Source organism: Aerococcaceae bacterium DSM 111021 (assembly GCA_020112395.1).
GTDB lineage: Bacteria > Bacillota > Bacilli > Lactobacillales > Aerococcaceae > Ruoffia.
Window position 1 is genome coordinate 1211099 of record JACCEK010000001.1, and the last position, 115343, is coordinate 1326441.

The following is a 115343-nucleotide window of genomic DNA, read 5'->3' on the forward strand; positions in this document are numbered from 1 at the left end:
GGGTCAACAGCTACACTTAAGCCATGACGACGGAAATTATCTGTTGGAGCGGACATACTTGTCCCCACCCTAAAGACCGAACCGGCAATAAATGCTTTCTGACTTGTCTGATCAACCATGGTTAGTATTCAAATCGTGTTCAAACTATCAGCAAATAAATCCTGAGAGAACTGGCCTTGTTGAATAAATTCCGATATAAAGTAATTATCCAAAGTGGAAAGATAAGCAATAAACTCATCTTGTGTCATAGTCACATCATTTATTTGAATCTGCCCACTCTTCCATTGAACAAGGGAGACACCCCTGCCCTCAGCTCCAAAGATTGGCTTAATTACTAGCTTACGAGACTCATCTTTTTGTAAGTAAGCGAGCAAACTCATCGCATCATCAAAGAAATTAGATAGAGGTATCACATGCCCCTTCCCTATGAGCGCTAAGGTTGACGGCATCTCCACCTTGCCTTCTAACATCTCAACAAATTCGACTTTGTTGTTCAGATAATAAGCTGCTTCTTGGTTAATGGCTCCTGTTTTCATTATTTGGTAGTCAGACAAATAATGTTTATAATTTTTATGATTTAGCCCATACAATATCTTTGACTCGCTGATGAATCCTTTCACTAACGAGCTAAATCTAACAGAACATTTGACCGGTTGTTTCCTCCGTTGATCCTTCATTACTAAAGCAATCGGCATCAATGCTTTTCTTAGTAGCTTATGTGATATACCCATCTACTCCGCCCCCTCTTTAATCATCAAATTACGTTAAATTATGACTTATTGAAACAATTGAAATGATTCCTTAAATCCATTATACGCTTTACCAAACCGCTTACAACTATGTTGCTTCAACATTCTTAGGATATATATAAATAGGACCCTCACAGTCAAAATGATATGCTCCCCCTAAAGTAGACAGGGGGCAGTTCAGCCATAGAATTCTTTCTGTATTTTTGGACTTTATTTGTCACTAAAGATACATTATGACGAGAGTTTCGAATATTTATGATGATGTCATGATCCCTAAATTTAAAACTGGCTTTCTGGTAGAATCACAAACAAAAAAATAAGCGGCCTGTCACCTATGCAATATAGGTTACAAGTCGCTTAGTAAAAACATTCAATTAAAGTCCATCTATAACGCCTACTCGCTCTTTGATGGCGTGTCCATTTGAATTTCGTAATCATTCTCGTCTTGTACTTCTTAAAATATTTGAAACTCAACTTGTCCTTTTAAAGAGATTTACTCTATTAACTTATCGGGATTTTACGATTAAGTTAATGGCTTCTTGAATCGATTCAGAATTTTCCTTGTCGTTTTCTTCTGTGAGACACTGTGCTAAATTTTCGGCGACAATTAAACCAATGGCTCGATCAACACTTGTCCGAATGGCCGATAACTGTGTCACAACATCTTTACAGTCTTTTTCTTCTTCCATCATATTTAATACGCCCCGTATTTGGCCTTCAGACCTCTTTAAACGATTTTTGACTTTTTTATCGTATAAGGAACTCAAGCTATCTCACCTCTCCAAGCTGACATACCGCCTTCAACATTGATTACATCGTATCCTTTTTGACTCAGAATATGGCACGCATTGGCCGATCGCCCACCACTTTGGCAAACAACATAATAGCTCTTTTCCTTATCCAATTCTACTGGAAAAGTACTTAACGGCTTTGATTTTGCTTCTGGAATATGCCCCATCTCATATTCGAAATCTTCTCGTACATCAATGATATTTAAATCTTTATTATTTTTGTACATCTCACTAAATTTAGAGTTTGAAATACTTTTAGTCATTATTTAATCATTCCTTTATTTTACTGATTTTTTCTGGCTTTACCATTGAATACAATGCAAAGGCACCATCTAGATTTTTTACATTCAAACCATTTTGTTTCATCATTCGTTCAGCTATATAGCTTCGTTGACCACTATGACAACTTGCTATATATGATTTTTCTTTATCCAGTTCTTCTAAGCGTGTACGTAAATCATTTAGTGGAATATTGATAGCATTTGGCATTGCTCCATTTGATTTGATTTCATCTTCATCACGAACATCCAATAAAGTCCAACCGCTATCTTGTAATCCTTCTAAATCATACCATTGCACAATATCTGTCAAACCTTCAATAACATTCATAGCTGCATACCCAGCCATATTAACCGGATCTTTTGCTGATCCAAAAGGTGGTGCATAGGCTAATTCTAATTCTGGCAAATCATCGACGGTCAAGTGGCCTTTAATGGCTGTCGCAATTACGTCAATCCGCTTGTCAACGCCTTCTTTTCCTATAGCTTGTGCGCCATAGATGGTTCCATCTTCTGGGTTAAATATAAGCTTCAATACAAGCGTTTCTGCTCCTGGATAATAACCAGCGTGGTTTTTACTTTGGATATGGATTGATTCGTATTTAAGTTGATTTGCTGATAACTGACGTTCATTTAGTCCAGTAGAAGCGGCAACTAAGTCAAATACGCGAACAATTGCTGTCCCGATACTTCCTTTATTTTTTCTATCATATCCCGCAATAACATCAGCTACCTGACGTCCTTGACGATTTGCTGGCGAAGCCAAAGCTATCATGGTGTCTTCTCCTGTTATTTGTTGTTTAACGATGATTGCATCACCGATTGCATATATATCAGGTTGACTGGTTTGGTAAAACTCATCGACTAATATACCTCCACGCATACCTGTCTCAATGCCAGCTTCTTGAGCCATTTCAGATTCTGGACGAACTCCCACAGACATTAAAGTTAAGTCACTTTCCAATCGTTTGCCATTTTCCAGTACGATGAGGCGACCTTCATCTTCAAATGATTCTGCTGCTACGCCAGTATATAATGTGACCCCTTTTGCTTTCAGTTCCGCCGCAATATATGTGGCCATTTCTTCATCAAAGGGTGGCAAGACTTGTGGAGCCTTTTCTACTACAGTGACATCTAAACCTCGGTTATGCAGATTTTCTGCCATTTCAAGCCCGATAAAACCGGCACCGATGACAGTCGCTTTCTTCGGTTGGTTTTCTTCTATAAATTGGGTGATCGCATCTACATCAGGCACATTACGCAGAGTAAGAACATTTTTTGCTTCTGATAATCCCTCTGTGGGTGGTACAAACGGTTTTGCTCCGGGAGATAAAATCAATTTGTCATAAGACAATGCATAGGTACCCTCTTGATTTTCCACTGTTACTATCTTTTCTTTCGCATCAATCGCTAGCGCTTCACTTTGAACACGTACATCTAAATTAAATCTTGCCTTTAATTTTTCTGGTGTTTGGACCATCAACTGATTTCTATCTGTAATTTCACCACCAACATAGTAAGGTAACCCACAATTCGCGAAAGAGACATAAGGACCTTTTTCTAATATTATAATTTCAGCGTTCTCATCTAATCTTCTTAGGCGAGTGGCAGCAGACATTCCACCGGCAACTCCTCCAATAATAACTACTTTCATTTTTATTTCACTCCTTTAGTTGGGCCATTCCATTTATGCATGCCGCCCTTAACATTTACTACATCATAGCCGTTCTTGTCCAAAATTTTACTTGCTTTTTTACTACGCATACCGCTTGCGCAAATGACATAGGTTTTTTGCGTAGGTTTGTATGATTGAATCTTATCTAGCGGAACATTCTTTGCTCCGGTAATATGACCACCTCTAAATTCAGCGGGTGTGCGGACATCAATAATCAAAGGCTTTTCATTTACTTTTTCATTTAAATCTTTTGTCGAAATAGAAGGTATTCTTTTAAAAAACATGTCATCTCTCCTTGATGTTTAGTTATTTTTCTTTTTCAGTCATTCATTTATCCGTATTATACCCCATCGGGTATATTGAGTCAAGTTAATTGTTTTATCGATTACTGATTATTACGCGACTTCAGGTCCACCTATTCAGAGCATTGAGTCTTTCGAAATCCATTCGGAGTCCGCTTATACGCATTTGGAGTCCAGTAAAAAAAGCCATGCTAAATTCAGCATGGCCTATTCTTAAGAATAATTATTGGTTTTGATTAGAAGCTTGTTGTTCACGCATATTTTATTGACCGGTGTCAAACCAAACTGCATTATGAACAATTCTGTCCATTATTGCGTCCTGGAAAGAACTTCCGGTACACCTCATTATCAGATAGCTCTTTAACATCTTCATAAGAGAGATTTAATTCATCTGCCCGTTTAAAGACTTCACTTACTGAACTACGACCCACTTTCTGTGTTTTAGCGATCATATTTCGAGAGAATCCTTGATCCCGACACTGCATCACTAATTTCACTGGTATTTTTCTGACCATAAAAAAAAGCCTCCTTCATGTATTTTTAGAAGTTGAAAACTTCTAAAATTACTATACACAAATAGAAACTATTAAGTGGACTCCAGATGAAGATTGGAGGACTCGAGACTGCGAAATAATCACTTCGGCTGACGGGATGGATAATTTGGCCACTAAGTTATTTAAACAAGCTTTGAAAGAAAGCGAATAAAATATTATCTTATTTAAGATCAAGAACAGAGCTCATGATGGTTCTGTTCTTTTAATTTTATTGTTTCTTCGATAGATTAATAAGATGGACGATACTTTCCACATTCAACTGCTGAAGCTAGAGCTTCCAAACAGCCTTTTTTACCACAGGTACATCCGATTGGACTTTGTTTATCAATCGTCAGGTGTCCAATCTCCCCGGCTGCACCACTGCTTCCGTGAACGATTTTGCCATCCACAATCACACCACCACCGATACCCGTACCAATCGTCACCATGACCACATCTTGGGCATTCTCACCCGATCCGTAGCGTTGCTCACCTAATGCCGCAATATTAGCGTCATTATCTAATTGAAATGGCAACCCAAAAGCCTCTTCGAATAAGTGGCCAACCGGAACCATTCCTCGCCAATTCAAGTTATACGCTCCCGTTACCGTTTTATCGGCATGATGAATTGTGCCAGGGCTTCCCATTCCAATGCCAACAAAGTCAGCCTCAGTCATTTGATACAAAGCCATACGTTCTTTAATGGATTCAATAATATCAGGAACAATCGCCTGGCCTTCATTGAGAATAGTCGTCTTAATTGACCATTTCTGAAGAATCTCTCCATTTAAAGAAACAATCGCTAATTTACACGTAGTCCCACCAAGATCTATGGCAATAATCTTATCTTTCATCCACGTTGCTCCATTTCTATTCCATTTGATAGACTGCGATACGCTTTAAGCCAATTCTTCCCTCACTGCATCTAAGGCAGAGCGTATAACCTGATCCATATTATAATATTTGTACTGACCGAGTCGCCCACCAAAATACACCTTAGGAAAATCTTTCGCTAAAGCCACATACTCTTCATACAACCGATTATTCAACTCATCATTCACCGGATAATAAGGCTCATCACCGGCTCCCCACTCTTTAGAATATTCTCGTGTGATGACCGTCTTCTCTTGCTGACCAAATTCAAAATGCTTATGTTCGATAATTCGCGTGTAAGGCGTCTCACGATCCGTATAATTAACTACGGCATTTCCTTGATAATTCGCTATATTCAATACTTCCGTCTCAAAGCGAAGACTACGATACTCTAGCATCCCTAATTCAAAATCAAAGAATTGGTCAATTTGACCAGTATAAATAATACGGTCAAAGTCGCGTAAGTATGCATCTTTCTTATTAAAAAAGTCAGTCTTTAACTGAACTTGAATATTAGGATGGTCAAGCATTTTCTCAACAATTTGCGTATACCCACCCACCGGAATGCCTTGATGAGGATCGTTGAAGTAATTATTATCATACGTAAATCTTAACGGTAGCCGACGAATAATAAAGGCCGGTAACTCTGTAGCAGACTTGCCCCATTGCTTCTCAGTATAACCTTTGATTAGCTTCTCATAAACGTCCTGTCCCACAAGCGCAATCGCTTGTTCTTCAAGATTTTTCGGTTCGCCTGTCACTTGGCCACGTTGTTCATTAATCTTAGCCAGAGCCTCATCTGGCGTTATAACTCCCCATAATTTGTTAAAGGTATTCATATTAAAAGGCAGATTGTAAATTTCGCCCTTGTAATTGGCAATCGGGCTATTAATGTAATGGTTGAAGTCCGCAAACTGATTCACATACTCCCATACCTCATCATCGCTCGTATGAAAGATGTGCGCACCGAAAGTGTGAACTTGAATACCTTCAATCTCTTCAGTATATATATGACCCGCTAGGTGGTTGGCTTTTTCAATAACTTGAACCTGATGCCCTGCCAATGCCAACTCTCGGGCATATGTCGCCCCATATATTCCAGCTCCAACGATTAAATATTGACTCACTAGTTTCTACTTCCTTTCCTTAGTAACCTGCAATCGTTCGAACTAAACGATAGATGCGATTAGACGTCCACCTTCCCGTTCGAGACGTGGGCTTAAGTATTTTTGCGAAAACGGTCCGATTAATACGAGTATAGACTTGGTCATTAATCCGCTCAAGTTCATTCCACAGAGCAACTTTCTCTTTCATCGCTTCATCCGTTCCAATCTTATTCAATAAAGAACTGGAAATAGAGATGACAGCTTCCAGGTGGCGAATTAAATACGCCTCACTCTCTGGTACTGACGAATCGGTCCAATCTGTCGCTTCAATCATTAACTTATTCACCTTCAATTGTTGGTCAATGCGTTTAATCATATTGGACTCTGTAATCGATTGGTCCTCGCGCCCGATATAATAGCGGTACAAGTCAACGTCAATATACTTCATCGTTTGCACATGTTTAAATGGCAAGTAGACATACAAGTTATCAACATAAAATGTCTTCTCCGGTAAAGTCAGATTAATCCGACGTAATAAAGCCGTATTATAGATTAAAGCATGCATCATCAAGTACTTTCCACGTGGAAAATTCGTAGCCAAATCCCATGAGAACACCTCTCCAGTTGGAAACGTATTGCTGAAGTTAATCGTCCGGTTCAAAGTCTTACCTTCTCGTTCGTAGACATAATTATTAATTAACAAGTCCACTTCTTGATGATTTTCTTCAAGACGTGCGATCTCTTCCATCACCGTCTTCAAGCTCTCTTCATCCGCCCAATCATCACTATCAATGACTTTAAAATACTTCCCTTGAGCCTGCTGTAACCCACTATTAATGCCCCCACCATGACCTTTATTCTCTTGGTGAATCACACGGATAATCTCCGGATAGGCTGTTTGGTAGGCCTCCGCAATCTGAGCTGTTGCGTCTGTTGAGCCATCATTAATGATTAAAATCTCCATCCGATCATCACCAATTAATAATGATTCAATACAACGGTCGAGATAATCTTGGGAATTATAAGAAGGCACAATAATTGAAATTAACTTCATTATTTCATTCCTTTCTTAATCCGTTATATATCAATTATATAACAATATAAACGAATTAGATGCTAAATTATTTCATAATGACAAACTTCATCATAGGATAATTCACAACGACTTGAACAATAATATTCACGACATTGGCTAATAATTGTGCAACCCCTAAGCTAAAGCCCCAGTTTGTTAAAAGACCAATCACATAAGGAGGTAGAACAATCGACAGAATCCCAGCGACCACAACCGTTAAGATATACCAATGGATGGTCTTAGATATCTGATTAGATGCTTTAAATACTAGGTACCTTTGGACAAAATAATTAACAATTTGTGCCATCACATAGGCCAACAAGAAAGATAAGAAACCACCTAGGCCCCCATTATCAACCGAATAATCGAAGATAAACCATTGAAATGGTTGTGACTGTAAGCTACTAAATAGAAAAGTCGTACTGATCCAAAGAACAACAAAGTTCGTCACTGTCGCAACATTCGACAGCACATTAAACTTAATAAACTCCCATAAGTCTGGATGCTCTTCTCCCCAACTTTTAATGGCATTAATCATTACTTTCACCTGCTTTGTTTACTTTTTGATTAAGGAAATAATTCTTAACTAAACGACCCACACCACTATAGAAATGCCCATTAACAATGTATAAGATATCATCTACCATCGCATGGTTCACCATCCCTAAAGTCATCTTCTGAATCGCACGGAAGGTCATATTATAATTGAAATATAAATTCAGATTTGGCTTACCTTTTTTGTTACTACGTTCAATCAGCGCAGTGATCACCTTATACACTAACCTTCCGATCGGACTTTTAGCATAGTACAATTGCGAGATTGAATCATTGTGTGTCAGAGGGGCCTTTTTATCCCAATGGCTTTCAGGGATTGGACGTCCTAATAAAGCTTCAAAGTCCTCAGCACTTACTTCTTTCACTTTTCCAGTAAAATAAGTTTGAAATTGTGCTTTATCATATAAACCATTTGCGTCAATCCCCTCAAGTTCAACCACTTCTTCCAAGCGAATATCGCGAGAACTAGCCCCGACTAAAATGTCATAACTTCCAGCTTCCACTTCCCATTGCTTACTTTGAGGATTATAGAATTCAAAGGCATGCTTACTTAATTCAAGGTTCACTATTTTAGACTCGCCAGCTTCAAGATGCACTTTAGCAAAAGCAGCCAACTCCTTCACTGGTCTAAACACATGATCCGATGCCTTTTGCACGTAGACTTGAACCACTTCTGAACCAGCCAACTCACCAGTATTAGTGACTGTTACTTGTACTTTGTGGCCTTCAACCGCTAAATCACTATAAGCAAAGCTCGTATAACTTAAGCCATGCCCAAAAGGATAAAGAACTGGGGCTTCAACTTTGTCATAATAGCGGTAACCGACATAGAGCCCATCACGGTACTCTGCCGTTAACTCCAAGCCTGGGAAATACTTCTCATTCGGCACGTCCGCATATGTTAATGGATACGTCTCATTCAACTTCCCAGATGGATTACAACGCCCCGTTAAAATATCGAGAATCGCCCGCGCCCCCGCTTGACCGCTTAAGTAAGAATGAATAATCGCGTCGACATCATCCGCAAAAGGCAATTCAACCACTGAACCACCTGAGAGAACAATCACGACATGCTCATTCACCGAACGGATAGCTTTCACTAAGTCGAGTTGGTTCTTCTCCAAACGAATGTGTGTCCGGTCAATCCCTTCAGACTCAGAGATTTCTGTTAAGCCCATAAAAATCACTACTTTATCGACCTTTTTACTCAGGTCAATCGCTTCGTTTAGTAATCCTGGATCTTCCTTACCGTCACGGCGATAACCTCTAGTATGTTGAACCTCACTAAAATTATATTGTTCTTTCAAATCAATCAAGTTATCTAATTGCGTTGGGTTAACGGTAGAAGACCCCGCCCCCTGATAGCGTGCTTCATATAAGAAGTCACCAATAAAGGCAACTGACTCCTTGCCACTTAGAGGCAAAGCTTGGTTTGTATTCTTTAATAAGACAATACTTTCTTGAGCTGCTTGATAGGCAATTTGACGATGTGTCTTCTTAGTCGCTTCTTCTAAACTGTCTTTTCCAGGGTTTGGTATTTGAATTTGTAAGAGAACATCTAATAACTCATCCACCCGTTGGTCAAGCAGACTTTCATCTAAGCGTCCAGATTGAACCGCTTTGACAAGCTCAAGGGCTCCGGGTCTTCCTGTAGCTGGCATCTCTAGATGACTCCCTTGACGCACACCTTCCACATGATCATTGCTACCACCCCAATCGGTCACAACCGCGCCTTTATAGCCCCACTCGCCATAGAGAATATCTTGTAATAAGTGCTCATGCTCATTGGCATAGACCCCATTCACTGGATTATAAGACGTCATTAAGAATTTCGGTTGACTCGTTTCGACCGCAATCTCAAAGCCTTGCAAGTAGATTTCTCGCAAGGTCCGCTCATCTACTACAGAATCCACCGACATTCTACGTAACTCTTGGCTATTAACCGCATAATGCTTAGGTGAAGCTGCAATGCCATTACTTTGAATACCCTTAATCATTGCTGAGGCCAATTCCCCTGTTAAGATAGGATCCTCACTAAAATATTCAAAGTTTCGTCCACCCATTGGATTACGTTTAATATTCATCCCTGGTCCTAAGAGTACATTCACACCTAATTCAACTGCTTCACGCCCTAAGGCTTCCCCAACCCGTTCAATCAGGTCAACGTCCCAACTATTCGCTAAAGTCGCTGCTGTTGGAAACGCGGTCGCTTTAATACTCTCATTCAAACCAAGATGATCCGCACTCCCTAACTGCTTACGTATACCATGTGGACCATCCGCTAAGAAGATAGAAGGAACTCCCTCTTCTTCGAACGTCCAAGTCTCCCAAGTATTCTTACCAGACATTAACATCGCTTTTTGCTCAAGCGATAATTTATTAATAATATTTGGATACTTCATTGTTTTGCTCCAATCATGATGTATTTATTAAACTTCCCTTTACTGTAAACCTTTACATCTATAGCTTATCAAAAGTCCAAAATCCACTCTATGCTGGCTTCATAGTTAGTCTTATTTATTACATATTCGGCAAAAAAAGAGCGACATTTTCAAATAGAAAATACCACTCTGTTATCCTTAATTATTCATTGGGAAAACCACTTGTAAACTAAACCAATAATCCTCGGTATTAATATTCATATAGCCTCCATAACGATTAGCAATATAGCGAATACTCTTCAAGCCATAACCATGATAGATCTTATCTTGCTTGGAAGTCTCTGGCAAATCATCAAAAGCCTCCAACTCCGTCATTAAGTAATTGTCAATACGAAGGACAACCATATTCGCCTTGCTTGTCAGTTTCAAAGTAATTAACCGTTTTTCAGGATCATCGTACTTTTCCACATGTTCAATCGCATTATCCAAGGCATTTCCTAATAAACTTACCAAGTCTGTTACTTGCAAGTGATTCAACAGATCACCATTAGCAATACAAGTAAAGTTAATATCATTTGTAATACAATATTGATTTTTTTGCGTGAGGAAGGTATCTAGAACTGCATTCCCGGTTTCAATCTTAGCCTCTAAGTTCTCAATCGAGGACTTCAAGTTCGTTAAGTATTCCTCACGCTTATTCACATCCGACTCCGATAAGATCACACTCATCTGATGCTTCAAGTCATGAGACTTCCGATTAATATAAGCCGTACTCTCTGCAAAAGACTTATATTGACGGTACTGACTATTGAATAAATGGCGAATATTATCCACTTCAGTCCGTTGAAATTGATCCTTACGTAAATATTGTTGAATATATAAAAGCAATAAGCCCGTTATATTAACAAAAGTCCGCAAGACGAATACCGCCAGAGAATTCCCCAAATTATATGACGTCTCTGACAACAAGAAGCCCATATTACTCATCGCAAAGGTCAGTGCGACCACTAAGATTGACGTCAATGTGTCCTTCCAAGTAAAGGAAGCAAGCACTTCACCAATCTCACCTTTGCGTTCAACGTAATAGATAAAGGCTCCAATACCCGCATATAAACTCAAGTTAAAGAAAATCTCAACCCACAGCGCTGTTGACACATTCCCAAGAAAGAAGAGACAATATATGAGCCAAACTGTTGAAGCAAGCAACTCCGATAACATGAAGGCTTTGGATAAGACGAAAATACCTGGATACAGTGAAACGTGCGACAATAAGCGAATAGAAAGCCCCATCCAAATAATGTTAACTAACATCCCCGGTATCCAAAAAACAAGCGGTAACTCACCCGCAATCAGCTGAAGCATTAACTGCACCAAACCTAATAAGAACGCCTTGCCTAGCCATTTCCAAGAGAACTTTGCATGAATCAAATACGCATATAAAACAACTGCCAACCACTCCGCGTGAGCGGTGAGGTATCTAGGAATATCTGGTAAGATTTCAATTGAATTCATAGTACTTGTTCTCCTAAGAAGGCGGTAAACCGCTCCATAAATTCTTTCTTCTTAGAACGACTAATTTGAATCGTCTCCTCGCCAATATAGATGGTATTCTTCTCAACCTTATCAATGAAGTTGAAATTCACAATAAAGGAATTCGAACAGCGATTGAAAAGCTGAGGGTCCAGACGTTCTTCCGTATTTTTCATCGTATCAATAATTGTATATTCGTTATCAATCGTTATAAAATCAATATAGTGCCCTTGCGATTGAATATATTTAATGACACTTTGATTAATTCGCTTCATCGTACCACTAATCTTTAACACAATCGAGCTCTCTACTTTATTCTGACTCGCGAATTTCTTCATAATCTTTTTAAAATGCTCTTCAAAAGTAAATTGACTTAACGGCTTCAATAAGAAGTCGGTCGCTTCCACCGAATAACCTTGAATCGCCACTTGAGCATGATTGGTGACAAAAACAATCAAAACTTCAGAATCTTTCTCACGAATTTTCGTTGCTGCTGTCATCCCATCCATATATTGCATCTCAACATCAAAGTAAATAATATCGAATTCATTAGCAAATTGATCGACAAAGATTAAGCCATCATCATACGTCGTTACATTGACATATTGATCGTGGTCTTCTGCTGCTTTGTGGATATAAGATTTAAGTTTTTCTTGTGCTTGTTTATTGTCCTCGACAATTGCGATGTTCAATGAAGTGCCTCCTTTAACAAAGTTTTATGTATATATAGTGTAGCATAGTGATTGATTATTAGACTATATTTAAAAATGACTAGTGAAAGAAAGCTTCACTAGCCATTAAATGGGTAAGTCTTATTTGTTATCTTCTGCTGATTTAGCAGGTTTAAATACTTTCCAAGTAACGAATGCCATTAATAGAGCAATTGCAATCGTTGCAGCCCATAGCCAGTATTGCCATAGAGGCATAACTTGAACAACGCTTGTATTATCAGCAATTCCATTCATGGCATTACTATTAACGATAGAATACAATACTGCATGTGCAGAATCTTTAATGTTTTGAACAGTCGTTGGTGTTAAGTCAGCGTCACTGAATTGCCATAAGTTAGCATCCGTATTCAACCAGATATTAGTCCCAGCATTCAATCCTTCAATTATATCTTGATAGCTAAATACATCAAATGACGCTTGATCTGTCGCAACAAATCCTTTGAATCCCCACTCGTCACGTAAAGTATTGGTCATTAATCCTTTATGTGCTCCTGACCAGATTGGTCCTACGCGGTTCATACTTGCCATGAATCCATTCCCTTCGCCTTCACGAACAGTGATCTCGAATGGCTTCAAGTAAAGTTCACGAAGCGCTTGTTCGTTAGAATAGATACCACCACCAATTCGGTTGGTATCTGTCTCGTTCAAGACAAAGTGCTTAGCATGAGTGAAAGCCCCCTTAGATTGAGCGCCTTCAACAATAGCCGCACTCATCTTACCTGATAACAGTGGATCTTCAGAGAAGTATTCAAAGTTACGTCCACCAAATGGTACTCTATGTAAATTCATACCTGGTGCATACCAGCCCGCAATCTTGTTGTAAAGCGTATCTTCACCTACACCTTGACCCATCTGGTTCACGATATCTGTATTCCAAGTAGAAGCAAGAACGAGCTCAACTGGATAAGCCATAGCATCAATCTTACCACCTACAAGTTCACCTGATAGACCTGCGGTACCATCACGAATGACTGTGGCAGGTAAGTTAATTGATTCTAAAGGAACCGTTGCATAGCCACCCATACGAACGAATTCTGTTAATTCATCCAGTGTTAATTGACTCACTAAAGCATTCCACATTGGGTCATCATAGTCTACATCTTTCAAATCAATAGCTTGAAGCACACCATATTCATCGCTAATAACACCTGTCTCTGGCATCTCTGCAACTTCATCCGTTAAGTCACGCGTAATCTCAATTCCATAGATAATGTCATCTGTCGCTTCTAATTCACCACCAGCATAAGTCTCTGGCCAAGTTTCTTGCCAATCTGTTCTTGATAAATATTCAACATCATCATAGTAAGATGCCATATCAACATTATCAAATTGGTTCTCAATCTCATTACCCGTCACTTGTGACACTGAATAAGTCTCTGTATCAAGCTCATCTACAGTCACAGTACTTACAAGGTCAGCATTACCAACGCCTGTCATACCGTCTTCTTCGTCAAAACCTTTAACATTTAAGATGTTGTTCAGCGCATCATTAGAGTTATCCCCTACGCTAAAGTGGTAATCTCCTGCATCTACAATATAAGTACCTTCACCATTACGGTCATATACTTTTAGACTTTCCTTAGGTACACTGATTGTCACAGTCTCACTGGCCCCTGCTTCAATCATATCTGTCTTAGCAAATCCAACCAATTCAACAGCTGGTTTATCAATACCTTGTTCCACATCATAATCTGTGAACGGACTTTGTAGGTATAATTGAACAACTTCCTTACCAGCCACCTCACCATCGTTATTGATATCTACTGTAATTGTATAGGCACCATCTTCTTCAGCTAATTCCATATTGTCATAGCTAAAGTCTGTATAAGACAATCCATAACCGAATGGATATAATACTTCTGAAGCATAATCAAAGTCCCCTGCATTACCTTGGCCCGACACAACATCCTCATAACGTGTCTCATAATATCTGTAACCTACATAGACATCTTCATTGTACGTCATAAAGCCTGTGCTACGAGCTGTCTCAACATTAGTAAAGTTGAAGTTACCATAGTTAACCATCGCAGGTGAACTGAATACATCATAAGCATAAGTATCTGTTAATCGACCTGATGGGTTCACTGTACCATTCAATACTTCACCAATCGCTAAGATACCCGTCTTACCACCAGCACCTACCCAGATTGCTGCATCCATATTCAATTCTTCAAGTGATCCTAATTCCATCGGATTCAATGTGTTCAATACAACCACAACTTTATCGAAATTATCTTGAGCTAACTCAATTAGTGCAATCTCATCAGCATCTAGCTCTAAGTAGTGCGAACCAGATTCCAATGTCTCCATTGAGATGTCGCTACTCTCACCACCAGAACGACCAACAACAACCAACGCCGCATCATTATAATCAGCAAATGAATCAATTAACGCATCATCAAACAAATCAACCGGTGCTTCATTAACAGCAAACTCACCTTCACCATATACATTTGGTTTAGTCTTACGGTACTCAGATCCTGCACCAGATATATAAAAATCAAGCACTGTCTGGTTAATATTAAATCCAGCTGCTTCTAACGCTTCATCGAAAGGTGTAGCCAATGACTTATCCATTGAACTTGCCCCTTCACCCCCATAGATAAAGTCAACTGAATTCTGTCCTAGGACTGTAATATTCGTCTCATTCTCTAATAAAGGTAACGTCGCTTCCTCATTCTTTAATAATACAATGGACTCTCTACCAATCTCATGTGCCACTTCTTCCCCAAAAGCCACTAATTCTTCTTGAGTTGCAAAGTCAGACTTAAAGTACTCAGAATCAACCTCTTCCCCACTCACTTCAACACGTGTCGTCTCATGTCCTAGATAAGTTGAGATTACTTGAGAATATCTCCCAGCGTAATAATGCCCCACAACCAACAGAACAATCAATAGTATATCAATAGCAGCAACTATCCGTTTACTATTCTTTCCTTTCATTCAACTTCCCTCCATTTTCTAAATCGCTTACAAGATGTATCTTAGTACATGATTTAGCTTCTTAATATAATTCTTTCGTGAATGGTATGCTTTTTTTCATATTCGGTAATTCAAAGTTGTAATTAGCATAAAAAGGTACTACTTACTGTCAAGTTAACGATGACCAGTACGGAGGAGGGATGACTAAAGTTAGAGAAACAATTTAAGAATTTAGAATAGATTAACTAAACTCGGTAAAGTAAAAATCAGAAAACTTAATAATTGTGCTTTTCTCTATTTTTGTGAAGGCTTTCATCATTGTATTTTATCATAATTTAAATCTAATCTTAACTATTTTTTCCATTTTTGTATTAATTTGACTTTATGCTATCAAATCTTCATATATTGAATATCTAGTTAATTATGAATTGTCAAACACAAAGATTAAAAAAAACACCCCAAACTTTATTAGCCTAGGTTAGTTATATTTAAAACTATTCGCTGTCTTCCTGCTCCCTCTCAAATATCCCATCGCCTCTTCAAGCTCTTTGATTTGCTGTTTTATCTCATTCTTCCTATTTGACGACATATCTTCGCGTTTAACTTTCTTCAGATTCTCTTTTTAGTTACAAATCCATCGCATTCAACTTCATTTCAACAGAATAATAGCGTCGATAAATCTGAAGATAGAGCACCTATAGGCAATTAATATACACATTCAACAAAAAAACTTTTTTCTCCTTAATTTTATTATTTTCAATCCTTATACTTGTAGTTAGTTGAGGCAATTAATGATTAGTTTTATGCGATTTATCAATTAATTTTCTCAATTAAATACACCTATGTTTTTTGTTATATTATATAACGATGTTATCCTAATTTTGGTTAACATTATCAAATCAGTCTTATTTCGCGTTATATTTTATAACACCAACCGTCATAACTGACTTGTTTTGTGTATTTTCCATTAATATAATCTAACAATACTAAATAATATTATTAATATTTTATTGGAGGGTTTTATATGACGACGACTTGGACAAAAGAACGAATTATGGCAGATGCGAAAGAAAATAATGTAAAATTTATCCGCTTAATGTTTACCGACATCTTAGGTACGATAAAAAACGTAGAAATTCCTCTGTCTCAATTAAGTAAAGCTTTAGACAACAATATGACCTTTGATGGTTCATCAATAGAAGGCTTTGTACGAATCGAAGAGAGTGATATGTACTTGGTACCTGACTTACAAACTTGGCTGATTTTTGATTGGAATATTGCAAGCGATGATACCAAGCGCATTGCCCGTCTGATCTGTGACGTTGAGACATCATCTCGTGAGCTATTCTCAGGGGATCCTAGAAGCAATTTGAAACGTGTTCTGGAAGAGATGAAAGAACTCGGCTTCTCTGACTTTTACTTAGGCCCCGAAGCAGAGTTTTTCTTATTCAAGTTAGATAAAGAAGGGAATCCAACGATGACATTGAATGATCACGGTGGTTACTTTGACTTAGCGCCGACAGATTTGGCGGAGAACTGTCGCCGTGATATTGTTCTAGAACTAGAAGCTCTTGGCTTCGAGATTGAAGCTAGTCATCACGAAGTGGCCGATGGGCAACATGAGATCGACTGGAAATACGCTGATGCGGTGACGGCTTGCGATAATATTCAAACTTTCAAGCTCATTGTTAAGACCGTAGCTCGACGCCATCATCTTCATGCTACGTTTATGCCGAAACCGCTTTTTGGCATCAATGGTTCTGGTATGCACTTTAATATGTCACTCTTTACTGAAAGTGGTAATTCTTTCTACGATGAAAGTACGCGGTCTGGCTTATCTAAGACAGCCAAGCATTTTATTGCAGGTCTGATGGAGTACGCACCGGCCTTTACTGCCGTCTGCAACCCAACCGTGAACTCCTATAAACGACTGGTCCCTGGCTACGAGGCCCCAGTCTATGTGGCTTGGAGCGAGAAAAACCGCTCCCCATTAATTCGTATTCCAGCAGCTCGTGGCAACTCAACCCGTATTGAATTAAGGAGTGTCGATCCATCGGCCAATCCTTATCTTGCTCTAGCGACGATTCTTATCGCTGGATTAAAAGGTATTAGAGAAGAACTCGAAGCTCCGGCTCCGGTTGATTGTAACATCTACCGCATGACCGCTCGCGAGCGTCTTGACCAAGGGATTACAAGCTTGCCGGGTTCATTACAAGAAGCCATACATGAATTGAAAGCTTCAGACCCAATCTTGGATGCTTTAGGGCCGCATATCTCTACTAGCTTTATTAAAGCCAAAACAAAAGAGTACGAGGAATATGCCAAATATGTCTCACCATGGGAAATTGAACAATATTTTACTAATTATTAAAACATTATTAGTAATTAGTTGACGTCAATTAGTATCAATGTTACTCTATAAAAAAGGTATTGTGCGAGGCGCGGTTGACATGAGGACTTATGGGTCTGAGGGGATATCGCCGAAACGAATTATCGTTGGTTAGTCATCATAATAGGTGGCTAACTGTTCAACTTAACTGCCAGTTAAGCTGATTGTGCAAGCAATTACCGGGCAAAAGTATACCACTCTTCTACTGGAAGGATCATGGACTTTTGTTCGTGGTCCTATTTTTTATTCACTAAATTAAGGAGAGAGTGTTATGACAAAATTAACAAATAAAAAGGCCATTCCCTTTACAAAAATGGAAGGAATTGGCAATGACTATGTTTATATTAATGACTTAAAGGAAGAGATTGAAGATCTAGCAGAATTAGCAATTCAAGTAAGTGAACAACACTTTGGCATTGGTAGTGATGGTCTCATCGTGCTTCGCCCATCTAATAAGGCAGATTTCCAGATGCGGATGTTCAACCTAGATGGCAGCGAAGGTCGGATGTGCGGCAATGGCATCCGTTGTTTAGCCAAATTTATCTACGATAATGGCCTTTGGGATCAAGAATCGATTGAGATTGAGACACTAAGTGGCGTCAAAACCGTCCAGCTCATTTTCAATGATCAAGGTGAAGTCACAGGAGCTCGGGTCAATATGGGCCAAGCAATTATCGACACGGCCTTGATTCCAATTACGGCAGAGGAAGACCAATGGATTAATCAGGCCATTACAATCGCCGGGCAAGCTTATCAAGTGACTGGTGTATCGATGGGGAACCCTCATCTCGTTATCTTTCAAGAAAATATCAAAGACTTGGACTTAAAAGCACTTGGACCTCGCTTTGAATATGACACGCGCTTTCCTGAACAAATCAATACCGAATTTGCCCACGTTCACAACCGGCAAGAAATTAGCATGCGCGTGTGGGAACGTGGGAGTGGCGAGACTTTGGCTTGCGGAACCGGCGCCTGTGCGGTTGCGGTCGCCGGGGTGTTGAATGGTCTTACTGAAGAGACGATTAAGGTGAACCTCTTAGGGGGAACACTCACAATCACGTGGGATTGGAGCGACACAGGGCATGTTTATATGGAAGGCCCTGCCCGCACTTCATTCACTGGTCACTACTTTCCACAAGTACATTAGGAGGATTTATCATGCAAGCAAATCATAATTATTCAAGGATTTCTGACAGTTACTTATTCTCAACCATTGCTCAAAAAATTGACACTTACACTCAACTAAACCCTGACAAAGAGATTATTCGTTTAGGCATCGGGGATGTGACCCAACCCCTTGTTCCAGGTATCATTCAAGCCCTCCATCATGCAGTGGATGAACAAGCTTCTACTGATACTTTTCGTGGTTATGGCCCTGAAGGCGGTTATGACTTTCTGAGAGAGGCAATAGCCCAACATGATTATCAAGAAGTTGGCCTGTCAATGGATAGCAGTGAAGTCTTTGTATCAGACGGCGCCAAAAGTGATATCGCCAACTTGCAAGAATTATTCGCACTCGATAGCATCATCGCCATGGGAGACCCTATCTACCCTGTCTACATCGACAGCAATGTACTCACAGGTCGCTTGGGCGAATGGAATGAAGAGCTTGGTCAATGGAGTGAGCTTGTCTATTTAGAAAGTCATGCGGAAAATCACTTCCGACCTGCCCTCCCTACTGAGAAAGTTGATGTCATCTACTTATGCTACCCCAATAACCCGACTGGGATGACTCTAACGAAAGACGAACTGCAACAATGGGTCGATTTTGCCTTAGAAAATGAAAGTTTAATCCTCTTCGATGCAGCTTATGAAGCTTATATTCAAGAAGACGGTATTCCTCATTCCATCTATGAATGTGAAGGTGCCGAGCGTTGTGCGATTGAGGTCCGTAGTTTCTCTAAGAAAGCCGGTTTTACTGGCTTACGTTTGGGATACTCCGTCGTTCCAAAAGCACTGACTTTCCAAAATATGAATTTGAACCAAATGTGGCACCGCCGTCAATCGACCAAATTCAATGGAGCACCTTACATCATCCAAAGAGCCGGTTGGGCTTGTTACCAAGAACCTGCCAGGACACAAATCGAGGAAAATATTAGCTATTATATGGAAAATGCTCGAATGATCAAGGAAGGTTTGAAAGAAGTAGGTGCAACCGTTTATGGTGGCGACAATGCACCTTATATTTGGCTTAAAACGCCAGTTGGTGTCTCATCCTGGGAATTCTTCGATCAGTTATTGGAAAAAGTTCAAGTAGTGGGAACCCCAGGGGTCGGCTTCGGCCCAAGTGGGGAAGGCTACTTTAGACTGACTGCTTTCAATACTCGGGATAATACTGAAAAAGCTGTTGAGAGATTGCAGAAGTATTATAGTGAGTAGGGGTTAGAGGGTGTAGGCGATTTTGTTAGTAGATTAAATTTTGGTATAATGATACCCCCAAAGGTTAGATTTTAGTCTTACTTTGGTTCTTTGTCAAATAGTGTTGGTGAATATTTAAGGCGATAGATTTAGTTCTATCGTCTTATTTTTTGATGTAAGTTATTTCGCGATCTGTTGGATTGGAGGATATTCTTTTATAGAGCCTCTTCGTCACAAAAATACAATGGGCGTACAGATTCAGCATTAAGTTGTTGAAGTTGGGTTGAGATTAAAATACGACATCTTAAGTGCCCGTAATTGCGATAACCTTAGTCAGATCGTTTGATTATCTTGATTTTATTTACGGTGCCTTCCACAACGCCATTCGAGAGTGTATAAGTTAAGCTGTTTTTAATATCTAACGCGTAGGAAGTTAAGGTTCGAAACGCTGTTCTCACCTTGTGTGGGAATACCTATCCATGGTGATGGTTTTTACCTGCCGCCGTTCTTCCAGTGAGAGCCGTAAGAAATAAGCCCTTAAATACCCTTGAGTTCGGCCTTCAAGGATATCCACCATTTGATGTGTCGCGTTATTCATTAACAGACACGACATTGCCCCAGGAACATTTTTAACCGATTTAAATTCATCGATCGCCAAGTGGGACGGTAAGCAACTGGATTTAGGATTTAGGTTGTCCCCATAGGTTATTAATTGACGGATGACCGTCGTGGTTGAAACATTCAGGTGTTGGGCGATGAAGGTCATGGACTGCATCTGAGCTAATTCTTCAAGGATGACATACTTCACCGCATTAGAAATAAAACAATGCCGACGAGTTAAGGAAGTGACAGCTACTGTGGTCCCACGGCAATGTTTACACAAATAGCGTTGTTTCCTTAACTTTTAATAGACAGGCTGAAAGTTGTATTGTCCCAATAAAACGACGGAATTCATCGTACCATTGCGTATGATATCATGACTACTTTGATTTAGACAGCCACAGTGAGAACAGGCTTGAGGCAGATGATCGAGATCCCCGTCACCGTGAGGACTTTTCGATGGGTCACCTTCACATCCAGGGACGTCGATTGAGCCGATGGCGGTAGAATGTAAGTAAGCCATGTTGATTTCCTTTCTTATGTGTTTGATCGTACTTACATCATAGCGGGAATCACTGGCTTTTTGTGTATACAAAAATAGTGCGGGTTATTTCTCACCAACACTAAAAAATATAAAACCAAAAAAACAACCTCACACTAAAAAGCATAAGGTCGTTCTGATTGGATGTAAGGACTGATTTCTAAGATCTATTCACTATTTAGTACTACATGGGAAACGATATGATTAATTAAATTGTACCAAATTTCTACAAAAAGTAGTCTTTTGAAGAATTATTTGGTATGCCTATTATTCTACTGATGTCTCTCTAAATAGTACTTGATTAAAAGTAGGGATAGGACCTGGTTTACAAGTCCTATCCATTATATTATAAGGTATTTTATTGTTTAGGTGTATAAATTAAATGTTCATTTAAGAAAGCAGTAAAGCCTAATTCACTTAATTCACGACCATAACCTGAGTTTTTAACGCCTCCGAATGGCAATTCTGGCAGTGAGGTCCAACCAGAGTTCATAAAGGACATCCCTGTCTCCACTTTTTCGGCAACTTTGCGAGCGTGGTCTAAATCCTCACCATAAACTGAACCACCAAGCCCATAACTAGAATCGTTAGCTAACTCTACCGCCTCATCTTCATCTTTAACTTTATGAACGATAGCTACGGGACCAAAGATTTCTTGATTAAAGATTGGGTTGTCTTTTGTAATATCAGTCAATATCGTTTGCATTACAAAGTTACCTGGATGGTCAATCGGCTCGTTACCATAAACCACTTTTGCTCCATTATCAACTGCTAATTGGATTTGTTCTAAGACCTCTTCCTTCGCTTTTGCTGATGATAGTGGGGCTAAGGTTGTTTCTGGATCCATTGGATCTCCCCATTTAGCTCCTTTGAAGCTTTCAACTAATATCTCTAAGAATGCATCGTAATTTTTCTCTGTCACGATGAAACGTTTAGAAGAAGTACACACTTGCCCGGCATTATTCAAACGTAAGCCTGGTAGTAATTCTTTTAGGCCATCTAAGTTCGCATCATCCAAGACGATAAATGCATCATTACCACCAAGTTCTAAGGTCGATTTCTTCAAGTTACGCCCAGCAATCTCAGCAATCGTTGCTCCCCCACGTTCAGAACCTGTTAGACAAACACCTGAAACACGCGGATCAGCAATCACTTTAGCAACTTGATCATAATCTGCGAATAAGTTCTTGTAGGCTCCTTCTTGCCCGCCAGCTTCTTTTACTAAATCTTCAAAGGCTTGAGCAGATCCTGGACAGATGGAAGCATGCTTAAGAACCATTGGGTTACCTGCTACATAGTTTGGTGCGAATACGCGCATAATTTGGTAGTAAGGGAAGTTCCATGGCTCCACTGCCATAATCACCCCTGTTGCTTGGCGCACGACATAAGCGTCTCCTGTATCTGTTTCAAAAGGACTTGGTTTCAGGAATTCGTCAGCCTTATCAGCATAGTATTCTGCAATGGAAGCAGATAATTCGACTTCACCCTTAGCTTCTTCGAATAATTTACCCATGTCTTTTGTCATAATCTCAGCGTATTTATCGATATCACGACGTAAAATTCCAGCTATTTTATATAAGACCGCTTTTCTATCTTCTAATTGACCCTCTTTGCGCCATTGTTTGTATAACCTGTGACCATTCTCTAGATGTTTCTCAATCTCTTGATCCGAAATATTTTCGTATGTCTTCAAAACCTCGTTAGTAAAGGGATACTTTGTTTCATATGCCATAAAATAATTCCTCCTTAGAATGATATATATTTTTATTATAACACAAATGATAGCGCTTGCTATAATTTGGCTCATAACTCACTATGATAATTTATAATCACCTATAAATTTATACAATTAATTGTAAGGGGTTTCATTAATAACTCTAAAACGAATAATATTTTTTTATGCTATCAATCTCTAAATTAAAATCCGTTATAGTACATCCATTGCCACATGTCATTACTCCCGTTACAATCCGAAATAACTCCCTATATATATTTGTAAATTAGAAGATGGGGCGTCGTAAAGCGCCGACACAGACCAAACTGTCTAAAGTAGTAAGTCGTTTCGTACCTAATTACTCAAACCTCTTCAATATCGAAACCCTATCAAGCATTGAGAAAACTATTAAAATCCATGGATACCTCACAATCCTCATTCAATCAAAAAGCAACAGAACTAACAAAATTGGGCTAGTTCTGTTGCTTTCTTTACGCTTATTCTCTTTTATTTTTATAACATCAATCTGTATGGGTCATTAAGGTATTCAGATACTGTCTCTAAGAAACGAGAGGCTGGTGCGCCATCAATAATTTGATGATCATAGGTTAAGCTTAATGGTAATTTTTGATGAACGGTGACGGTTCCTTCAGTGTCTAACGCAAGTTCATCGCTTAAAGTACCTACTCCGAGTATTGCTACTTCTGGCAGATTAATGATTGGAGTAAAGTACTCAATATTAGCACCACCTAGATTCGTAATAGTGAATGTTGATCCTGAATATAAGTCTCCTGGTAAGCTACCATTTCGAGCTTGTGAAGCAACGCTTGCGATGGTAGAACCAAGTTGAGATAAAGTCATTTGATCTGCCTCTCGAATGACTGGAACAACAAGGCCTTCTTCGATGTCTGTTGCCATACCAATATGAATAGCTTCTTGTACTTCATGAATTCCATTATGATACCAAGCATTCAATTCTCTATTTTCTTGTAAGGCTAATATCACCGCTCTTGTCACTAAAGTATTTATCGATAATTCACCTTTATTTAGTGGACGAGAGACTTTTTCTTTTATCTCTTTGCGGAAAGCCATTAAGTTGGTTATATCGACTTTTCTGTGGTTTGTTACTTGAGCTGTTGTTTGAACACTTTCCATCATTCGTTGTGCAATCGTCTTACGCATCCCACTTAAGCCAATACCCCATGTAGCGGTATCCTTACTTTGAACACTTGATACGACTTTTTCACTTGGTACATATCTATCAATATCTAGACGCGTAATACGATGATTGCCACCCGTTCCGTTAACATCCGAGAGATCAATCCCCTTCTCTTCAGCCATCTTACGAGCAAGAGGTGTTGCAAAGATTCGCTCACCATCGCTTCCTTGATTACGTGGTTTACTGCTCGTCTCTTCTTTCGCTGAAGCACTTAAAACTTCTTCAGATGCTTCTTCTGGGACATCTGGAACATCCTTATCCTGTTCGTCTGATGCTACTTCTTCACCTTCTTCACCTACAATAGCTATAACTTCTTTAATGGGTAGAACATCCCCTTCTTGTACATTGATTTTCAATATAGTACCACTGACGGGTGATTCTACAGGACTTGATAATTTTTCAGAACTTATCTCTGCAATCACATCTCCTGTGTTTATTGCATCTCCTTCATTGAAATACAGTGTTTCAATGGTCCCTTCTGTCATCGTTAAGCCCAAGGTAGGCATTACAATATTTTTTGCCATTTATACTCCCCCCTTATGCTCTTGCTTTGAGATCATCGATTAATTCAGCTGCTTCTGTTAATACTTTTTCCGCATCTGGTAGATAAAGTGCTTCTAGATTTGTTGCGAACGGTGTAGGTGTATTTGGTGCACAGATGGTTTTGATAGGGCCATCAAGATAATCAAAAGCTTTCTGTCCTACAACCGATGCAATATCTGTAGCTGTATTGTTATGAGGGTTTGCTTCATCAATAACAATTAAACGATTTGTTTTCTTAACAGATTCAATGACCGTTTCTTGATCCCAAGGTGCTACTGTCCGTAAATCAATAACTTCAACAGATACTCCATCTTTTTCGAGAGTCTCAGCCACATTTAAAGCCACATATAACATCTTTCCAATGGTTACAATCGTTAAGTCTTCACCTTCACGAACAACATTTGCTTTTCCAATCTCAACAGTATAATATTCTTCTGGCACTTCTCCTTTGAGTCCATATAGAGTTTTATCTTCAAAGAATACGACTGTATTGTTATCTTCAATCGAAGCTAAGAGTAAGCCTTTCGCATCATAGGCTGTCGCTGGGACCACACACTTGATACCTGGAATCGATCCTATCATTCCATAATAAGACCCTGAGTGTTGTGCTGCGGCTGAAGCTCCGGCACCATGGTTTGTTCGAACAGTCATTGGAACAGTGGCTTTGCCTCCAAACATATAACGCATTTTTGAAGCTTGTCCTAATAATGAGTCAAAAGAAAAACCAATAAAATCATTAAACATTAACTCTGGAACAGGTCTTAAGCCAGTTGCTGCCATTCCAACAGCTGCACCCATATATCCCATCTCGGATAGCGGGGTATCAATCACTCGATCTAAGCCATATTTTGGTCCTAAACCTTTCGTAACTCCAAATACCCCTCCCCAAGCATCTTCATTCTGCTCTTCCAAGTGAGGGATTGCGGTTCCTCCGTGAATATCTTCTCCTAACAGAATAACATTCTCATCTTTTTCCATTGCTTGGTCTAAAGCCTCGTTAATTGCATTCATAAAGTTAATTTGTCTGGTCATTGTATTGTCTCCTTTCTGTGTTTAGGTTACTCAGCAAAAACATCTTCATATAAAGATTCAGGTCTTGGTTGTGGACTCTCTTCTGCAAACTTAATAGCAGCTGCGATGTCCGCTTCAGATTGCGCCCGAATGTCATCAAGTTCTTCCAGTGTGAGCAGCCCATGTTCCACTGCATAATCTCTAAATATATCCAGAGGATCCGTGTCCGCTAATCGTTTTTCAAAGCCATCTTCTTTGTTTTTATATTTTTGTTCATCACCTTCAAAGTGACCATAATTACGGAATGTAACACATTCAATTAGAGCAGGACCTTCTCCTTTACGAGCGCGTTCAATATATTCTCCTGCTACTTCATATACAGCCATTAAGTCCTTACCATCTACACGAACACCTGGCATATCATAAGCTGCCGCTCTTTCAGCTATCGTATCCGAAGCCGATGCATACCACTGTGGTGTTGACTCAGCAAAGAAGTTATTCTCACAAACAAAGATAATAGGTAAATTCCAGATTGAAGCCATGTTTAAACACTCGTGGAATAACCCTTCGTTAGAAGCCCCATCTCCAAAGAAACAAACTGCCACATTGTCTTCTTTTTTATATTTGATTTTCATTCCTGCACCAGTTGCCAGACCGAATCCTGCACCAACCATTCCGTTAGCACCTAGAATCCCTTTATCCACATCGGCAATGTGCATTGATCCTCCTTTACCTTTACCTAAACCAGTCTCTTTACCAAAGATTTCTGCCATCATACCGTTGAGATCGCCGCCTTTAGCAATACAATGACCATGACCACGGTGAGTAGAAGTAATATAATCATCATCTGTCAAGTGAGCGCAAATACCCGTCGCAACAGCTTCCTCCCCAGCATATAAGTGCACAAATCCTGGAATTAGCCCTTGTGCGAAGAAACGTCTCACATTGTCTTCAAAATTCCGGATATTTTCCATTGTCTGATACATATCTTTCGCTTTATCTGCAGTCACAGCCTCCGCGGCAGCTTTGGTTGATGTCCGAATCTCTAGTTGTACCAAATCTTTTAATGCCGTTTCGCTACGTCCTTCTAATTGTGGAATTGATTTTTCTTTAACCATTATTTCTTCCTCCTTATATTTCTCTTACAATCGCTTTAGCAACATCTTGAACAAGTTCAGAAACTGTTGGATGTGAGTAAACCGTTGAGGCTAGTTCATAAATCGTACCTTCTGCTTCTACTAGTGTGAGTACTTGATGTAATATTTCTGTCGCCTCTGGACCACAAATAATTGCTCCAAGAATCTCGCCATATTTACGTTCGACTATTAACTTAATAAAACCCTCTGTCTGATCGACTGCAATTGCACGACCATTAAAGCCGAATGGCAATTGAGATATTACAACGTCATAACCTTGCACTTTAGCTTCTTCTTCAGAAAGACCGAAGGTCGCCACTTCAGGATGTGTAAAGAGTGATCTAGGAACGTGACAATTGAGGAGCGGACGTTCTTTCATCTTATTCATCGCCCGAACAGCTTTAATTCCTTCTGTACTGGCTGAATGAGCTAGTGTATAGCCACCAATCACGTCACCAACAGCGTAGACATGGGGTTTCGATGTTTGATAATATTCATCCACTGCTATAAACTTACCTTGCTCATCAAATTCAAGATTCATCGCTTGAGCTAAGTCTATATTCGGTTTACGCCCGGTTGCGATGAGTAATCGATCATAGGCATATTGCTTATCACCTTCCAGTTCAACGGTGTTATTTGTAACGTTTTTAATAACCACTTCCGTTTCGACTGTCATCCGGTTCTTTAACTTCTGCTTAATGATTTTTCTTGCATCTTCGTCTTCTGTGAGTAGAATGTCTTTGGCAACTTCAAGCATGGTCACCTCAACACCCAGTGCTTCCATTGCAAAGGCCAATTCAACTGCAATGACACCACCGCCAATAATCACTAACTTCTCTGGTAATACTTCCATTGAGAAGAAGGTATCTGTCGTTAGATACGGTTGTGAACTTAACCCAGGTATCGGTGGTATAAATGGTTGACTTCCTGTTGCTAACAACACATCTTCATAAGTGATTTTTTCGCCATTGACTTCAAATGTATTATTTGAGGTATAGATTGCCTCCCCTTCAATAAAATCAATATTTAATGATTTAAATGTAGAGTGAATCCCTTTTTGTAAACTTGCGATGACTTTATTTTTTCGCTCGTATAGTTGAGTAAAGTCCACGCCACTCAACTCCACCTGCATACCATTTTGTTGTGCTTTACTTATGGAATCAATCCAGTGAGCATGCTCTAAATAAGCTTTACTCGGGATACAGCCAACATTCAAGCATGTTCCTCCAATAGCTTGGCGGTCAATTACCGCGACACTCTTACCCAAACGAGCTGCTTCTTCCGCTGCAACATAACCACCTGGACCCGCACCAATGACCAATACATCATAATGCTTCAAATTACTTTACCTCCTTTTTTAAAACGCTTTCAAAATTATTCATTTTCTTTCTCCAAATAACTAAACCTTAATTGACCGTTATTAAGCTTTACGAATGCCCAAGTATCTGAGATAATATCTTGTTTTATTAATTCCCTGGCTAGAGGCGTTTCCAATTGATCAACGATAAATCGTTGAAGAGGCCTCGCACCAAGTGTTGGATCATAACCATTTTCTGCAATCCAGCCTTTCACTTCTTCAGATACAACTAAATCAATCCGATGACGATGTAAACGCTGAGCTAAATCAGCAATCATTAAGTCAACTATACTGTGCATATCACCCAAGGTCAGTGGATTAAATAATAATATATTATCAATTCGATTTAGAAACTCGGGTCGGAAATGATGTTTCAGTTCATCTTTGACTTCATTTTGAACTTTCTCGGATATTTCCTTATCTCGCTCTAACCCTTCGAGCAACTTCAGTGATCCGATATTACTCGTCATAATTAGGATTGTATTTTTAAAGTCAATCGTTCTCCCCTGTGAATCCGTTAATCGCCCTTCATCTAGAACTTGTAAGAGAATATTGAACACATCTGGATGAGCTTTTTCTATTTCATCGAATAAGACTACGGAATAGAGTCGGTGCCTTACTGCTTCTGTTAGCTGTCCCCCTTCTTCATAGCCTATATAACCTGGAGGTGGTCCCACTAATTTGGCTACAGCATGCTTCTCCATAAATTCTGACATATCCAAGCGAACCATCTCTAGCTCACTACCGAACAAGACATCTGCCAGTGATTTAGCAAGTTGAGTCTTTCCTACGCCGGTAGGACCTAAGAATAAGAATGAGCCGATTGGATGGTTTGGATCTTGAACGCCCGCTCTAGACCGGATGATAGCTTGAGCCACCTTGTCTACAGCTTGATCTTGGCCAACAACACGTTGCTTAATAATTTGATCTAATTGCAATAGCCGTTGTCGTTCATTTTCCATAACCCCTTGGACTTTAATCCCTGTTAGTTTCTCAACAATTTCAGCAATATCTGACTCTTCCACTGTATGTCGAATGAGATATAATTCATCTATATTTGCTAGTCGTTGTTCTTCTAAGGCTTCTATCTTTCTATTAATATTAGGAAGAAGTAGTTGAGTAATCTGTACGTACTCGTCTAATTCACCTTTTAGCTGAGCTTCTTTAGCTAATTTTAATTGATAGATTTTATCTTCATTCAATTCTTGTAACTGTTCAATGATCTTTTGTTCAACTTCCCAATGCTTTATTTTCTGATCTAACCGAGCGTTTAATTGATCTAAGTTACGACTTAAGTCTTCTTCAACGCTTTCTGTAAAGCCCTGTTCTTGTTTTAGTTTTTCAATCTTGACTTGAGTGATCTCATCTTTTAATGTTTGGATTTGTGCCGGCATACTCTTTATCTGAATATGTCGAACAGCACTTGCCTCGTCCATCAAGTCAATGGCCTTATCCGGCAGGAATCGATCGGTCATGTAACGATTCGAGAGATTCACAGCGGCTATGACGGCATCTTCAGTAATCTCAACTCCATGATATACTTCATAACTGTCCTTCACGCCTGATAATATATCAATCGCTTCATCAACAGTTGGCTCTGAGACATGAATTCGTTGGAAACGCCGTTCTAAGGCTTTGTCTTTTTCAATATTCTCCCGATATTCATCTTGAGTTGTTGCTCCTATACAGCGAAGCTCACCCCGAGCTAACATTGGCTTGAGAATATTTCCTGCATCCATCGAACCTTCGGTCTTACCTGCCCCTACAATCGTATGAATTTCATCAATGAACAAAATAATTTTATCATTTGAATCTCGCACATCATTTAGAACAGCTTTTAACCGTTCTTCAAATTCACCTCGATATTTAGCACCTGCAACAAGTGAGCTCATGTCTAAGTTATAAACGGTTTTGTCCTTCAAGTTCTTAGGAACGAGTCCTTGTTCAATCTTTTGTACCAATCCTTCGACAATCGCTGTCTTACCTACACCAGGCAGCCCGATTAAAATAGCATTATTTTTTGCTTTTCTTGACAAGACACGAATAATTTCTTCAATTTCTTGCTCCCGTCCAATAATCTTATCAAGCTTACCTTGTTGGTACCGTTCATTTAAGTTTGTTGAATACTGATCCAATGCGTGATATACCATCTCTTGGTTCTCAGAAGTTGCTCGTTTCCCCTTACGAACCCGATTCAGTTTTTCTAATATAAGATCACGATCTATATCATTTTTTAATAAGAATGCTGTGATTGGATTATAGTTTTGATTCATCAGGGCCAGAATAAAATGCTCAGAACTACAGATTTCATCGCGCAATTCTTTCGCTTCTTCTTTTGCACTTTCAATTAAACGATCGTACCTCGGCGTCTGCTGTTGAGCGAATTGACTATCACTCCCTCGACTCACAGGTAACTTATCCAATTCCTGATTAATGAGTTGTACCATCTCATTAATATCAATCTCTAGTGATTCATAGAAATCAAACACAAAATGTTTAGGTTGCATCCAGACTGACCATAGATGAGGGATATCAACTTGAATCTGTTGTCTTTCTTTAGCAAGCGTCTGCGCATCGCTAAATGCTTGAATTACATTATTAGTAAATTCATTCATTCAGTCCAGACTCCTTTCCCTTAATGTATTATTGCGTATAATTTTTGCTTTATCATCGCTCCTTTAATGATGTTTCGTCTCTACTTAATATATAGCAATTTCCGTGCCAACTTTTGAAAAGGCGATATAAACTATATTGACTCATTGAATAAAATACTTTATGTAACAAGGTGCAACAATTTGTTTCAATTGGTGTATCCTGTGTCCTATGTGGAACAAGGTGAAACAGTTTATAAACAAAAAAGCAAGAACCCCTTAAACCATGGGTTCTCGCTTTTTATTTATCCAATCATCGAAGTAAGATAAAAGATGGCCAATCACAGAGGTAATCCTATCTCAAATTTATCTATATTACATCTAATTGGTATTTCTTAATCTTGCGATAGAGGGTAGTTCGTGACATATTCAAAGCTTTCGCAGCGTGACTCTTATGATAATTATATTCTTCAAGTGTTTGAAGAATTTTTTCTGCTTCATTTTTAGGTTGTATATTTTTTTCTTGTTCTATTTTCACCCTAAGGTCACTTGGTGCTTGTGGAGCACTAAAGGTGGTCATTTCAATTAACTCTTTGATGACATGCGAGCTAGGTTGTTCGATAGGATAGAACATATACAACCGTTCAAGAAAATTGTTAAACTCTCGAATATTCCCATGCCAAGGATAGTGTTTCGTTATGTCGAATAATTCTCTCTTCCACGTAATTTGCCACTTTTTCTTCTGGCAGAATGATTCAATTAATGGAAGTAAATCTTCTGTTCGTTGACGTAAAGGTGGTATTTGAAGTGGAATGACATAGAGTCGGTAGTATAAATCTTCTCTAAAGCGACCTTCACAAACGGCAGTTTTCAAATCCTGATTAGTTGCTGTCACAATTCGAAAATCAACCGTGTAAGATTTATTGCTACCAATCGGTGTCACCTGTTTTTCTTCAATCGCACGTAGTAATGCGGCTTGCATTTTTAAAGACATACTGTCCACTTCGTCTAAGAAGAGTGTGCCTCCTTCTGCTTGTCGCATCTTACCGCTATAGCCTTCCTTGCTCGCTCCGGTAAATGCCCCAGCCGCATACCCAAACAACTCACTTTCTAGTAAGTTTTCACTAATTGAACCACAATTTAGACTAATTAATGGTCCATCCTTATATGGACTATTATAGTGAATCGTTTTGGCAATAATCTCCTTACCAGAACCTGATTCACCTCGTATATGAACGGGTACAGTACCCTCAGCCGCCTTATAAACTTTCTCTAAAAAATTCTGATAAGTCTTATTCTCTGATAGTACACCTGGATAATATTTTCTTTCTGTACGATTATTGGTATAGAATTGATACTTATAACCGATCAGCTCCTGATCATACAAAAGGGGCTCAACATTATACAGACCGTCATATTGATGACAAAAAGCTTCAATATCAATACCTAGAGATAGTTGCTTATACCTTTCCATTTCAGTAGGAAAGTAAACCACTTGCTTGTGCTCATTGCAAAGCACGCTATGATTATCAGTACCTACTACATAAGTCATTAAAGCTTGCTGTTGCTTGATTCGACGTTGGAATAAACGGTTCATGACACGCTCAGCAATTAACTGTGTAACACTTTGGTGTTCAATATGATTATTCTTATAGGTGGAAATATCTAATATGCCTACTAGATGATCCCCATCAAATATGGGACATGCAAAACAACTCCATTCATGCGATGCAACTGCATAGTGCTCAAAACGAGATACCTTTTGACTCATCCTTTTTGATATAGCGAGTGATATCGCATTTGTTCCCACATCGAGCTCGTTCCACCGACTCCCCTCAAAGAAGCCAATATTATTTGCTTGATCAATCGCTCTAGCGTTCCCTTGCCTCCAAATAATATAGCCTTCTGCATCGGTTAAGATAAATAATGATTCACTTTGATTAAAAATTTTAGATATCTTAATAATCTCTTCTTCAACTAAATCAATTAATAGTTTATGGCGCTTCTGTTTCATTGATAATTGGTCATAACGTAATACTGTATTACTAACCATTTGAAATGGATTTAAGTCCTTTTTGCGACATACTTCCCATGAATTAGCTATTTTATCCGGTAATGCATCAGGATTAATTACTTTTTTAATGACAAACTCTTTCCACAATAATTCGTTCAACGTTCATCACCCCTCAGTTATATTATAACTTGCTCTCATATGTAAGTGAAGCGCTTTCTTTAAATTATAAAAAATATTCATAACTCTTTTCCATTACTTAATCCTTCTTTTTGTTGTGGATAAGATGCCTAATTCCTTGCGATATTTATTAACCGTACGACGTGAGATCGCGTAACCTCTCTCATGAAGAATATCCGCTAGTTTCTGATCTGATAAGGGATGTTGCTTGTCTTCTTGATTAATTAACTTTTGAATTTCTTTTAATATAAATTGTTGACTTAACTCTTCACCTGATTCTGACTGAACCGATGATGTTGTAAAGAGTTTTCGCAATTCAAATGTACCAAAATCAGTATAAAAATACTTGCCTTGAATAGTACGACTTACTGTGGAAGGACTAAGGTCACATCTTTCAGCTATTTGTTTAATCGTTAATGGCGACACTTGATGCCCTTTTGAATTGAAAAAAAGCGCTTGTGCTTCAATAATTGCTTGTGTAATTTGAACGAGTGTCACTTCTCTACGTTTCAAACTATACGAGACAGCCCTCACTTGCTGTCGCTTGTCTTTGATAAATTCTTTCAAATCAGTATCTTCAATGGCTTTCAATTCTTGATAATATGTATCATTAAAACTTAATTTCGGTAAGTTTTGAAAATTATAAGATACTTCGTATCCCTCTTCTTTCTGTTGAATAAATACATCTGGTTCAATATATTGCGTTTCCTCGCTATAAAAGTAAACCGCAGGCGTTATCGCTAAGGTTTGATAATAAGCGACTGTCTCTAATATATCCTCAATAGAAACATTTAAATGATTAGATATCGTTTGGTATTCACGATTGACTAACTCATTAAAGTATATTTCTAAAACAACATAAGCTATCTCTGGAGCTGATGGGTCTTGTTCAGTTTGAAGCATCCATAATTCCCTCAAATCACGCGCACCAACACCAACGGGTTCTAATTGTTGAAGTAAAGTGATGGCATCGAGTAACTCAATCGCATCACACTCTAGAATCAATTGTAACGCTTCGTCTGACTTACTAAGAAAGCCATGCTCATCGAATTCATCCACTAGCCTAATCATCAGATCTCGCAAACGGGTCTTGCGATAACACATGATTTGGTCTATTAAATTAGTTCGAAAGGATTGTTGTCTCTGATCCTCTAGTTGATTTATCATTGCTTGGTGATTATCTTGCCTATCTGATGAGTTAACCATGTTACCATATGAATCATACTGACTAACACCATCTTCAATCAGAATATTATCGAATCCTAACGAATTAATCTCTAACATATCTCGTGTATCTTCAACAACCATGAAGGGATTCTCTTGTGATATATCCATCAATAATTGACTTAAATCTTCACGAGCTGTTTGAAGGATTCTTAACGCTTGTAACTGGTCAAAACTCATTTGTTGACGTTGCTTTTGCATTAATTCAGTATTTAATGTTGTACCTCTTTCCCGTTTCATATTCTCATTCCCCCATACTTGATACTTTATTATACCATATCTGTATCATTACTCATTAGTCGTAATAGATAACGCTAATAATGTTATTTGGTTAAGATTTAAAGTGGTAGATGGGAGCGTTGTGAGAGGTGATGCTAAGCTCCGAATCAATAAAAACGGTGCGTCGTAAGGTGTCACCACGCTCTGGTTTAGTGGATTCAGTCTATCGCGAAGAGCTGCCACGATCCGCTTAGTTGAATATATACTCACGCATCCCAACAAACTTGTGATAAAACTATATACTTGAATATTAATCTAGAATTTCCAAAACAAAAACACCTACAAGCTATCTCAACTCGTAGATGTTCCTCTAAAAATATATATTTCATCACCTTTCCGCATTCTCATGCTCCCATCCAGTCCATGGGTATGACGTAACGAAAATAACTTCTCCCGTTTCTGGATGTTCAACAGCATCGTAAGTTTGATAGTGATTATCATATCCCCGAACCGCTAAATAAAAATAACCATCCCCACCAGCTTGAACTGTCTCCCAGAAACCATTACCCAAACCTACAGTAGCAATGATCGTAACCGTTGCATATGGGTATCTTAAGGTGCGTCGTGAGCTAGTACGACGCTACGGAAACGAATTTGCGGTCCATCGCGCTGAGTCACGATAAACCGCAAGACTATTTATCCTATAATATAGATACTTATTGCTGATATAATACAGAAAACTCCTAGAATGGTCATCGCAATTGATGTGAGGTTCCATATTTTGTCATTTTTATAATAAATTTCCCAGGCAGTATACAGCTGTGGGATTGAAACAGCTAAAAGTAGTAGCGAAGTGAAGATATGCCTTGATATGAGGTCATTCATTTGAGCAATAAATGCTCCAATGATGATAACAGCACTGAAACCTCTTGTAATTGAATTTAGATTTTTAATTTATCTCACCTCTTTATTTTCATTCTAACATAAACTGAAAATAAAGAGGTAGGACACAGCGAACACTTGCTTACGCGTCTAATTTGAAATGCTTATTAAAGTTGACTTACAAATGAATGTAAGGGAAACAGAATAAAATTGACTATGCAGAGCGTCATGAGTGAGCACGACGCTACAGAAATTGACTTGCGGTACTTCGTGAGTGAGCACGACGTTACGGAAACTGATTTGCGGTACTTCGTGAGTGAGCACGACGTCCGCAAGCTCAACAAATAAGTATTTAAGGAAAGAAGCTGACTAATGTCATATTTAAGAAATGCGTTTAGGAATATTTTTCATCATTTGATTTTCAAAGTTTCCTAGAATATGGACTCAGCTCTATCTTCCGGATCGTATTGACAGTCGCTACCTCATGGCTTGTACGGGTGTTAGTTGAGAAAATTTTTACAACCTATTTTGAAAAGTTGAATTGCAATAATTATTGCGACAATTTTTTATTTACTCAATTAATAAGAGTTCGTGTAAAAATACTTCCAAGGGTGTTTGGTAATCTAAGCATTTCCTAGGACGATTATTCATTAACCTCATCCGTACCTTTAGGACAAATACGTGTCCAGTTGAATGAAAAACGGAAACACTTAAACCCCATTTCAGCAAAGAGTGCAACATCCTCTTTCCAATGTGTATAAAAATCAGTTGCCACATGACTTGGATAGTAAGCATCAACATCAATATAACCTACTGCTCCTTCAGGTACAGCTTCTTCCTCAGTCGCTTTACCAAGCTCCCCGTTAGGTAGTTGGTAGGTCACATAGCGTGGTGTCTGTTGATCTCCACCTTTGAATACATCCGCTGTACTTAGTCCTTTACCTCCAGATAAATATCCACCTTCATATTGATTGGCAGCTGTTGCCCCGCCCCATAAGAAATCTTCTGAAAATCGTCTCATCATCCATTCTCCTCTTCTCTATTGCTTTCCTAAAGCGGTCATCAAGTAATCAGATGCTTGAACATTCTCTTCTCCGCCGATATGCGTTAAAATATCTTAGGCTAATTGCCGATTGCCCATACTCATCCTAAATCCTTCTTTCCGCTAATATTTTTTGTTAAGGCTTACATTTAATTTTGAAGCAAATTCTAATGAAAATTCGATACCTAACAATTCTCACTAGAATAAGCTAATTTTAAAATATCTATTCAATCTCCTTAATCACTCGAGCAGGCACACCACCAACAATGCTCATCGCAGGCACATCCTTCGTCACAACACTCCCTGCCGCAATGATTGAGCCTTGACCAACCGTGACACCTTTTGTAATGGTTGCGTTCGCTCCAATCCAAACATCATCTTCAATTACAACTTTGGCTGGATGTAAAATTCCGCGTTGACCTGGTGCAACATCATGATCTAGCGTCGCAATGACTACTTGATGACCGATTAACACATTATTTCCAATCTCAATTCCGCCTTGATCTTGCATATGCACATTGGCATTGATAAAGACATTCTCACCGAACGTTACGTTGCGACCAAAGTCCATATAAAATGGCTGCCAAATGGCCACACTTTTTGGAATCTTATAACCAAGAATATCTTGGACTAAGGCGTTCATTTCCTCGACATCATGATACTTCCCTGCATTCGCTTCGCCTAAACGTTTACGCGTATCAGTACTTACTTTGTTCATCTCCACCATTAAATCTGTCCCTGGTAATAATGGTTTTCCTGCATTCATATGTTTTAATAATTGGCCTAACATGACTAACTCCCCCTATAATTAAGCATTCTCACTGTTCTTGTTATATTAAGTATATGCCCTCCCCCTCTTTATTTGAAATTGTTATTAAGAATGGCTTATAATAGACAAAAGGAATACCAGTGTGTAAAGGAGTGCTACTATGGATATTGATACACGTTTGTTGCGCTATTTTCTAGCCATTGCTCGTGAAGGTAATATGACACGCGCCGCGAAACTATTACATGTCACACAACCTACCTTGTCAAAACAATTAAATAAATTAGAAGATATACTTGATTCAAAGTTGTTTAAACGTACAAGCCGCCAGATGATTTTGACAGAAGCCGGCCTTAGATTCCGTGACCGAGCTCGTGAAATTATCGAGTTAACTGATAAAGCACTGCATAGTATGATACAAAATAAAGACTCAATTAGCGGGGAAGTCACGATTGGTGCTGCAGAATCGGATGCTTTCCGATATTTAATTAAAGTATTTAAAACGATTCACGAAGCGCACCCTAATATTCATTATGATGTGGTAAGTGGGAACTCATTAGATAGTTTAGAACGATTAGATAAAGGAATTTTTGACTTTGCGCTTGTGGTCGGAACGCCGAATATTGACCAATATCATTCCCTTCCTCTTCCAACTGCAGATACATGGGGATTGATTATAAGAAACGACCATCCCCTTAGCAAATACGACTATATTACACCTGAATTGCTTAAAGACGAGCCGTTGATTGTCTCCAAACAAGTCTTCGTCAATCAAGAATTAATCGAATGGTTGAATAATGATTGGAATGAATATAATGTTGTCGCGACCTTTAACTTATTAAACAATGCTGCTTTAATGGCAGAAGAAGGATTGGGGCATGTGATTTCACTCGATAAAATTATTAACACTTCAGATGACAGCGCGCTTTGCTTCCGACCTTTCCGTCCCAAAATCGAAGCCCCACTCAGTCTAGTTTGGCGTAAGAATGCCTCACTTTCACCTGCAGCCGACAAGTTCTTAGAAGTTTACCGAGTCGGATGGAAGTAGTGCCCCTTTATTTGTTAAGATAACAACAGTAGAACACAAAAAGGAGCGACACTATGCCAAATTTAAGAAATGCGATTAACAATATATTTCAATCATTTGACTTTCAAATACTATTAGAAGACGGAATCTTAACAATTTTTCGTATCGTTTTAACTGTGACGTTATTATGGCTGTTGCGCGTTATAATCGAAAAAATCATAACAGCCTATTTCAAAAATACCCGCCGCTTTAAATTCCAAAATGTATCTCGTAATAATACGATTCAACGATTACTATTGAATATTGTTCTCTATACGTATTATTTCTTCGTTGGATATAGTGTCCTTTCAATCTTAGGTGTCCCCGTGAGCACATTGGTTGCTGGAGCCGGGATTGCAAGTTTAGCCGTTGGTTTGGGTGCTAAGGATTTAGTCTCAGACTTAGTGAATGGCCTGTTTATTTTAATTGAACATCAATTTGATGTTGGGGATCATATCGTCATTAATGGCTACGAAGGACGGATCTTTAGTATCGGAGTGCGGACAACGGTTATTCGCGATTATAATGGGATTCATCATTTTATACCAAATGGAAATATTCAAGAATTATCCAATCTTTCGCGTGAAGCGACCCGAATTGAGCTCGACCTCCTAATTTCGACCGATATTAACTTGGCCTTATATGAGCAATTATTAAAGGATGCATACCGACAGATGGCCCCGTCTGATGAGCAAATTAACGACACTACTGACTTTATCGGACTCATGAAAGACCCCCACGGGCGCCTTGTCTATAAGATCAGAATATGGGTAAAAGATCCCGATGATGTCGTCGAAGTCGAGGGACGTTACTATAAACTATTCGCCGATACATTATACGAAGCTGGTCACCCAATTCCAATGAGTGAACTATCACGAATGAATACGACGGTTCAATGGGAAGATCAGAAAGCAAACAAATAATTTATTACACAGAAAAAGGCACCTAGAAATAGGCGCCTTTTTGTTTAGACTTTCTCTTCAATCTTTTCAGCTATCTTACCAGTGAAGCGGTTTGAGTAAAAATCAATCAGTGGTCCTGCCATAAACCCGGTGATAAAGGTTGAAATACCAACCGGTCCACCAATCACCCAAGCGACAGCGACAACAATGACATCTTGAATCACTCTGACGGTCTTATAACTTGCGGACACGCGGTCCCTAATGACCGGCGCAATCGCATCATAAGGCGACACTCCAAGATCCGCATCCATATATAAAGCGACCCCAAAGGTAAAAATTAAAATAGCCACAATCGTAATCAGAATTTGCACCACAAAAGCCATCTGACTTGGATCTACCATTGACTCCAACATTCCCGTAAAGAATTCAATCATATACCCCACAAGAACTAAATTATAAATTGTCCCCCAACCAATAATTTTACGGTCAAAAAACAGTATAATTGCTAGAATCACTGCATTGACGAACAACTGATAATTCCCTAATGAGAAACCTAACAATTCACTCGCTCCTGTGTTCAAGGCCGTAAATGGGTCTAACCCCATATCCATTGATTGACTCAAGGCTGAACCAAAACTAATTAACGTTATTCCTAATAAAGACATTAAAGTCTTCCACAGAAACTCTTTCCAATTAAATGAAGACATATCGTGCTCCTTTCAAGTAAGTCTTTTATTTACTCTTCAAGGTTAATATAATCAGGCCTCGATATGCAACTCATTTGATTAGCCCCGTAAATTAAAGTCAATAAAAGCCCACTAAACGTTACCATTTAGTAGGCTTTACTGACTATTTAAATACACTGCTCAGATCCTTTCTCAACATCATGTGTCAATTTATTCACTTTCTTTTGGTCTTACTACTAATACGTCACACGCTGCGTGGCGAATAACATTCTCAGATACAGATCCCATAAAGAATCTTTCAATAGCACCCATACCTTTGGCACCCATAACGATTAAATCAATCCCTTCGCGTTTCGGAATATCTTCCGCAATAATCGATTTTGGTGATCCCATCTCAAGAATTGTCTCAACTTCCGTTAAACCTTGACCCGTTGCGTAATCTTTTGCTTCTTCCATCACACGGTCTCCTAGAGTTCTTAATGCTTCTCTAAAGTGAATATCCGAACTTGATGTCGCTTGGATTGCGCGTGTATCTAATACGTGTAAAACAAATAATTTAGCATTATTCCGTTTAGCAATCGCTACTGCTTTGTTTAAAGCCAAATCAGCACCTTCAGAACCATCCGTCGCAACTAAAATACGTTGATACTCTTGTAACATTACACTCACCTCCTATTAATCTTATATATATATTATAACACAAAATGAATGCGCTTACTTGCAAGGCGGTTAATATTTACAAAAAATGGATATTATTTTAGATAGTGACTCGTTTATAGTAGAATTCAGTTAAAAGGAGGAGAGATATGTCAAAAAATTGTGGCAATTTCAAACTCGAGCGCATTTTAGAAAGAGGGATTCAATTATGAAAAAGAGCACACTCAAACGGATTCTAGCGTCTATTCTATTCGCTGCGGTATTCTTTACAAGTCCCAGCTCAGCAGTGACCGCTGAAGAAGCAATTGAAAGCGTTGATACTAGCGACTACGCACCTGGCTTATTCTATCCCTATTACGATTACAAAGGAGAAGGCATGGAGTTTGCTCCTTTTACATTAACATTAGATTATGAACCCGATGAAGACGGGATTTACCAAGTAAGTCGCGCTAATGCTGGTAATACAGTCTCTTACGTTTATCAGCTGACTCAAGATGGCGTCATCGAATTGGCTTACTTTCCAAATTCGTATGAAGCTGAGGACTTCCGTTATCACGAAGACTCCCTAGATGAGCAAGTCGCGACATTCTTCCCAGACGAGTTAGCAGTTGGAGACACATTCACAAGAGGTTACCGCGATGAGCAAGAGTTTACAGTTACTGATATTCTCACTGAACATGAAGTCGAGTGTGAGACATATCATGATGTCTTAGTGATCGAAACAGTTATGCCAGAAGGGGAAGTACAACGCTACTTCTATGCCCCTGAGATTGGTGAAATCGCTTCTGAATATATCTTTGATGACGAAGGAAACTCAATTACCACTGCATTAAGTGAGTATGGGGAAGTCCCTTCTGAATAATTGGTATGAGTGCACTCACAAAATTTTTGTGGGTGTACTTTTTTGGATTAAATCCGCATTCGAATATTTTTCGAACGCTAGTTTGGCCGGAATCGAGCATTCGAATATTTTTCGAACACGAATTATTGAACATATAAAGAACCAAACACCCTAAAGTGCTTGGTTCGCTTTATTACTGATTCATTTCCCATTGCTCTACTAAAGCTTGATACACGGCTTCGGTCTCTGCTTGGGTCGTTTGGTTAAAAATCAACCATCTTGGTGATTCGCCATCACTTAACTGTACATCGATATGGTAAGGATGACTGTCATAGATGAAGAGTTCTACTGGTCCGTAACCCTCTAAGTTAAAATGACCAAAGCGTTTCTCCATTCCACCAAAACCATTTGTACGTGAGCCTTCTAACGGACCTTCATTTAATTCAATCGATTCGATTTGGTCATAGGCCACTTCAAGTCCGTACATCGGTGCTTCGACGGCAACCGTATCTGCTTGGATTGAAACATCATATTCGGACAGACTCATCATCAGAACGAGCCCAATAATACCGACGACTAAGATTCCGAGGATCGCCATGATGACCTTTCCAGCTGGATGAGCGACATTAATTGTCGTACCCATTCCGGATATACGTTTAGGCACGAATAATCTGGAATCATTTGGATTATAGTAGGCACCCCATTTATACTGGCCTTCTTCTTCAGGCATTTGCCATTCCGCTTGATCAAAGAATTTTGCTTGGAGGTCTTTATTTTTCTGAGTTGTTCGAGCCATTAAAGCAACTATTGCTAGTAAGAACACACCCAATAATAGGATTAGCCACAGATCCGATGGATTAAAGAGAATGAGTGCTGTGAAAGCAATAAAGAAGATATTAACCATTAAACTCATCTGCAAGTAACTCACCGCATTATTTCTTTCAAAATGACGCATGTAAGCTTGGGTCACTTCACTATCTTTGGACACAAACGGCGTCTTACTGCTAATCACCATATCATAAGACAAGGGTATCACGATGAGCGTTAGCGGTACAAGGATCAAAGGCAGAAGGAAACTTCCTGAACTTTGAGCGACCCATGCCATGATTACTGGCACCCAACTCAGTAACCAAATGAGCCATGCCCATTTCTTGCTTGGCGCTGCTTTTCCTTTTTCTCGGGTCACACTGATATCGACCACGCGTTTTTGTGTTTCATATATCCAACCCTTTTCCTGCTTTAAGACCATGAATTTTCTTTGCCAAATTGATACTGGCACATAAGATAAGACAAAATAACTAAATAATATGAGTATCCACATAAAATCTCGCAACCCTTGGAATAGATCCAAACTCACCAAGAATGACAAGCCAATAAAGACGGCTCCTATAATTAGTTGAGTCACTCTAAACTGGCGTTGTAATGTCTTAACTTCATCTGTTTCAGCATGTTCTGGCGCAAAAGACAGGCCAAATATTTTGAAATTTTGGTAACTGACGGCGTAATTCATCATCATTACAAAGACTAGGATTAGAATAATCGTCATTAAAATCATTGATTCTCTCTCCCTTCAATTAAATTTTCTAACATCGACACGACTTTTTCTTTAAGAGCTTGATTATCTTCCGTCTTTGCTAAGCCTTCTGCCAAAGTCACTTCCAGTCGGTTTAAATACTCACTTTCAATAATATCGTCTGGATTCTCCCGCACTTTTGTTCCAACTCGGCGGTCCACTACAATAATTCCCTCACGCTTCAACGTTTGATAAGCCTTGTTGACTGTCATTGGGTTGACGCCCAAATCTTGAGCAAGTTGTCTTGCGCTTGGTAAATTTTCTCCGTATTTTAAATCACCGCGGCCGACTCCTAACACAACTTGATCGCGAATTTGTTGGTATATCGGTGTTTCCGCTGATAAATCTATCTCCATTAACATGTTCTCACCCCTTCGATTCACTTCTTTCTATCTTCCTTAGTTGTATTATATCATATAATACACCATATACACAAATCACGATAAAAAATAGAGCGTTTAGTTAAAAACGCTCCATCTCATTGCTTACACCGCTTGAATAAAATTACCAATATTAACTGCACCTAGAATTAGAATCATAATAAAAATATAAGATCTAAATTTGTCAGTGTCTATTTTGTTGTAAATTTTTCTTCCGATATACATGGCTAAAGCAACGACTGGAACTGAAAAGGCGAAGTAAATAGCCACATCCCAATTCCAAAAGCCACTTAAAGCATGACCGGAAATAACAAATACGCTCGAGATCAAGAAATGAGATTGAACTGTTCCGAGAAACTGACGTGGCGTCCAATCACGGGCCGCAGCATAAAGTACCACTGGAATACCGTTCATATTATAGGCACTCCCTAACATACCGCCTAGAAATCCGAATGGATAAGAGTAATTTGGATTTTCAAATTTTGCTTGTAAGTATTCTCGACGCGCGGGTGAGGCCGTGAGTGAATACAGTGAATAAATTACTAAGACACTCCCTAAAATCAAGTTAATCACTGACTGTTCTGCAAAGCGAACTAGGATCAGTCCAACCGGAATCCCGATGATCGTTGCGAGTGTTAATTTCTTAATCACGACTGGATCTTTATCTTTCCAACCTCTTTGAATTGACATCAATGCAGTTGTCATCCCAGTCAGACCAATTAATGACACCGATACTGAAAATGGAATCGGTAGTAGCGCTAATAATGGCATACTTACAACTGAGTCCCCAAAACCAAATGTTGCACGCATGAGTGAACCTAAAAAGACCGCTCCCACTACCATTAAAATTAGAGTATAATCCATTGAATAACCTCTTTCACTTAAACTTCAACTTCAACTTCAACTTCAACTTCAACTTCAACTTCAACTTCAACTTCAACTCTTTGAGTGTAGCATAGAATAAAAGGGTCGTCTATTAAGGAAAAGTGCATTTAGTCAATAAAAAAAGCCCGAACATCCCCCATGTTCGAGCCTTCTTAGATTAAGCTTTTAAGTCTTCACCATTCGTTGCGATGACTTTTTTGTACCACTCAAATGAATCTTTTTTCGAACGGTTCAATGTTCCGTTACCATCGTTATCACGGTCAACATGAATCATACCGTAACGTTTTTTCATTTCACCTGTTGTAAACGACACTAAGTCAATAATACCCCAAGGTGTGTAGCCCATTAATTCAACACCATCGTAATCAACAGCTTTAATTAATTCTTCAATATGGCCTTGTAAGTATTGAATACGCTCTGGGTCATGGATGCTTCCATCTTCTTCAACAGTATCAACTGCACCAAAACCATTTTCAACGATGAATAAAGGTACTTGATAACGATCCCACAGGCGGTTCATGACATAACGTAAACCGACTGGGTCAATCGTCCAGCCCCAATCACTTGCTGAAAGGAATGGGTTGTCAACTTGATAAGGAATCTTACCATGAACGTTTGCTTCTTCGTCCTCACCTTGTTCACTATTAATATCCACCGCATTCGACATGTAGTAACTGAAGCCTAAGTAGTCAACTGTACCGTTCGCTAAAGCTTCTGCATCGCCTTCTTCCATTGGGATGTTTAAACCATCACGTTCAAATTCTTTTAGAACATAGTTTGGATAGTATCCATTAATTTGAACATCTGGGAAGAAGTAACGTAGACGCATTGATTCTTCAGCTAACATGACGTTTTTAGGATCTGAATTGATTGGGTAGATTGGAACGTGAGAAACCATTGCCCCAATTTCAAAGTCTGAGTTAATTTCTTTACCAATCGCAACAGCTTTAGCACTTGCTAAAAGCACGTTATGCGCTGTCGTATACATCACTTCTTTAGGATTCTCGCCTTCTTTAACTTGAACACCGACGTTCGTCCATAAGAAAATTGGGTTCGTGTAATCCATCATGTTATTAATTTCATTAAACGTCATCCAATATTTAACTTTATCTTTATAACGCTCAAATACAACCTCAGCAAATTTCACAAAGAAATCGATCACTTTACGGTTTCTAAATCCACCATATTCATGCGCTAAGTGAAGCGGCATCTCAAAGTGAGTTAATGTAATAACTGGTTCGATGTTATGTTTTAATAATTCATCGAATAAATCATCATAAAACTGTAGCCCTTCTTCATTCGGCTCAGCCTCGTCACCTTTTGGAAAAATACGCGTCCAGTTGATTGACGTACGGAATGCTTTTAAGCCCATCTCCGCAAATAATGCCACATCTTCTTTATAACGATGATAGAAATCAATCGCTTCATGATTCGGATAAAATTTCCCCTCTTCAACCGTTTCTGTAATTTCACGTGGTTTACCAGCAGCACCTGCTGTCATAACGTCTGCAACGCTTGGCCCTTTACCGCCTGCGTTCCATCCACCTTCTAATTGATGGGCAGCTACTGCGCCACCCCATAAGAAATCCTTTGGTAATTTACTCATTAATTTTTCCTCCTTATTATTTATGAACGATAATAACTTCTTCACCATCCAACACAACTTCTACATCCGTATAGTCAGCTGTATTCGTAACAACAACCGGTGTAACCGTTGGAAGTCCTTCTGATTTAATCATATCCAAATCGGCTTCAATTAATAATTGCCCACGACTGATTTTGTCTCCTTCAGTAACGTGAGTTGTAAATGGACGACCATCAAGTCCAACTGTTTCCAAACCAACATGAATTAACACTTCCACTCCGCCGTTAGAACGAAGACCAACAGCATGCTTCGTACCAGCTACTAAAATCACTTCACCATCAAATGGCGCAACAACTAGTCCTGCAGTAGGCTCGATCCCTACCCCTTGCCCCATCATCCTGCCAGCAAAAACTGGATCTGGAACATCTTCTAATGCAACAACTTTTCCTTCTAATGATTTTGATAGGATTTCATCTGCTTGAGTTGCTTCATTAGATTCTACGACTGAATGTGTACCCTCTGCAGTCGACACATCATCTCCAACAACATCTTGAACTGCATCATCACCGTATCCAAAAATTTGAATCAAGATCACCGGTAAGATAATCGCAATCGCCACACCTAGCAATTCACCCCAGAATGACATTGGGTATTCACTACTTAATGCATTGAACACTGTAATTGGACCTGGTAATCCCGCAAAGGCAAAATAATGTGAACCGAATAAACTAGCCACAAGTGACGCAATAGCACCTGAAATTGATGCGATAATGAACGGTTTTTTAAAACGTAAGTTTACTCCATAGATAGCTGGTTCTGTAATACCAAAGATACCTGGTAAAAACCCAGAAATACCAGCTTGCTTAACTTCTTGTTTCTTCGCTTTAATCGCTAGCCCTAAAGCAGCCCCCACTTGAGCACTTACCGCTAAAGATGTGAAAGCTTGTAGAGAGTCCATCCCGTATTGATCAAAGTTAGCTAACATAATCGGCATAATTCCCCAGTGAATTCCGAACATCACGAGTACTTGCCACAACCCACCTACTAATGCTCCAGCAACCGCTGGCGCTATATCATAAATAAAGTTATAACCTGCCGCAACAACATTAGCACCACCAGCCGTAATCGGGCCGACAACCAATAACGTTAAAGGAACTGAAATAACAATCGCAAAAAGCGGCGTCAAGATTGGTCGTGCCACTTCTGGAAAAATACGGTCTAGATATTTTTCTAAGTAAGATAAACCCCATACTAAGAATAGAGCTGGTAATACACTTGACGTGTAAGTTGTTTCACTTAATAGAAAACCGAAGAATCGGAATTCCTCTCCAGCAGCAACTTGAGCAATAATATTTCCTAAATCCGGGCTCACTAATGCCGTCGAAGCAGCAACCGCAATATACGTATTCGATCCAAAATGTCGTGACGCCGTAATCGCAATAAAGATCGGTAAGAACACAAACGGTGCCCACGAAACAATATTAAAAACTTGATACGTTCCAGACTCGGCTACGGCTGGAAATAATGTCGTTAATATAATTAAAATCGCTTGCAAAATTCCCGATGCAGCTAAGATATACACAAATGGTGCAAATACCGCTGACATCGTTCCAATTATCTTGTTTAAAACAGATGTATTACTTTGGTTATCTTCATTTGATTGTTTTGGTTTCCCAGCAATTCCCGCCGCCTCAACAAACTCGTCATATACTTTATTTACATGTTGCCCAATAATAATTTGATGTTGCCCTGCATTTTTTATTGCACTGACCACACCGGGCAGTTTAGTGATATCATCTAAAGAAACTTTTGAATCATCATTTAAAAATAGACGTAAACGTGTCGCGCAATGAATAACCTTATCAAGATTCTCTACGCCCCCAATTTGCTCTAGAATATCTTTTGCTAATCTTGCATTCTTATCTTCACTAGCCATCATGTATATCTTTTTTTAATTAGTGTGGTTACAATTATAATTATACCCCTACATTTTGTCAAATAACAAATAATATCCTATATTTATTTCTAATATTTGATAAGATAGAAGCAATCAAACTAAGTAAAGGACAAAAAATATGCTTAAATATGAATATACAGCAAAGGAAATAATAAAATATATCGAAGAAAACAACTTAAAACAAGGCGACAAATTACCTAGCCTTGATGAATTAGTCGTCCAATTTGAAGTCAGTAAGAACACGGTAATTAAGGCTTTAGATGAACTAGAAAGCCATGGACTCATTTATCAAGTTAGAGGAAGTGGGATTTTCGTCCGAGGACGTAGACATAAAGGGTATATAAACCTGATGGAGATTCAAGGTTTCGATAGTATGCTGCGAGAGTTTAAATTAAATTCAGACGTATTAGAATTGAAAGAAATCACTCCACCTCAAGATGTCATGACACATCTACAAATGGATAAAGACCAAACCGTCTATTATTTAAAACGACTGAGATATATTGAAGGACGTGTGTTTTGTATTGAAGAATCTTACTATAATAAAGACATTGTCATTTATTTAAACGAACAAATTGCAGCAGAATCTGTCTTTAACCACTTAGTTAATAATTTAAAGTTACAGGTCAGCTTTTTAGATCATTACTTACGTGTGGGTAAATTGAATCAGCAAAATGCGGACTATTTAAAACTTGAAGAAGGCGATCCAAGTATTCAAATTGAATCGATTTTTTACTTGTCCAATGGCGTCCCTTTTGACTACTCAAAAATCATTTATCACTATGAAGAGTCGCAATTCTTTATACAAGGCAACAGCTATTATAACTTGATGAATTAAATCGTCTGTTTAAACACTTTAACCACCTATTTAGCGGTTGAAACACTTTTTACGCGCCTTAATCACCCTCCAAACAACCGCTTTGACCACCTCGGTGTACACCAAAAAACAGGTACCAATTGAGTCCAACGACTCAAATGGTACCTGTTTAACTTTATATTCTAATGTTCTGTTTTACGAATTAGCCAGTTAAAGATGAGCTGGGTAATAAATACGATAATTAGAATCAACACCGTCGCGACTAAGATAACGTCCATACGGCTACGTTGGTATCCACGGGCAATCGCCATCGTACCTAATCCACCCCCACCAACTGTTCCGGCCATGGCTGTTAGACCAATAACGTTAATCACAGTTGATGCACTTACACGCAGTAATGCTGTTAAGCCCTCACGCAAGTAAACACGAGTAATAATATCGAAACTTGATGACCCCATCGCCTCAGCAGCCTCAACCACACCAGGATTTACTTCTAATAAAGCAATCTCAACTTGACGAGCAAAGAATGGAATCGTACTCGCAATAATTGGAATCGTTGCAGCCGTTGGTCCAATCGTTGTTCCAACAATCGCTCTCGTTACATTAATCAATAAGGCAAGCAAGATAATGAATGGAATCGAACGGAAGATATTCACAAGTGAATCTAAAATCTTATAAACTGTTCGGTTCTCTAAGATACCGTTAAAACCAGTTACGGTCATAATAATTCCTAGCAACAAGCCTAGTAATCCACCGATTCCGATTGATAAAACCATCATATAGACTGTTTCCCAAATTGCTTCAACAAATTCTTCTCGAAGTTCCCACGCATATGGAATGTACGTTTCTAAAAACGTACCCGCACTTGCAGAAAATTCTCTAAATGTATTCCCAATTGATACAACTATTTCACTCATGTTATACCTCCTTCTTCACGTATTCTTTAACTAATTCATTAAATCGTTGTGTGCTAACATCGCTCTTCTCAAGATGATCAATCACTTTATCCACGTTTTCTGAACTTCCTTCAATCGCAATCAACATATTCCCAATCGGCGTGTTTTGAAGAATCTCGACGTGTCCGTAAAGAATATTCACATTCACATCAAACTCACGTACTAAATTACTTAAGATTGGTTTTGTCGTTTCTTCCCCAACATAACTCAAGCGAATGATTTCTCCATTTTCATCAACGTTTTGCGTCATAGGATGTGTTAATACTAAAGCAATTTCTTGGTCAAAATGAGTTGCTGTGTTAATAAACTCTTTTGTTAGTGATTTTTGTGGGTTGGTGAACATGTCGATAATTGACCCTTGTTCTAGCACATGTCCATCTTCCATTACTGCCACACGGTGACATAAATCTTTTACCACTGACATCTCATGGGTAATAATGACAATCGTTAAGCCTAATTGTTCATTTAGTTTACGTAATAAATCTAAGATAGACGACGTTGTCTTTGGATCCAGAGCACTTGTCGCCTCATCACATAGGAGAACATCTGGATCATTCGCCAATGCACGCGCAATCGCTACACGTTGCTTTTGCCCACCTGATAATTGACTCGGATAATTATCTGTCTTTTCTTCTAATCCTACTAAATCCAACAACTCCGCAACTTTGTGAGCTACTTCTTCTTTATTCAAGCCACTTCCCTTTAAAGGAAAAGCCACATTGTCAAAAATCGTACGTGAATCCATTAAATTGAAATGTTGGAATATCATTCCAATTTTCTTGCGTGCTGCCCTTAAATCCTTCTTGCTCAAATCTTGTAGCACCTTACCATTCACGGTAACTGTTCCTTGTGTTGGAGGTTGCAGTAAATTAATCGTACGCACTAACGTACTTTTACCTGCACCACTATAGCCTACAATACCGTATATTTCACCGCGATCCACTGAAATATTCACATCTTTTACAGCTGTGACAACTTTATCGTCATTTTGGAAAATGACATCGATATCTTTTAATTTAATCAATTTTTATCCTCCTATCTATACAAAAAAACACACTCATCGCTTTAAAAAAGGACGAATGTGCATAAAAAGTTCGTGGTACCACCTTAGTTCGCCAAACTATTACTAGTCCAGCCTCATACAGTACAAATCTCTAAGAAAATATTTATACTGCGACGATGTTAACGGTTGTTTCCGTTCATTCTTACTTATCTTCAGAATGACCGCTCCATGGCCATGTTCACAAGCTATCTCTTTACTCACTTTCACCATCTGCGAGCTCTCTTTGAAAGATGTCACTTCTTACTTACCATTTCATAGCGTTTAGTATTATTTTATCTGTGTGTAAGCATATCTAAAAATGAGAATAATGTCAATGCACTTTATGTAATTCTCATAATCAAAAACAGCAAAAACTACAACACTTAAAACGCACACTATCACTTCAATCTTCCTAAATTTTAATAATTATGGTATTATGAGGTTGTTATTAAGATTAAAATCAGATGAGTTTATTCTATACAATGCAATACGTAGGAGGAATATATATGACAAAAAGAAATACAAAAGAAACGTTAAAATCTATTAAACCGAGTCCGATTCGTGCCTTTAATGATAAAATTTCAGGTATCGAAGGCTTAATTAAATTAACCTTAGGTGAACCAGATTTTCCAACACCTCGTTTCATTAAAGATGCAGCAATTCAATCTATCGATAAAAGTTTTAACGGATACAGCCATTCAAAAGGGTTAGCTGAATTACGTGAAACGATTAGCGGTTATTTAAAACGTAAGTACGACCTAGATTACCGTGCTGAAGATCAAATTATTGTAACCGTGGGTGCGACTGAAGCAATCTTCGTTTCACTATATGCATTACTAAACCCTGGTGATAAAGTTGTTACCGCTGCGCCGAACTATGCAGTTTACAAAACTCAAGTAAACTTAGCTGGTGGGGAATTTGTACCGGTAGACGTAACAGAAGATGACTTCATCTTAACGCCAGAACGCTTAGACAAAGTGTTGACTGAAGATAAAGACATTAAAGTCTTACTAATGAACCACCCATCAAACCCAACAGGACATACTTATACAGCTGAGCAAATCAAAGGCCTTGCTGAAGTCGTTAAAAAACATGATATTTGGGTGATTTCAGATGAAATCTATTCAGAGTTAACTTACAAAGGCAAACACGTCTCAGTAGCTAAATATCTTCCAGAACACACGATTTTAATCAATGGTGCATCTAAATCGCATTCTATGACTGGATGGCGTATGGGGATTGTGGCTGGCCCTGCAGATGTCTTAAAACAAATTTTTGTTATTCATCAAGGTGCAATCAATGCACCAACAACGCAAGCACAATTTGCTGGACTTGCTGCTTACTCAGAAGAAGGTGACGCAGCCATTGAAGAAATGCGCTTAGAATACAAGATCCGTCGTGATTACTTATTGGGCCGATTCCGCGATATGGGCTTCGATGTCTCAACACCGAACGGTGCCTTTTATCTATTCATCAAGATTCCAGATTGGTTTGAAGGCGACGACATGGACTTCTGTCTTAAAGTTGCTCACGAAGCAAAAGTTGGCCTAGTGCCTGGTCAAGCATTCGGTGAAGCTGGTAAAAACTACTTCCGTCTAAGTTATGCTGCAAATCTAGAAAACCTAGAAACAGCCGTTGACCGTATTGAAGCATTTGTTGAAGAGAACAAACCTAAATAAGTATAGTGATAATTATCAACACCTCCAAGTGATGCTTGGAGGTGTTCTTTGTATTGGTTAATCAGTGGTTAAGTAGAAGAATTATTATTTATTCTTCCGGTTAAACCGATTAAATGGAACTATTTTTATTTATTCTTATGGTTAAAGTGATTAAATGGAACAATTCTCACCTATTCCTTCAAGTTACCACCAAATTCCATTAAAAATTTTGCAAAGAAAAAACACACAGCGGACTGTGTGTTTTTATTGTTAATGAAAAACGGTCTGTTGCTATGTGGTTCTAGAATTGAACGACACCTAAGAGTGTTGCAGCTATTAATGTAATGATACTTGCTGCCCACATAATTGGTAAGTTTGCTTTAATATGCTCACCAATGGTTGTACCAGCCAATGATACCCCAACGTAGTTGGCAGCAACTGTTGGACTGATGTAAGTACCATAAGTACCTGTAATTAAGAACGTTGCAGCAACTGTCGATGCTGAAATTCCAAACGGCTCTACAATTCCGATTACAATTGGAAGTAATGCGAAGTAGAAAGCATCTGTACCAAGAACCATCATTAATGGTACTGAGAATAATGCTAAGAACCAGTGAGTATGTGGTGCGATAAATTCTGGTAATGCGTTAATAATCGTTGTAGCCATTGCTTCAACCATTCCAGAACCTTCAATAACACCAATAAATATACCTACGGCGAATAATGTCATCGTCATAACGATAGCGTTATTACCATATTCTTGAATTTTCTTACCTTGTTCTTTCACTGATCTAAAGTTACCTAAGATTGCGAATGCGTAGGCAACCATGAAGATAAAGTGCATTGGTAAACCAGTATCAATGAATAATAAAGCTAACATAATTAATGTTACAACTAAGTTATAGATATAAAGGCCTTTGCTTGTTTTTGGTTCTGAAGTAACATCTCCAGCTAAATCAACAATATTTACATTACCATCGACTGAGCCTTCACGTTTACGACGCGAGTTAATCACAGCGTTAATGATAGCTAATAAGAACATTACAACAACAGCTGGTAAGATGAATGAATAAAGATCTGAAACCTCTACCCCTGCAACAGAAGCTGCACGAATTGTTGGTCCACCCCATGGGATAATGTTCATTGCTGCCATTAATCCAGTCACTGTTCCTAAGAACACGACCGGTTTAACCCCTAATTTATCCATGATTGGTTTGAAAGCTGGAATAGCGATTAAGTACGTTGAAGCGCCACTACCATCCAAGTGTGCTACAGTTGCAACTAATAAAACCGCGATAAAGATTGCAGTAATTTTGTTACCAACTTTACTAATTACAAAATCTACTAACGGGTCGAATAAGCCCTGTTCTGACATTAATGTAAAGAACGAGATCGAGAATAAGAACAGCACTGCTGTATTTAAGATAGATGCTAACCCATCGTTAACATATAAACTTATATCCGCAATACTTGCTCCAGAAACTACCGCTGCGATTAATGGTAAAATGATGAAAGCCATCGGTGGAGACATTTTCTCTCCGATTAAGACATACATCAATATGATTATGAGTATAAAACCTATAATTGCTAAATACATATTTTCCTCCTACATACATATATTATTTTGTGAAACATCCCCCAAACAACTATAAAGAAATCGTTTACAATTATATTTTAATATAGTTATCCTATTAAAACAACATTTAAACTGTCTTTTAACTGTTCTTTGCATGTTCATCTGTTCACATAAAACACAATAGACAATCGCTTATCCTAAAAGGATATTTGCGATTGCTTCTTGTGATTCTTCAATTGAGTGTTTGCGAGAACGAGCACATTCTTTAGCTGGACGGTCGCAAATATAACATTGACGCTTTCCTACTCCAACCTCTTCACGCTTCAAACTGCTTAATTTTCCGTCTTCTAATTTAACAACATCTAAATCAAAGACACGGCCTTTTGAATGAGTTTCTTCAAGTGCTACCATTCTTTTTTTCAATTCAATGCTATCAATATCCACAAAGAAATATGCTTCTGGCCCAGTTGGCAAGTTCAAATCTTCTGAAAACTGAATCGTCACATCGTCTAACTTTGCTTTTATTTCTGTCAGCATTTCTTCAAAGACACCCACTAGATAAAGAGATGTTTTAATATTACCTGGTATATTCAAAGTGACAGATAATAATGAACCCGGAGAATGTTGATTAATAATCTGGGTCTGCCTGAATGCACGTTTTTCACGCGCATCCAGCATCTCCATTAAACTCACTTCCGGGCCATTAAATACTTCATCCTTATACATTGCGAACAACGTCGATCATCGTACCATCACGGTATTGAATTAAAGCAACGTCTTTCTCTCCATATTCAATTGGTTGAGGTGTTCCTACTATTGCGTAAGCTTTCTCTTTTAATTCTTCAATTGTAAATTGTGGAATATCAACGTTCTTGAAGTGTTCTACTAAATCTTGACGTTGTGGATTAATGGCAATACCAATTTCAGTAACAACTACGTCAACACTTGATCCTGGTGTAATGACTGTGTTAACTTGCTCAACAACTGTCGGTATTCTTCCTCGAACTAACGGTGAGATAACTAATGACATCTTACTTGCTGATGCTGTATCTGGGTGACCACCAATGGCTCCACGAATTACTCCGTCTGATCCAGTAACAACGTTAACATTGAAGTCTGTATCAATTTCTAGTGCTGATAAGATACATATATCTAATTGGTTAATGGCAGCACCTTTGAATAAGGGTGAAGCGTAGAATATTGCGTCAATCTCAGTATGCTCAGGGTTACGTCCTAATGATTCTCCTGATGGTGCATCGAAGTCTTGAACATCAATTAATTTATCTACTAAACCTTCTTCATGTAGCTCCACCATTGCATTTGTAATACCCCCTAATGCAAAACTAGCTGTGATATTCTCTTTAATCATATCTTCACGCAAGTAACGCGATACAGCTAATGATGCACCACCTGTACCTGTTTGGAATGAGAATTTATCTTTAAAGTATGGTGAGTTCGTAATCACTTGGTTAGCGTATTTTGCGATAACTAATTCTTTAGGGTTTTGCGTGAATCGAGTTGCCCCTTTAGCAATCCCTGAAGGATCTCCGATAGCATCAACTTCAACAACATAGTCAACATCTGTTTGAGGAATGCTGATTGGTGTATTTGGATAAGGCATTAATGAGTCTGTAATGGCTACAACGTTGTCTGCATATCTTGCATCCACTTTCGCGTAACCTAACGAGCCACAAATTGCTTTACCTTTAGTACCATTTATATTTCCATAGGCATCTGAACTTGGCGCACCTATGAAGGCAACGTCAATTTTGATTTCGCCTGATGCAATTGCTTGTGCACGTCCACCATGAGAACGTAGTACAACTGGGTTTTTCATAATTCCGTCAGAAACTGCTGCTCCGACTTTATCACGTAAACCACTTGATGTAATGTTTGTGACTACACCATTTTTAATGTGTTCGATTAATGGCTCATGAACGTTGGCAATTGAACTTGGTGCAATCGTTAAATCTTTAATTCCCATTGCTGCAATCTCATCCATGACCATGTTTAGTACATAGTCACCTTCACGGAAGTGGTGGTGGAAAGAAATTGTCATACCGTCTTTAAGTCCTGTTTTTTCAATCGCTTCACGTAAGCTACCTACTAATTTGTCATCACCTAGTTTAATAGGATTGATTTTACGGATAGACTCTTCATATTGTGTGCTGTATTTAGATTCTTCTCCATAAGCACCGTATTGATCAACAATATGTTGTGGAATATCGCGACCGACTGTATTCTTAACCATAATTATAGTTCCTCCTCTGTAATGATATTCGCTGCTTTAGCTAAAGCAATAACACGCTCAGCACGTTCAACGATTGGCTTATCAACCATTTTTCCGTTAACAGAGATAACCCCTGAACCTTTTTCTTCAGCTTCTTGAATTGCCCAAATAATTTCTTTTGCATTGTCAATTTCTTTTTGAGTTGGTGCGTATTCATCATGAACAATGGGAATTTGACGAGGGTTGATAATTGATTTTCCATCGAAACCTAATTGTTTAATATGTTGTACTTCATTTCTGAAGCCTTCTTCGTTATCTACGTCTGAATAAACAGTATCTAAAGCTGCAATACCTGCATCTCTCGCTGCATGTAGAATGAAGCTACGTGCGAAGAATAATTCTTCTCCAGTGGCACTTCTTTCAGTCTTCATGTTTGTCACGTAGTCTTCTGCTCCTAGAGCAATACCGATTAAGCGGTCTGACGCGTGGGCAATCTCACGTACATTTAAAATACCTGTAGCTGATTCGATCGCAGCCATAATATTTGTTGTACCCACTTCGATGCCGTTTTCTCTCTCAACTCGTTCGATAACAGCTTCGACGTCTTTGATTTCTTGTGCATTTTCAGTTTTTGGTAAACGAATCACGTTCACGCCACCTAATACTGATGCTTCGATATCCTGATCTCCACCAGCTTTTAAATCGTTAATACGAACAACCGTTTCAACGTTACTATAGTCAATATTTTTTAATGCATTATGTACTAACATACGTGCAGTATCTTTCTCGTTCAATGATACAGCATCTTCTAAATCAAACATTACTGCATCTGAGCCGTATAAAGGTGCATCTCTAAGCATTGCTGCGTTAGCACCAGGCACAAACATCATCGTTCTTCTTAAACGTTCCATGTTGCAATCTCCTTCCAGTTAAATGTAGTTTCATCTGCAGCACGGTAAACAGCTGCAATTGTTCTTGCTTGAACTGTACAATCTAATGCACCTTGGTCAACAGCAGTTACTTTTGCGTTTTCCACTCCAAGTTTTTCTAAAGTTTCTTTGATAACTTTACGGATTTGTGCTCCGAATTGTTTCTCTACACTACTTTCTAGTTCAATCTCGATACCATTATCTGATTGAGCCACAGTGACCATAATGTCAGAAGACTCAACTGTCCCTGCGACACCATTTTGTTTAATTTCCATCTTTTTCACCTCAAATTTATTTTTTGTTTTGAATATAGTCGTACGTTGTACTTGGAACTAAATTCTTAATGCTTTCTGGATGACCTTCCGATAGTGCTTTACGTACTTTCGTAGCGCTAATCACTTCGCCTTCAATCTCTAATCGTGGAATAATTTCTAATTCCAGATCATCTTGAAAAACTTCACTCATACTTTCATTATAAATCTCTGTGACGCGTGAATAAGGCTCTTTACCGACGAAGCGGTGGTTGATATTAAGAACCGGAGCCACTCTTTCTTTAAATAAAGTAGCATCAACCGTTGCTTGAATTCGTGCGACACTTTCTTGAGCACGATCTCGCAAGAAGTATGATGGGAATGTTGCCGAAGAGACCATGTAATCATTCGTTGGTAAGACAATGACATTTGACATGTCAGCGGTTGCACGTTTTACCAACATCATTCGCTCCTCATCATTAAATTCAGAACGATCTTCAGACAGAACGAATACATACACGTAATCACTTTGTTTGGCTGTTTCTTCAATTAAGTGAAGGTGTCCATTAGTAATCGGGTTGGCGTTCATAACGACTGCGCCATTGTTTCCTTCTTTTTTATGATTACTTAACATAGATAAGTAATCTTCAAAATTAGGATGACCAAATTCCATGAAGGTAACATTCGACGTCTCTACAATCTTATTAAAGCCTAGTGATTTAAAGTAAACACTATTCTTTGGACATGTATAGACGAAATAATGATTTGAGCCATTACTTCTTAGTTGATCCATTAGATGGACAACAATATCCGTCAGAAAGTTTTCTGATTGATAGTCTGAATGAACGGCTACACATTTAATAACGTTGCCAGCATATGAACCAGTAGCAACGAGATCATCACCTTTATAAATACCGACTGTATAATCGGTCTGTTCCTGAGTGCTTAAGTTGGAAGCTTCTAATAAATCTTCCCAATCTTTGCGTGTACTTTGGCTTCGATGAATCCATAAACGTTTCGTTGTATACACTATCATCTTCCTTTTTTATTGACTAAAAGTTCTATTGCCTGCCCCAAACCAATATTGCATGAAGAAAATTATTCATTTCTTCATTCCACTATTCATTATATATTAATTATATTAATCGTGTTGTTTTTCCCCTGTATTTTATAATTCTAATCCTTATGCTGCCTAACATGTTAACGTTATCAGTCGATTAGAATGTTATTCTGATGTAAATATTATGACAGAACAAACCTGTAAAACAGCTGCATTGAATTTACTTCTTCTATATGAAGCCGTTTTAATTAGGCATTTATATAACGTTTTTTAGAGGTATATTTAGTCTTGTTTTTATTTTATGCAAAAATTTATACGCAAAAAAACACCATTAGAACAGTATTTTCCCAAAAAAGAATTTCATTCTGTTGTGTTTTCGCTTACAATAAAGATAAATATAACTTATGAGAAAGGTTGATATATATATGGTTGAAGTACGTATTAATGAAACCGTCTTGAGAGATGCACATCAAAGTTTGATGGCGACTCGCATGTCGACAGAAGATATGCTTCCAATTATTGAGAAAATGGACTCGGCGGGATATTACGCACTTGAATGTTGGGGGGGCGCAACTTATGATTCAGCGATTCGTTTCTTAGATGAAGATCCATGGGAACGACTACGCGAAATTCGTAAACGTACGCCGAATACGAAATTGATGATGTTACTTAGAGGTCAAAACTTAATCGGTTACCGTCACTATGCTGATGATGTTGTTGATAAGTTTATTCAAAAGGCTGTTGAGAACGGCATTGATATCTTCCGAATCTTCGATGCGTTAAACGATTCACGTAATGTTCGCGCTTCACTTGAAGCAGTTAAGAAATACGGTGCACATGCACAATTAGCAATTGCATATACAACAAGTGATGTTCATACCGTTGAGTATTACACAAAACTAGCAAAAGAATACAACGATATGGGTGCTGACTCAATCTGTATTAAAGACATGGCTGGTATCTTAACTCCGGCTGTTACTCGTGAATTAATTCCAGCGATTAAAGCTGTGATTGATGTGCCATTAAACTTACACACGCACGCAACAAGTGGTGTGTCACAAATGACTTACTTAGCTGCTGTTGAGAATGGCGTTGATATTATTGATACAGCGATTTCTCCTTTAGCTGAAGGAACAAGTCAACCACCTACTGAATCAATGGCATTAACATTAGAAGAATTAAATATTAATACACACTTAAACATTGATACTTTAGAAGAAATTGCGGACTACTTTAAAGGCATTCGTGATAAATATTTAGCAGACGGTACATTAGACAGTAAAATGATGTTCGCTGATCCTAAAGCTTTAATTTACCAAGTTCCTGGTGGTATGTTATCGAACTTAAACTCACAACTCCGTCAAGCAGGTGCTTTAGATAAATACGATGCTGTACTTAACGAAGTTCCTTCTGTTCGTGAGGACATGGGCTTCCCACCGCTTGTAACACCCTTAAGTCAAATGGTTGGAACACAAGCGGTCTTCAACGTATTAACTAGAGAACGCTACAAGATGGTTCCTAATGAAATCAAGGACTACTTAAAAGGCTTATATGGTAAATCTCCTGCACCAGTCGATGAGGAATTCCGGCGCTCAATTATCGGTGACGCAGAAGTCATCGAAACGCGTCCAGCAGATCGTTTAGAGCCAGAGTTCGAAAAACTTAAAGCTGAATTAGGCGACCTAGGTAAAAACGATGAAGACGTATTAACTTACGCTTTATTCCCACAAGTAGGTCAGCAATACCTAGAAAGAAAATATCAACCTAAACCAGTCGCAGGAGAAACAATTAAGATTCATGCCCGCTACGGTCAATAGTAAGTCGATGAACGAAGGAGGAATTTAATTAGATGGAATCAATTAGTATTATAGACGGTTTAATGTTAACAGTCGTTTCTATGCTTACAGTGTTCGTAGTCCTTATAGCTCTTTGGGGTATCACAGAATTAACTGCAAAGCTTGTTAACGGAAGCGAAAAAGCAGAACCTACACCCGCACCTGCTAAACCAAAGCCTGCAGTAAACACTAATAACTTAGCACCGAACAAAAAACATCAACAAGTTGCTGAATTAGTCGCTTTAGCATTAGCGTCTGAAGATGAGCCAAACAAGAAGTTAGAAATCCAAGAATCAAAACGAATTAAATAATCGGAGGATATAAATCATGAAAAAATACGAAATCGAAATTAACAATGAAGTATACCGAGTATCGGTAAAAGAATTACCTGCTGATGCAGATATGTCAACAGGTCAAACAGCTGCTCCTGCTGCTCAAGAAACACAAAGCGCTCCAGCTCCTGCTGCCGCATCAGGCGGAACAGAAATTAACGCACCAATGTCTGGAACTATCTTAAAAGTTGCTGTTACACCAGGTCAATCAGTTGCTCAAGGGGATACATTAATCGTCTTAGAAGCTATGAAGATGGAGAACGAAATTGTTGCTCCTACAGATGGTGTTGTTGGTGCAATTAGTGTCAGCCAAGGTGACAGTGTACAATCTGATCAATTACTACTGACTATATAGGAGGTATTCGTTTACATGTTAGATACAATTAATGAACTTATACAATCTTCCGGGTTTTTAAGTTTAACTATACAAGAAATCATCGTCATTATGTTGGCTTTGGTTTTAATCTTTTTAGCCGTTTCTAAAAACTATGAACCATATTTATTAATTCCAATTGGATTCGGTATGTTACTTGCTAACTTACCTCTGACAGGATTAATGGATCCTGCAACTGCAACAGAGAATGGTGGATTGCTTCATTACCTATATCAAGGGGTCGGTCTCGGAATATTTCCACCACTGATTTTCCTCTGTTTAGGAGCATCTACTGACTTTGGTCCGCTTATTGCGAATCCAAAAACATTATTATTAGGTGGAGCTGCTCAATTCGGTATTTTCGCTGCATTCTTCGGTGCTTTAGCTTTAGGTATGACGCCAAGTGAATCTGCTGCCATTGGTATTATCGGAGGAGCCGATGGGCCAACAGCTATCTATCTTTCTTCTCAATTAGCTGAGCATATCTTACCAACGATTGCGATTGCTGCTTACTCATACATGGCGCTTGTTCCAATTATTCAACCGCCAATTATGCGTGCGTTAACAACTGAAAAAGAAAGAACAACTGTTATGACGCAAGCACGTCCAGTATCACAAAAGGAAAAAATCATTTTCCCAATCGTTGTTACTTTATTCGTAAGTTTACTCATTCCTTCTGCTGCATCTTTAGTTGGGATGTTAATGTTAGGAAACTTAATTCGTGAAAGTAAAGTTGTACCTTTAATTACAACAACTTTAGAGAACTCGATGATGTATATCATTACAATTCTTTTAGGTGTTTCAGTAGGTGCTTCCGCAGATGCTGCGACTTTACTATCACTTGATACAATCAAAATCATTTTCTTAGGTCTATTCGCCTTTGTTATTGGTACGACAAGTGGTGTCCTTATGGGTAAACTGATGTACAAATTAACAAATGGTGAAATTAACCCATTAATTGGTTCTGCTGGAGTTTCTGCCGTACCAATGGCTGCGCGTGTCGCACAATCTGAAGGGATTAAAGCAAATCCAAATAACTATTTATTAATGCATGCAATGGGGCCAAACGTAGCTGGAGTTATCGGATCAGCTGTTGCAGCTGGTATCTTACTAAGTTTCTTTGGATAATCAATGTAACTAGTTAATCTATAACGAAGGTATACTTTTAACAAAGTGTTCCTTCGTTTTTTATTTAAGCATTGTGTATTATGTATGTTGAAATAAAGCTTCTGGGGTACATATTGAATTTAAGTTCAAATAAGTATACAATTCAGGTGCATTTGTCAATTATTCACTATATTCTTTGACAAGAATAATTAATAATATAGGAGGTATATAATGGACTCTACAGTTGAAGCCGTAAAGGCAAATTTAGATATCAATTCCAATCAAACGTTAAAAGTTTCTGTCTATCATGCATTTAAGCGAACCATTATCTTAGGTGAAATCCCAGCAGGTGAGCGTATTAATGAATCGGTTTTCTCAGAAGAAATGAACATTAGTCGAACTCCTATCCGTTATGCGCTCGAACAACTTTTAAAAGAAGAACTCGTTGAACATGTTCCAGGTATCGGGATGATTGTAAGAGGGATTAGTATTAAAGATGCATACGAAATTTATGATATTCGTAAAGCACTCGACACACTTGCCTTTACGAAAGCTATGCACCTGATGACCGAGGAGGATTTCGATGAGCTTGAGCGCCATTTACAAAGCGGGGATAGCATTCAGACAAAAGAATCTGATGACCGCATTGATAACCTAATTAATAATTTCTCTGGATTTAATGCTTATGTTTATGAAAAGTCACAGATGCGTCGTCTACCGAAAATTATTGATGAGCTGCAGGCCTATCTCGTTTACTTTAGAGAATTATCCATTCGTTCAGAAGTTCGCAGTAAAATTGCACTAGAAGAGCACTTCTTAATCTTAAGAGGGATGCGCAATAAAGATGTTGAAAGGATGACCATGCTTATTCATGAGCATCTCGATCATTCACTGGAATTTATAATTGAAGATATGGAGAAACGTAATATTGGTTAACTTACACTCAATGCATAATTGCATTCCTCGACTAGCAACGAAAGCTCTGATGTATGAAGTGTCTCTTTCTCCTAAACCAGGTTTAGTTGACCGACTCAATAACGGTTCACATCGAGATATGAACTTTTTTACTTTTGTCGATAGTGTTCTTTCATTTGAACCCTTCTTTAAGCAGTATTACGAATTAGGGAGAAGTTTGCAGCAAACAAATGATTTAAATGGCTTATTTAAAGGTTCTAGACGAATTGGAATTAACGCTGAAATAGCTATGTTTGAAGCTACTCGTGGTATCAATACACATAAAGGCGCTAACTTTTCATTCGCTCTTTTACTTGTTGCTGTGGGTTATATTATTGAGCGTGAGCAATTGTCGACTTGGTCAGCCTCTCACACAACTGAAGCTTTCCAACTGATTCGTTTAATGACTAAGGATACCTTACTCAAAGATTTTGATGATATTCATACAAAAGAGCATTTATCACATGGTGAGAGACTTTATATTGAACATGGTATTACCGGTATTCGTGGCGAAGCTGTCAGTGGTTACCCTATCTTACAAGATGTGTTGATGCCTTATTTACGCAGTTTAGATAATCCTATGTTGGAACACAATCTATTAAAAGCATTAATGCTAATTATGGGACACATTGAAGATGGCAATATCATCCACCGTGGTGGTTTCGAAGCTTGGGAAACAATCAAGATAGAAGCACTCGAATTGTTTAATCAACAAAGTGAGCCACGTAAATTTCTTGAAAGCTTGCACGAATATGACCAAGTGATGATTGAACGTCATCTTAGCCCTGGTGGTGCAGCGGATGCTTTGGCCTTAGGAATCTTCTTGTCTCTATTGGAGCAGTCTGAGTTTTAATACACCGCCTCTCTTCCTTAATTAGCTATATTTTCCAACACCACGCTTCATTAAAGACGCAGCCATTGATGAGATTCGTGCAGAATACAAAATTCGCCGTGACTACTTATTAGATCGTTTCCGTAAAATGGGCTTCGATGTTTCAACACCCAATGGAGCTTTCTACTTATTCATCAAAGTTCCAACTTGGTTTCAAGGTGACGACATGGACTTCTGTCTCAAAGTAGCTCACGAAGCTAAAGTTGGTTTCGTACCTGGTCAAGCCTTTGGCGATGCTGGAAGAAAATACTTCCGTCTAAGCTATGCTACAAGTCTTGAAGAACTTGAACAAGCAGTTGATTGTATTGAAGCGTTCATTAATAAGAATAAACCTGCTTAGTTCATACTAAAGGGGCTGGGACAAAAGGGCCTTGTGCTTTAAAAAGATAACGCGCTTAGAAGCCTGAGATAGTCCTCAGTCTTTCAAGCGCAAAATGAAATCGGAAAGACCACCACAAATGTAAAAAGTTTGTGGCGGTCTTTTTTGTTTAGGGGCTTTTGTCCCATCCTCGGGTTTTTAAAAATTTAACTATTTCTATTTAAAATTCAATTAAGTCACTCAAGTAAGGAGCTATCTAGCCTAAAAATGGATACACTTCTCCACTTTCCACTGGTTGGTTCCATTGATTAATTTGACGCTCAGTAATATCTGATGCATCATAAATGTTCTTTTCCATTTTTATCATATCTCCTTTATTAAATTGATATAAATTCAGATAAACGCTTGGTAACAATATCCAATTCACCTATGTATACCAACATACTTAACTCATTCGCAAAGTTTCCCTCAATGTTTGTTTGTATCTTTAGTTGTTCTTTATCAAGATAAAACCTTTTCGGACCCAATCTAACTCGGCTTTCAATATATTTAGCTCTACTAGCTCTCTCATTATCGTCATGTGATTGGCAAACTTTTCTAACTACTTTTTTCCCCAAACCAACTAGTCCAATCTATCTTTATTGTTATAGTTATACATACTTTTCTCCTTTCATAATCCGCATTCTACCAACCGATATTTTGCTAAAACATAGTCTTATCACCTCTTTTTTATTCTTATACTTATATAACGGCTTTTGAGCTTCAAAAATTAACCCACTTCTAAATTTATTTTACAAAAAAGCAAAAAATCCCCGAAACTTAGGCACAAGCCTAAATTACGGGAACTTTTCCTTATATTAATTGCTAATTATTCACTAATCGAAACATGTTTCAGATCAATACGACCCACGGCATCATAATCCATACCTTCGATACGGTCACTCTCAACAAACGCATTACTGTAGTAATAGATTGGAATAACTGGCATTTCATCTATCATCACTGCTTCAGCATCACGTAATAATTGGAGACGTGCTTCTTCATCTAATTCGTAATCTGACTCATCTAGGAGTGCTTTATACGCTTCAGATTCCCATCCAGTATCGTTATTACCTACATCTTTCGTACGGTACATATCTAAGTAAGTTGTTGCATCGTTATATTTACCAGTCCAACCCATACGTCCAACTTGATAATCTAACATACTTAATTTATCTAGATAAACTTGCCATTCAGTGTTATCAATTGAAATATTGATACCTAGTTCCTGTGCCCATTTTTCTTGAACATCTTGAGCGATTACCGAGTGAGCTTCACTTGTATTAATCGATAAGTTAATTGTTAACTCGCTTGGATCTGATAAGCCTAGCTCTTCTAAACCAACCGCTAAGTACTCTCTTGCTGTATCATAGTCTGCGTCTTCGAAGTATCCACGGTCTTCTTCAAATCCTGGAATCATTGGCGGTACATAACCTAAAGCAGGAATTTGTCCACCTTTGGTAATATTATCAACAATATTCTGGCGGTCCACAGCTAATGCTAAAGCCTTACGAATATTTGGATTAGACATGACTGGATCTGTTACGTTCATAATATACCAGTAAATCGCTGACGTCGCTTGAGTTTGTAGAAGTCCTTGCTCTTCAAATACTTCAATCGAATCTAATGACACTGTTCCGTAAGGAGACCCTAAAAAGTCTAAGTTCCCTGCCATAAATTCAGACGTCGCAGCTGCTTCTGATTCAATGATTTGCACATTCACAGCATCTAAAGCGACATTATCCATATCCCAATACTGTTCGTTTTTCTCTAATACATAATCACTATTATGAGTCCATTCAGTCAGAACAAATGGTCCGTTAGTAATATAATCTTCGTTAGCGCCTACTGCCCAACTTTCATTTTCATCAACAACAGCAGGATTCACTGGTGAGAACGTATACATCGCAACAAACTCAGTAAAGTAAGGCGTTGGTGAGCGTAGAACAACTTCTAATGTGTAATCATCTAAAACATTAATTTGCACATCTTCTAAATCGCCCTCACCCTTGTTATAATTCTCAGCTCCTTCAATCGCATATAGGAACTCAGCTCGTTGAGATAAAGTCTCAGGATTCAAGACACGCTTCCACGCATACTCAAAATCACTCGCAACAACCGGATCACCGTTCGACCACTTCGCATCTTCACGCAAATGGAACGTATAAACTAAAGCATCTTCACTCACATCCCACGACTCAGCTGCTGCCGGAACAATGTCTCCCTCAGGCGTCACAGACGTTAACCCTTCAAACACGTTATCAATAATCGCTCCAGATGTTGTATCCGTCCCCAATGCTGGATCAATCGTCGGTGGTTCTGATGCAATCGTTAAATTAGCAGTGTTTTCATTTGCACTCACAATCGCTTGAGGCGCAACAGCACTGAGCATTACTGCAGACGCAACAATAACCATCGAGCATTTTTTTATTAAATTAAGTAACATATTAACTCCCCTTTTTTATTATATTCATGTATATTAGCATACAGGGTTACCTTCCTCTTTTCAACATATTTATTAAATTAAGGTTAGTTTTATTAAAAATGCCTCTATATTGTTTTTAACAAATAATCTAACAATATTATTTTAATGAACTAAACATTATTGAATTAAATCCTTTTATATCTAGAATTGTTACACATATAAAATGTTTCGTTGAACAAAAATGACGCCTCAATTCCCAATGGATAAATCATTAGAACAATATTAATAAACCAAATTATGTAGTCAATCTTACAAACAAAAAATACTTTTAATTTTAACTGATTTCTGAATTTAATAATAAAAATATATTTTTATTATTTTTTGAAACCGAGTACATTAGACAGCCAATTCCTGAGGTCAGTCAAAAAGAAAATTGCCTCAGTACTTTGAGACTATCGAACGACTAATCCTTTTAGACCGAAAGAATTAACACCTTTAGAATTCGATAATCTTCGCAGTGATATTACATGTCAGAGTTTTTAGAAAGAATATTCATTGCTTGAATTGCAAACATACTGTCACAAAATTTGAGTCGGTTTATGGAGTTGCACGTCTATTACGATATATATTTTGTGGCAATCCAGAAATGATAACAGCAAAAAATGTCTAATGGAACAAGCACTTACTATCATATTAATATAAATAAAACTTGGTTTGGCGCGTACGAAGCCCATGCTAACACGAACATCCCATACTCATTAACACTTTAGATATTCGCCCGCCCTATATTTAATTACTGACATGTTGTATAATGAAGGCATAATTGGAAACAATTAAATAATTGATAACAGAGTAAAAAATGAGCGTAAAGTGTTCTTAGATGGGATGTTGCTAGGAAACGAAGCTTGGTTTAATTGACCAGACGCGATTCATTTTTGCATTCGCTGCATATCACTGTGTAGCTCTCTGTGAAAGAGGAGAGTATTCATATGAATAGAAAGATTGATGCAAGTCGCAACTTTGCACCAAGGAAAATTTCAACTTCGCAACTGACTTTGATGGCTATAATGGTTGCTGCACGAATTGTCTTAAGTTTTATACCGTCACTTAATTTTGGTAACTTAGTTGAAGTGGGCGTTGGCTTTGTGGGAACAGCATTTAGTGGGATTTTATTTGGTCCAGTCTTTAGTTTATTAGTATCAATAGTTAATGATTTAATCACTTTCTTTATAAGTGGAAGTGGATTCTTTTTCCCTGGCTTCACGATTAGTGCGGGAGTTGGAGGATGGCTCTACGGTTGGATTCTATGGCGCAAACCAATTACATGGCAGCGCATTTTTATTGCCGTACTGCTTGTAACATTGATTGTGAATTTAGGAATGAATTCAATTTGGATTCGTATGATGTACGGTCGTGCGTGGGCTGCTTTTATGCCGATGCGTATTGTAAAAAACCTGATTTCATTACCAATCAACACAATCATATTAACATTCTTATTCAAGTCGCCCGCTATTGAAAAATTAATCAAGAAATATCAATTCTAAATTTAATATCCGATAACAACACTCTGCCCTACCGTGCGAGTCCAGTGATTACTGGCACGGTAGGGCAGGTTTTTTGTTCATTTGATCAAAATTACTTTATAATATAGAGAACAAGAGATGGAGAAAGGTGAGAATATGGTACAACAAATAGCAATTATCGGCGGAGGGATTGTCGGATCAACTGCCGCTTATTATCTAACTCGAGCAGGATATAAGGTAACAGTCTTTGATAAAGATGAGGGCCAAGCAACACGTGCCTCAGCTGGAATTATCTGTCCTTGGTTTTCTTTGCGCCGCAATAAGCCATGGTACTTCCTAGTATCAAAGGGAGCGGAATTTTATCATCAATTCATGCAAGATTTAAAAGACGATGGCTACGATACGGACGCCATCTATCAAATTGACGGTGCTGTAATGATTCGCAACACAGACAAACGCGTCCAAAAAGATCTCGATCAAGCCGCTGAAAAGCGTCTGGCATCCCCTTCTATTGGCGACGTCCACAAAATATCTGCAGAAGAAGTTTCGGATTTTTTACCTTTAATTGAATCTCAAAAACCAGCAACGTGGGTTCAAGGTGGGGGACGTGTCCATGGGGACGCTTTAATTGATACGCTTCATCAAGCAATAAAAGACTTAGGTGGGGAAATTATCAATGAAAATGCACAGTTAAAGCAAAAAGGTGGGGATATCGTCATATCAACATCAACAATCGTTTCTCAACAATTCGACCGATTGCTCCTTTCACCTGGTCCTGGTTTACCCGCTTTATTAGAACCACTTGGTTACAAGGTCGACATTCAAGCGCAAAAAGGCCAACTTTTCGTCATCAAAAACAAAGATTGGGTTAATAAGCATTGGCCGGTCATTATGCCAACCGGGCAAGGTGACATCATTCCTTTTAATAATGGGGAAATTATTATCGGTGCTACTCATGAAAATGAGCAAGGCAATAATTTGGACGTAGATTTATCGGTGCTGAATGACTTACGTGATGAAGCAAGTCAATGGATGCCTAGCTTAAAAGATTATGACATCGTTGAATCTAAAGTCGGAACACGAGCGCATACCTCTGACTTTTCTGTTTTAGTCGGTGCTGTTCCCGACTTAGATAACGTCTGGGCAATTAGTGGTTTAGGCTCATCAGGTCTAACAAGTGGTCCTTTTCTAGGATACCAATGGGCTCAACTTATTCAGAATAATTCGTGGGAAATTGACAACAACTCTTTCCCAATAGAAAATTACATCAGTGCTGAAACCTCTACATAATGCTCTATTATCAGTAAATAAATAAGCTTAATATTCATATAGCTGGGTTTTTTTTGGTGGACGTGTTATATTTAAGTCATAAATTATTTATTATATTTTTATCCTTAAGGAGGATCTATTATGTGGAAAGAGTTTAAAGGTTTTATTGCAAACGACAGCATTGTAACTATGGCAACTGGTATTATTATGGGTACAGCATTTACAGCAATCGTTAATTCATTAGTAAATGATATTTTCATGCCTCTTATTGTAGCAATCACAGGACAAGCTGATGTATCGGGTGTAGCAATTACAATTGGTAGCACTGAATTAGCTGTAGGTTTATTCTTACAAGCAGTCATCAACTTTATCTTAGTTGCATTATTCTTATACTTAACACTTAAAGCTTTAGAAAAAGTTCAAAAGAAAAAAATCGTTGCTCCAGACGAAGCGCCATCTGGACCATCTGAAACTGAATTATTAGAAGAAATTTTAGTAGAATTACGTAAAAAATAATTCACTCACTAAAAAAGAGCTAGCATCGCTTCGATGCTAGCTCTTTTTATTTACTCTCTATTTTGATTATTAAAGTTGAATAATCCTGATATCGCTGCAAAAATCATACTCGCAACTGGCCACACAATCCAACTACGACCCCAATCTTGTGTGATAAAGCTATATCCAAGGAATAGAGCTGTTATTAAAGGCCAATATATGCCTGCGAGTCTGTCTTCCATCTCATCGCCGTCACCCTTTTGATTTTGGCTCTCTAGTAACGTAGAGAAACTTCCCCAAAAAATTCCAGAAGTTATCAACATGTAAATTGCTAGGGAGACAATCGCCAGAAAGATACCGATAATATAGCCATTATTTGCTTCCGCAAAACGTTGAAAAGCTAAATTAATGACAACTAAAGGAATCACACTCGTAATAATTAAGGCAACGCCAAAGGCTAACTGACGCGTATAAACTGGATGGTACGTCTCTTTTTCTTTCTCTAAAAAGCCTCTCACGCCGAATTCCAACTCAAACGGCTGATCATCTAAAAACTCATAACTATGCATTCTCATCGACGCAAAGATTAGTAACCCGACTCCTATTGCTACCAATAAGAATAATAAGCCCAGACCTAATGCTTGACCTACATTCTCTGGAATCATATTTTGAATGGCTGGTGCTGTTAGAACAACAATGGGAATCGCACTACTAATTAAGAATACGACTGCCAAACCAATACGATGAGCAAATTCTGCCTGATCTTCTAAATACTGATTTGCCGTTTCAAGGGATACAGATACCCATTCTTCATCAGGCAACTCAACCTCTTCAATCTCATCACTAACATGCTCATCATTCAAAAGATAATCCGTTGTGACTCCAAATACTTTAGAGAGTTTAAGGATTTTATTCAGATCTGGTGTCGATTGTGCCCCTTCCCATTTGGACACTGATTGGCGACTGACATTCAATCTTTCTGCTAAGTCCTCTTGCGTCATGTGATGTTTCTTTCGCAAGTGGATAATTTTGTCTGCTAGAATCATGGTCAACACTCCTTATGGTATTGTCTTCTGTGTCTTTTTCTTACCTTTATTATCCCTTATTTTGCGGTTGCAGGCTATACAGCGCACTGTATAATTGCGCACCCACCAGTTGCGAATGCTTGTTTATCAACATTTAATAAATCTTCATCACTTTTAAAAGCAATACTTCTATATATCCTCATTATATACTTGTTTTCACTTTATTGATAATAATCAACAAAAAAACCCCCAGTCAGCATGCGCCTCTGCGGATTTAATCTCAATGACTATTCACTTATTAACGAAAGGTACAATCTAAGTCATGGTCATTAATAATACCAATCGCTTGAAGGTATGAGTAAATTGTCACACTTCCGATAAATTTAAAGCCTCGCTTTTTCATATCTTTAGTTACCGCATCACTTAACGCACTTTGTGTTGGTCGCTCATTCGATAAACTCAACACTTGCTTACCATCCACAAAGCCCCAAATATAATGATCAAATGAACCGAACTCCTCTTGTACTTTTATAAAAGCCTGTGCGTTCGCAATAGCTGCTTTTATTTTTCCTTTATGCCGAATAATACCGGCATCATTCGCCAAGCGTTCGATATCTTCCTCTCCATAATTTGCCACTTTCTGGTAGTCAAAGTGATCAAAGGCGTTTAAGAAGTTTTCTTTTTTTGAGAGAACAAGTTGCCAAGACAAGCCTACATGAAAGCTTTCTAATATCAACCATTGATATAACAATTGGTCCTCATGCTCCGGTACACCCCAGATATGATCATGGTATTCAACGTAATAATCAGGTTTACCAGCAATCCACTCACATCGTTTACTCTCTGCCACTTATCCCACTCTCCTTAATTTAAAATCTCAAACAGCCCTTGCGCAATTAATAATATAATAAAAGCATAATTCAACTCGCGTGTAAGCAAGATATACGCCACATATTCACGAATAATCGAAAATGGCCATAAATATATCGGTGTCCCCGCCCCTTGGTAATATGCTTTGAACCGACTTTGACGAGCGATATAATTCGACCGCATTAAGTGAAAACGACTTGTTATGACGGTCACTTTCCCTGATAAGCGGTGCTTCTTAATAAGAGCACTCGCGTTTGTAAAGTTCTCGTCTGTATTCTTAGCATAAGGCTCTAATATAATATCTTCAGCTGGGATTCCTTTTTGAATTAAATAATTCTCCATTCCCTCAGCCTCAGAATAAGTCGACTGATGTTGCGGTCCACCGGTCACGATAATCGTCACTTGGGATTGTGTCTGGCTTTTTTGTTTGTAGTACACTTGAACCGCTTTGTCCAAGCGACGTCTCAAGACATTCGTGACATTGTCAATATCATCCAACTGACTCCCTAAGACCAGCAAAATGGTCGCCTGCTTGCCTCTGGACCACAAACTAATCGCAAAATTCAAACAAATATAACACAAGAAAGTCCCCACAAAGTAAATCGACAAATAAATATAAATCCCGATTATCTCTTGAATTTGAATATCATTCAACCGCAACAAAGCCCAAATCGTTGCACCTACAAAGATTAATAAGGTAAAAGCCAACAGTAGATTAAATATCGTTCTAAATATCTTAGGTGAAGGCTGCTTGACCGTCTTATTAATCGCTAACACAGCAATCAACAACAAGACAAAAGGTACTGCCGCAATGAAGAAGCCACTCACAATATATAAGAAATACCTAAACATAAAGACAGGCGTCCAATTACTTTGCAAGATTAAGCCCATCAAGAAACTATTCATGCCGTATAATGCCAAGGCAGACGGTTGAAGCCAAGAATAGTTCGTAACAAAAGAGAGAAGAAATAGCATCAAAAATACAATTGCAATTCCATACAATAGCACCGCTGTCCCTCCTCTACATATTTTTCTTCTATGTTAAGTCATGATAATCATTATATACAATTTGTTTTTTCACTTCACGAATTTTGGCTACTTCTTTAATCGCATCTTTCGCCTGAATCCCTTTAGTCGACATAATTAACTCTACGTGTTCCTTATAAGGCAAAGCAGACACCGCCTCTTCTTGGGAAGCTTCTAGTGTGCCACCTTCAATTAACAAAACACACTCGCCTTTAAGCTCACGCCCTTGAACATCGTTACTCACTTCACTTGCACTCCCGCGAATATATTCCTCATACCGCTTAGTCAATTCACGCCCAATGACCACTCGCGTGTCCTCACCTAAATGAGTGACAATTTGAGCAACAGCTTGTTTGATACGATACGGCGACTCATAAAAAATCGCAGTCTCATCACGTTGCCCTACAATCTCAAGCGCTGCTTTTTGGTCTGATTTCCCTCGAGGGAAGAATCCGTAATATGTAAACTGCTCACTTGGTAATCCAGATGCTACTAATGCCGTTAATGCCGCATTCGCTCCCGGTAAAGCTACAACCGACAACTCTTCTTCAAGACATGCTTGAACTAAAGGTTGACCCGGATCATTGATTAAAGGCATTCCCGCGTCACTCACTAAAGCAATCATCTTGCCGTCCTGCAATTCCTTAACCCAAGCCGTCACTTCATTACTACGTGAATGTTCATGAAAACTACGTAAGTTCGCTTGAATATCAAAGTGATTCAGTAACTTAATCGTATTTCGCGTATCTTCAGCTAAGACGATATCGGCATCCTTTAAGATATTCACTGCTCTAAAGGTCATATCTTCCAAATTACCAATAGGCGTTGGAACTAAATATAATATACCTGCTTCTTGTTGTTGGAAACTATGTTGTTGCACCTTTATCATGCTCCTCTATTTGCTCATTGTTAACACTTACTTCGTCAGTAAATTTATTCACTAACACTAATTGTTGGCTGTTAACGTCGCTTTGTCCGTGTTCTTTTAAATATCTTTCCTTCTGTGGTCGAGTCAGGCGCTTGAACTTCGCCTCAGCACTCATCGCGCGTGATTTCGTATCCCAACGCTCAGCATAAATCATTCGAACAGGAAGCCGCTTACGAACCCGCGTGTACTTAGCCCCTTTACCTTCATTATGTGTCGCTAAGCGATTCGCTAAATCAACCGTATACCCCCCATACAAGGTACCATCTTGACAATACAATACATAAAAGTAGAAAGCCCGCTTAGTTGCCATTATATATCGCCTTCAGTGCATCCGTGTAGTCACCATTATCCCCATGAACAATAATTGGTGGTTCAATCTTCACACCTCGACGCCCTCCGCGGTAGATGGCTTCAATTAACACACCATTAGCATCCAGATCCTTTTTAGGATGAATAAACTGAATCCGATGAATGCTAAAGTGATATGCTAATAATGTCTCCATCAAATCATCCAACCGACTTGGACGATGAACAATAAAGAGTTTCCCTTTTTGACGCATAATTTGACTCGCTTTTTTAACCCATTGGTCCAAAGTCAAAGTCAGTTCATGACGTGCTAAAGCATGACTTGTTAACTGATGCGTCGCATCCGTATCATCCACTAAAAAATACGGTGGGTTACAACTAATCACGTCATACAAATCCCCAGGCGTATAGACAATCTCATTAATATCACCTTGTAGAAACGAGATTTGCTTCTCTTTATCATTCCACTTGGCACTTCGCCTAGCCATATCTACTAAGGGTTCTTGCAACTCAATCCCTTGTAACGGCGCCTCTGTCCTATAAGACAAGAGTAGTGGAATCACACCATTTCCGCTACAAAAATCAAGATACTTAAAGTTATTCCGTTTAGGTAATTTAATAAAATCCGCCAACAACAATGCATCCACTGACAAAGTGAAATACTCTGGACTTTGGATAATACCTAATTTACCTTCTAAAAATGAATCAACTCGTTCGGTTGAATGAACGAGTTGTGATTTATTTTGAACATTCATGAACAAGCCTCCTCAATAATGTATATTATGAACGATTTTCTAAACGCTCGAGAATTTCTTGGCAGAACAGACACTGCTCATTGGAAGAACGACGTGATCCAAAGAATTCATGACAAACATGAATCCCTTCATTGTAAAAACCTAAAAGACTGTCCCGACCGCTACTTGTCTGACTCCCAGTCTCCCCTTCAGAATCCTCTTCGTGAGTATCTGTTTGAGTCTTAATTAACAAACTTTTTAAATCATTATTGCTCATACGCAATTTGTTATTCTCTTCTACTAAGTTATCAATAACTTCTCGCAGCTGTGCCACCGTATCACTTAACTGAAGCAAATGCGTCTCTGCTTCATCAAACATCTCTAAGTAATTATTTTTGTCTTCCATTTTTTGGCACACCCTCTCTTTTAAAAATATATTATTGGCTTGCTAAGATGGCAAGACGTTCCGTGGCTAGCTGAGGCGAAACATTTGCCTGTAATCGTTGTTTCGTCTCGATAATCAAATCATTTAGATTCAATATATGCGCTAACTGCGGTTGTTTTGTTTTAATCACTTCATTAATAAAATATGGTTGAATTAAACTCTCATCTTCTGTATTCGACAATATTCTTAACATACTATGGTTTAAAATTAATAAATAATCCATTCCATCTAAAGCTTGTTGAACGTTCAACGTGTTTTTAAGTTGTGTTTGAACTAAGATAACAGCGTGAAGATTGCCATGTGCCAATGTTGAATAAAAGTAATTCAACGCTTTAAACCAATTCGAAACGACTGCTTCATCATAATCGCTGACAAAACGCTCTGCTGCTTCCGATGACATCTTCGCAAAAATCCGTGCATGTGCTTCCGATACACCTGCATCAACAAAGTAAGCCGTACGCTCAGTCGAATTCGCTCTCGGAAAATGAATCGCTTGAACCCTTGATTGAATCGTTGGGAGTAAATTACTTTTAGCTTGTGTATATAGAACTAAATAAACACCTTCAACCGGTTCTTCTAAAAAGGTTAACAGTGCATTCGCACTTGATGGATTCATCGTTTCTGCTTGTTCAATCACAGCCAGTTTAAAATCACTTTCAATCGAACTCGTTGATAGCCATTCTTTCAATTCACGAATTTGATTCACTCGAATAGATTGACCATCTGGTTGAATATTTATGACGTCCGCTAATTGATTTGCTTCTGCCTTTTGACAATGCTCACACACCCCACAAGGCGTGCCCTCTTCGTCTTTATTCAAACAGCCTAATGCTTTAACTAACTCCGTTGAAACGTGTTGCTTACCTTCATAATCATCTCCAGTAAAGACATATCCATGAACAAGTCGGTTTTGGTGAATTAATTCATAAAAATGCTGACTTAATCTCCCCATTTTTACACCTCTAGCCTAGAATCGGTAGAAGCTATCAATTGGTAATACGAACACAATCGCGCCACCTACTTCAACCTTCATCGGAAATGACGTTGCTACTTCTAAGTTCATATCTAAGTTCGCTGGGTAAGCGACAACTTGTTCACGTTGTTGTGAACATTCGCGAATAATATCCATCACATTGTCCACATTATCATCTTCAACCCCGACTAAAAATGTCGTATTCCCATGCTTTAAAAATCCCCCCGTACTACTTAACTTAGTAGCCGAGATGTTGGCCTCACGAAACGCATTCCCTAATACAGCTTCATCTTGGTCTTGTACAATTGCAATGACTAATTTCATGATGATCCTCCTCTTATTCTATAAGTTCCTTGTCTTTTAAAACGGATAAACACTCTTTAGCAACTTCTTGAACGCTTTGATTACCATTCACTAATACGATACGATCATTCTCTCTCTCAAAATTCAAGAAAGCTTCGCGTACCATTTGGTGAAAGTCAATACTCTCTTGATCTAAACGGTCAAATTGTCTCTGGCCTCGCGCTTTGTAGATGCGCTCTAAACCAACTTCCGCTGGAACATCTACCAACAATGTTAATTCAGGCATATGGTCTTCAATCCCGAATTTGTTAATCGCCCAAATCTCTTCAACAGGAATGCCTCGCGCAATCCCTTGGTATGCGATCGAGCTATCCACAAATCGATCAGTAATAACAATCTGACCACGTTCTATCGCTGGTAAAACTGTCTCGATTAGATGCTGACGGCGACTTGCCGCGAATAACAATGCTTCCGTACGTGCATCCATGGCTGTGTTATCTACATCCAAAATCACTTCACGAATGCGTTCAGCAATTGGACTCCCGCCCGGTTCTCTTGTTGTAAGAACATCGTAGCCTTTTGCTTCTAACATTTTTTTTAACTCTCGTACTACACTTGTCTTACCTGATCCATCAGGTCCTTCAAGTGAGATAAATTTCCCTTTAGTCATCTCTACACTCCAACTCTTTTATAACTCGCGTCGCCCTTCAATGGCTCTAAACAAAGTCATTTCATCTGCATATTCAATATCACTACCAACAGATAAACCGTGAGCAAGGCGTGTTACTTTGATTCCAGCAGGTTTGATTAAACGAGATAAATACATGGCAGTTGCTTCACCTTCAGCCGTCGCATTTGTCGCTATAATCACTTCTTTAATCGTCTCATCTTCAAGTCGCTTAATTAAACTTGGAATGTTTAAATCCTCCGGTCCTGTACCCTCCATTGGTGACAACACGCCACCTAACACATGATACAATCCTCTGAACTCTTGCATTCGCTCCATTGACATAACATCTCGTGTATCTTCAACAACAAGCACTTGACTACGGTCACGACTCTCATCCGTACAAACAATACACGGATCAGAATCAGTAATATTCCCGCAAATACTGCAATGTGTCAAATCGCGTTTCGCATTAATTAAATTTTGTGCGAACTCCAAAACATCTGTCTCGTTCATATCAAGCACATAGAAAGCATGTCTTGCAGCTGATTTTGCTCCAATACCTGGTAATTTTGTAAACGAATTAATCAACTTCGCAATTGGCGCGGGATATTGCATACAGTCTCCTACTTTCTATTAAAACGGTAAGTTTAATCCTTGTGTATATTTCCCTAAACGCTCTTCAGTCGCTTTATCAACCTGCGCTAAAGCATCGTTCACAGTTACAATTACTAAGTCTTGTAACATTTCAATATCTTCTGGATCTACTAAAGCTTCTTTAATATCTAATTCAACAATTTGCTTTGTTCCTGTTACTTTTACATTTACTAAATTGTTATTGTCTGATGCCTCAAAGATTGTTGTTTCAATTGATTTTTGCTCTTTTTCCATATCTTTTTGCATTTTCTGCATCTTTTGCATCATACCTTGCATATTTCCCATATTACCCATTCCACGTGCCATAAATAAATCTCTCCTTTTTCTTATACTCTTAGTTTACCATATTTAGGCTCTTTTTGCGTTGCCTTCGCTTGACGATTTCATTGTTATTTTCTAAAAAAACCAGCTAGTCTAAAACCCGCTGGATTAAGCTGTAACTTCATTTCAACTTGCTACTTTGAAAGCGAGTAATAGTACAATTTTGTGCTTGCAGGTTATCGTGAGTTTTCCGACAACCCGCAAACTTATTTACGGGTCTTCGTCAGTTTTACGACGATTCATTCAGCCAATCTCTCCTATAAATTTACCTAAACCGATCAAACACCGGTTTAATTGGCCAATACAATAACGGTACTAATACTGCTGTTATTAAGCCAGTAAACATTGACGCTGGCATAGCTGTGATTGCACTCGCTACCGCTGCGCCCATGACCGATCCGAGAATAAGCTGTTGTAAGATATATTTACAAAATATCACAACAATTTTCGTAATCGCGCCTATGATACCAATGGTTATAATATTTCTCATGCGGTTATCGTAGTCAAACACATAACGGTATAGACCTTCGACAACTAACAAGACAATGAAATTCTCAAGTAGCGTCAACCAAACAACGGGTAAATAACCCGATGTAATATCAAAGATAGCAAGTCCTAGTAAAGCGGATATCGCTCCTTTTTTAAAACCCATAAATAATACCGCTAAAATAACAAGTGCATTCCCTGGGTGAACAAACGTGTTGCTAATTGCCGAGGGCATTGGTATTCGAATCATATAAATTGCCAATACAATTAAGGCTGAATACGTCGCCATCTGTGTTAAATCTCTCGTATCTATTTTTTCCTTCACACAAATCACCCATTCTCATATTCTTACCGATCGTAGTAAATATTCACATTCTCTTCGCCAAATATTTCAATGGCTTTGGTTACAATCTCGGGAGGACCTTCTTCCTCTTCATCATCCTCATTATCTAATTCCATTGTTCGACGATCAGGTGAGCCTCCTTGTGAAAAGATGTCATCAATACTTCTCGCCGAGTTCGGCAAAGACGCTTCAAGTGAATCCATCAATCCGTTATTACCCGATTCAGTCTCTGACGGTGCATCTTGTCGCTCTTCCTTAGCCAGTTGACTTTGAGTAGCCACGGACGCCTCTACAGTTTGTGTGTTTTGATCTTCTTTATCCGCAGTAATTGTGGCCTCTTCATCTGGCTTAGCTTCTTGAACCGTTTCCGTTACAGTCTCAACGACTTCTTGCTCTTCTTCCACATCATCTTCTATTGGAATCGGTGCACCATTATTTTTCTTACGTAACATAGCATAGTTCTTACGCACATCAGCCCACTCACTGGCTAAGATAATGACAATCTTCATTGAAATACCTGCTTTTTGTTCTACAGTCTCTTCAATTAAGCGAATCAATTCACGGTCTTGTTGCACATCTCCAGCATAAGCTGGATTCGGGAAGCTAATCAAGACGCTGCCTTCACCTGCCGCAAGTGGCTCGGTATCAAAAAACTTTGCACGTTGTTGCGGTGACAATTCTTGTAGAACGTTTGACCAATGCTCCTTCATTAAGCCTATATGTTGGTGGGTCGCAGTATTTAGTACACGGTAGACTTTATTTAATTGCAACGCATACTGAGCTTGTTGACGAACGGGACGCTTACGGGGAATTTTCGGTTCTTCTTCCACTGGCTTCGCATCATTTACCTCTGGCTCTAGTCCACCGTTTTGATTAATCGGTTGCACCTCACGGCTTTCAGTTTGCTTGCTTTGGAAAGTTTTAATCAGCTTGTCTTGACTCTGCACTTGTTGTGACAAAGCAGCCAAATTCTCTTCCAACTGACGCACTGTATCCATCAATGTAACTACCTCGCTTGGAGCACCATTCGACGCACTTGCTTGGTTGGGTCCTGACACTAGTTGACCTTTATCAGTCTGAGCCAATTGAATGGTCATCACTTCAATATACAAGTTAGGCGACGTTGTAAAACGCATCTTACCTTGTGTGTCATTCAATGTATCAATTAATAAATAATAGAAATTCGCCGGCACTTCCTCACGCAACGGTTGAATTTCACTTTCGCTTAGTAAGGTTTTATTTTGGTTGATATGTAGTGTTAATAACATATCACGGCTGAATAAGATGAGCTCATCAATAAAACGCGCCGCTTGCTTGCCTTTTTGAAGTTGATCTTTGACAATTCCTAACGCATCTTCAATATCTTGACGGTAGACCGTTCGAATATAATTCAAGAAAGCCAATTGATTAAGACTTCCCGACACTTCTAAAGCCGTGTCTACGGTCACTTCTTCCGTATTAAAAGATATCGCTTGATCTAAAAGACTAACCGTATCTCGCATCCCACCATTGGCAGAACGCGCAATAATCGCCAAGGCTTCCTCTTCATAATCAATATTATCATGTTCAAGAATCTCAATCATTCTGCCCATAAGCTCTTGGTCTGTATAGAGTTGGAAGTCAAAACGTTGTGTACGAGACAAGATTGTCGCTGGAATTTTGTGCGCTTCCGTCGTTGCTAAGATAAACACAACTTGTTCAGGCGGTTCTTCTAATGTTTTCAACAGCGCATTGAATGCAGCTGTCGTTAACATATGCACCTCATCAATAATATACACTTTAAAGCGAGCTTGACTCGCTGCGTAACGAACATTTTCACGTAGTTCACGAATCTCATCAACACCGTTATTCGATGCCGCATCAATCTCGACAACGTCTCCTAACTGGCCTTCAGTAATTAACTGACACATCTCACATTTATTACACGGATTACCGTCCGTTTGGTTTGGACAGTTAATTGCCTTCGCCAGAATCTTTGCAGCACTTGTCTTACCTGTTCCACGCGGACCTGTAAATAAATAAGCGTGACTAATATGATTCGACTTGATTGCATTTTTTAGTGTTTCTTTAATAATGGGTTGTCCAACCATCTCGTCAAATGTTTGCGGGCGCCAAACCCGGTAGAGCGCTTGATAACTCATTTATTATCCCCTTCCACATGTTCATAGTCTTACTCATTATAAACAAAAATACCCTTCATGACTATGAAATAAAAATGAATTCACAGTCATAAGGGAAGTATTAACTCTCTATACTAATTCTACCATATTACCACACGCTCTTCAGGTGAAAAATACATCTTATCGCCTTCTTTGACATCAAAGGTCTCATAAAACTCGTCTAAATTACGTACTTGAATATTCGCACGCAATTCAGCCGGTGAATGCACATCAATCGATAATAATAATTGTTGATATTCAGGTCGTGCTTTCAAGCTCCAAATACGCGCCCAGTTCATAAAGAATTCAGCTAAGTTCGCATCATCTTCTTGCTTGGCCGCTTCTAAGGCAGCTGTTAACCCGCCGCCATCTGCAATGTTTTCAGATACTGTTAACTTACCATTTACCTTACCTCCAGCAATGTCAATTCCGTCCCATTGCTTAATCATCGCTTGAGCCTTTTGATCAAAGGCTTCCAGATCTGCTTCTGTCCACCAATTATTCATATTTCCTTGTGCGTCAAATTTTGCTCCATTATTATCAAACGCATGCGACACCTCATGAGCAATCACTGCCCCAATTCCTCCGTAATTTTCACTACGAGATTGATTCACATTATAGAACGGCGCTTGTAAAATCGCAGCTGGGAAGCAAATTAAATTATAATTCGGATGGAAGTAAGCATTCACAGTTGCAGCACTCATACCCCATTCACTGCGATCAACATCTTTATTCCAACGCGCAAAGTCACGTTCATTAAACTGACGTGTAAACTCCGCAGTATTCGCATAAAAACTCGCATCTTCATCAACTTTTAACTGAGTGAAAATCGCTGGATATGTATCAGGGTATCCTACAAAAATATCTAACGCATCTAATTTCTGAATCGCTAGGTCAATCGTTTCCGGTGTCAGCCACGTATTTGCTTTCAAACGATTTTGATAGACTTGGATCATCGCTTCAACCATCTCGCGCACGTCTTGACGAGCTTTCTCTCCAAAGTATTTCTTACCGTAATAATCCCCAACTACTTGACTAAACGTGTTAATCGCAAAATAGTAAGCATGCTTTTCGGCACTTTGTGTCTTAGGACTTCCCGACAAAGCCAATTGATATAGACTTCCCGCTTGACGAATCTCTTCAGATAACATTGTAGTTTGGCTGTTGGCTAAATTCACAATCATCCACGCTCTTAGTAGTTCAATATTCTCATCATTTACAACTTTTTGAAAGGCTTCAAAAAATTTAGGCTGTGTGACAATGGCTTTATCAATCTCTTCGCCTAACAACTCTTTAAATAATGCCAAAAAATTAAATTCATTCGAATAAGCTTGAATTTCTTCCGGTGTACGTGGATTATACGTAATTGTATAGTCCGCTAACTCCTCGGAACTCTTCATATGTGGAATGAATAACGCATCGAATTCAATGGCTTGATTTACTAACTTTGTCGCCTCCGCCGCATCAAAATCCATTAACTCAAGTACTTTTTGGCTCATATCTTTGTAAACAGTTAACAAGCGCTCGCCCGCTTCATTTCCTTCTTGGTAATACGTCGTATCCGGTAATATTTTACCAGGCACAGATAAACCTAAGATATACGTCGTCGTATCTTTCATATCTGGTGCAATCCCTAAAGAGAAAGGTAATGGTAAATCATATAATGCCCACTCTGATGCAATCGCTTGCAATTCTTTGATAGATTGTAATCCATTTAACTTTTCAAACAAGGGTTGTACAGGTTGCGCTCCTAAAGAGTCTCGCTCTTTGAAATTCATCGCTTGTTGGTAATACTTAATCATCTCAGCTTGTTCAGCATTGGTTAAATCAATCTTACCATCAACCATCGCATTGATATCTTCCATTAATAATTCCTCTACCCCATCACGTAGATTCATAAACCCACCCGTTGATGGTTTATCATCTGGAATAACCGCCGTTTCAAGCCATTCACCATTTACTGCATGGTATAAATCATCTTTTATCAGTTGTTCGTTCACTGCCATAAACCACACTCCTATTAGTATATTAAATTCATTATAACACGGTTATATTAAGCACGAATGAAGTGATGCTCACGTCAGGTCGGTTTATGTCCTATAAAAAAAATGAGCCTAGACAGCCGACAAATTGTCAGCAGCTAAGCTCAGTAAATCTAATTAAATTCCTAATTCTTTACGAATATCAGAAGCCATCTTCTCATGTGCTGCTTCATCGAGGTATGTTTCTTTAGGATTCATCGCAAAGGGCGTTCCCCACTCAAATTCGCCTTCATATTTAGGCACAAGATGGAAGTGTAGGTGCGAACCGCCATCGCCGTATGCACCGTAGTTAATTTTGTCAGGTTGGAAAAGTTTATGCATTGCTTTAGCAACTTTATTTACATCAGCAAAGTATTTATTTCGCTCTTCATCTGTAATATCAACCATTTCGCTCACATGCTCCTTATACGCAACAATGATACGTCCTGGATGACTTTGTTCACGGAAAATGATTACTAGTGACGTTTCAAGTTCACCTACCAGATAGCCAAACTCATCTAATAATTCACCTTTTTGACAATAACCACAATTTGGATCTAAAACCATATTACATACCTCCATTTTCTTATTTTACTTTATTATATAGGAGTTTTAACAAGCATCCTATACTCGAGTAAAATATTTTTGCCCGCAGCGCGTTATGCTAAACGAGAAGCGTTCTTACCAGCAATGCGACCGAACGTAAAGATATCTGATAAAGCATTCCCACCTAGACGGTTCCCTGCATGAATCCCTCCAGCAACTTCTCCAGCTGCATATAGACCCGGAATAATATCGCCGTCTTTAGTCAATACATGTGTATCTGAGTCGATTTTTAATCCACCCATTGTATGATGGACCGCTGGTTTTCTTGGTGTTGCATAAAAGGGTGCTTTCTCAACTTTATATTCAAAGGCCCCTTTATGAAACTCTGGATCTTCCCCGGCTTCAACATACGAATTGTATTTATTAATGGTTTCAACTAATACCGCCGGATCCATACCAATCATCTCAGCTAATTCTTCTAGCGTATCTGCGCGGAATAGAATACCTTGCGCGACTTCTTTCTCAATCTTCTCATCATTGGTATTCATGGCAGTGTTTTTAATATTTTCATCTGCGATTAAGTAGAATAAACCACCATGATCGATCGCTGCTTTAGATAATTCATCTCGACTACCATATTCGTTAACGAACCGTTTACCTTCTTGGTTAACCATTATAAAGTTTGCGGGTGGCACTTGTAGTCCTGAGAATAGCGCTCCAGTATTTGGATCGGTTGTTGGTAACATTTGAATATAACCCATATCAACTAAATCTGCGCCAACACTCTCACCTAAACGAATACCGTCACCCGTAATAGCAGGTGAATTCGATGTTTTAATATCATCCGCAATCTCAGCCCAATATGTATTATATTTTTGAAGCATCTTCGTGTTTGAACCAAATCCACCTGAAGCAAGAACGACTGAGTCTGCATGAACGATAACTTTGCGCTTGTTGGGTCCATAAGCAATTAAGCCGACAACTTTACCGTCTTCAACGATTAATTCTTCCACTGACGTATCTGTTATAATCTCTCCACCGTGAGCAAGTACGTATTTCTGAAGGGCATCAACATAAGCAAATCCTTCATTCTCTTTCGGTTTGTGACCTCTTCTCCAGTTCGCTCCCACTGGCATTTGGACATTCTCTTTATCGAATTCAACCCCGATATCTTCTAACCAGTGAACTGAGTCTAAGACATTATCCGTTAACGTCTTCACTAAATCATAGTTTCCGTAAGCTTCATTGCCTTCTAGGTCATGTCGTTTACCACCTAGATATGTTTGAATTCGATGCCATAAAGTTGAATCAAATAAAAATTCTTCTTTCCCATCAACTTGGTTGAAATAGTCTTGAATTTGTTCTTTAAGCATATTAAAGTCTTCACGGTATTCCGCGTGGATTTCTGCTTCATCCAGCTCAAGAATGCCTTTTAACGTTGTATCTTCACCGGCTAAAGCTGTCATCCCATTTTGCCAGACAGGGTTGGCCGCATTCATTGGTCCACCCGTTCTAACTGTGTTACCACCAATCGATGGGAATTTTTCAAGCAATGTTACTTTTTTGCTTTCTTGAAGTGTACTTGCGGCTGCACTTAATCCCGCTCCCCCACCACCAATCACAACCACGTCAGTTGTGATTTCAAGTGGTTCTTCTTGAGGTTGTTGCGTTACTCGACGACGTTTTCTCATAACTTCTGCATCTGCTCCAGCTAATTCAACCGCAGTAGCTACTCCATCAATAACCCCTTTACTTGTCACTGTTGCGCCAGAAATAACGTCAACGTTTAACGTTTGACCGTCTAGAATTTCTTCTGGAATACGTGTGAATACAACATCCGCAATTCCTGCTGACTCGCCTTCAGTATCAATTTCAATCGCTTCAATACGGTTCTTTGATAAGCGAACCACCATTGGTAAATCACCATTATGCCCAGGTGTTGTCACTGAATATTCACCTGGAACAAACTCAATTTCTTCCGGGATATTTAATAAATTTGCCACATCTGTAAAACGAACGAATTTTTTGAAGCAACTTTCAAGAAACTCAATTGTTTTTTGATCTTTTAATTGCTCGTTTTCATCAAAGGCTTCATGCACACGTCCTAATAGAAATTCACTTCCTGGCATCACTATCGCATTTACACCCGGTGCGTCTAAGACTTGGCGTAAATGTAGTTGCGAACGTGACGACCCTTGAACATCATAAGATGCCCCTACAATCATCACAGGTTTACCATCGAACGGATGCACTTTGAAAGATAACCATTCTAAGGTGCTCTTTAACGCAGATGGTATCGAGTGATTATGTTCTGGTGTCCCAATAATGACCCCATCAGCTTCCATAATTTTTTGGTTTAACTCTTGAATCACTTCACTGTCCGTTTGATCATTAGATTGGTTAAACATAGGCACTTTGTCTATTTCTAACACTTCAATATCAACATCTGTAAAATGCTCTTTCATAAAATGCAGCAACATTCGGTTATAAGAAAATTCAGCGTTCGTACCAACAATCCCAACAAATTTCATAATTAATTACCTCCTATAACGTAATTATTTCCAAGTAAATGACATTTGACTCTTTCTAATTTTAGATGAAGATTCTAATAACCTATTTGTTATTTCAACAAACTCAACGAACTCTTCAAAAACCTCTTCCAGTTCTTCAACTTTTGTTTGATTTTTTAAATTGCCTTCCTCATCAAATGCTTGGCCAGAATGCCCTAATAAGAATTCAGAACTCGGCATAATACGCGCTTTAAGTTCAGGCGCATCTAGAATCTGACGTAAATGTGCTTGCGCTCGTGATGACCCGAGTGAGCCTAGGGAAGCTCCTGTAATTAAGACTGGTTTGTTTAATAAAGGCTGGGTTGTATATGAAAGCCATTCTAATAAGCTTTTCAATGCAGCTGTAATCGTGTGATCATATTCTGGTGTACTAATAATAACGCCGTCTGCGGCAAGTATCTTATCTGATAATTCTTGAATGCCTTTCGGAGCAATTCTTTCTTTAGGTTCATTAAAAGCAGGTAAATCTTTAATTTCACAGAGTTCAATATCTGCTTGTGAACTAAAATGCTTTTGAATATATTGTAATAATTGGCGGTTTGTCGACTGATCTGAGTTTGTACCTACAATTCCTATCAATTTCATCTTTAAAATTCCTTTCTATTCAATGCGCATGTGACAAATTGAGCATGGTGTCGTAAAAAAATTTATCCCATGAACTTCAATACTTTATACCTATATAATAAATATTAATGAGCCCATTGTGAAGTATTTATTTAGTTATGATATCATAAGTAAAAAGCTATAAGAAAGAAGTGTGACATATGTCTCTGAATAATTATCAAGATATCTTGCAATACATTGATGTGCTACTCAAACATAATTCATTCACTAAAGCAGCCAAAGATCTGTACATTTCTCAACCTTATCTCACTCAAATTATTAAGAAAATCGAAGATGACTTAGGCACCGAAATCATTAATAGAAAAAGCCCTCAGCTACAATTAACTGAAGCAGGAAAAGTGTATTATCAATATTTGGAAAATTCAGAAGCCGAATTAAATCAATTGAAAAACACGTTAATTCAATACAATGAAGATTCTCCCATTTCTCTCAGTATTGGTGTCTTGTCTAGTCTCGCAACCTTTATCTTACCGATTACTTTACCAAAATTTGTTCAAGCACATCCCGAAGTCACGTTAACGATTCTAGAAGATTTACCAAGTAACAGTGAAGCGAAAGCAATGAATCAAGAGATTGATTTCTATATTGGTCAAAATCCAGAGACAGTCTCCCCTTCGTTGATAACACATCTTTGTGGAACCCATCGGTATTATGCTGTGATTCCACCTAGTTCGGATTTATATGTCAGTGGCTCCGTTCAATTAAGCCCTAATACAATTGCGATTGATAAATTATTAAGCCAAGACTTAGTTCTAACTTCGAGTGGATCTGCCATTCGCCGTCAAATTAACCGACTTTTAAAACGCTACAATATCACGCCTAATATTGTTCTAGAAAGCACAAATATTTACACTGTTTCGAAATTTGCAGAACATGGTACAGGTGTTGCTTTTATCCCTGAAAGTGCCGTGCCTACTTTACAGGAAGATTTAGAATATAATTTATATCCTATCTCCCTCGACTTAATGTCCGTTGATTTCTTTATCGCTTACTCTTCACAACTTTATTTAACTGATCTGCATCATGATTTCTTGAATCGATTCATTACGAATGTGCAGACGCATTTGATAGTATAAAAAAATATCGTTAGATTCTTCGAGGAATCTAACGATATTTTTATAATTTATTTTTACTATATCTTTTTACAATGATCGGTGTCAGAATACTCGTGATGACAACAACTGTTAGTACTTGAGCGGTTGCAGTTGACGTATATTCCATATATTCTGGATTCATAGCTCCAATAACAGCCGGGGTACTCAGCGATACACCTGCCGCTGACATCATCGAAAGTGAAGCCACTCCATTATTTTTCAATACTTTTGTGTCAAGCGGGAGTTGGTATAGGTTAACTAAATAGTAAATACCTACTAATAGTAATCCCACTAAACCGGATTGCGTAGCTTCAATTAAATTTAAGCCTTGCCCAATATTCCATCCTAATAAAGGTAGTAAAGCTGCAACTCCTGGTCCGAACAATTTATGGAACTCTTGATCAATATTTCCAAGTATTATTCCTAAAATTACTGGAATCAGCGTTGAAATGAGTGACATCCATTCAAAGCCTTCAGCTGAAGATAAACTATAGATAAATACCGGCACTAATGGAATGGCGAACAAAGAGGTAATACCAAAGACTGTCTTGTCTTCCTCTTTTCCAAAATCATTAACTAAAGCTAAATAAACTGCAGGATTAATACTTCCAATTGCAACAATGAACGCAATGGCACTAATTCCCAAAATACCACCTTGTCCAAAAATACTGATGTATAAAAGACCTAAAACAATCGTCACAATGAAGCGCACAAGTAATAGCACACCATGATTTTTCACTACTTTCTTTAAAGCACCAAGCTTCATACCTGTCCCCGAAAAGAAGCTTAATGCACCAGTAATGAAAGGCATCCCTGAACCTGAAAGTAATCCCTCAGTTAAGCCACCAACATGAAATAAATCTGGCCAAAATGTATAAATAAACGCTGATAATATCATTGGAACTAAGAAAGTGCCCGCAGGAATCTTATTGATCGACTTCAACATCTTATCATCCCCTATTTGATATTGTTTAATTATGTTCAATATACACTATTGTCAAAGAATAATCTTGATATAGTCTCGTTTGAAGGGCCAGACGTGTTTTAGTAATAAAAAAATAGAACGCTTGGATTTACAAGCGTTCTTCCATTTAAATAATTGCACAAAAAAAGGCACATAGCTTCACCACTTATAGCTGCTACCTTCCGGTCCTGACTCATTCATGGTTCCACTATTGCCAACACTTATAATAGCATAAAAGACACTCGAATGCAAAATCTTTTTAGCATTAATTATCGATTTCTAATATTTCTTCCTGCACTAATATACGAAGGACTGGAATAACATCTTCTTCAAACCACGGATTAATCTTTAACCAACGTTGGTTCAAGGGTGAAGGATGTACTAATGGAAAATATTCTGGCAGATAATCTTTATAATGACGCACGGTCTCTGTTAAATTACGCTGACGCGACTTCCCTAAATAATGCTTCTGTGAATAACTTCCAATTAATAGTATCGTCTTCAGATTCGGTAACTCATCAAGAATACGCGGATGCCATTTTGGTGCAAACTCTTTTCTTGGTGGCACATCACCTGTCTTCGCTTTACCAGGATAATAGAAATCCATTGGTAACTGCGCAATTCGATCCGAACGATAGAATTCTTCTCGTGAAATTCCCATCCATTCACGCAATCGGTCACCACTCGGATCATTCCAAAATAATTGCGTCTCCTCCGCTTTACGCCCCGGTGCTTGGCCAATAATCGCAATTGTCGCTTCCTCGGGTGCTTTGAATAAAGGCGGTATGCCACGATTTGTAAATGCTTCATTCATTGGATCATCCATTATTTCTTTAAAAATCTCATCCATCTTATTCATTTTCATCCCTCCGTTTACATGATAAGTTATCCACAATTAGTTTTATGTTAAAAATCTAGTGGATAAACCTATCAACATAGGTAAACTTTATTGAAAATATACTATAAATGTTTCAATTTATCAACAATTAGGGTAGTTATGAACAGATAGAGGTGTGCATAAGTCTGTTCATAACTCATTTTTCTGTGGATAGTCCAAAGTTATAAACAGATGTTCCCCTTTTTTAGAGAGTTATACACATCATTCTGTGGATAACTTCCGTATTTTCTTCTTTTCACGCAATTCTCGAAAGAAATTTGTTAAAAGTTGTCCACACTCTTCTTCTAAGACACCTCGAATAACTTGTGGTTGATGATTAAAGCGTTCATCTTCTAAAAGATTCATCAATGTTCCACCGCACCCTGCTTTCAAGTCAGCAGCCCCGTAAACTACTGTCTCTACACGTGAATTAATTAAAGCCCCTGCACACATTGGACAAGGTTCTAACGTAATGTACATCGTCGTCCCTTCTAGACGCCACGCATCCAATGCTTTATTGGCTGCTTGAATCGCTTTAATCTCCGCATGCCCAGTCGCATCCAGTTCTAATTCACGGACATTATGTCCACGCGCAACAATTTCTCCGTTCTTAACAAGAATCGCACCAATTGGCACTTCCGCCTTCTCCTTAGCAACTAAAGCTTCTTTTACCGCTTCTTTCATCCATCTCTCATGCACAAGACGAATGGATTCCTCTAATTCAACTGCTTCGATCATATTCCACCTCATATTATCTAGATTCTTAATAAAGTTAGACACAGTTTTCTATATTTTTTTTACACAAAAAACCGAGCAAACCTCTACACACTTAAGTGTACATGATTTGCCCGGATAAATTAACTCTTTTTAGATTTACTCAAAGTACTCATGAACACGGTCTGTCACGTCAGATGACATGTCTTTAGCACGGTTCATAATTGAAGAAAATGTGTCCGACGCTTGATCTTTAACGTTACCTGCACCACTTGCTAACTTAACAATCGTATTCACTTCAGAATCACTTAAGTTATCTACAGCATTCACTAAAGTATCTGAACCGTTTAATTTATGCTTTACAAATAACTTAGCTCTCTCACGGTTCACAACACCTTCAACCCGGTGTCTCACATCATCATTGTAATACATCATTGCTGCGATTCCAGCAACTGCTGCAGCTGAACCTAATAATACTAACCCTAGTGATACATTATTTCCTTTTTTATTCATCGAAATATCCTCCTTATGGGCTATATAAATTATTCAAATCTATATATTCAATTGATAACTATATTATAGCATAAAACGCTAACACCACCTATCAATACGATGTGTAATCGAGTAACACTTAATAGTATATTGTGATAAGATACTATTAAAACACGCTTTATAGTATAAAATTAACCTCAAATTGATAATTCAAAATAAATTTCTGACCACTCGCCTACTCTAACAAGATTTATACGAACATATGACGAACTAAATTTTATTTCAATGATATTCTCTATAGATTTAAACGATATATTGGGTTAGAATAGACAAATGGCACAATATATAGTGCAAAATGTATTTTTATCAATAAAGGAGCAATACAAACATGACTGAATCAATCACTCAACATATTAAATGGAGCAAAGAAAACTTAAATATAGCAATCGAATCTTTCCCACAAATTTTCCCAATGACAGATGATATGAATATCACTCACAGCGGGGTATCAAGAATGGTCATGTTAGATCGTTACTCATTCAAAGACGCTGCGAAATCAACTTTAACAGCTGGTGATTTAGTCATCTTAACAGTGAAATCAGATCCTAAGTACCCAGCAAGAGGAATTGGGATTGTCCAAGCAATTGACACTACAAACAACGAAGTAGTTATTTGGCTTGAAGAAGAGTACCGCGCTTCATTAGAAGATGAGACGGAACGTGAAACAGGACTTGTGACACGCAAACTCGAAACAATCGATAAACCGTTAGAAATCTACTATGAACAAATCGCCAAACGTACTGCAAAAGGACTTTCGGATGTTGAAACCGATGAAGTCAAGCGTGATGAATTAAACGGTCAGTATTATAAACAATTAAAAGATATGAACTTTGTCCCAGCAGGACGTGTTCTTTATGGAGCAGGAACAAACACTGATGTAACTTACTTCAACTGTTACGTTATGCCTTTTGTTCCAGATTCACGTGAAGGTATCTCAGATCACCGTAAAGAAGTGATGGAGATTATGAGCCGTGGTGGTGGTGTCGGAACGAACGGTTCAACACTACGCCCTAGAAACACTCTAGCTCGCGGGGTTAACGGTAAGTCATCTGGTTCAGTTTCTTGGTTGGATGACATCGCTCAACTAACACATCTTGTTGAACAAGGTGGTAGCCGTCGTGGTGCACAGATGATTATGTTAGCTGATTGGCATCCAGATATTATTGAATTTATTATCTCAAAAATGCAAAACCCACGCGTTCTACAATATTTAATCGAACAAACTGATGACGAACAGATTAAAACATTAGCAAAAGAAAAACTGAAGTTCACACCATTAAACCAAGCTGAAGTAACGATGTACGAAAATATCGTTCGTTACAAAACAATGCCAGGTTTAGGTGGCTTCTCAGAACAAAATATCAAAGACGCTGAAGCTAAACTGCGTGATGGCGGTACTTACAGTGTTAATAACCCTGATTTCTTAACAGGAGCGAATATTTCCGTTACTTTAACTGATGATTTTATGGAAGCTATTGACCAAGATGGGGACTGGACATTAAGATTCCCAGATGTTGAAAATTACACTGAAGCTGAAATGGTCGCTTATAATACTGAATGGCCAGACCACGGTGATGTGCGTGAATGGGCAGATAAAGGCTACGGCATCAAAAATTACCGTACAATCAAAGCCAAAGAGCTTTGGAAGTTAATTAATATTTGTGCAACATATTCAGCTGAACCCGGTATCTTCTTTATCGATAACGCGAATAATGATACAAATGCGACAGCTTATGGACAAAAAGTTGTTGCGACAAACCCATGTGGTGAACAACCTTTAGCACCTTACTCGGTATGTAACTTAGCTGCAGTTAACTTAGCCAACATGGTCAACAAAGATACTCATACTGTAGATTTTGACCAGTTAATCGAAACAGTTAAAACAGGTGTGCGTATGCAAGATAACGTGATTGACGCAACACCGTATTTCTTAGACGAAAACCAAAAACAAGCATTAGGTGAACGTCGTATCGGTCTTGGTGTAATGGGCTTAGCTGACTTACTTATCTATACTGAACACGTGTATGGTTCACAAGAAGGAAACAAAGTGGTTGATGAAGTATTCAAAACAATGGCTGTTGCAGCTTACGAAGAATCAATTCAACTTGCGAAAGAAAAAGGCAGCTTCCCATTCATCGTTGGTGAAACAGAGGAAGAAACACAAGCCTTACGCCAAAAATTCATCGAAACAGGCTATATGCAAAAAATGCCCGAACATATTCGTGAAGGTGTCTTAGCACACGGTATCCGTAACTCTCACTTACTAACTGTCGCTCCGACGGGGAGTACTGGAACAATGGTTGGTGTCGCAACTGGACTAGAACCATACTTTGCTTTCAAATATTTCCGTAGTGGACGATTAGGTAAATTCATTGAAGTGAATGCGGGAATTGTTCAAGAATATATCGATGCACATCCAGGGGCAGACGCAGAAAACTTACCTGACTACTTTGTTGAAGCAATGGCACTTGAACCAGAAGCACACGTTGATGTACAAACAACGATTCAACGTTGGGTTGATAGTTCTATCTCAAAAACAGTAAACGCGCCTAAAGGCTATACAGTAGACCAAGTTCAAAGTATCTACGAACGCTTATACAAAGGTGGCGCTAAAGGTGGAACTGTTTATGTAGATGGTTCACGCGATTCACAAGTTTTAACTCTTGCTGCAGAAGAAAATGAAGCAGAAAACATTGAATTGTTCCAAATGGAAGAAGCACGTATTGTTGATGACCGTAAAGAATTGAAACACTTAGTTGAACAAGCCGAATCTGAGCATTACAAATCACAAGGTCACACTGATGACATTGTATTTGGATCAGATATTGGTGATACTTGTCCAATTTGCCGTACTGGTATTGTTCAAGATATTGGTGGATGTAATACATGTACTAACTGTAACGCACAATTACGCTGCGGTTTATAATAAGGAGTATACTCATGCAAATTTACACACGGACAGGTGATCACGGTACCACTCGCATCATCGGTGGAAAGTCAGTTCATAAAGATAGCCAACAAGTCGAGGCTTACGGAACGGTGGATGAATTAAACAGTATTATCGGGATGATTGTTGCTTTAGAAGAAACGCCTAGTGATATGAAAGAAGAGCTCATGCGCATTCAACACTATTTATTCGACTGCGGTAATGACTTAGCAACACCCGAAAAACATGATAAGTATCCATATCGTACGAATGCAGACCTGGTAACTTGGTTAGAAAGTCGCATCGACGAGTATGCACCGATCCCTCCAACAGTTGAATCATTTATTCTACCGGGCGGAACACAACTCGCTGCTCAACTTCACTTTGCACGCACCGTTACAAGACGCGCCGAGCGTCGGATTGTTAGCTTGCAACAAGAACAGACGATTAATCAGCACGTATTAAAGTTTATTAACCGTCTATCTGATTACTTCTTTGCCCTAGCACGTGTGGCCAATACCCAAGCTGGTGTCGAAGACGTCTTGTATGAACGAAGCGGACGTGTCTTCCATACTGAATTGACAAAAAAAAATATACCAAAATAATTTCAAAAGAGCCATCAGAAAAATTTCTGATGGCTCTTTTATGTGTTACAGTTTCAACGTTTCCTATTCGTTATCCTTTTGAAGTCATAAATCGTTTTTGAATAATTGGCACCAGTGTCGGCTCCAGCACTAAAAAGAAGGCCACATTCCCAGCCGCATGCATTAAATCAAATGTAATCCCTTGGGCATAATAAACCCAGAAATTAACGACACCAAACATTTGTGAAGAAAATATTGAAATGACAAACCCGTAAATTAATCCAGTCGCTCCAGCGAACAGCGCAAAGATTACTCTTCGCGCATTCTGATGGTCCTTTAATCGATTGTATAAAGCCTTTAGAGCACTTGTAAGTAATACAATGATGCCATAGGCCGTAATTTGATAAAGTGTCCAAGGACCCATTCCAAGTAGCATATTCGAAATGACCATCGAAGTGATGGCTACTAGGAGTCCATCCAAAGTTCCCATCGTTAAAGTAATAATTATTAAAATCACTGTGACTGGTTGTACATTTGGTATAAATTGAAAGGCAATTCGCCCAATATGACACAGAGCGGTCAGTAAGGCCAGTACTGCTAGACGCTTAACTGTGAAGTACTTACTCATCCTTCGAAGGCTTCAAGTTTCCACTCGACTAAGTCACCGTCTGATAACTCTAATTCAGCCGCACCAACTTCAGCCATCTCTCCGTTTAAATCAAACAACCAGTATTTCCCTGCCTCTTCATCTTGTTCATATCCGTTAATTGCAGAGATAAAGCCGTCAGCTTCTTCAAGTTCATAATGCTCTTTCATCACATCTAATAGAATCGCACCTTCTTCAACTTCTAAAACTTGTTCTCCTTCGTCAATTTCTTCTCCATCAACTGTTACTGACACAGTCACCTCAGCTAATACCGCTTGTTCACTTGATTCAACCGGTGTTGAAGCCGTTTCTTCTGTTTGTGTCGTTTGACCACAACCAACTAATACTAAAGTTGACGCTAATAATAGTAACCATTTTTTCATTCTAAATGCCTCCCATATGATTTTGTGACAGATGACAGTATTCACTTCAACTATTTGGAGGGAAAAGCATGGGTTTATTCGAATGGATCGGATATCACTCACTATTTTGCCTCGAAATAGTATGTCGGTTAAGTATGCTTGAATAAAGACCTGACTCCATGCCTTTCGCATGATTACAGTGGCGGGACCGTCTCGGAATTTAACCGAACTTCCATATTCAATATACATTTAATTTGTATCTATCTCTCTTTATAATAATTATTAATGAAGGACAATGCAAGTTAATTGTCAGTAAAAATAATTGGTCAAATGATGAATTGAGTATTATAATCTATATATTCGCATTTTTTTGAATGCAAATTCTTTAGACGAAGGAGTTAATTGATTGGAAAATTTTATGATCGGATTCAATGCAGTCATACCAATGATGCTATACATGGCTTTAGGTCAGTTTTTTACGCGCGCAGGTTTCATTAAACAAGACGCTTATGCTCAGTTTAATAAAGCGATTTTTTCTATTTTACTGCCATTGAATTTATTCTCAAATGTTTATAATACGAATATTGCGACGGATTTTAATGGGTTAACTTTATCTTTTAACATTATTTTCGCTGTTTCTGCATTTATTATTTTGGCTTTTATTGTACCTATTTTCGAAAAATCAAATAACAAACGAGGCGTGATCTTACAAGGTTCTATTCGTTCAAATGCTATTTTATTCGGGTTGCCCATGGGGATTGCTCTACTGGGTCAAGAGAATTTAGGTATGGTAACCATCGTTCTAGCCTTGATTGTACCTTTGAATAATATCTTTTCAGTGATTGCTTTCTCACTTTATAGTGACGAGAAATTTTCATGGAAACGAACAATTAAAAATGTATTGACCAATCCGATGGTAGTTTTTACCTTTGCAGGGATTATCGTCGCTACACTTGGTATTAAATTTCCAACTGTCATTGAAACAACGATGGGGAATTTAGTTCGCATGACCACGCCATTAGCCTTGATTGTGATGGGTGGAACCTTTAACTTTGGTAAGTTAAAAGATGCAAACTGGTCACTTTATGGAACAGTACTAGCACGTCTGGTTATTATTCCGTCTATTGCTTTGTTTATCGCTGGAGGTTTATTAGGCTTCCGAGGCGATGATTTAATTTCTGTACTGATCGCCACTGCTGGACCAACCGCAGTATCAAGTTATGCTCAAGCTGTTGTTGCAGGCGGTGATGGGGACTTAGCGAACCAAATCGTCGTGTTCACAACCGTTGCCTCAATGTTCTCGCTAGTTGTATTTATTATGATTTTAAAGAATCTAGCATATTTCTAAATAATATATATGCAAAAAAACACCAAACTCCCGGGAGTTTGGTGTTTTTGCTATTCTATCTTATTACTTTGAACGGTTATTAATGTTGATTGCTCCTTGGCGGCCACCAATCGTGATATTGTCACCTAATTGAATGTCTCCACTTAGCATCATTTCACTTAACTCGTCTTCAATTTGTTTTTGAATCGCACGACGGATCGGTCTTGCTCCATATTCCGGATCAAAGCCTGCATCTGCAATAATTTCTAGAGCTGTATCTGTTACACGGGCTTCAATCTCAAGGTCACGTAGACGGTTGATAATATCTTGCGCTTGTAACTTAACAATCTCTTTAATTTGGTCTTTAGATAATGGGTGGAAGACGATAATTTCGTCGATACGGTTAATGAATTCAGGACGGAAGCCACGTTTCACTTCTTCCATAACACGCGCTTCCATAGCTTTAAAGTCATCTGCATATGATACTGCACCGAATCCGACTGATTTGTCATCACGAAGTGCGGTTGCACCCATATTCGATGTCATAATGATGATCGTATTACGGAAGTCTACTTTACGCCCCTTACCATCTGTCATATGACCATCATCAAATACTTGCAGTAACATGTTGAATACGTCCGGATGAGCTTTTTCAACCTCATCTAGAAGAATGACACTGTATGGTTTTTGTCGAACAAGTTCAGTTAATTGACCTGCTTCATCATAACCAACGTAGCCGGGAGGCGAACCTACCAAACGAGACACACTGTGTTTCTCCATATATTCAGACATATCGACACGAATCATATGATCTTCACTACCAAAGATTGCATCTGCCAACGCCTTAGCTAATTCAGTCTTACCTACACCTGTAGGGCCCAAGAACATGAATGAACCAATTGGACGTTTTGGACTCTTCAATCCACTATATGCACGACGAATGGCTTTCGATACTGCAACAACTGCATCATCTTGACCAATCACACGTTCATGTAATTCTTCCTCTAAATGAACAAGACGTTTTGATTCTGCTATATCCAATTGTTTTACAGGGATACCTGTTGCGATTGTAATCACTTCAGCAATATCTTCTGAAGTCACTTTAAGGAGCTCTTCACCTTCTCCCTTATGGTCTCCATCTGCTTTTACAGCCGCTTCGATTTGAGTTTCAACTTTTTGTTCTTCTTCACGAATTGACGCTGCACGGTCAAAATCGCGCGCTAAGATTGCTTTTTCTTTCTGATCAGATAAGTCACTTAGTTTACGTTCTAAATCACTTAACGTTGAGCTGTTAGCTGATGCATCAATACGCACTTTAGCAGATGCCTCATCTATCAAATCAACTGCTTTATCCGGTAAGCGACGTTCTGTTAAGTAACGTGTACTCAGTTTAACTGCCGCTTCTACAGCTTCATCCGTAATTTCAACCTTATGGTGATTTTCGTAGCGGTCTTTTAGTCCTTGAATAATTTCAACGGACTCTTGTTGAGACGGCTCATCAATTTGAACTTTAGAGAAACGACGTTCTAAGGCTGCATCTTTTTCAATGTGTTTTTGGTACTCATCTAAAGTTGTTGCACCAATCACTTGGATTTCACCACGAGCTAAAGCGGGCTTCAAGATATTCGCTGCATCAACTGCACCTTCTGCCGACCCTGCACCGATTAATGTATGTAACTCATCAATAAAGAGAATCGTATTACCATCTTCAGTAATCTCTTCGATAATTTTCTTCATACGTTCTTCGAACTCGCCACGGTATTTTGTTCCCGCAACAAGTGAGCCCATATCTAACATCATCAGACGCTTGCTAGCGATATTTTCTGGTACAGTACCTGACACAATACGTCCAGCTAAACCTTCAGCAATCGCAGTTTTACCTACACCCGGCTCTCCAACTAAGACAGGATTATTTTTCGAACGACGGCTAACAATTTGAACGATACGGCGAATCTCATTAGCACGCCCAACAACTGGATCTAACTTCCCATCACGAGCTAACTGTGTTAAGTCACGCGCTAGTGAGTCTAATGTTGGTGTTGTTGAGTTTGTTGTTTCATTTGTTTGTTGTTTTTGACGTCCACGACGGTTGTTTTGACTTCTACCTGTTGAACCATTCACACCAATCATCTCATAGATGACTTTGCGTAATTCATTCAAGTCGACTCCTAAGTTTTTAAGGAGTACTGTAGCTAAAATCTCTTCTTTTAACATACCTAATAATAAATGCTCTGTCCCAACTTTTGGAACACCTAGACGTTTTGCGTCGTTTGATGCATTCATAATAATCTTCTTAGCGCGCGGCGAATAAGGTATAACAATATCCCCTTGCATGCGCGGTGCATTCACTTTACCGTGAATAATTTCTAATTCTGTTAACAATGTCTGGTAGTCAGCGCCCATTTCGCGTAAAGCTTTCCCTGCAATACCTGACTCTTCTCGAGCTAGACCTAACAAGATATGTTCAGTGCCTACAGCTTGGTGTCTTAAGTAATAAGCTTGCTCAGCAGCAAAAATCATTACTTTACGAGCACTTTCAGTAAATAATTCTTCAAACATACTTTCACCTCTTTATTTATATGTAATACGTAATTGTTCTAAAAACTTTGATAATATCAAAGATCTTGCCTCTTGTTCATGTAATGTGACTGTTTGTAGTAACGCTTTATCAATCACCGAAAGAACTAATGCTCCTTCTCGTTCTGTCATTATACTATGGTCCACCAATGTTTCAATTATATTGATTGCACTTCGGTGACTAATACGGGGCCCTATCATTTGAATCATATCGTCTAGTGCGTCAATCTCATCAACTAACTCCACTTTCAAAATACGAATGTAACCTCCGCCACCTCTTTTACTCTCAACCATGTAGCCATGTTCCTGGGTAAATCGTGTGTTAATGACATAGTTAATTTGTGAAGGAACACAATCAAATTGCTCCGCAATATCACTTCGTTTTATTTCAATTCTTTCACTATTCTTCAAAAAACTTTTTAAGTAAGCTTCTATAATATCCGACATATTCCTTTGTGTCACTATGATCCTCCTTCCATTAACATTGACTATCTTTGACTATTATATAATAAAAAAACACTCTCGACAACTATTCAGTTTAGGAAAAAAGATTCGACAAATAAAATTGATTTCTATTTGACCTTCTTTGACCATTATAACATATAGACTATAAAAATCAACGATTTGGATATACAAAGATATCTTCTGCACAAAAAATAGCCATAGATCTGCACATGTACAGAGTTTATGACTACTTTAATATGTTTAAATGTCTTGAATATCTTTTGCTGTCAAAATCTTATGACGTAATGCTTCAAGGGGCTTTAATTTTAAGCCTTCTTCTTCGAATTCATTCACTAATGAACGCTCGTTCGCTTCTTGGCGGATTTGCTTGCGGTAGTTGATATCAACACTGAATAATTTGTATAGAGTCGCAAAAATTGGCACTCCAAGCAAGATGCCTGAAATTCCGAATAACCCTCCACCAATCGTTACCGCAGCTAACACCCACATACCTGGAAGACCAATAGAATCTCCAACTACACGTGGATAAATTAAGTCACCTTCAAGTTGTTGAACGATAACAACAAAAATTAGATAAATTAACGCATTCACTGGCGAAACCGCGAATTGGATAATAGCACCGACAAACCCCGCTAAAAATGCTCCGACTAAAGGAATAAACGCTAAAGCTCCTTGTAATGCACCTAACATAGCAGCATATGGCATTTGAATTGCCCAAAGACCGAGTGATACGATGATACCTAGGATAAAGGCTTCAATTACAGTACCAGTTAGATAGTTAGAAAAGACATTATCTGTTATATTCAACGTGTTTTTAACAATACGCACTTGCTCATCGCTTAAGTAAGCTGTCAGAATATCATTGAATTGCTTACCCAATTTTTCTTTCGTCCCTAGAATATACAAAGCAAACATGATAGATAGTACAAACGTTGTAATGGCCGAAGCTGAACTAGATAAGAGTGAAACAGAGGATTCTGCTAAACTACGTATGACACGGTTCCCTATATCTGCAAAACTTGACATGACACTACTCCAATTAAAGTCGACTTGTTCCATCAAATCATTAAATAATGGAATAAGATGTTGTTGTTCCTCTATCCAAGTTTGAACAGATTCTGTTACTGTCGGAATAGCTTCAACTAACGTTGACAAAGCTGAGACAAGTTGCGGTACAACTAAAGCAACAATCCCAGTAACAACTAAACCAATAACTAGAATGGATAATATAATAGCTAGGGGGCGACGAGTGTGTTGTAACCACGTTTTTTCAGTATTAGGATACAACCTCTTTTCGAATTGGTTCATTAACAAATTCAAAACGTAAGCCATCATCCCACCTAATACAAGCGGGAATGCAACGCGCCAAACGACACCAATAAAACTAACTACTTGAGTCCAGTTATAAATAACTAAAATAACGACAGCAATAAATAATATTTTTACTATAAATTGTTTATCGATTTTAAAATGATTCAAAAAAACTCCACACCCTCTCTTAATATTAATAGCATAGGCTAAGAGAGGGGTGGAGTCAATTAATCTTTATTCAATTTTTTTGATTTTTTATACAGCATTATTATGTGTTTCGCGTGCTGTTTTAGCTCCTGCATGACCTGCAAAGGCTGTAATAAACATCGCAGCTAATAATCCTAAGAATACATATAATGAGTATTTAGACGTTTGATTTGAAGCTTCTTCAGCAACTTGAGCAGCTTCAGCTAATGCTTGTTCAGCTTGAACTTGTAAGTCTTCAACCGCTGTTTGAGCATCATTCAATGCTTGTTCAGCTTCTTGACTTGCTTGTCCATATGCTTCTTGAATATTTGTTACTGCTTCTTCAGCTTCTTGTTCAGATAGTTCAGTATTAGCTGAGATTGCTTCTGTTAAAGCTTCTTCGTCTAATTCTTGACCAATCTCATCAACACGACCTTGAATGTTACTTACTACCTTATCAACTTCTTGTTGAGGGTCTTGACCGTTTACAACAATGTTATATCCAGCACTTGTTACATCATCAATTGTCGCTTGTACTTGATTATCTAAATAATCAGGTTGTAATTGTTCAATTTCAGTGTCTTCTAGAACATCCGTTACAGTTTGTTCTAAATCTTGTGAATCAACATCAATTTCTTGAGCGATTGAATCAAAAGCATCTTGAGATAACGATCCGACTGCATCCGCTGTTCCAGAAATCGCATCACCAGCAACTTGACCTGTATAACCTAAAACTGTTCCTAATGAATTAAAAGCCATACCAACAGCTGAAGTCATTATTGCAAACATCACAATAACACTTACTGCCCACGTTAAGAAACCATGGATAAACCCTGCACGATTAGCTGTAATCCCAGTTACATAACCTGCTGCCGCTAACGATAAAATTAATGCAATAATAACCCAAATGACTAATCCAGTTCCTACACCGTCTAATGGATTCTGACTTGTGAAATCAGGAACACCAAAACCAATCGCTGCTCCAATAAGCGAGAACAAAATACTCACTGCCACAAACGTTACGACACCAGCAATAATTGCACGCCACGACATGTTGTTCCCAGCTTTTTCATTAATGCCATCTAAAATATATTTTCTCATCTTTCTCACTCCTTATAATATTAATTATTACATAAATAATCATATTACTTTTATGTAACAAGGTCAATTATAACGCTTTACCAACAACACATTCATATATTTACATAAGTGAATATTGCTACAATTTTATATTCTGATACATACAATATTGTAGCGTTTAAATGATAGTACCAGAGCCTTTAGTCCGTGTTATACTATAGAAAAGAGGTGATTAACATGATTGAAACGATGCTAGGTGATATTACTCAAGTTGAACATGTGAATGCAATTGTTAATGCTGCTAATAATAGCCTTCTTGGCGGTGGCGGAGTAGACGGTGCTATTCACCGCGCTGCTGGGCCCGAATTACTAGAAGAAACCCGAACGCTTGGAGGTTGTCGAACCGGTGAAGCAAAACTATCCAAAGCGTATAATCTTCCAGTTGACTATATTATCCATACAGTTGGGCCTGTATGGAATGGAGGGCTCGCTAACGAAGCCAAGTTATTAGAAAGTTGTTACCGACAATCTTTACTACTAGCCATGGAACATGGTATTCGCAAAGTCGCTTTTCCTTCAATTTCAACGGGTGTTTATCACTTCCCTGTGAATCTAGCTGCAGAGATTGCAATTTCGACAGTTAAAGAAGTGATGAACGAACACCCAGATGCGTTTGATTTAATTATTTGGATGCTATTTGATTCAGATACTAAGAAAGCATACGATGTCGCGCTTAAGAATGCCTAACAAGAAACTCCCGCCTCAAGCTAGATTGAGGCTGGAGTTTATTATTCTTCGATTTTTAACTGATAGCCGGCTAAAAAGCTCGCTTCAAAATTTCCCTTTCCACGTAAGTATATTTTTCCAAACTCATCAATTAACCCATGAAACTCTTTAGCTTCCCATGTTGTAAATTGCTTATCTAAAGAGACTATCTTTCGCATCGCCCTGTAGTTATCCATCCCTGATACACCTAATTCTGTATATAGTTTTTGAGCGTATTTATCCGAGACAAACACCGGTTGTTCAAAGACATAAAGTAAAAGGACATCTGCTGTCTCATCGCCAACTCCATGTAATTTTAATAACTCTTGGCGCAAATTAATTTCATATTTTTCTGTAATTGCTTCTAGATTGTTATCGTGCTCTTGAAACCAATTTAATACCGAATGGACCGCTTTACTTTTATTTTTAAAGAAGCCGGCGGGTCGAACTAAGTCTTCTAATGTTTCTAAAGGTAAATTTAAGATGGCTTGTGGGTTAAATTGCGTGGCGCTTCCGATATTGTTAACCGCACGTTTTGCGTTCGCTGCATTGGTATTTTGTATCATGATGGCGCCAATGATAATCTCAACTTTTGAGTCAGCTGGCCACCAACCTGTTTCACCCATGTCATTGAGTAAAAGCTTAAATAATTCATATTGATCAATTGTCTTCATGTGCGCGCTCGCCTCACTTTCAAAATGATTGTATCAAATAAACACCCAAACACTAAGCAGAACACTTAGGCTTGGGTGTCATTTTATTGATGTATAATTCGATAATAGACTTGTGAAGTAATGAGGTAGAACAGTAAGTAAACGACAACAAAGACGGCTAAAACTGATCCATAACCGATCATAAAGGTTGTTATGTTATTGACGGCTAATAGCCCTAGTAAATTAAACATTATTTTTGATGCAAAGAGCGAATGAATGACTGCGATCATAATTGGCAGTGCAAAAATCCAAAAGATTTGTGATCGAATCGTTTGTTTAATTAAATGATCAGGCAAGCCAACTTTTCGCATAATTTGGAATTTACCTTGGTCTTGGTAACCTTCAGATACTTGTTTAAAGTATAACATTAAGACCGTTCCAATAATTAGAACTGTTCCGACGATAATTCCTAAGAATAATAAGCCCCCATTCATCGTATATAATTCTTGCGAGGTTGTTGTTCTTGTTACGACTCGAACTACACCCAAGTCCCCTTGATCAAAGATTGTATCGGTTGAGATCGCTGCTTCAATACTTTCACGAGCAGAATCATCAACGGCATTGAACACCATCGTCTGTTCTAATAGTGCTTCAGAACGCTCTCCCGTACTGATATAATTCGGGAAGGTTGATAGTAAACTTTCGACCTCTTCTATGGTTGGAAACACGACATAAGCAATTTGTCCGATATAGTTTAAAGGCATGTAACTAGAACTGATTTGTTGAACCTGATATTCCTTGTCAGCAAATTGTAGTGTATCATCTTGTTCTTGTTGAATATTTGCAGTTGTCGTTGTAAATAACACTTCATCTGGCTCTAAGTGAATATCTTCTCCATTGAGCTGGTTAAAATCCTCTAAAGGAACGCCGATGATGTAGGCAAAATCAGTTGGTAAGAGTTCCTCACTCTCAGTTGTTTCACTTGGAGCTGGCATCGGTTGGAAAGATTTATTTTGATAAATAGCCGTGACAAAGGCACTTCGAGATAGACTCACATCTTTAATATCACCGTGCGTTTGTAATTCTTCCATGATATTTGTTAAAGCTGCTTCCGCATTTTCCGGACTCGCGCCATCGGCGTATTGCATGTACCGCAATTCAATATCATGTGTCGACATTTGCTCCACTTGATCTTCCATACCTAAATAGAGTGTTAAGGTCGTTCCGAGAGTTAACACAATCCCTGTACATAAGACCGCAATCCCCGCTAAGCTTGTCGCGTTCGCTTTCATACGGTATAACATCCCTGATATTGATAGAAAATGTGTCGGTTGGTAATAATATTTTTTATTTCCTTTCATTCGTTTTAAGAAAATAATACTTAAACTTGTTAAGAGCGCGTAAGTTCCGATAATCACTAGGAAGATCGCTATGAACACTTTTAACAGCGCGTCTAAAACATCTGTCGTTGTCAGTGCTACATAATAACCGGCGACTAAAGTGATTAAACCAATCAAAAGGATGAACCAACGAGATTTCGGTTCAGCTTCTCCCGCATGCGTTTGGCTTAATAATTCCGATGGGTTCAATCTCGCCAAGCGGATACTATTAATTAAGAAGATAATAAATGTGATACCACCAATAATAATGATAGTTCCAATCGCCGCTAAAGGACTAAATGGATAATCCATTAAGCCAGCACCAGTATCTTGAATTAATCTGTTTAAGACGATGAACATCACATTTCCTAAAGCATAACCCACCCCAATGGATGCAAGGCTACCAATCACCCAGGTTAATAGTTGTTCAAAGAAGATGACGCTTCGGATATGCCTATCCTCTAGCCCTAAAACGGTATATAAGGCAAACTCCATTCGGCGTTGTCTTTGAATAAAATTATTGGCATACAGAATGAAAATGACTGCCAGTAAGGACGTAAAGAACACACCCATAATGATGATTGTTGGCAATGTGGCATGTCGCGACTGCACATACTCATTGGTAATCAAAGAAATCATAATAAATTCTAAGGACATTATTAAGACTAACGCAAGAAAATATGGAAAGTAAACGGTCCGGCGTTTGACTATTCCTTGAACAGTCAATTTAGTTAATAATGAAAGTGGCATCTTACACACCTCGATCCGCAAGCATGGTTAAACTTTGTGAAATACGCTCATTAAAGTTTTGATTCGTTTCCTGTCCGCGGTATAACTCGTGATATACGACCCCATCTTTAATAAATAGAACGCGATTGGCGTAAGACGCTGCTTGTATTGAGTGCGTCACCATTAAAATCGTATTTCCTAAGCGATTTAACTCATTGAATAAGCCTAATATTTGCTCAGACGATTTTGAATCAAGCGCTCCTGTAGGCTCATCTGCCAGTAATAAAGGCGGATTAGTAATAATTGCTCTTGCAATAGCAACGCGTTGGCGTTGTCCTCCTGAGATTTCGTAGGGGTATTTTTCTAGTAAATCTTGAATTCCTAATATTGGCGCAATCTCAGCGAGGCAGCGCTCCATTTCGTTAATATTGGCATTTGATAAAACCATCGGTAGTAAAATATTGTCTTTATTTGAGAAAGTATCTAATACGTTAAAGTCCTGAAAGACGAAGCCTAGCTGCTCACGTCTAAATTCAGCCACTTTATTTTTCTTAATATTCGCAATATTCGTTCCTTTTAAATGAACGGTTCCTTGAGATGGTTTATCGAAAGTGGCGATAATATTCAGTAAAGTTGATTTCCCTGAACCTGATTCACCCATAATTGCCACAAACTCACCTTCGTTTACACCAAAATCAATTTGTTGCAAGGCTGTCGTTTGGTTGCCTCGTGTCATATATACTTTTTTTACATTTTTTACATCTAATAACATGATTTTCCTCCATTATTTTGTCTATTCGCTAATCTCTGTTATAAGTATATGCGACCGCGTGACCTCTAGCCTTTAACTAACATTACAAAAAAGGAGCCTAACCTTACACTTTTGAAAGATTAGGACGTTTGATTAAATTGGATCGTAAATTGTGTCTCCTGACCGAATGTCGACTCCACGGAAACTGGTTGATTCAAGCGTCTGGCAACGAGCTCAACTAAGTACAAGCCTAAGCCACTCGACTTTTGATTCAACTGTCCATTAAAGCCTGAATACCCCTTATCAAAAATCTTTGGAAGATCCTCTGCTTTTATTCCTCTACCACTATCTTTAATTGTTAAGGTGGCGTTTTGGGAATCATAAGAAATCCAGATTTCCTTTTGTTTCGCGTATTTTAGTGCATTATTCAAAATTTGTTCAATCATTAGACTCGTTAAATTCGCTTCAGTGACGACCTCAGCTTCAATTGGTTGGTAATGCAGTCGTATCCCATGTTGAATGAATTGCAGACTGTATTTTCTAATGAGTGGGGTGATAATATCATCCAGTTTTCGTTCTGAGAAAACCATGTCTGTCGCGGGGTTCGAGAGTTTTAAATAATTTAACGCCATATTTGTATAATTTTCAATGGAGACCATTTCCTGTCTTAAATTGCGGATGGCTGCGTCGTCAGGATTTTTAAGTATTAGTTGGCTGGCCGTAATCGGCGTCTTCATCTGGTGCACCCACATAATAAAGTATTCTTCTAATTCGTTTTGTCTCATAACACTGGCGTCTTGCAGGTCAATGAGTTCCTCTTGAAGTTGCTCTACCTTAGTTTCGAGGCGCACTTCTTCTCTAAATGAGAGGATTTGATAGCCTAAAAATACTGACATGATAATTGTTAAATTCCAAAATAATACCCAAAATACATCCATGGGAAGCGAGAAGAGTAGAAATACAAACCAAATGACAAGATGCAGTAATATAAACACTGATAGCAGGCCCCAATTCTGATTAAGAAAGCGTCGCATCATAAGGACTCACCTTCTGCATTTAATCGGTAGCCGTAATTTTTCTTGGTCTCAATGAACGAATCTAATTGGATGGCTCGCAGTTTCTTCCGGATACGGGTCATGTTAACTGCTAAAGTGTTGTCATCGATGAATTGATTATTTTGCCAGCAGTAATCTAGAATTGCTTCCCGACTTACATACTCGCCCTTGTGCTGGAATAAAGCTGTCAGTATTTGTAATTCTGTAAAGGTTAAGCTTGCCTCGTCGTTCTTGTAGGTGATGCGTGATTTAGCCACATCTAGAATGGCACCTTCGTATTCGAAAGCATCGGACTGGACAGAGAAATCATAGGTGCGACGTAAGAGTGCTTGAATTTTGCTGACGGTAAATTGGGTGTCGATGGGTTTGGGAATGTAATCGTCGGCGCCCATCTGCATTGCCATAATCATATCCATGCGATCTGATACAGACGAGATGAAAATAATTGGCACGTCTGATTCTTTACGTATTTCGCCACACCAATAATAGCCGTTATAATAGGGTAGATTCACGTCTAGGAGGATTAAGTGAGGTTGACTTTTTCTAAAAGCTTCTATTATATGTTCAAAATCCTCAACAATATCCACCTCGAATTGCCAGCGTTCTAAAACCTTGCCCAACTCGCGCGCAATTGTTAAATCATCCTCAATAATCATAATCTTCAATTGTCTCCACCTCTTTCTATATAAATCGGCATTTGATAAACTTTGCCAGTGTTAACTTGTTCTGAGTTTCTTATACAAATAATACCACAAATCTTAATGTGTAAACATTGGACTCAAGAAGGAGGCGGGCAGGTGTAGGCGAGTGGGGACACGAAAAAACACGAAGTTATGGAGGACTTCGTGTTTTTTTGGGGGTGGTGTGTGGATTCGCCAGCTCAAGAGTGTGAGCTAGCGAAGTTGGTCTGGATTCGCCAGTTCAAGAGTATGAGCTAGCGAAGTTGGCTTGGATTATTCCCCACCAAATGTATGTAACAACTGAATAATATGTTCAACACCTTGATAATAGTCTGCGATTCGGATATTTTCATTCGGTGCATGTGCGCCAGACTCGACCCAACCTGTTCCAGCACCTAAGATAGGTACATTTAGGTATTTTCCGAACCCATACATCGGCCCTGTTCCTGCAGAATTTAATTCTAAGATGACATTCTCTTCTCCGTAAACTTCTTTGGCAGAGTTTATCACTTGTTCTGTGAATGGATCGGATATATCCGTTCTAAATGGCTTCACTCCAGTTAATAACTCCAAGTCAACATCTTTAAAGCCATGATTATCAAAGTGCTTGCGCAACACATCATAAACCGTTTTAGGTTCATAGCCTGGAACAAGTCGCACATCAATTTTCGCCATCGCTTTACGTGGTAGGACCGTCTTCGTCCCTTGACCCGTATAACCTGATAACAAGCCACTAATTGTCATCGTTGGATAAAGAATTAATGCCTCTTGGGCAGAATAATCTAAGCCATCCGTAATTAAAGGCTGCTTTAATCCATAAGTATCTATCGTTGCAGCTTCATTATAAGGAAATGCTGCAACACTCGCTTTCTCAACGTCGGTTGGTTCTGTGCGCATTTCTTTGAACCCATCAACCGTAATATTATTATCCGCATCACGCAAAGTTGCTAAAGCATGGACTAAACGCCAAGCTCCATTATCAATCACCGCAGCTTGTGAAGAGTGAATATCAATATCCGCACTGACAACGGATGCTTCGAAGTAGGCAATCCCTTTAACACCGGCACTAATTACCATTCGCTCTTCGCTATCTTTACTGCCCGATTCCCAAATACAGGCATCTGCGCTGAACTTATCTGCATAATTCTCTAAATACTTGTCAATATTAGGACTTCCAATCTCTTCCTCACCTTCAACAAAGAACTTCACATTACAAGGTAAGCCGCCTTCAGTATCTTGAATGGCTTTAATTGCGACAATCCGCGACATAAAGTTCGCCTTATTGTCAGATACACCACGAGCAACAATTTTGCCATCAACAACCGTTGGTTCAAAAGGATTTGTCTTCCATTCATCAATTGGATCTTCTGGTTGAACGTCGTAATGGTTGTAGAATAGTAATGTCTTGTCACTATTGCCATTAGCGCCGGCTTTGAAATAGCCGTAAACGACAGGATGCCCCCCTAGATCTCCTAGAATTTCACTCTCACCGCCAGCTTCAATAATAGTATCTCTAACAAAATTGGCAGTCTCAGGAATTTCACGACCTTGTGCTGAGACGGTCTCATAGCGCAAGTACGTAAATAAATCCTCCATATATTTGTCTGCGTAATCTTTTGCGATTGCTTTATAATCTACTGTCATAATTATTACTCACCTTTCTACGTGTCTCGACTATTCATTTATTGTAACTTCCTTCAATTGTACATCAACCATACCATCTACGAATAAGTTATTCATACGCTCACTCTTAACTTGCGGGTTACTGTAGTAGTAGATTGGAATAAATGGCATCTCATCCATTAGAATGCGTTCTGCTTCTATATACATCTCATGTTGCACAGCTTCATCTTCTTCAAACAATACTTTATCGAGGATTTCTTGATACTCGGTATTCTCCCAACCCGTTCTGTTCTGGCCTGTATCTGCTGAATAGTAATGTTCTAGGAAAGCATAAGCTGAGTTAAAGTCAACGGTTGGTCCGATGCGTCCGATTTGGTAATTCAATTGATTCATACTTTCAAAGTGAACATTAATTTCTGCTGTTTCAATCGTTGTTTGAACGCCAAGTTCGCGCTCCCATTCGTTTTGAATGAATTGTGCCACTGCCATATGAGAATCATTATCATTGGTTTGGATGACAATCGGCATAGCTGACGCATCATCATAACCCAGCTCTTCCATCCCTTGAGCCAAGTATTCACGCGCTGTCTCGTAATCCGCATCTTCAAAGTAGCCGCGATCCTCTTCAAAGCCTTTGACCGTTGGAGCAATGCCACCTAATGCTGGCGTTTGTTCTCCTTTAACCACGTTATCTATCAACTCTTGACGGTTAATCGCAAGGGACAGAGCACGACGGATATTCGTATTCGACATCACCTCATCTGTTGTATTTAGCTTATACTTATACGTTGCACCAATTTCGGTGACATCTAATTCCCCATTCTCACGGTAGCTATCGATTGCATCTGCTGGAATCGTGTTGAAAGGAATACCAATAAAATCAAGTTCGCCACCTTCAAAACTCATATTCGCCGTCATCGGATCTTCAATAATACGTACATAAACCCCGTCTAAATCAACGTTCGCTACGTCCCAATATCCTTCATTCTTCTCTAATGTATAATCCCCATTGTGATTCCATTCAACAAAATTAAATGGCCCATTGGATACAAATTGCTCACCGGCTTCAGTTGCCCAAGAACCATCTGCTTCTACCGTCGCTTGATGAACAGGCATCATCGTTGTCTGTCGCGCTGTTAATTCAATAAAGTAAGGAGCAGGCTCTGCCAACGTCACTTCAAACGTTTGATCATCAACCGCATTGATTTTCACATCTTCTTCTGACCCTTCGCCCATAAAGTATGCTTCTGCTCCTTCAATAACAAACATCTTGGATGCATTCGGTGCTCCCGTTTCAGGATTAATGATACGCCTCCAAGCATATTCAAAATCAGATGCCGTTACTGGGTCACCGTTGTTCCATTGAATGCCTTCACGTAGATGGAATGTATATGTCTTACTATCTTCACTCACATCCCAAGATTCAGCCATTGCTGGTACAATCTCGCCCTCATTGGTTGGACGAGTCAGTCCTTCGAAAATATTTTTTATCATTGGCATAGAATACGAGTCAGTCACAAAAGCCGGATCCATAATTGGTTCAGAGGCAACAGATAAATTTAAAATCTTATCTTCCTGGGCTACGCCCGTCGTGCTAGAATTAAATTGACTGAAAACTTGGAAACCAATCACTGCCACAATAATAACTGCGATAATCTTTTTAATATGTTTCATATGTTGTATCCTCCTTATTTTTTGGACAAAAAAACCTACTAAGAATTGGACAACAAATCTTAGTAGGTTTTTAGATACAACATAGCATATATATGTTGGCTAAACTTATTATTCCCACATAAGATTTGCGTCCTATGCGGGTACATGCTTAATTAGCACACCACATAGAACCTGAGTAATAATTGTGTGTTTAATAAGCTATTTAATTGTAATAAGTTTAGATTATTCATGAATATGCTCCTTCGCTCTTTATTTGTAGCTTAGTATAAATGATAAATAATTAAAAAACAAGTGTTTTCTCTCATTTTATTCTAATCATTCTATTTAAGGTGTCCCTTAACATCATGTAAATGTTGTTACATCAGCACATATTAAAACACCCTCATCATTAGAATTCATTCTAATAATCAAGGTACCTTCTATAATTCTTTCAGCATAATATAATCCACTTGCGCATCGTCTCCCATAATGAAAGTATGCTCACCAACTCGTTGGAAGCCCATCTTCTTATAGAAAGCTAAGGCATTATAATTATGCTCCCAGACCCCTAACCAAATACCAGTTCGGTTAAGTTCTTTTGCTCGAGCATGAGCGAATTCCAACAGTTCTCTTCCATAGCCTTTACGCGTATGTTGAGGTAGTACATAAATTCGTTCCACTTCTAATGCTAGCGGATTATCTTTCTCTGATTGCGCATCATCAATATTCAGCTTTAAGTAGCCAACGACCAAGTCTGAATCCTTCAGAAAATAAAAATCTGTACCAACTTGGTTGATTTCAGACGTTAGTTGCTCAATAGTGTAGGTCCTTTCTAAATATTCATTTAAATTCTCTTCGGTATTTTGGTCTTTGAATGTATCAACAAACGTTTCAATACTAATATCGCGTAATTGTTCAACATCACTTGGTTTGCATTTAACTAGTTCTGTCACTATACCACCTCGTTATACTATAATCATTCTTTTATTATAGCAAAGTCAGGCTTCAACTGCATTTGAAATTATATAGCTTTCAATAATGACTAAAATATACCATTGCATAAAACATAATCATATTTCTTATATCAAATTATTCTCAAGACAAAATTCATAAATACCATCTTCAGCCACATGACCGATTACTTCGTCAGCAATTGTTTTTAAGTCCTCGGAAGCATTGTCCATTGCTAAGCCCTAGCCGACAGCTGCCAACATTTCAATGTCATTATTATCATCTCCAAAGGCAATCGGACTTCTACCTGTCGCTAAACAAAGTAAAATATCTTTCTACTTTAATGCTTTAAGTGTAGCTAACATCTTCTCTGAAATTACTTTCTTATTCATATCAATCAAGGTGCCCACAATATCAAAAAAAATTATTTTTTAATTTCCATTATTACTCTATCTGAAGTCATTTCAATTCTTCCATCAATTCAGCTATTATTAGAATAAGTCAATAATTGTAAGGAAAGTTGGTACTAATTTGGAAAATGAGTTTGATTTTTATAAAATGGAAGAAAACTTCTTGAAAATCACTAAAGAAATTGAAGCAATGTCAGATATGTTAGAACAATTTAAACAGAATATCCCAAACATTCAATTATTTCTTAAATACTACTGTATTTATAAAAACTAAAAACCCCTCATCTCTAGACATAAATTCTAAAGCGAGGGGTATTGATATTTTTTTGATTTTATTACTCAGCTAATTCTTCAGCCGGTTTCTTTACTAACACACTTAATAAGATAGCTCCGACAATCCCACCAGCAAGCCAAGCCACGAGATACATCCATGGATTCGTTACACCACCGGCAAGAACCGCAAAGATTCCGCCGTGAGGAACATAACTCACACTACCAAATAACATACTTAATGCTCCAGCAACCCCACTACCTACTGCTAATGAAGGAATCACACGAAGTGGATTCGATGCTGCGAATGGAATAGCTCCTTCAGTAATGAAAGCCGCCCCCATCACATAGTTCACTAAAGCACTGTTACGTTGTTCTGGCGCCCAAAGATTTTTGTTAAATGTTGCTGAAATAGCAATCGCTAACGGGGGAACCATCCCACCGATCATAACGGCTGCCATCACATCTGAACCTGCACCGTTTGATGCTGTAACCAAAGCTGTACCAGTAACATAAGAAGCTTTATTAAGCGGCCCACCCATATCAATTGACATCATAGCCGCAGTAACAAAACCTAGAACTACAGATAATTCAGAAGGAATACTTGTTAATAAGTCTTGTAAACCTAACATGACTGCTCCCATGGGTGCATTCACGATAAAGAACATGATGAGACCCATGGCTAGAACACCTAGCACAGGATATAAGAAGATTGGCTTCATACCTTCCAGTGATTTTGGTAACCAACTTAAGCCTTTACGTAAGCACCAAACAATTCCACCCGCTAAGAAACCAGCGACTAAAGCACCTAAGAATCCTGATGCAACTGCATCTTCAAAGATTCCACCGGCATTAAAGGCTGTTAGAATACTTGGGTTAGCAAAAACCCCACCCATGAAACCAATCACTAAACCAGGTCGATCAGCAATAGATTGCCCAATATAACCTGCTAGTACTGGTAACATCATAGCGAAAGATAAATCTCCGAAAGTTTTTAAAGTATGAGCAATCGCATTATAACTTGCATCATCTGGATTCGCTGAGTTGATTCCCCAGAAGAATGATAAAGCGGCTAAAATCCCACCTGCGACGACGAACGGTAACATATGAGATACACCGTTCATTAAGTGTTTATAGAACTGACGTCCTAAAGATTCATTCTCCTCAGAATCGTCGGCTGACTGATCATATTGACTCGCGTGATAAATACGCGCATCAGCATTTGCGGCACGCTTCACTAATTCATCGGCTTTATTAATTCCGTCGGCTACTTTTGTTATAATAACTGGTTTACCATTAAAGCGCGCCATATCTACTTGCTTGTCAGCTGCTACAATAATCGCTGTTGCGCGTTCAATATCCGCTTTCGTTAATTTATTACCAACACCTGTTTGCCCATTTGTCTCAACTTTAATCGCATAACCGGCTTTATCCGCTGCTTGATTCAGTTTCTCTTCCGCCATATAAGTATGCGCAATCCCTGTTGGACATGCCGTTACAGCTAATAAGTATACATCATCCGCGTCTTGTGCTTGAGTATCTACTGCAGCAACTGTTTCTTTTGCTTGGTTTTCTTCTTCTTTTTCTGCTTCATATTGTGCAATGATGTTCACAACTTCATCCGTTGTTTTAGCATCAAGTAAAGCTTGTTTTGCTTCTGGATTCATTAAGATACTTGATAATTTTGCTAAAGCTTGTAGATGTTCTCCGCCGCCTTCAGGTGCAGCAATCATAAAGATTAATTTTGCTGGTTGACCATCGAATGACTCCCATTCAATTCCTTCTTGTGAGCGAGCAAAAACAATCGCTGCTTCTTTAATTGAAGCATCTTGAGCATGTGGAATCGCAATTTCTTCT

Annotated in this window: 104 protein-coding genes, 1 other RNA gene, 1 pseudogene, 1 riboswitch and 1 other annotated feature (2 of these 108 running past the window's edge); of the genes and pseudogenes, 23 read left to right on the forward strand and 83 right to left on the reverse strand. The window is 38.6% G+C overall.

The window, feature by feature from the left end:
• The 15 genes from HYQ40_05610 to HYQ40_05680 form a co-directional block, all read right to left on the reverse strand.
• Nucleotides 1–119: the 5' portion of a hypothetical protein gene (locus HYQ40_05610; protein MBZ6527249.1), read on the reverse strand. It extends 331 nt beyond the left edge of the window; only the first 119 of its 450 coding nucleotides appear in the window; it begins with the start codon at nucleotides 117–119; its stop codon lies off the left edge, out of view.
• Nucleotides 120–128: 9 nt separating this feature from the next.
• On the reverse strand, nucleotides 129–731 hold the full coding sequence (locus tag HYQ40_05615; GenBank protein ID MBZ6527250.1) for a hypothetical protein: 603 nt from the start codon (nucleotides 729–731) through the stop codon (nucleotides 129–131).
• 524 nt (nucleotides 732–1255) lie between these two features.
• Nucleotides 1256–1516 carry a metal-sensitive transcriptional regulator gene (locus HYQ40_05620; GenBank protein ID MBZ6527251.1) on the reverse strand — a complete coding sequence of 87 codons (261 nt, stop codon included), beginning with the start codon at nucleotides 1514–1516 and terminating at the stop codon, nucleotides 1256–1258.
• Nucleotides 1513–1803, reverse strand: a complete 291-nt coding sequence (locus HYQ40_05625) for a rhodanese-like domain-containing protein (GenBank protein ID MBZ6527252.1) — start codon at nucleotides 1801–1803, stop codon at nucleotides 1513–1515. Before HYQ40_05625 ends, HYQ40_05620 begins: the two co-directional genes overlap by 4 nt.
• 7 nt (nucleotides 1804–1810) lie before the next feature.
• Nucleotides 1811–3472 carry an FAD-dependent oxidoreductase gene (locus HYQ40_05630; GenBank protein MBZ6527253.1) on the reverse strand — a complete coding sequence of 554 codons (1662 nt, stop codon included), beginning with the start codon at nucleotides 3470–3472 and terminating at the stop codon, nucleotides 1811–1813.
• 2 nt (nucleotides 3473–3474) lie between these two features.
• Complete coding sequence (locus HYQ40_05635; GenBank protein ID MBZ6527254.1) at nucleotides 3475–3777, reverse strand: rhodanese-like domain-containing protein; 303 nt, start codon at nucleotides 3775–3777, stop codon at nucleotides 3475–3477.
• A gap of 308 nt (nucleotides 3778–4085) precedes the next feature.
• Nucleotides 4086–4310, reverse strand: a complete 225-nt coding sequence (locus tag HYQ40_05640) for a hypothetical protein (GenBank protein MBZ6527255.1) — start codon at nucleotides 4308–4310, stop codon at nucleotides 4086–4088.
• A 266-nt stretch (nucleotides 4311–4576) separates the two neighbouring features.
• Complete coding sequence (locus HYQ40_05645; GenBank protein MBZ6527256.1) at nucleotides 4577–5182, reverse strand: ROK family protein; 606 nt, start codon at nucleotides 5180–5182, stop codon at nucleotides 4577–4579.
• Nucleotides 5183–5227: 45 nt separating this feature from the next.
• Nucleotides 5228–6328, reverse strand: a complete 1101-nt coding sequence (gene glf, locus HYQ40_05650) for a UDP-galactopyranose mutase (GenBank protein MBZ6527257.1) — start codon at nucleotides 6326–6328, stop codon at nucleotides 5228–5230.
• Between the two features lie 19 nt (nucleotides 6329–6347).
• The gene (locus tag HYQ40_05655) at nucleotides 6348–7361 is read right to left on the reverse strand and encodes a glycosyltransferase family 2 protein (protein MBZ6527258.1); all 1014 of its coding nucleotides are present in this window, start codon (nucleotides 7359–7361) and stop codon (nucleotides 6348–6350) included.
• 67 nt (nucleotides 7362–7428) lie between these two features.
• Nucleotides 7429–7908: a GtrA family protein gene (locus HYQ40_05660; protein MBZ6527259.1), complete on the reverse strand. Its 480-nt coding sequence runs from the start codon at nucleotides 7906–7908 to the stop codon at nucleotides 7429–7431.
• A gap of 4 nt (nucleotides 7909–7912) precedes the next feature.
• Nucleotides 7913–10339, reverse strand: coding sequence for a glycoside hydrolase family 3 C-terminal domain-containing protein (locus tag HYQ40_05665; GenBank protein ID MBZ6527260.1), 2427 nt, complete (start codon nucleotides 10337–10339; stop codon nucleotides 7913–7915).
• A gap of 177 nt (nucleotides 10340–10516) precedes the next feature.
• On the reverse strand, nucleotides 10517–11830 hold the full coding sequence (locus tag HYQ40_05670) for a GHKL domain-containing protein (protein MBZ6527261.1): 1314 nt from the start codon (nucleotides 11828–11830) through the stop codon (nucleotides 10517–10519).
• Nucleotides 11827–12540, reverse strand: a complete 714-nt coding sequence (locus HYQ40_05675) for a response regulator transcription factor (GenBank protein MBZ6527262.1) — start codon at nucleotides 12538–12540, stop codon at nucleotides 11827–11829. Before HYQ40_05675 ends, HYQ40_05670 begins: the two co-directional genes overlap by 4 nt.
• Nucleotides 12541–12660: 120 nt before the next feature.
• A complete protein-coding gene (locus HYQ40_05680; protein ID MBZ6527263.1) occupies nucleotides 12661–15522 on the reverse strand; it encodes a glycoside hydrolase family 3 C-terminal domain-containing protein in 2862 nt (953 codons plus the stop codon).
• A gap of 1003 nt (nucleotides 15523–16525) precedes the next feature.
• Here HYQ40_05680 and glnA point away from each other — a divergent pair.
• The 3 genes from glnA to HYQ40_05695 all read left to right on the forward strand — a co-directional run bounded on the left by glnA (nucleotide 16526) and on the right by HYQ40_05695 (nucleotide 20269).
• Nucleotides 16526–17872 carry a type I glutamate--ammonia ligase gene (gene glnA, locus HYQ40_05685; protein ID MBZ6527264.1) on the forward strand — a complete coding sequence of 449 codons (1347 nt, stop codon included), beginning with the start codon at nucleotides 16526–16528 and terminating at the stop codon, nucleotides 17870–17872.
• Between the two features lie 316 nt (nucleotides 17873–18188).
• Nucleotides 18189–19037, forward strand: coding sequence for a diaminopimelate epimerase (locus tag HYQ40_05690; GenBank protein MBZ6527265.1), 849 nt, complete (start codon nucleotides 18189–18191; stop codon nucleotides 19035–19037).
• An 8-nt stretch (nucleotides 19038–19045) separates the two neighbouring features.
• Complete coding sequence (locus HYQ40_05695) at nucleotides 19046–20269, forward strand: LL-diaminopimelate aminotransferase (protein ID MBZ6527266.1); 1224 nt, start codon at nucleotides 19046–19048, stop codon at nucleotides 20267–20269.
• Between the two features lie 308 nt (nucleotides 20270–20577).
• Here the strand turns inward: HYQ40_05695 and HYQ40_05700 are convergent, their stop codons facing one another.
• From HYQ40_05700 to HYQ40_05760, 13 genes are all read right to left on the reverse strand, one after another.
• Complete coding sequence (locus HYQ40_05700; protein MBZ6527267.1) at nucleotides 20578–20706, reverse strand: transposase; 129 nt, start codon at nucleotides 20704–20706, stop codon at nucleotides 20578–20580.
• On the reverse strand, nucleotides 20703–21131 hold the full coding sequence (locus tag HYQ40_05705; protein MBZ6527268.1) for a transposase: 429 nt from the start codon (nucleotides 21129–21131) through the stop codon (nucleotides 20703–20705). Before HYQ40_05705 ends, HYQ40_05700 begins: the two co-directional genes overlap by 4 nt.
• Before the next feature lie 616 nt (nucleotides 21132–21747).
• Nucleotides 21748–23121, reverse strand: a complete 1374-nt coding sequence (locus HYQ40_05710) for an NAD-dependent succinate-semialdehyde dehydrogenase (protein ID MBZ6527269.1) — start codon at nucleotides 23119–23121, stop codon at nucleotides 21748–21750.
• Nucleotides 23122–23616: 495 nt separating this feature from the next.
• Entirely contained in the window at nucleotides 23617–24846 is a 1230-nt protein-coding gene (locus tag HYQ40_05715; protein ID MBZ6527270.1) for a 2-oxo acid dehydrogenase subunit E2, read from the reverse strand.
• A gap of 13 nt (nucleotides 24847–24859) precedes the next feature.
• Nucleotides 24860–25897 (reverse strand): alpha-ketoacid dehydrogenase subunit beta, encoded by a 1038-nt coding sequence (locus HYQ40_05720; protein MBZ6527271.1) that lies wholly within the window; start codon nucleotides 25895–25897, stop codon nucleotides 24860–24862.
• A 26-nt stretch (nucleotides 25898–25923) separates the two neighbouring features.
• On the reverse strand, nucleotides 25924–26994 hold the full coding sequence (locus tag HYQ40_05725) for a thiamine pyrophosphate-dependent dehydrogenase E1 component subunit alpha (GenBank protein ID MBZ6527272.1): 1071 nt from the start codon (nucleotides 26992–26994) through the stop codon (nucleotides 25924–25926).
• 13 nt (nucleotides 26995–27007) lie between these two features.
• Nucleotides 27008–28351 (reverse strand): dihydrolipoyl dehydrogenase, encoded by a 1344-nt coding sequence (lpdA, locus tag HYQ40_05730; GenBank protein ID MBZ6527273.1) that lies wholly within the window; start codon nucleotides 28349–28351, stop codon nucleotides 27008–27010.
• 35 nt (nucleotides 28352–28386) lie between these two features.
• A complete protein-coding gene (locus HYQ40_05735; GenBank protein ID MBZ6527274.1) occupies nucleotides 28387–30984 on the reverse strand; it encodes an AAA family ATPase in 2598 nt (865 codons plus the stop codon).
• A gap of 346 nt (nucleotides 30985–31330) precedes the next feature.
• A complete protein-coding gene (locus tag HYQ40_05740; GenBank protein ID MBZ6527275.1) occupies nucleotides 31331–33133 on the reverse strand; it encodes a sigma-54-dependent Fis family transcriptional regulator in 1803 nt (600 codons plus the stop codon).
• A gap of 93 nt (nucleotides 33134–33226) precedes the next feature.
• On the reverse strand, nucleotides 33227–34615 hold the full coding sequence (rpoN, locus tag HYQ40_05745) for an RNA polymerase factor sigma-54 (GenBank protein MBZ6527276.1): 1389 nt from the start codon (nucleotides 34613–34615) through the stop codon (nucleotides 33227–33229).
• Between the two features lie 367 nt (nucleotides 34616–34982).
• On the reverse strand, nucleotides 34983–35165 hold the full coding sequence (locus HYQ40_05750) for a hypothetical protein (GenBank protein ID MBZ6527277.1): 183 nt from the start codon (nucleotides 35163–35165) through the stop codon (nucleotides 34983–34985).
• Nucleotides 35166–36119: 954 nt separating this feature from the next.
• Nucleotides 36120–36500, reverse strand: a complete 381-nt coding sequence (locus HYQ40_05755; GenBank protein MBZ6527278.1) for a glycoside hydrolase family 1 protein — start codon at nucleotides 36498–36500, stop codon at nucleotides 36120–36122.
• A 241-nt stretch (nucleotides 36501–36741) separates the two neighbouring features.
• On the reverse strand, nucleotides 36742–37308 hold the full coding sequence (locus HYQ40_05760; GenBank protein ID MBZ6527279.1) for a sugar O-acetyltransferase: 567 nt from the start codon (nucleotides 37306–37308) through the stop codon (nucleotides 36742–36744).
• Nucleotides 37309–37447: 139 nt separating this feature from the next.
• Here HYQ40_05760 and HYQ40_05765 point away from each other — a divergent pair, with 139 nt between their 5' ends.
• Both HYQ40_05765 and HYQ40_05770 read left to right on the forward strand, forming a co-directional pair.
• A complete protein-coding gene (locus HYQ40_05765; protein ID MBZ6527280.1) occupies nucleotides 37448–38332 on the forward strand; it encodes a LysR family transcriptional regulator in 885 nt (294 codons plus the stop codon).
• Between the two features lie 53 nt (nucleotides 38333–38385).
• Nucleotides 38386–39273: a mechanosensitive ion channel gene (locus tag HYQ40_05770; protein ID MBZ6527281.1), complete on the forward strand. Its 888-nt coding sequence runs from the start codon at nucleotides 38386–38388 to the stop codon at nucleotides 39271–39273.
• A 44-nt stretch (nucleotides 39274–39317) separates the two neighbouring features.
• On the opposite strand, the gene HYQ40_05775 is transcribed toward HYQ40_05770, so the two are convergent.
• Together HYQ40_05775 and HYQ40_05780 are read right to left on the reverse strand one after the other, a co-directional pair.
• Nucleotides 39318–39959: a hypothetical protein gene (locus HYQ40_05775; GenBank protein ID MBZ6527282.1), complete on the reverse strand. Its 642-nt coding sequence runs from the start codon at nucleotides 39957–39959 to the stop codon at nucleotides 39318–39320.
• A gap of 189 nt (nucleotides 39960–40148) precedes the next feature.
• Nucleotides 40149–40598, reverse strand: a complete 450-nt coding sequence (locus tag HYQ40_05780) for a universal stress protein (GenBank protein MBZ6527283.1) — start codon at nucleotides 40596–40598, stop codon at nucleotides 40149–40151.
• Between the two features lie 205 nt (nucleotides 40599–40803).
• On the opposite strand from HYQ40_05780, the gene HYQ40_05785 reads away from it, so the two are divergent.
• On the forward strand, nucleotides 40804–41457 hold the full coding sequence (locus HYQ40_05785) for a hypothetical protein (GenBank protein MBZ6527284.1): 654 nt from the start codon (nucleotides 40804–40806) through the stop codon (nucleotides 41455–41457).
• Between the two features lie 172 nt (nucleotides 41458–41629).
• Here HYQ40_05785 and HYQ40_05790 read toward each other — a convergent pair whose 3' ends face one another.
• The 5 genes from HYQ40_05790 to HYQ40_05810 form a co-directional block, all read right to left on the reverse strand.
• Nucleotides 41630–42991, reverse strand: coding sequence for a hypothetical protein (locus HYQ40_05790; GenBank protein ID MBZ6527285.1), 1362 nt, complete (start codon nucleotides 42989–42991; stop codon nucleotides 41630–41632).
• Nucleotides 42988–43371 carry a GntR family transcriptional regulator gene (locus tag HYQ40_05795; protein MBZ6527286.1) on the reverse strand — a complete coding sequence of 128 codons (384 nt, stop codon included), beginning with the start codon at nucleotides 43369–43371 and terminating at the stop codon, nucleotides 42988–42990. The genes HYQ40_05790 and HYQ40_05795 overlap by 4 nt, the downstream gene beginning before the upstream one ends.
• A 123-nt stretch (nucleotides 43372–43494) precedes the next feature.
• On the reverse strand, nucleotides 43495–44253 hold the full coding sequence (locus tag HYQ40_05800; GenBank protein ID MBZ6527287.1) for a sulfite exporter TauE/SafE family protein: 759 nt from the start codon (nucleotides 44251–44253) through the stop codon (nucleotides 43495–43497).
• Nucleotides 44254–44431: 178 nt separating this feature from the next.
• Nucleotides 44432–45880 (reverse strand): 6-phospho-beta-glucosidase, encoded by a 1449-nt coding sequence (locus HYQ40_05805; GenBank protein MBZ6527288.1) that lies wholly within the window; start codon nucleotides 45878–45880, stop codon nucleotides 44432–44434.
• Nucleotides 45881–45896: 16 nt separating this feature from the next.
• Entirely contained in the window at nucleotides 45897–47795 is a 1899-nt protein-coding gene (locus tag HYQ40_05810; protein ID MBZ6527289.1) for a PTS glucose transporter subunit IIA, read from the reverse strand.
• 139 nt (nucleotides 47796–47934) lie between these two features.
• Here HYQ40_05810 and HYQ40_05815 point away from each other — a divergent pair, with 139 nt between their 5' ends.
• Nucleotides 47935–48654, forward strand: a complete 720-nt coding sequence (locus HYQ40_05815; protein ID MBZ6527290.1) for a GntR family transcriptional regulator — start codon at nucleotides 47935–47937, stop codon at nucleotides 48652–48654.
• Between the two features lie 161 nt (nucleotides 48655–48815).
• On the opposite strand, the gene HYQ40_05820 is transcribed toward HYQ40_05815, so the two are convergent.
• Nucleotides 48816–49550 (reverse strand): ABC transporter permease, encoded by a 735-nt coding sequence (locus HYQ40_05820; GenBank protein ID MBZ6527291.1) that lies wholly within the window; start codon nucleotides 49548–49550, stop codon nucleotides 48816–48818.
• Between the two features lies 1 nt (nucleotide 49551).
• Nucleotides 49552–50613, reverse strand: a complete 1062-nt coding sequence (locus HYQ40_05825; GenBank protein MBZ6527292.1) for a methionine ABC transporter ATP-binding protein — start codon at nucleotides 50611–50613, stop codon at nucleotides 49552–49554.
• Between the two features lie 44 nt (nucleotides 50614–50657).
• Nucleotides 50658–50917 (reverse strand) — a binding site (T-box leader).
• Nucleotides 50918–51137: 220 nt separating this feature from the next.
• Here HYQ40_05825 and HYQ40_05830 point away from each other — a divergent pair.
• Nucleotides 51138–52310, forward strand: coding sequence for an aminotransferase class I/II-fold pyridoxal phosphate-dependent enzyme (locus HYQ40_05830; GenBank protein MBZ6527293.1), 1173 nt, complete (start codon nucleotides 51138–51140; stop codon nucleotides 52308–52310).
• 280 nt (nucleotides 52311–52590) lie between these two features.
• Here HYQ40_05830 and HYQ40_05835 read toward each other — a convergent pair whose 3' ends face one another.
• From HYQ40_05835 to citC, 6 genes are all read right to left on the reverse strand, one after another.
• The gene (locus HYQ40_05835; GenBank protein MBZ6527294.1) at nucleotides 52591–53886 is read right to left on the reverse strand and encodes a citrate transporter; all 1296 of its coding nucleotides are present in this window, start codon (nucleotides 53884–53886) and stop codon (nucleotides 52591–52593) included.
• A 171-nt stretch (nucleotides 53887–54057) separates the two neighbouring features.
• The gene (gene citX, locus HYQ40_05840) at nucleotides 54058–54591 is read right to left on the reverse strand and encodes a citrate lyase holo-[acyl-carrier protein] synthase (GenBank protein MBZ6527295.1); all 534 of its coding nucleotides are present in this window, start codon (nucleotides 54589–54591) and stop codon (nucleotides 54058–54060) included.
• Complete coding sequence (gene citF / locus HYQ40_05845; protein ID MBZ6527296.1) at nucleotides 54584–56116, reverse strand: citrate lyase subunit alpha; 1533 nt, start codon at nucleotides 56114–56116, stop codon at nucleotides 54584–54586. The genes citX and citF overlap by 8 nt, the downstream gene beginning before the upstream one ends.
• A 2-nt stretch (nucleotides 56117–56118) precedes the next feature.
• A complete protein-coding gene (gene citE, locus HYQ40_05850) occupies nucleotides 56119–57006 on the reverse strand; it encodes a citrate (pro-3S)-lyase subunit beta (GenBank protein MBZ6527297.1) in 888 nt (295 codons plus the stop codon).
• Nucleotides 56994–57299, reverse strand: coding sequence for a citrate lyase acyl carrier protein (gene citD, locus HYQ40_05855; protein MBZ6527298.1), 306 nt, complete (start codon nucleotides 57297–57299; stop codon nucleotides 56994–56996). The genes citE and citD overlap by 13 nt, the downstream gene beginning before the upstream one ends.
• Before the next feature lie 16 nt (nucleotides 57300–57315).
• Entirely contained in the window at nucleotides 57316–58311 is a 996-nt protein-coding gene (citC, locus tag HYQ40_05860) for a [citrate (pro-3S)-lyase] ligase (GenBank protein MBZ6527299.1), read from the reverse strand.
• Nucleotides 58312–58760: 449 nt separating this feature from the next.
• Here citC and HYQ40_05865 point away from each other — a divergent pair, with 449 nt between their 5' ends.
• From HYQ40_05865 to HYQ40_05895, 7 genes are all read left to right on the forward strand, one after another.
• On the forward strand, nucleotides 58761–60152 hold the full coding sequence (locus HYQ40_05865) for an oxaloacetate decarboxylase subunit alpha (protein MBZ6527300.1): 1392 nt from the start codon (nucleotides 58761–58763) through the stop codon (nucleotides 60150–60152).
• Between the two features lie 32 nt (nucleotides 60153–60184).
• A complete protein-coding gene (locus HYQ40_05870) occupies nucleotides 60185–60481 on the forward strand; it encodes an OadG family protein (protein MBZ6527301.1) in 297 nt (98 codons plus the stop codon).
• 16 nt (nucleotides 60482–60497) lie between these two features.
• Nucleotides 60498–60857, forward strand: coding sequence for a biotin/lipoyl-binding protein (locus HYQ40_05875; protein ID MBZ6527302.1), 360 nt, complete (start codon nucleotides 60498–60500; stop codon nucleotides 60855–60857).
• Between the two features lie 15 nt (nucleotides 60858–60872).
• Nucleotides 60873–62003, forward strand: coding sequence for a sodium ion-translocating decarboxylase subunit beta (locus HYQ40_05880; GenBank protein MBZ6527303.1), 1131 nt, complete (start codon nucleotides 60873–60875; stop codon nucleotides 62001–62003).
• 210 nt (nucleotides 62004–62213) lie between these two features.
• On the forward strand, nucleotides 62214–62918 hold the full coding sequence (locus HYQ40_05885) for a GntR family transcriptional regulator (GenBank protein MBZ6527304.1): 705 nt from the start codon (nucleotides 62214–62216) through the stop codon (nucleotides 62916–62918).
• A 10-nt stretch (nucleotides 62919–62928) separates the two neighbouring features.
• Nucleotides 62929–63789: a triphosphoribosyl-dephospho-CoA synthase CitG gene (gene citG, locus HYQ40_05890; GenBank protein ID MBZ6527305.1), complete on the forward strand. Its 861-nt coding sequence runs from the start codon at nucleotides 62929–62931 to the stop codon at nucleotides 63787–63789.
• 49 nt (nucleotides 63790–63838) lie between these two features.
• Entirely contained in the window at nucleotides 63839–64168 is a 330-nt protein-coding gene (locus tag HYQ40_05895; protein ID MBZ6527306.1) for an aminotransferase class I/II-fold pyridoxal phosphate-dependent enzyme, read from the forward strand.
• 847 nt (nucleotides 64169–65015) lie between these two features.
• On the opposite strand, the gene HYQ40_05900 is transcribed toward HYQ40_05895, so the two are convergent.
• Entirely contained in the window at nucleotides 65016–66602 is a 1587-nt protein-coding gene (locus HYQ40_05900; protein MBZ6527307.1) for a peptide ABC transporter substrate-binding protein, read from the reverse strand.
• Nucleotides 66603–67600: 998 nt separating this feature from the next.
• Between HYQ40_05900 and HYQ40_05905 the strand changes: the two genes are divergently transcribed.
• The 3 genes from HYQ40_05905 (at nucleotide 67601) to mscL (ending at nucleotide 69919) form a co-directional block, all read left to right on the forward strand.
• Nucleotides 67601–68155, forward strand: coding sequence for a folate family ECF transporter S component (locus tag HYQ40_05905; protein MBZ6527308.1), 555 nt, complete (start codon nucleotides 67601–67603; stop codon nucleotides 68153–68155).
• A 135-nt stretch (nucleotides 68156–68290) separates the two neighbouring features.
• Nucleotides 68291–69424, forward strand: coding sequence for an FAD-binding oxidoreductase (locus tag HYQ40_05910; protein ID MBZ6527309.1), 1134 nt, complete (start codon nucleotides 68291–68293; stop codon nucleotides 69422–69424).
• Nucleotides 69425–69544: 120 nt separating this feature from the next.
• On the forward strand, nucleotides 69545–69919 hold the full coding sequence (gene mscL / locus HYQ40_05915; GenBank protein MBZ6527310.1) for a large conductance mechanosensitive channel protein MscL: 375 nt from the start codon (nucleotides 69545–69547) through the stop codon (nucleotides 69917–69919).
• Nucleotides 69920–69969: 50 nt separating this feature from the next.
• Here the strand turns inward: mscL and HYQ40_05920 are convergent, their stop codons facing one another.
• From HYQ40_05920 to HYQ40_06005, 18 genes are all read right to left on the reverse strand, one after another.
• Nucleotides 69970–70944: a helix-turn-helix transcriptional regulator gene (locus HYQ40_05920; protein MBZ6527311.1), complete on the reverse strand. Its 975-nt coding sequence runs from the start codon at nucleotides 70942–70944 to the stop codon at nucleotides 69970–69972.
• A gap of 277 nt (nucleotides 70945–71221) precedes the next feature.
• Nucleotides 71222–71773 carry a DNA-3-methyladenine glycosylase I gene (locus HYQ40_05925; GenBank protein MBZ6527312.1) on the reverse strand — a complete coding sequence of 184 codons (552 nt, stop codon included), beginning with the start codon at nucleotides 71771–71773 and terminating at the stop codon, nucleotides 71222–71224.
• A gap of 14 nt (nucleotides 71774–71787) precedes the next feature.
• Nucleotides 71788–72801: a YdcF family protein gene (locus HYQ40_05930; protein MBZ6527313.1), complete on the reverse strand. Its 1014-nt coding sequence runs from the start codon at nucleotides 72799–72801 to the stop codon at nucleotides 71788–71790.
• A 28-nt stretch (nucleotides 72802–72829) separates the two neighbouring features.
• Nucleotides 72830–73708: a 16S rRNA (cytidine(1402)-2'-O)-methyltransferase gene (rsmI, locus tag HYQ40_05935; GenBank protein ID MBZ6527314.1), complete on the reverse strand. Its 879-nt coding sequence runs from the start codon at nucleotides 73706–73708 to the stop codon at nucleotides 72830–72832.
• Nucleotides 73686–74057, reverse strand: a complete 372-nt coding sequence (locus HYQ40_05940; protein MBZ6527315.1) for a GIY-YIG nuclease family protein — start codon at nucleotides 74055–74057, stop codon at nucleotides 73686–73688. The genes rsmI and HYQ40_05940 overlap by 23 nt, the downstream gene beginning before the upstream one ends.
• Nucleotides 74047–74808 (reverse strand): tRNA1(Val) (adenine(37)-N6)-methyltransferase, encoded by a 762-nt coding sequence (locus HYQ40_05945; protein MBZ6527316.1) that lies wholly within the window; start codon nucleotides 74806–74808, stop codon nucleotides 74047–74049. The genes HYQ40_05940 and HYQ40_05945 overlap by 11 nt, the downstream gene beginning before the upstream one ends.
• A 25-nt stretch (nucleotides 74809–74833) precedes the next feature.
• A complete protein-coding gene (locus HYQ40_05950; GenBank protein MBZ6527317.1) occupies nucleotides 74834–75193 on the reverse strand; it encodes a DUF972 family protein in 360 nt (119 codons plus the stop codon).
• 31 nt (nucleotides 75194–75224) lie between these two features.
• On the reverse strand, nucleotides 75225–76184 hold the full coding sequence (locus tag HYQ40_05955) for a hypothetical protein (protein MBZ6527318.1): 960 nt from the start codon (nucleotides 76182–76184) through the stop codon (nucleotides 75225–75227).
• 15 nt (nucleotides 76185–76199) lie between these two features.
• Nucleotides 76200–76529 (reverse strand): cyclic-di-AMP receptor, encoded by a 330-nt coding sequence (locus tag HYQ40_05960; protein ID MBZ6527319.1) that lies wholly within the window; start codon nucleotides 76527–76529, stop codon nucleotides 76200–76202.
• 13 nt (nucleotides 76530–76542) lie between these two features.
• On the reverse strand, nucleotides 76543–77178 hold the full coding sequence (locus HYQ40_05965) for a dTMP kinase (protein ID MBZ6527320.1): 636 nt from the start codon (nucleotides 77176–77178) through the stop codon (nucleotides 76543–76545).
• 18 nt (nucleotides 77179–77196) lie between these two features.
• Nucleotides 77197–77793: a recombination protein RecR gene (gene recR, locus HYQ40_05970; protein MBZ6527321.1), complete on the reverse strand. Its 597-nt coding sequence runs from the start codon at nucleotides 77791–77793 to the stop codon at nucleotides 77197–77199.
• Nucleotides 77794–77811: 18 nt separating this feature from the next.
• Nucleotides 77812–78126 (reverse strand): YbaB/EbfC family nucleoid-associated protein, encoded by a 315-nt coding sequence (locus tag HYQ40_05975; GenBank protein MBZ6527322.1) that lies wholly within the window; start codon nucleotides 78124–78126, stop codon nucleotides 77812–77814.
• 292 nt (nucleotides 78127–78418) lie between these two features.
• Nucleotides 78419–78928: an ECF transporter S component gene (locus tag HYQ40_05980; protein ID MBZ6527323.1), complete on the reverse strand. Its 510-nt coding sequence runs from the start codon at nucleotides 78926–78928 to the stop codon at nucleotides 78419–78421.
• 59 nt (nucleotides 78929–78987) lie between these two features.
• Complete coding sequence (gene dnaX / locus HYQ40_05985; GenBank protein MBZ6527324.1) at nucleotides 78988–81123, reverse strand: DNA polymerase III subunit gamma/tau; 2136 nt, start codon at nucleotides 81121–81123, stop codon at nucleotides 78988–78990.
• Nucleotides 81124–81242: 119 nt separating this feature from the next.
• Nucleotides 81243–83147, reverse strand: coding sequence for a M13 family peptidase (locus tag HYQ40_05990; protein MBZ6527325.1), 1905 nt, complete (start codon nucleotides 83145–83147; stop codon nucleotides 81243–81245).
• A gap of 153 nt (nucleotides 83148–83300) precedes the next feature.
• A complete protein-coding gene (locus HYQ40_05995) occupies nucleotides 83301–83744 on the reverse strand; it encodes an HIT family protein (protein MBZ6527326.1) in 444 nt (147 codons plus the stop codon).
• A gap of 77 nt (nucleotides 83745–83821) precedes the next feature.
• Nucleotides 83822–86239, reverse strand: a complete 2418-nt coding sequence (locus HYQ40_06000; GenBank protein ID MBZ6527327.1) for a flavocytochrome c — start codon at nucleotides 86237–86239, stop codon at nucleotides 83822–83824.
• A gap of 24 nt (nucleotides 86240–86263) precedes the next feature.
• Nucleotides 86264–86863, reverse strand: coding sequence for an NAD(P)H-dependent oxidoreductase (locus HYQ40_06005; GenBank protein MBZ6527328.1), 600 nt, complete (start codon nucleotides 86861–86863; stop codon nucleotides 86264–86266).
• Nucleotides 86864–87042: 179 nt separating this feature from the next.
• On the opposite strand from HYQ40_06005, the gene HYQ40_06010 reads away from it, so the two are divergent.
• Nucleotides 87043–87978: a LysR family transcriptional regulator gene (locus HYQ40_06010; GenBank protein ID MBZ6527329.1), complete on the forward strand. Its 936-nt coding sequence runs from the start codon at nucleotides 87043–87045 to the stop codon at nucleotides 87976–87978.
• A 40-nt stretch (nucleotides 87979–88018) separates the two neighbouring features.
• Here the strand turns inward: HYQ40_06010 and HYQ40_06015 are convergent, their stop codons facing one another.
• From HYQ40_06015 to HYQ40_06035, 5 genes are all read right to left on the reverse strand, one after another.
• Nucleotides 88019–88942, reverse strand: coding sequence for a 2-keto-3-deoxygluconate permease (locus HYQ40_06015; GenBank protein ID MBZ6527330.1), 924 nt, complete (start codon nucleotides 88940–88942; stop codon nucleotides 88019–88021).
• 149 nt (nucleotides 88943–89091) lie between these two features.
• An RNA gene (ffs, locus tag HYQ40_06020) (signal recognition particle sRNA small type) lies at nucleotides 89092–89184 on the reverse strand.
• A 41-nt stretch (nucleotides 89185–89225) separates the two neighbouring features.
• Entirely contained in the window at nucleotides 89226–89810 is a 585-nt protein-coding gene (locus HYQ40_06025) for a uracil-DNA glycosylase family protein (protein MBZ6527331.1), read from the reverse strand.
• A 249-nt stretch (nucleotides 89811–90059) separates the two neighbouring features.
• Nucleotides 90060–90575 (reverse strand): nucleoside deaminase, encoded by a 516-nt coding sequence (locus tag HYQ40_06030; GenBank protein ID MBZ6527332.1) that lies wholly within the window; start codon nucleotides 90573–90575, stop codon nucleotides 90060–90062.
• 135 nt (nucleotides 90576–90710) lie between these two features.
• Nucleotides 90711–91064, reverse strand: coding sequence for a hypothetical protein (locus tag HYQ40_06035; protein MBZ6527333.1), 354 nt, complete (start codon nucleotides 91062–91064; stop codon nucleotides 90711–90713).
• Nucleotides 91065–91431: 367 nt separating this feature from the next.
• Here HYQ40_06035 and HYQ40_06040 point away from each other — a divergent pair, with 367 nt between their 5' ends.
• Together HYQ40_06040 and HYQ40_06045 are read left to right on the forward strand one after the other, a co-directional pair.
• Nucleotides 91432–94029 carry a vitamin B12-dependent ribonucleotide reductase gene (locus HYQ40_06040; GenBank protein MBZ6527334.1) on the forward strand — a complete coding sequence of 866 codons (2598 nt, stop codon included), beginning with the start codon at nucleotides 91432–91434 and terminating at the stop codon, nucleotides 94027–94029.
• A 14-nt stretch (nucleotides 94030–94043) separates the two neighbouring features.
• A complete protein-coding gene (locus tag HYQ40_06045; protein ID MBZ6527335.1) occupies nucleotides 94044–94634 on the forward strand; it encodes a cob(I)yrinic acid a,c-diamide adenosyltransferase in 591 nt (196 codons plus the stop codon).
• Nucleotides 94635–94704: 70 nt separating this feature from the next.
• Here the strand turns inward: HYQ40_06045 and HYQ40_06050 are convergent, their stop codons facing one another.
• Both HYQ40_06050 and HYQ40_06055 read right to left on the reverse strand, forming a co-directional pair.
• Nucleotides 94705–95241 carry an ECF transporter S component gene (locus HYQ40_06050; protein MBZ6527336.1) on the reverse strand — a complete coding sequence of 179 codons (537 nt, stop codon included), beginning with the start codon at nucleotides 95239–95241 and terminating at the stop codon, nucleotides 94705–94707.
• Nucleotides 95238–95642: a DUF4430 domain-containing protein gene (locus tag HYQ40_06055; GenBank protein MBZ6527337.1), complete on the reverse strand. Its 405-nt coding sequence runs from the start codon at nucleotides 95640–95642 to the stop codon at nucleotides 95238–95240. Before HYQ40_06055 ends, HYQ40_06050 begins: the two co-directional genes overlap by 4 nt.
• A gap of 129 nt (nucleotides 95643–95771) precedes the next feature.
• A riboswitch (cobalamin riboswitch) is annotated at nucleotides 95772–95900 on the reverse strand.
• A 139-nt stretch (nucleotides 95901–96039) separates the two neighbouring features.
• On the opposite strand from HYQ40_06055, the gene HYQ40_06060 reads away from it, so the two are divergent.
• Nucleotides 96040–96969: an AEC family transporter gene (locus HYQ40_06060; GenBank protein ID MBZ6527338.1), complete on the forward strand. Its 930-nt coding sequence runs from the start codon at nucleotides 96040–96042 to the stop codon at nucleotides 96967–96969.
• A 63-nt stretch (nucleotides 96970–97032) separates the two neighbouring features.
• Here the strand turns inward: HYQ40_06060 and HYQ40_06065 are convergent, their stop codons facing one another.
• The 4 genes from HYQ40_06065 to HYQ40_06080 all read right to left on the reverse strand — a co-directional run bounded on the left by HYQ40_06065 (nucleotide 97033) and on the right by HYQ40_06080 (nucleotide 102588).
• Nucleotides 97033–99507, reverse strand: coding sequence for an ATP-dependent Clp protease ATP-binding subunit (locus tag HYQ40_06065; GenBank protein ID MBZ6527339.1), 2475 nt, complete (start codon nucleotides 99505–99507; stop codon nucleotides 97033–97035).
• Nucleotides 99508–99519: 12 nt separating this feature from the next.
• The gene (locus tag HYQ40_06070) at nucleotides 99520–99987 is read right to left on the reverse strand and encodes a CtsR family transcriptional regulator (GenBank protein ID MBZ6527340.1); all 468 of its coding nucleotides are present in this window, start codon (nucleotides 99985–99987) and stop codon (nucleotides 99520–99522) included.
• Nucleotides 99988–100230: 243 nt separating this feature from the next.
• Nucleotides 100231–101469 (reverse strand): AI-2E family transporter, encoded by a 1239-nt coding sequence (locus HYQ40_06075; GenBank protein MBZ6527341.1) that lies wholly within the window; start codon nucleotides 101467–101469, stop codon nucleotides 100231–100233.
• A gap of 87 nt (nucleotides 101470–101556) precedes the next feature.
• Nucleotides 101557–102588, reverse strand: coding sequence for a hypothetical protein (locus HYQ40_06080; GenBank protein MBZ6527342.1), 1032 nt, complete (start codon nucleotides 102586–102588; stop codon nucleotides 101557–101559).
• Nucleotides 102589–102804: 216 nt separating this feature from the next.
• Here HYQ40_06080 and HYQ40_06085 point away from each other — a divergent pair, with 216 nt between their 5' ends.
• Nucleotides 102805–103314: an O-acetyl-ADP-ribose deacetylase gene (locus HYQ40_06085; GenBank protein ID MBZ6527343.1), complete on the forward strand. Its 510-nt coding sequence runs from the start codon at nucleotides 102805–102807 to the stop codon at nucleotides 103312–103314.
• 41 nt (nucleotides 103315–103355) lie between these two features.
• Here HYQ40_06085 and HYQ40_06090 read toward each other — a convergent pair whose 3' ends face one another.
• From HYQ40_06090 to HYQ40_06135, 10 genes and pseudogenes are all read right to left on the reverse strand, one after another.
• Nucleotides 103356–104006 carry a deoxyribonuclease I gene (locus HYQ40_06090; protein ID MBZ6527344.1) on the reverse strand — a complete coding sequence of 217 codons (651 nt, stop codon included), beginning with the start codon at nucleotides 104004–104006 and terminating at the stop codon, nucleotides 103356–103358.
• Nucleotides 104007–104089: 83 nt separating this feature from the next.
• Nucleotides 104090–106114, reverse strand: a complete 2025-nt coding sequence (locus HYQ40_06095; GenBank protein MBZ6527345.1) for an ABC transporter permease — start codon at nucleotides 106112–106114, stop codon at nucleotides 104090–104092.
• 1 nt (nucleotide 106115) lies between these two features.
• Entirely contained in the window at nucleotides 106116–106865 is a 750-nt protein-coding gene (locus HYQ40_06100; protein MBZ6527346.1) for an ABC transporter ATP-binding protein, read from the reverse strand.
• Between the two features lie 119 nt (nucleotides 106866–106984).
• Complete coding sequence (locus HYQ40_06105) at nucleotides 106985–107881, reverse strand: sensor histidine kinase (protein MBZ6527347.1); 897 nt, start codon at nucleotides 107879–107881, stop codon at nucleotides 106985–106987.
• Nucleotides 107878–108564, reverse strand: coding sequence for a response regulator transcription factor (locus HYQ40_06110; protein MBZ6527348.1), 687 nt, complete (start codon nucleotides 108562–108564; stop codon nucleotides 107878–107880). Before HYQ40_06110 ends, HYQ40_06105 begins: the two co-directional genes overlap by 4 nt.
• Nucleotides 108565–108852: 288 nt before the next feature.
• Nucleotides 108853–110223, reverse strand: coding sequence for a M20/M25/M40 family metallo-hydrolase (locus tag HYQ40_06115; protein MBZ6527349.1), 1371 nt, complete (start codon nucleotides 110221–110223; stop codon nucleotides 108853–108855).
• A 30-nt stretch (nucleotides 110224–110253) separates the two neighbouring features.
• Nucleotides 110254–111876 carry a peptide ABC transporter substrate-binding protein gene (locus tag HYQ40_06120; protein MBZ6527350.1) on the reverse strand — a complete coding sequence of 541 codons (1623 nt, stop codon included), beginning with the start codon at nucleotides 111874–111876 and terminating at the stop codon, nucleotides 110254–110256.
• A gap of 419 nt (nucleotides 111877–112295) precedes the next feature.
• On the reverse strand, nucleotides 112296–112811 hold the full coding sequence (locus HYQ40_06125) for a GNAT family N-acetyltransferase (protein MBZ6527351.1): 516 nt from the start codon (nucleotides 112809–112811) through the stop codon (nucleotides 112296–112298).
• Nucleotides 112812–112934: 123 nt separating this feature from the next.
• Nucleotides 112935–113198: pseudogene (locus HYQ40_06130) on the reverse strand (HAD hydrolase family protein).
• 353 nt (nucleotides 113199–113551) lie between these two features.
• Nucleotides 113552–115343, reverse strand: the 3' portion of a protein-coding gene (locus tag HYQ40_06135; GenBank protein MBZ6527352.1) for a PTS sugar transporter subunit IIA. 179 nt of this gene lie beyond the right edge of the window; the window shows 1792 of its 1971 coding nt (coding positions 180–1971); the start codon falls outside the window, past its right edge; its stop codon occupies nucleotides 113552–113554.

Coding starts and splice junctions, on each gene's coding strand:
- citD (MBZ6527298.1), bottom strand. CDS start 57,299: ATGGAAATTAAACAAAATGGTGTCGCAGGGACAGTTGAGTCTTCTGAC.
- HYQ40_06060 (MBZ6527338.1), top strand. CDS start 96,040: ATGATCGGATTCAATGCAGTCATACCAATGATGCTATACATGGCTTTA.
- HYQ40_05625 (MBZ6527252.1), bottom strand. CDS start 1,803: ATGACTAAAAGTATTTCAAACTCTAAATTTAGTGAGATGTACAAAAAT.
- HYQ40_06115 (MBZ6527349.1), bottom strand. CDS start 110,223: ATGACAGTAGATTATAAAGCAATCGCAAAAGATTACGCAGACAAATAT.
- HYQ40_05875 (MBZ6527302.1), top strand. CDS start 60,498: ATGAAAAAATACGAAATCGAAATTAACAATGAAGTATACCGAGTATCG.
- HYQ40_05680 (MBZ6527263.1), bottom strand. CDS start 15,522: ATGAAAGGAAAGAATAGTAAACGGATAGTTGCTGCTATTGATATACTA.
- rpoN (MBZ6527276.1), bottom strand. CDS start 34,615: ATGAAACGGGAAAGAGGTACAACATTAAATACTGAATTAATGCAAAAG.
- HYQ40_05635 (MBZ6527254.1), bottom strand. CDS start 3,777: ATGTTTTTTAAAAGAATACCTTCTATTTCGACAAAAGATTTAAATGAA.
- HYQ40_05805 (MBZ6527288.1), bottom strand. CDS start 45,880: ATGAGTAAATTACCAAAGGATTTCTTATGGGGTGGCGCAGTAGCTGCC.
- HYQ40_06040 (MBZ6527334.1), top strand. CDS start 91,432: ATGACTGAATCAATCACTCAACATATTAAATGGAGCAAAGAAAACTTA.
- mscL (MBZ6527310.1), top strand. CDS start 69,545: ATGTGGAAAGAGTTTAAAGGTTTTATTGCAAACGACAGCATTGTAACT.
- HYQ40_05655 (MBZ6527258.1), bottom strand. CDS start 7,361: ATGAAGTTAATTTCAATTATTGTGCCTTCTTATAATTCCCAAGATTAT.
- HYQ40_05630 (MBZ6527253.1), bottom strand. CDS start 3,472: ATGAAAGTAGTTATTATTGGAGGAGTTGCCGGTGGAATGTCTGCTGCC.
- HYQ40_06050 (MBZ6527336.1), bottom strand. CDS start 95,241: ATGAGTAAGTACTTCACAGTTAAGCGTCTAGCAGTACTGGCCTTACTG.
- HYQ40_06045 (MBZ6527335.1), top strand. CDS start 94,044: ATGCAAATTTACACACGGACAGGTGATCACGGTACCACTCGCATCATC.
- HYQ40_05990 (MBZ6527325.1), bottom strand. CDS start 83,147: ATGGCAGTGAACGAACAACTGATAAAAGATGATTTATACCATGCAGTA.
- recR (MBZ6527321.1), bottom strand. CDS start 77,793: ATGCAATATCCCGCGCCAATTGCGAAGTTGATTAATTCGTTTACAAAA.
- HYQ40_05920 (MBZ6527311.1), bottom strand. CDS start 70,944: ATGATTCTAGCAGACAAAATTATCCACTTGCGAAAGAAACATCACATG.
- dnaX (MBZ6527324.1), bottom strand. CDS start 81,123: ATGAGTTATCAAGCGCTCTACCGGGTTTGGCGCCCGCAAACATTTGAC.
- HYQ40_05950 (MBZ6527317.1), bottom strand. CDS start 75,193: ATGGAAGACAAAAATAATTACTTAGAGATGTTTGATGAAGCAGAGACG.
- HYQ40_06065 (MBZ6527339.1), bottom strand. CDS start 99,507: ATGTTTGAAGAATTATTTACTGAAAGTGCTCGTAAAGTAATGATTTTT.
- HYQ40_05905 (MBZ6527308.1), top strand. CDS start 67,601: ATGAATAGAAAGATTGATGCAAGTCGCAACTTTGCACCAAGGAAAATT.
- HYQ40_05830 (MBZ6527293.1), top strand. CDS start 51,138: ATGACAAAAAGAAATACAAAAGAAACGTTAAAATCTATTAAACCGAGT.
- HYQ40_05755 (MBZ6527278.1), bottom strand. CDS start 36,500: ATGATGAGACGATTTTCAGAAGATTTCTTATGGGGCGGGGCAACAGCT.
- HYQ40_05790 (MBZ6527285.1), bottom strand. CDS start 42,991: ATGATTTTAATGACGATTATTCTAATCCTAGTCTTTGTAATGATGATG.
- HYQ40_05645 (MBZ6527256.1), bottom strand. CDS start 5,182: ATGAAAGATAAGATTATTGCCATAGATCTTGGTGGGACTACGTGTAAA.
- HYQ40_05710 (MBZ6527269.1), bottom strand. CDS start 23,121: ATGGCATATGAAACAAAGTATCCCTTTACTAACGAGGTTTTGAAGACA.
- HYQ40_05910 (MBZ6527309.1), top strand. CDS start 68,291: ATGGTACAACAAATAGCAATTATCGGCGGAGGGATTGTCGGATCAACT.
- HYQ40_06035 (MBZ6527333.1), bottom strand. CDS start 91,064: ATGAATAAAAAAGGAAATAATGTATCACTAGGGTTAGTATTATTAGGT.
- HYQ40_05760 (MBZ6527279.1), bottom strand. CDS start 37,308: ATGTTAGGCCAATTATTAAAACATATGAATGCAGGAAAACCATTATTA.
- HYQ40_05820 (MBZ6527291.1), bottom strand. CDS start 49,550: ATGAGTGAAATAGTTGTATCAATTGGGAATACATTTAGAGAATTTTCT.
- HYQ40_06085 (MBZ6527343.1), top strand. CDS start 102,805: ATGATTGAAACGATGCTAGGTGATATTACTCAAGTTGAACATGTGAAT.
- HYQ40_05975 (MBZ6527322.1), bottom strand. CDS start 78,126: ATGGGTAATATGGGAAATATGCAAGGTATGATGCAAAAGATGCAGAAA.
- HYQ40_05775 (MBZ6527282.1), bottom strand. CDS start 39,959: ATGTCTTCATTTAATTGGAAAGAGTTTCTGTGGAAGACTTTAATGTCT.
- HYQ40_06000 (MBZ6527327.1), bottom strand. CDS start 86,239: ATGAAATTTGTTGGGATTGTTGGTACGAACGCTGAATTTTCTTATAAC.
- HYQ40_05800 (MBZ6527287.1), bottom strand. CDS start 44,253: ATGGATTATACTCTAATTTTAATGGTAGTGGGAGCGGTCTTTTTAGGT.
- HYQ40_06015 (MBZ6527330.1), bottom strand. CDS start 88,942: ATGTTGAAGTCGATCAATAAGATTCCTGCGGGCACTTTCTTAGTTCCA.
- HYQ40_05865 (MBZ6527300.1), top strand. CDS start 58,761: ATGGTTGAAGTACGTATTAATGAAACCGTCTTGAGAGATGCACATCAA.
- HYQ40_05940 (MBZ6527315.1), bottom strand. CDS start 74,057: ATGGCAACTAAGCGGGCTTTCTACTTTTATGTATTGTATTGTCAAGAT.
- citC (MBZ6527299.1), bottom strand. CDS start 58,311: ATGATAGTGTATACAACGAAACGTTTATGGATTCATCGAAGCCAAAGT.
- HYQ40_05870 (MBZ6527301.1), top strand. CDS start 60,185: ATGGAATCAATTAGTATTATAGACGGTTTAATGTTAACAGTCGTTTCT.
- HYQ40_05735 (MBZ6527274.1), bottom strand. CDS start 30,984: ATGAATGAATTTACTAATAATGTAATTCAAGCATTTAGCGATGCGCAG.
- HYQ40_05780 (MBZ6527283.1), bottom strand. CDS start 40,598: ATGTTACAAGAGTATCAACGTATTTTAGTTGCGACGGATGGTTCTGAA.
- HYQ40_06030 (MBZ6527332.1), bottom strand. CDS start 90,575: ATGATCGAAGCAGTTGAATTAGAGGAATCCATTCGTCTTGTGCATGAG.
- HYQ40_05945 (MBZ6527316.1), bottom strand. CDS start 74,808: ATGAATGTTCAAAATAAATCACAACTCGTTCATTCAACCGAACGAGTT.
- HYQ40_05765 (MBZ6527280.1), top strand. CDS start 37,448: ATGGATATTGATACACGTTTGTTGCGCTATTTTCTAGCCATTGCTCGT.
- HYQ40_05725 (MBZ6527272.1), bottom strand. CDS start 26,994: ATGGTTAAAGAAAAATCAATTCCACAATTAGAAGGACGTAGCGAAACG.
- HYQ40_05995 (MBZ6527326.1), bottom strand. CDS start 83,744: ATGGAGGTATGTAATATGGTTTTAGATCCAAATTGTGGTTATTGTCAA.
- HYQ40_06055 (MBZ6527337.1), bottom strand. CDS start 95,642: ATGAAAAAATGGTTACTATTATTAGCGTCAACTTTAGTATTAGTTGGT.
- HYQ40_05965 (MBZ6527320.1), bottom strand. CDS start 77,178: ATGACTAAAGGGAAATTTATCTCACTTGAAGGACCTGATGGATCAGGT.
- citX (MBZ6527295.1), bottom strand. CDS start 54,591: ATGTATAAGGATGAAGTATTTAATGGCCCGGAAGTGAGTTTAATGGAG.
- rsmI (MBZ6527314.1), bottom strand. CDS start 73,708: ATGATAAAGGTGCAACAACATAGTTTCCAACAACAAGAAGCAGGTATA.
- citG (MBZ6527305.1), top strand. CDS start 62,929: ATGCATAATTGCATTCCTCGACTAGCAACGAAAGCTCTGATGTATGAA.
- HYQ40_06025 (MBZ6527331.1), bottom strand. CDS start 89,810: ATGGATGAGATTTTTAAAGAAATAATGGATGATCCAATGAATGAAGCA.
- HYQ40_05720 (MBZ6527271.1), bottom strand. CDS start 25,897: ATGACCAGACAAATTAACTTTATGAATGCAATTAACGAGGCTTTAGAC.
- HYQ40_06010 (MBZ6527329.1), top strand. CDS start 87,043: ATGTCTCTGAATAATTATCAAGATATCTTGCAATACATTGATGTGCTA.
- HYQ40_06100 (MBZ6527346.1), bottom strand. CDS start 106,865: ATGTTATTAGATGTAAAAAATGTAAAAAAAGTATATATGACACGAGGC.
- HYQ40_05670 (MBZ6527261.1), bottom strand. CDS start 11,830: ATGAATTCAATTGAAATCTTACCAGATATTCCTAGATACCTCACCGCT.
- HYQ40_05640 (MBZ6527255.1), bottom strand. CDS start 4,310: ATGGTCAGAAAAATACCAGTGAAATTAGTGATGCAGTGTCGGGATCAA.
- HYQ40_06005 (MBZ6527328.1), bottom strand. CDS start 86,863: ATGAAATTGATAGGAATTGTAGGTACAAACTCAGATCAGTCGACAAAC.
- HYQ40_05880 (MBZ6527303.1), top strand. CDS start 60,873: ATGTTAGATACAATTAATGAACTTATACAATCTTCCGGGTTTTTAAGT.
- HYQ40_05815 (MBZ6527290.1), top strand. CDS start 47,935: ATGCTTAAATATGAATATACAGCAAAGGAAATAATAAAATATATCGAA.
- citF (MBZ6527296.1), bottom strand. CDS start 56,116: ATGGTTAAGAATACAGTCGGTCGCGATATTCCACAACATATTGTTGAT.
- HYQ40_05810 (MBZ6527289.1), bottom strand. CDS start 47,795: ATGGCTAGTGAAGATAAGAATGCAAGATTAGCAAAAGATATTCTAGAG.
- HYQ40_06120 (MBZ6527350.1), bottom strand. CDS start 111,876: ATGAAACATATTAAAAAGATTATCGCAGTTATTATTGTGGCAGTGATT.
- HYQ40_05795 (MBZ6527286.1), bottom strand. CDS start 43,371: ATGTTAATGGAGATAGATTTATCAGCGGAAACACCGATATACCAACAA.
- HYQ40_06090 (MBZ6527344.1), bottom strand. CDS start 104,006: ATGAAGACAATTGATCAATATGAATTATTTAAGCTTTTACTCAATGAC.
- HYQ40_05770 (MBZ6527281.1), top strand. CDS start 38,386: ATGCCAAATTTAAGAAATGCGATTAACAATATATTTCAATCATTTGAC.
- HYQ40_05955 (MBZ6527318.1), bottom strand. CDS start 76,184: ATGGGGAGATTAAGTCAGCATTTTTATGAATTAATTCACCAAAACCGA.
- HYQ40_06105 (MBZ6527347.1), bottom strand. CDS start 107,881: ATGATGCGACGCTTTCTTAATCAGAATTGGGGCCTGCTATCAGTGTTT.
- HYQ40_05885 (MBZ6527304.1), top strand. CDS start 62,214: ATGGACTCTACAGTTGAAGCCGTAAAGGCAAATTTAGATATCAATTCC.
- HYQ40_06080 (MBZ6527342.1), bottom strand. CDS start 102,588: ATGAGAAAATATATTTTAGATGGCATTAATGAAAAAGCTGGGAACAAC.
- HYQ40_05835 (MBZ6527294.1), bottom strand. CDS start 53,886: ATGTATTTAGCAATTATAGGTTTTATACTCATAATCATATTGATGTAT.
- HYQ40_06095 (MBZ6527345.1), bottom strand. CDS start 106,114: ATGCCACTTTCATTATTAACTAAATTGACTGTTCAAGGAATAGTCAAA.
- HYQ40_05785 (MBZ6527284.1), top strand. CDS start 40,804: ATGAAAAAGAGCACACTCAAACGGATTCTAGCGTCTATTCTATTCGCT.
- HYQ40_05900 (MBZ6527307.1), bottom strand. CDS start 66,602: ATGGTTATTGTTGCGTCTGCAGTAATGCTCAGTGCTGTTGCGCCTCAA.
- glnA (MBZ6527264.1), top strand. CDS start 16,526: ATGACGACGACTTGGACAAAAGAACGAATTATGGCAGATGCGAAAGAA.
- HYQ40_05960 (MBZ6527319.1), bottom strand. CDS start 76,529: ATGAAATTAGTCATTGCAATTGTACAAGACCAAGATGAAGCTGTATTA.
- HYQ40_05615 (MBZ6527250.1), bottom strand. CDS start 731: ATGGGTATATCACATAAGCTACTAAGAAAAGCATTGATGCCGATTGCT.
- HYQ40_05665 (MBZ6527260.1), bottom strand. CDS start 10,339: ATGAAGTATCCAAATATTATTAATAAATTATCGCTTGAGCAAAAAGCG.
- HYQ40_05715 (MBZ6527270.1), bottom strand. CDS start 24,846: ATGGCAAAAAATATTGTAATGCCTACCTTGGGCTTAACGATGACAGAA.
- citE (MBZ6527297.1), bottom strand. CDS start 57,006: ATGGAACGTTTAAGAAGAACGATGATGTTTGTGCCTGGTGCTAACGCA.
- HYQ40_05980 (MBZ6527323.1), bottom strand. CDS start 78,928: ATGGCGACGTATTCAGCCTTAATTGTATTGGCAATTTATATGATTCGA.